General features: G+C 30.0%; 117 protein-coding genes, 1 pseudogene and 2 other annotated features (1 of these 120 only partly in view). Of the genes and pseudogenes, 47 read left to right on the forward strand and 71 right to left on the reverse strand.

Features of this window, described 5'->3' with window-relative positions; all coding sequences use genetic code 11:
- A protein-coding gene (locus C7N71_RS04700) for a replication initiator protein A (protein WP_105987979.1) crosses the window boundary here: on the forward strand, positions 1 to 198 show its 3' portion. The gene continues 228 nt to the left of window position 1, outside the view; the window shows 198 of its 426 coding nt (coding positions 229-426); its start codon lies off the left edge, out of view; it ends in the stop codon at positions 196 to 198.
- 33 nt (positions 199 to 231) lie between these two features.
- Complete coding sequence (locus C7N71_RS04705) at positions 232 to 633, forward strand: hypothetical protein (protein ID WP_105987980.1); 402 nt, start codon at positions 232 to 234, stop codon at positions 631 to 633.
- Here C7N71_RS04705 and C7N71_RS04710 read toward each other — a convergent pair.
- The 4 genes from C7N71_RS04710 to C7N71_RS04725 form a co-directional block, all read right to left on the reverse strand.
- Positions 630 to 1,112, reverse strand: coding sequence for a hypothetical protein (locus C7N71_RS04710; RefSeq protein WP_105987981.1), 483 nt, complete (start codon positions 1,110 to 1,112; stop codon positions 630 to 632). The two genes, C7N71_RS04705 and C7N71_RS04710, sit on opposite strands and share 4 nt — an antisense overlap.
- A 113-nt stretch (positions 1,113 to 1,225) precedes the next feature.
- The gene (locus C7N71_RS04715) at positions 1,226 to 2,098 is read right to left on the reverse strand and encodes a hypothetical protein (protein ID WP_105987982.1); all 873 of its coding nucleotides are present in this window, start codon (positions 2,096 to 2,098) and stop codon (positions 1,226 to 1,228) included.
- 10 nt (positions 2,099 to 2,108) lie between these two features.
- A complete protein-coding gene (locus C7N71_RS04720) occupies positions 2,109 to 3,773 on the reverse strand; it encodes a hypothetical protein (RefSeq protein WP_105987983.1) in 1,665 nt (554 codons plus the stop codon).
- A 291-nt stretch (positions 3,774 to 4,064) separates the two neighbouring features.
- Positions 4,065 to 5,423, reverse strand: a complete 1,359-nt coding sequence (locus tag C7N71_RS04725) for an FAD-dependent oxidoreductase (protein WP_105987984.1) — start codon at positions 5,421 to 5,423, stop codon at positions 4,065 to 4,067.
- A gap of 210 nt (positions 5,424 to 5,633) precedes the next feature.
- Between C7N71_RS04725 and C7N71_RS04730 the strand changes: the two genes are divergently transcribed.
- Complete coding sequence (locus tag C7N71_RS04730; protein ID WP_105987985.1) at positions 5,634 to 6,524, forward strand: hypothetical protein; 891 nt, start codon at positions 5,634 to 5,636, stop codon at positions 6,522 to 6,524.
- Positions 6,525 to 6,622: 98 nt separating this feature from the next.
- Positions 6,623 to 7,060 carry a hypothetical protein gene (locus C7N71_RS04735; RefSeq protein ID WP_105987986.1) on the forward strand — a complete coding sequence of 146 codons (438 nt, stop codon included), beginning with the start codon at positions 6,623 to 6,625 and terminating at the stop codon, positions 7,058 to 7,060.
- 48 nt (positions 7,061 to 7,108) lie between these two features.
- On the opposite strand, the gene C7N71_RS04740 is transcribed toward C7N71_RS04735, so the two are convergent.
- Together C7N71_RS04740 and C7N71_RS08055 are read right to left on the reverse strand one after the other, a co-directional pair.
- Positions 7,109 to 7,681 carry a hypothetical protein gene (locus tag C7N71_RS04740; protein ID WP_105987987.1) on the reverse strand — a complete coding sequence of 191 codons (573 nt, stop codon included), beginning with the start codon at positions 7,679 to 7,681 and terminating at the stop codon, positions 7,109 to 7,111.
- A gap of 22 nt (positions 7,682 to 7,703) precedes the next feature.
- Positions 7,704 to 8,225 carry a hypothetical protein gene (locus tag C7N71_RS08055; protein ID WP_105987988.1) on the reverse strand — a complete coding sequence of 174 codons (522 nt, stop codon included), beginning with the start codon at positions 8,223 to 8,225 and terminating at the stop codon, positions 7,704 to 7,706.
- Between the two features lie 104 nt (positions 8,226 to 8,329).
- Here C7N71_RS08055 and C7N71_RS04750 point away from each other — a divergent pair, with 104 nt between their 5' ends.
- The gene (locus C7N71_RS04750; protein ID WP_105987989.1) at positions 8,330 to 8,848 is read left to right on the forward strand and encodes a GNAT family N-acetyltransferase; all 519 of its coding nucleotides are present in this window, start codon (positions 8,330 to 8,332) and stop codon (positions 8,846 to 8,848) included.
- Between the two features lie 62 nt (positions 8,849 to 8,910).
- On the opposite strand, the gene C7N71_RS04755 is transcribed toward C7N71_RS04750, so the two are convergent.
- Positions 8,911 to 10,260, reverse strand: a complete 1,350-nt coding sequence (locus tag C7N71_RS04755; protein ID WP_105987990.1) for a dihydrolipoyl dehydrogenase family protein — start codon at positions 10,258 to 10,260, stop codon at positions 8,911 to 8,913.
- Between the two features lie 293 nt (positions 10,261 to 10,553).
- Between C7N71_RS04755 and C7N71_RS04760 the strand changes: the two genes are divergently transcribed.
- Positions 10,554 to 10,868, forward strand: a complete 315-nt coding sequence (locus C7N71_RS04760; RefSeq protein WP_105987991.1) for a hypothetical protein — start codon at positions 10,554 to 10,556, stop codon at positions 10,866 to 10,868.
- Positions 10,869 to 11,217: 349 nt separating this feature from the next.
- On the opposite strand, the pseudogene C7N71_RS04770 reads toward C7N71_RS04760, so the two are convergent.
- The 5 genes and pseudogenes from C7N71_RS04770 to C7N71_RS04790 all read right to left on the reverse strand — a co-directional run.
- A pseudogene (locus C7N71_RS04770) lies at positions 11,218 to 12,588 on the reverse strand (aldehyde dehydrogenase family protein); the annotation flags it as partial.
- A 93-nt stretch (positions 12,589 to 12,681) separates the two neighbouring features.
- The gene (gene addA, locus C7N71_RS04775; protein ID WP_105987993.1) at positions 12,682 to 16,404 is read right to left on the reverse strand and encodes a helicase-exonuclease AddAB subunit AddA; all 3,723 of its coding nucleotides are present in this window, start codon (positions 16,402 to 16,404) and stop codon (positions 12,682 to 12,684) included.
- 2 nt (positions 16,405 to 16,406) lie between these two features.
- Complete coding sequence (locus C7N71_RS04780) at positions 16,407 to 19,979, reverse strand: PD-(D/E)XK nuclease family protein (protein WP_105987994.1); 3,573 nt, start codon at positions 19,977 to 19,979, stop codon at positions 16,407 to 16,409.
- 145 nt (positions 19,980 to 20,124) lie between these two features.
- A complete protein-coding gene (locus C7N71_RS04785) occupies positions 20,125 to 20,490 on the reverse strand; it encodes a hypothetical protein (RefSeq protein WP_105987995.1) in 366 nt (121 codons plus the stop codon).
- Positions 20,491 to 20,508: 18 nt separating this feature from the next.
- Complete coding sequence (locus tag C7N71_RS04790; RefSeq protein WP_105987996.1) at positions 20,509 to 21,072, reverse strand: NAD(P)H-binding protein; 564 nt, start codon at positions 21,070 to 21,072, stop codon at positions 20,509 to 20,511.
- A gap of 130 nt (positions 21,073 to 21,202) precedes the next feature.
- Here C7N71_RS04790 and C7N71_RS04795 point away from each other — a divergent pair, with 130 nt between their 5' ends.
- Both C7N71_RS04795 and C7N71_RS04800 read left to right on the forward strand, forming a co-directional pair.
- Entirely contained in the window at positions 21,203 to 22,135 is a 933-nt protein-coding gene (locus tag C7N71_RS04795; protein WP_105987997.1) for an aldo/keto reductase, read from the forward strand.
- A gap of 99 nt (positions 22,136 to 22,234) precedes the next feature.
- Entirely contained in the window at positions 22,235 to 22,960 is a 726-nt protein-coding gene (locus C7N71_RS04800) for a sulfite exporter TauE/SafE family protein (protein WP_225361879.1), read from the forward strand.
- Positions 22,961 to 23,292: 332 nt separating this feature from the next.
- Here the strand turns inward: C7N71_RS04800 and C7N71_RS04805 are convergent, their stop codons facing one another.
- Genes C7N71_RS04805 through C7N71_RS04820 form a run of 4 tightly spaced genes read right to left on the reverse strand, consistent with a single transcriptional unit; the run spans position 23,293 to position 24,243 of the window.
- Positions 23,293 to 23,538, reverse strand: coding sequence for a hypothetical protein (locus C7N71_RS04805; RefSeq protein WP_105987999.1), 246 nt, complete (start codon positions 23,536 to 23,538; stop codon positions 23,293 to 23,295).
- Positions 23,539 to 23,547: 9 nt separating this feature from the next.
- Complete coding sequence (locus C7N71_RS04810; RefSeq protein ID WP_105988000.1) at positions 23,548 to 23,775, reverse strand: hypothetical protein; 228 nt, start codon at positions 23,773 to 23,775, stop codon at positions 23,548 to 23,550.
- 3 nt (positions 23,776 to 23,778) lie between these two features.
- Positions 23,779 to 24,009: a hypothetical protein gene (locus C7N71_RS04815; protein WP_105988001.1), complete on the reverse strand. Its 231-nt coding sequence runs from the start codon at positions 24,007 to 24,009 to the stop codon at positions 23,779 to 23,781.
- Between the two features lie 12 nt (positions 24,010 to 24,021).
- Entirely contained in the window at positions 24,022 to 24,243 is a 222-nt protein-coding gene (locus C7N71_RS04820) for a hypothetical protein (protein WP_105988002.1), read from the reverse strand.
- A gap of 78 nt (positions 24,244 to 24,321) precedes the next feature.
- On the opposite strand from C7N71_RS04820, the gene C7N71_RS04825 reads away from it, so the two are divergent.
- The 5 genes from C7N71_RS04825 (at position 24,322) to C7N71_RS04845 (ending at position 27,620) form a co-directional block, all read left to right on the forward strand.
- Positions 24,322 to 24,720: a VOC family protein gene (locus C7N71_RS04825; protein WP_105988003.1), complete on the forward strand. Its 399-nt coding sequence runs from the start codon at positions 24,322 to 24,324 to the stop codon at positions 24,718 to 24,720.
- Between the two features lie 22 nt (positions 24,721 to 24,742).
- A complete protein-coding gene (locus tag C7N71_RS04830; protein ID WP_105988004.1) occupies positions 24,743 to 25,105 on the forward strand; it encodes a hypothetical protein in 363 nt (120 codons plus the stop codon).
- Positions 25,106 to 25,216: 111 nt separating this feature from the next.
- The gene (locus C7N71_RS04835; RefSeq protein WP_105988005.1) at positions 25,217 to 26,527 is read left to right on the forward strand and encodes an NCS2 family permease; all 1,311 of its coding nucleotides are present in this window, start codon (positions 25,217 to 25,219) and stop codon (positions 26,525 to 26,527) included.
- 92 nt (positions 26,528 to 26,619) lie between these two features.
- A complete protein-coding gene (locus tag C7N71_RS04840) occupies positions 26,620 to 27,174 on the forward strand; it encodes a cysteine hydrolase family protein (RefSeq protein WP_105988006.1) in 555 nt (184 codons plus the stop codon).
- Between the two features lie 68 nt (positions 27,175 to 27,242).
- The gene (locus C7N71_RS04845) at positions 27,243 to 27,620 is read left to right on the forward strand and encodes a DUF2255 family protein (RefSeq protein ID WP_105988007.1); all 378 of its coding nucleotides are present in this window, start codon (positions 27,243 to 27,245) and stop codon (positions 27,618 to 27,620) included.
- Positions 27,621 to 27,757: 137 nt separating this feature from the next.
- Here the strand turns inward: C7N71_RS04845 and C7N71_RS04850 are convergent, their stop codons facing one another.
- Both C7N71_RS04850 and C7N71_RS04855 read right to left on the reverse strand, forming a co-directional pair.
- Positions 27,758 to 28,111, reverse strand: coding sequence for a fluoride efflux transporter FluC (locus tag C7N71_RS04850; RefSeq protein WP_105988008.1), 354 nt, complete (start codon positions 28,109 to 28,111; stop codon positions 27,758 to 27,760).
- A complete protein-coding gene (locus tag C7N71_RS04855) occupies positions 28,108 to 28,491 on the reverse strand; it encodes a fluoride efflux transporter FluC (protein WP_105988009.1) in 384 nt (127 codons plus the stop codon). The genes C7N71_RS04850 and C7N71_RS04855 overlap by 4 nt, the downstream gene beginning before the upstream one ends.
- A 200-nt stretch (positions 28,492 to 28,691) precedes the next feature.
- Here C7N71_RS04855 and scrK point away from each other — a divergent pair, with 200 nt between their 5' ends.
- The 3 genes from scrK to C7N71_RS04870 all read left to right on the forward strand — a co-directional run bounded on the left by scrK (position 28,692) and on the right by C7N71_RS04870 (position 31,248).
- Positions 28,692 to 29,564: a fructokinase ScrK gene (scrK, locus tag C7N71_RS04860; RefSeq protein WP_105988010.1), complete on the forward strand. Its 873-nt coding sequence runs from the start codon at positions 28,692 to 28,694 to the stop codon at positions 29,562 to 29,564.
- 270 nt (positions 29,565 to 29,834) lie between these two features.
- Positions 29,835 to 30,836: a zinc-dependent alcohol dehydrogenase family protein gene (locus tag C7N71_RS04865; protein WP_105988011.1), complete on the forward strand. Its 1,002-nt coding sequence runs from the start codon at positions 29,835 to 29,837 to the stop codon at positions 30,834 to 30,836.
- A 19-nt stretch (positions 30,837 to 30,855) separates the two neighbouring features.
- Positions 30,856 to 31,248 (forward strand): VOC family protein, encoded by a 393-nt coding sequence (locus C7N71_RS04870; protein ID WP_105988012.1) that lies wholly within the window; start codon positions 30,856 to 30,858, stop codon positions 31,246 to 31,248.
- Between the two features lie 57 nt (positions 31,249 to 31,305).
- Here the strand turns inward: C7N71_RS04870 and C7N71_RS04875 are convergent, their stop codons facing one another.
- The 6 genes from C7N71_RS04875 to C7N71_RS04900 all read right to left on the reverse strand — a co-directional run bounded on the left by C7N71_RS04875 (position 31,306) and on the right by C7N71_RS04900 (position 35,994).
- The gene (locus C7N71_RS04875; protein ID WP_105988013.1) at positions 31,306 to 31,791 is read right to left on the reverse strand and encodes a hypothetical protein; all 486 of its coding nucleotides are present in this window, start codon (positions 31,789 to 31,791) and stop codon (positions 31,306 to 31,308) included.
- 14 nt (positions 31,792 to 31,805) lie between these two features.
- Positions 31,806 to 32,732: a GH25 family lysozyme gene (locus tag C7N71_RS04880; protein WP_105988014.1), complete on the reverse strand. Its 927-nt coding sequence runs from the start codon at positions 32,730 to 32,732 to the stop codon at positions 31,806 to 31,808.
- Positions 32,733 to 32,830: 98 nt separating this feature from the next.
- Positions 32,831 to 33,556 carry a hypothetical protein gene (locus C7N71_RS04885; protein WP_105988015.1) on the reverse strand — a complete coding sequence of 242 codons (726 nt, stop codon included), beginning with the start codon at positions 33,554 to 33,556 and terminating at the stop codon, positions 32,831 to 32,833.
- Between the two features lie 80 nt (positions 33,557 to 33,636).
- The gene (locus C7N71_RS04890; RefSeq protein WP_105988096.1) at positions 33,637 to 34,431 is read right to left on the reverse strand and encodes a metal ABC transporter permease; all 795 of its coding nucleotides are present in this window, start codon (positions 34,429 to 34,431) and stop codon (positions 33,637 to 33,639) included.
- Between the two features lie 11 nt (positions 34,432 to 34,442).
- On the reverse strand, positions 34,443 to 35,108 hold the full coding sequence (locus C7N71_RS04895) for an ATP-binding cassette domain-containing protein (protein ID WP_105988016.1): 666 nt from the start codon (positions 35,106 to 35,108) through the stop codon (positions 34,443 to 34,445).
- Entirely contained in the window at positions 35,095 to 35,994 is a 900-nt protein-coding gene (locus C7N71_RS04900; RefSeq protein ID WP_225361880.1) for a metal ABC transporter solute-binding protein, Zn/Mn family, read from the reverse strand. The genes C7N71_RS04895 and C7N71_RS04900 overlap by 14 nt, the downstream gene beginning before the upstream one ends.
- Before the next feature lie 132 nt (positions 35,995 to 36,126).
- Here C7N71_RS04900 and C7N71_RS04905 point away from each other — a divergent pair, with 132 nt between their 5' ends.
- A complete protein-coding gene (locus C7N71_RS04905) occupies positions 36,127 to 36,993 on the forward strand; it encodes an N-acetylmuramoyl-L-alanine amidase (protein ID WP_105988017.1) in 867 nt (288 codons plus the stop codon).
- Between the two features lie 50 nt (positions 36,994 to 37,043).
- Here the strand turns inward: C7N71_RS04905 and C7N71_RS04910 are convergent, their stop codons facing one another.
- Positions 37,044 to 38,267 (reverse strand): MFS transporter, encoded by a 1,224-nt coding sequence (locus tag C7N71_RS04910; RefSeq protein ID WP_105988018.1) that lies wholly within the window; start codon positions 38,265 to 38,267, stop codon positions 37,044 to 37,046.
- 278 nt (positions 38,268 to 38,545) lie between these two features.
- Here C7N71_RS04910 and pyrF point away from each other — a divergent pair, with 278 nt between their 5' ends.
- Together pyrF and pyrE are read left to right on the forward strand one after the other, a co-directional pair.
- Positions 38,546 to 39,262 carry an orotidine-5'-phosphate decarboxylase gene (gene pyrF / locus C7N71_RS04915; protein ID WP_105988019.1) on the forward strand — a complete coding sequence of 239 codons (717 nt, stop codon included), beginning with the start codon at positions 38,546 to 38,548 and terminating at the stop codon, positions 39,260 to 39,262.
- Position 39,263: 1 nt separating this feature from the next.
- A complete protein-coding gene (pyrE, locus tag C7N71_RS04920) occupies positions 39,264 to 39,908 on the forward strand; it encodes an orotate phosphoribosyltransferase (protein WP_105988020.1) in 645 nt (214 codons plus the stop codon).
- Positions 39,909 to 39,965: 57 nt separating this feature from the next.
- On the opposite strand, the gene C7N71_RS04925 is transcribed toward pyrE, so the two are convergent.
- Complete coding sequence (locus tag C7N71_RS04925; RefSeq protein ID WP_105988021.1) at positions 39,966 to 40,946, reverse strand: hypothetical protein; 981 nt, start codon at positions 40,944 to 40,946, stop codon at positions 39,966 to 39,968.
- Between the two features lie 19 nt (positions 40,947 to 40,965).
- Complete coding sequence (gene cls, locus C7N71_RS04930; RefSeq protein WP_105988022.1) at positions 40,966 to 42,420, reverse strand: cardiolipin synthase; 1,455 nt, start codon at positions 42,418 to 42,420, stop codon at positions 40,966 to 40,968.
- Positions 42,421 to 42,527: 107 nt separating this feature from the next.
- Here cls and C7N71_RS04935 point away from each other — a divergent pair, with 107 nt between their 5' ends.
- A complete protein-coding gene (locus C7N71_RS04935; protein ID WP_105988023.1) occupies positions 42,528 to 43,484 on the forward strand; it encodes a baeRF3 domain-containing protein in 957 nt (318 codons plus the stop codon).
- 29 nt (positions 43,485 to 43,513) lie between these two features.
- On the opposite strand, the gene C7N71_RS04940 is transcribed toward C7N71_RS04935, so the two are convergent.
- The 15 genes from C7N71_RS04940 to C7N71_RS05010 form a co-directional block, all read right to left on the reverse strand.
- On the reverse strand, positions 43,514 to 44,209 hold the full coding sequence (locus C7N71_RS04940) for a helix-turn-helix domain-containing protein (protein WP_105988024.1): 696 nt from the start codon (positions 44,207 to 44,209) through the stop codon (positions 43,514 to 43,516).
- 94 nt (positions 44,210 to 44,303) lie between these two features.
- A complete protein-coding gene (locus C7N71_RS04945; protein ID WP_105988025.1) occupies positions 44,304 to 45,074 on the reverse strand; it encodes a helix-turn-helix domain-containing protein in 771 nt (256 codons plus the stop codon).
- Between the two features lie 150 nt (positions 45,075 to 45,224).
- A complete protein-coding gene (locus C7N71_RS04950) occupies positions 45,225 to 45,497 on the reverse strand; it encodes a hypothetical protein (protein ID WP_105988026.1) in 273 nt (90 codons plus the stop codon).
- Between the two features lie 94 nt (positions 45,498 to 45,591).
- Positions 45,592 to 47,232, reverse strand: a complete 1,641-nt coding sequence (locus C7N71_RS04955) for a peptide ABC transporter substrate-binding protein (RefSeq protein ID WP_157944358.1) — start codon at positions 47,230 to 47,232, stop codon at positions 45,592 to 45,594.
- Between the two features lie 171 nt (positions 47,233 to 47,403).
- A complete protein-coding gene (locus C7N71_RS04960) occupies positions 47,404 to 48,468 on the reverse strand; it encodes a M24 family metallopeptidase (RefSeq protein WP_105988028.1) in 1,065 nt (354 codons plus the stop codon).
- A 14-nt stretch (positions 48,469 to 48,482) separates the two neighbouring features.
- Positions 48,483 to 50,102, reverse strand: a complete 1,620-nt coding sequence (locus tag C7N71_RS04965) for a peptide ABC transporter substrate-binding protein (RefSeq protein WP_105988029.1) — start codon at positions 50,100 to 50,102, stop codon at positions 48,483 to 48,485.
- A 194-nt stretch (positions 50,103 to 50,296) separates the two neighbouring features.
- Positions 50,297 to 50,550 (reverse strand) — a binding site (T-box leader).
- A 78-nt stretch (positions 50,551 to 50,628) separates the two neighbouring features.
- Positions 50,629 to 51,369, reverse strand: a complete 741-nt coding sequence (gene aroD, locus C7N71_RS04970; RefSeq protein WP_105988030.1) for a type I 3-dehydroquinate dehydratase — start codon at positions 51,367 to 51,369, stop codon at positions 50,629 to 50,631.
- A gap of 1 nt (position 51,370) precedes the next feature.
- Positions 51,371 to 52,261: a shikimate dehydrogenase gene (locus C7N71_RS04975; RefSeq protein ID WP_105988031.1), complete on the reverse strand. Its 891-nt coding sequence runs from the start codon at positions 52,259 to 52,261 to the stop codon at positions 51,371 to 51,373.
- A 2-nt stretch (positions 52,262 to 52,263) separates the two neighbouring features.
- Positions 52,264 to 52,761 carry a shikimate kinase gene (locus tag C7N71_RS04980; protein ID WP_105988032.1) on the reverse strand — a complete coding sequence of 166 codons (498 nt, stop codon included), beginning with the start codon at positions 52,759 to 52,761 and terminating at the stop codon, positions 52,264 to 52,266.
- Between the two features lie 5 nt (positions 52,762 to 52,766).
- Positions 52,767 to 53,612, reverse strand: coding sequence for a prephenate dehydrogenase (locus C7N71_RS04985; protein ID WP_157944359.1), 846 nt, complete (start codon positions 53,610 to 53,612; stop codon positions 52,767 to 52,769).
- Positions 53,613 to 53,616: 4 nt separating this feature from the next.
- Positions 53,617 to 54,912, reverse strand: coding sequence for a 3-phosphoshikimate 1-carboxyvinyltransferase (gene aroA, locus C7N71_RS04990; protein ID WP_105988034.1), 1,296 nt, complete (start codon positions 54,910 to 54,912; stop codon positions 53,617 to 53,619).
- A gap of 13 nt (positions 54,913 to 54,925) precedes the next feature.
- Positions 54,926 to 56,095, reverse strand: coding sequence for a chorismate synthase (gene aroC, locus C7N71_RS04995; RefSeq protein ID WP_167387720.1), 1,170 nt, complete (start codon positions 56,093 to 56,095; stop codon positions 54,926 to 54,928).
- Between the two features lie 11 nt (positions 56,096 to 56,106).
- A complete protein-coding gene (locus C7N71_RS05000) occupies positions 56,107 to 56,352 on the reverse strand; it encodes a chorismate mutase (RefSeq protein ID WP_157944360.1) in 246 nt (81 codons plus the stop codon).
- Positions 56,327 to 57,559 carry an MFS transporter gene (locus C7N71_RS05005; RefSeq protein WP_105988037.1) on the reverse strand — a complete coding sequence of 411 codons (1,233 nt, stop codon included), beginning with the start codon at positions 57,557 to 57,559 and terminating at the stop codon, positions 56,327 to 56,329. Before C7N71_RS05005 ends, C7N71_RS05000 begins: the two co-directional genes overlap by 26 nt.
- A gap of 374 nt (positions 57,560 to 57,933) precedes the next feature.
- Positions 57,934 to 58,491 carry a hypothetical protein gene (locus tag C7N71_RS05010; protein ID WP_105988038.1) on the reverse strand — a complete coding sequence of 186 codons (558 nt, stop codon included), beginning with the start codon at positions 58,489 to 58,491 and terminating at the stop codon, positions 57,934 to 57,936.
- Between the two features lie 552 nt (positions 58,492 to 59,043).
- On the opposite strand from C7N71_RS05010, the gene C7N71_RS05015 reads away from it, so the two are divergent.
- Positions 59,044 to 59,433 (forward strand): hypothetical protein, encoded by a 390-nt coding sequence (locus C7N71_RS05015; RefSeq protein ID WP_105988039.1) that lies wholly within the window; start codon positions 59,044 to 59,046, stop codon positions 59,431 to 59,433.
- Between the two features lie 45 nt (positions 59,434 to 59,478).
- On the opposite strand, the gene C7N71_RS05020 is transcribed toward C7N71_RS05015, so the two are convergent.
- Positions 59,479 to 59,826, reverse strand: coding sequence for a DUF1516 family protein (locus tag C7N71_RS05020; protein ID WP_105988040.1), 348 nt, complete (start codon positions 59,824 to 59,826; stop codon positions 59,479 to 59,481).
- 42 nt (positions 59,827 to 59,868) lie between these two features.
- Positions 59,869 to 60,051: a DUF6440 family protein gene (locus C7N71_RS05025; protein WP_105964301.1), complete on the reverse strand. Its 183-nt coding sequence runs from the start codon at positions 60,049 to 60,051 to the stop codon at positions 59,869 to 59,871.
- 177 nt (positions 60,052 to 60,228) lie between these two features.
- Here C7N71_RS05025 and C7N71_RS05030 point away from each other — a divergent pair, with 177 nt between their 5' ends.
- Entirely contained in the window at positions 60,229 to 60,885 is a 657-nt protein-coding gene (locus C7N71_RS05030; protein ID WP_105988041.1) for a hypothetical protein, read from the forward strand.
- 37 nt (positions 60,886 to 60,922) lie between these two features.
- Here C7N71_RS05030 and C7N71_RS05035 read toward each other — a convergent pair whose 3' ends face one another.
- The 5 genes from C7N71_RS05035 to C7N71_RS05055 all read right to left on the reverse strand — a co-directional run bounded on the left by C7N71_RS05035 (position 60,923) and on the right by C7N71_RS05055 (position 67,789).
- Positions 60,923 to 61,657, reverse strand: coding sequence for an amino acid ABC transporter ATP-binding protein (locus C7N71_RS05035; RefSeq protein WP_105988042.1), 735 nt, complete (start codon positions 61,655 to 61,657; stop codon positions 60,923 to 60,925).
- A complete protein-coding gene (locus C7N71_RS05040) occupies positions 61,641 to 63,119 on the reverse strand; it encodes an ABC transporter substrate-binding protein/permease (RefSeq protein WP_105988043.1) in 1,479 nt (492 codons plus the stop codon). Before C7N71_RS05040 ends, C7N71_RS05035 begins: the two co-directional genes overlap by 17 nt.
- Positions 63,120 to 63,436: 317 nt before the next feature.
- Positions 63,437 to 63,658 (reverse strand) — a binding site (T-box leader).
- 79 nt (positions 63,659 to 63,737) lie between these two features.
- On the reverse strand, positions 63,738 to 65,060 hold the full coding sequence (locus C7N71_RS05045) for a C1 family peptidase (RefSeq protein WP_105988044.1): 1,323 nt from the start codon (positions 65,058 to 65,060) through the stop codon (positions 63,738 to 63,740).
- Between the two features lie 18 nt (positions 65,061 to 65,078).
- Positions 65,079 to 66,389 (reverse strand): C1 family peptidase, encoded by a 1,311-nt coding sequence (locus C7N71_RS05050; RefSeq protein ID WP_105988045.1) that lies wholly within the window; start codon positions 66,387 to 66,389, stop codon positions 65,079 to 65,081.
- 62 nt (positions 66,390 to 66,451) lie between these two features.
- Positions 66,452 to 67,789 (reverse strand): aspartate aminotransferase family protein, encoded by a 1,338-nt coding sequence (locus tag C7N71_RS05055; RefSeq protein WP_105988046.1) that lies wholly within the window; start codon positions 67,787 to 67,789, stop codon positions 66,452 to 66,454.
- A 216-nt stretch (positions 67,790 to 68,005) separates the two neighbouring features.
- On the opposite strand from C7N71_RS05055, the gene C7N71_RS05060 reads away from it, so the two are divergent.
- The gene (locus C7N71_RS05060; RefSeq protein ID WP_105988047.1) at positions 68,006 to 68,350 is read left to right on the forward strand and encodes a hypothetical protein; all 345 of its coding nucleotides are present in this window, start codon (positions 68,006 to 68,008) and stop codon (positions 68,348 to 68,350) included.
- A 39-nt stretch (positions 68,351 to 68,389) separates the two neighbouring features.
- Here C7N71_RS05060 and lepB (C7N71_RS05065) read toward each other — a convergent pair whose 3' ends face one another.
- The 8 genes from lepB (C7N71_RS05065) to rpmH all read right to left on the reverse strand — a co-directional run bounded on the left by lepB (C7N71_RS05065) (position 68,390) and on the right by rpmH (position 75,683).
- Entirely contained in the window at positions 68,390 to 69,007 is a 618-nt protein-coding gene (lepB, locus tag C7N71_RS05065) for a signal peptidase I (RefSeq protein ID WP_105988048.1), read from the reverse strand.
- A 108-nt stretch (positions 69,008 to 69,115) separates the two neighbouring features.
- Positions 69,116 to 69,733 (reverse strand): signal peptidase I, encoded by a 618-nt coding sequence (gene lepB / locus C7N71_RS05070; RefSeq protein WP_105988049.1) that lies wholly within the window; start codon positions 69,731 to 69,733, stop codon positions 69,116 to 69,118.
- Between the two features lie 104 nt (positions 69,734 to 69,837).
- Positions 69,838 to 71,775 carry a tRNA uridine-5-carboxymethylaminomethyl(34) synthesis enzyme MnmG gene (gene mnmG / locus C7N71_RS05075; protein ID WP_404799020.1) on the reverse strand — a complete coding sequence of 646 codons (1,938 nt, stop codon included), beginning with the start codon at positions 71,773 to 71,775 and terminating at the stop codon, positions 69,838 to 69,840.
- 76 nt (positions 71,776 to 71,851) lie between these two features.
- The gene (gene mnmE / locus C7N71_RS05080) at positions 71,852 to 73,243 is read right to left on the reverse strand and encodes a tRNA uridine-5-carboxymethylaminomethyl(34) synthesis GTPase MnmE (protein ID WP_105988051.1); all 1,392 of its coding nucleotides are present in this window, start codon (positions 73,241 to 73,243) and stop codon (positions 71,852 to 71,854) included.
- Between the two features lie 174 nt (positions 73,244 to 73,417).
- Positions 73,418 to 74,152: an RNA-binding cell elongation regulator Jag/EloR gene (jag, locus tag C7N71_RS05085; protein WP_105988052.1), complete on the reverse strand. Its 735-nt coding sequence runs from the start codon at positions 74,150 to 74,152 to the stop codon at positions 73,418 to 73,420.
- A gap of 137 nt (positions 74,153 to 74,289) precedes the next feature.
- On the reverse strand, positions 74,290 to 75,123 hold the full coding sequence (gene yidC, locus C7N71_RS05090; RefSeq protein ID WP_105988053.1) for a membrane protein insertase YidC: 834 nt from the start codon (positions 75,121 to 75,123) through the stop codon (positions 74,290 to 74,292).
- Entirely contained in the window at positions 75,124 to 75,474 is a 351-nt protein-coding gene (gene rnpA, locus C7N71_RS05095) for a ribonuclease P protein component (RefSeq protein ID WP_105988054.1), read from the reverse strand. It abuts the gene before it with no gap.
- A gap of 74 nt (positions 75,475 to 75,548) precedes the next feature.
- Positions 75,549 to 75,683 (reverse strand): 50S ribosomal protein L34, encoded by a 135-nt coding sequence (gene rpmH, locus C7N71_RS05100; RefSeq protein ID WP_105988055.1) that lies wholly within the window; start codon positions 75,681 to 75,683, stop codon positions 75,549 to 75,551.
- A gap of 487 nt (positions 75,684 to 76,170) precedes the next feature.
- Between rpmH and dnaA the strand changes: the two genes are divergently transcribed.
- Positions 76,171 to 77,511, forward strand: a complete 1,341-nt coding sequence (dnaA, locus tag C7N71_RS05105) for a chromosomal replication initiator protein DnaA (protein ID WP_105988056.1) — start codon at positions 76,171 to 76,173, stop codon at positions 77,509 to 77,511.
- Between the two features lie 162 nt (positions 77,512 to 77,673).
- Positions 77,674 to 78,810, forward strand: a complete 1,137-nt coding sequence (dnaN, locus tag C7N71_RS05110) for a DNA polymerase III subunit beta (RefSeq protein ID WP_105988057.1) — start codon at positions 77,674 to 77,676, stop codon at positions 78,808 to 78,810.
- A 241-nt stretch (positions 78,811 to 79,051) separates the two neighbouring features.
- Here dnaN and gap read toward each other — a convergent pair whose 3' ends face one another.
- The gene (gap, locus tag C7N71_RS05115) at positions 79,052 to 80,059 is read right to left on the reverse strand and encodes a type I glyceraldehyde-3-phosphate dehydrogenase (protein ID WP_105988058.1); all 1,008 of its coding nucleotides are present in this window, start codon (positions 80,057 to 80,059) and stop codon (positions 79,052 to 79,054) included.
- A gap of 208 nt (positions 80,060 to 80,267) precedes the next feature.
- On the opposite strand from gap, the gene C7N71_RS05120 reads away from it, so the two are divergent.
- Positions 80,268 to 81,449 carry a GH25 family lysozyme gene (locus C7N71_RS05120; protein ID WP_225361881.1) on the forward strand — a complete coding sequence of 394 codons (1,182 nt, stop codon included), beginning with the start codon at positions 80,268 to 80,270 and terminating at the stop codon, positions 81,447 to 81,449.
- Between the two features lie 57 nt (positions 81,450 to 81,506).
- On the opposite strand, the gene C7N71_RS05125 is transcribed toward C7N71_RS05120, so the two are convergent.
- Positions 81,507 to 81,695, reverse strand: a complete 189-nt coding sequence (locus C7N71_RS05125; protein WP_105988060.1) for a hypothetical protein — start codon at positions 81,693 to 81,695, stop codon at positions 81,507 to 81,509.
- 39 nt (positions 81,696 to 81,734) lie between these two features.
- On the opposite strand from C7N71_RS05125, the gene C7N71_RS08325 reads away from it, so the two are divergent.
- On the forward strand, positions 81,735 to 82,301 hold the full coding sequence (locus tag C7N71_RS08325) for a helix-turn-helix transcriptional regulator (RefSeq protein WP_105988061.1): 567 nt from the start codon (positions 81,735 to 81,737) through the stop codon (positions 82,299 to 82,301).
- A 230-nt stretch (positions 82,302 to 82,531) separates the two neighbouring features.
- Here C7N71_RS08325 and C7N71_RS05135 read toward each other — a convergent pair whose 3' ends face one another.
- From C7N71_RS05135 to C7N71_RS05160, 6 genes are all read right to left on the reverse strand, one after another.
- Positions 82,532 to 82,975 carry an ASCH domain-containing protein gene (locus C7N71_RS05135; RefSeq protein ID WP_105988062.1) on the reverse strand — a complete coding sequence of 148 codons (444 nt, stop codon included), beginning with the start codon at positions 82,973 to 82,975 and terminating at the stop codon, positions 82,532 to 82,534.
- 2 nt (positions 82,976 to 82,977) lie between these two features.
- Complete coding sequence (locus C7N71_RS05140) at positions 82,978 to 83,523, reverse strand: GNAT family N-acetyltransferase (protein ID WP_105988063.1); 546 nt, start codon at positions 83,521 to 83,523, stop codon at positions 82,978 to 82,980.
- A 24-nt stretch (positions 83,524 to 83,547) separates the two neighbouring features.
- Complete coding sequence (locus tag C7N71_RS05145) at positions 83,548 to 84,951, reverse strand: amino acid permease (RefSeq protein WP_105988064.1); 1,404 nt, start codon at positions 84,949 to 84,951, stop codon at positions 83,548 to 83,550.
- Positions 84,952 to 85,132: 181 nt separating this feature from the next.
- On the reverse strand, positions 85,133 to 86,500 hold the full coding sequence (locus C7N71_RS05150) for an MFS transporter (RefSeq protein ID WP_105988065.1): 1,368 nt from the start codon (positions 86,498 to 86,500) through the stop codon (positions 85,133 to 85,135).
- Positions 86,501 to 86,645: 145 nt separating this feature from the next.
- Positions 86,646 to 86,915, reverse strand: a complete 270-nt coding sequence (locus tag C7N71_RS05155; RefSeq protein WP_105988066.1) for a GNAT family N-acetyltransferase — start codon at positions 86,913 to 86,915, stop codon at positions 86,646 to 86,648.
- Between the two features lie 49 nt (positions 86,916 to 86,964).
- Positions 86,965 to 87,555 carry a type 1 glutamine amidotransferase family protein gene (locus tag C7N71_RS05160; RefSeq protein ID WP_105988067.1) on the reverse strand — a complete coding sequence of 197 codons (591 nt, stop codon included), beginning with the start codon at positions 87,553 to 87,555 and terminating at the stop codon, positions 86,965 to 86,967.
- Positions 87,556 to 87,897: 342 nt separating this feature from the next.
- Here C7N71_RS05160 and C7N71_RS08330 point away from each other — a divergent pair, with 342 nt between their 5' ends.
- The 7 genes from C7N71_RS08330 (at position 87,898) to C7N71_RS05190 (ending at position 92,889) form a co-directional block, all read left to right on the forward strand.
- Positions 87,898 to 88,092, forward strand: a complete 195-nt coding sequence (locus C7N71_RS08330) for a VanZ family protein (protein ID WP_225361886.1) — start codon at positions 87,898 to 87,900, stop codon at positions 88,090 to 88,092.
- Positions 88,093 to 88,298: 206 nt separating this feature from the next.
- Positions 88,299 to 88,586 (forward strand): helix-turn-helix transcriptional regulator, encoded by a 288-nt coding sequence (locus tag C7N71_RS05170; RefSeq protein WP_105988068.1) that lies wholly within the window; start codon positions 88,299 to 88,301, stop codon positions 88,584 to 88,586.
- Between the two features lie 367 nt (positions 88,587 to 88,953).
- Complete coding sequence (locus tag C7N71_RS05175) at positions 88,954 to 89,391, forward strand: CopY/TcrY family copper transport repressor (RefSeq protein WP_140921716.1); 438 nt, start codon at positions 88,954 to 88,956, stop codon at positions 89,389 to 89,391.
- Positions 89,392 to 89,437: 46 nt separating this feature from the next.
- The gene (locus C7N71_RS05180) at positions 89,438 to 91,690 is read left to right on the forward strand and encodes a heavy metal translocating P-type ATPase (protein WP_404799023.1); all 2,253 of its coding nucleotides are present in this window, start codon (positions 89,438 to 89,440) and stop codon (positions 91,688 to 91,690) included.
- A gap of 129 nt (positions 91,691 to 91,819) precedes the next feature.
- Complete coding sequence (locus C7N71_RS05185; protein WP_105988071.1) at positions 91,820 to 92,239, forward strand: hypothetical protein; 420 nt, start codon at positions 91,820 to 91,822, stop codon at positions 92,237 to 92,239.
- Positions 92,240 to 92,288: 49 nt separating this feature from the next.
- Positions 92,289 to 92,447, forward strand: a complete 159-nt coding sequence (locus C7N71_RS08060) for a hypothetical protein (protein ID WP_157944361.1) — start codon at positions 92,289 to 92,291, stop codon at positions 92,445 to 92,447.
- 241 nt (positions 92,448 to 92,688) lie between these two features.
- On the forward strand, positions 92,689 to 92,889 hold the full coding sequence (locus tag C7N71_RS05190; protein WP_157944362.1) for a DUF3923 family protein: 201 nt from the start codon (positions 92,689 to 92,691) through the stop codon (positions 92,887 to 92,889).
- Between the two features lie 111 nt (positions 92,890 to 93,000).
- On the opposite strand, the gene C7N71_RS05195 is transcribed toward C7N71_RS05190, so the two are convergent.
- Positions 93,001 to 93,426 (reverse strand): YjdF family protein, encoded by a 426-nt coding sequence (locus C7N71_RS05195; protein ID WP_105988073.1) that lies wholly within the window; start codon positions 93,424 to 93,426, stop codon positions 93,001 to 93,003.
- 221 nt (positions 93,427 to 93,647) lie between these two features.
- On the opposite strand from C7N71_RS05195, the gene C7N71_RS05200 reads away from it, so the two are divergent.
- The 5 genes from C7N71_RS05200 (at position 93,648) to C7N71_RS05225 (ending at position 96,338) form a co-directional block, all read left to right on the forward strand.
- A complete protein-coding gene (locus tag C7N71_RS05200; protein WP_105988074.1) occupies positions 93,648 to 93,869 on the forward strand; it encodes a hypothetical protein in 222 nt (73 codons plus the stop codon).
- A gap of 280 nt (positions 93,870 to 94,149) precedes the next feature.
- A complete protein-coding gene (locus C7N71_RS05205; protein ID WP_105988075.1) occupies positions 94,150 to 94,341 on the forward strand; it encodes a helix-turn-helix transcriptional regulator in 192 nt (63 codons plus the stop codon).
- 2 nt (positions 94,342 to 94,343) lie between these two features.
- Positions 94,344 to 94,880 (forward strand): DUF3278 domain-containing protein, encoded by a 537-nt coding sequence (locus C7N71_RS05210; protein WP_105988076.1) that lies wholly within the window; start codon positions 94,344 to 94,346, stop codon positions 94,878 to 94,880.
- Between the two features lie 23 nt (positions 94,881 to 94,903).
- Positions 94,904 to 95,182, forward strand: coding sequence for a hypothetical protein (locus C7N71_RS05215; RefSeq protein WP_105988077.1), 279 nt, complete (start codon positions 94,904 to 94,906; stop codon positions 95,180 to 95,182).
- A 580-nt stretch (positions 95,183 to 95,762) separates the two neighbouring features.
- Positions 95,763 to 96,338, forward strand: a complete 576-nt coding sequence (locus tag C7N71_RS05225) for a hypothetical protein (RefSeq protein ID WP_105988079.1) — start codon at positions 95,763 to 95,765, stop codon at positions 96,336 to 96,338.
- A gap of 125 nt (positions 96,339 to 96,463) precedes the next feature.
- Here the strand turns inward: C7N71_RS05225 and C7N71_RS05230 are convergent, their stop codons facing one another.
- Positions 96,464 to 97,573, reverse strand: coding sequence for a pectate lyase (locus tag C7N71_RS05230; RefSeq protein WP_105988080.1), 1,110 nt, complete (start codon positions 97,571 to 97,573; stop codon positions 96,464 to 96,466).
- Between the two features lie 145 nt (positions 97,574 to 97,718).
- Here C7N71_RS05230 and C7N71_RS08065 point away from each other — a divergent pair, with 145 nt between their 5' ends.
- Both C7N71_RS08065 and C7N71_RS05235 read left to right on the forward strand, forming a co-directional pair.
- Positions 97,719 to 97,874 (forward strand): hypothetical protein, encoded by a 156-nt coding sequence (locus C7N71_RS08065; RefSeq protein WP_157944363.1) that lies wholly within the window; start codon positions 97,719 to 97,721, stop codon positions 97,872 to 97,874.
- A 184-nt stretch (positions 97,875 to 98,058) separates the two neighbouring features.
- The gene (locus C7N71_RS05235) at positions 98,059 to 99,402 is read left to right on the forward strand and encodes a GH25 family lysozyme (RefSeq protein ID WP_105988081.1); all 1,344 of its coding nucleotides are present in this window, start codon (positions 98,059 to 98,061) and stop codon (positions 99,400 to 99,402) included.
- 44 nt (positions 99,403 to 99,446) lie between these two features.
- Here C7N71_RS05235 and C7N71_RS05240 read toward each other — a convergent pair whose 3' ends face one another.
- A complete protein-coding gene (locus C7N71_RS05240; RefSeq protein ID WP_105988082.1) occupies positions 99,447 to 99,983 on the reverse strand; it encodes a hypothetical protein in 537 nt (178 codons plus the stop codon).
- Between the two features lie 124 nt (positions 99,984 to 100,107).
- Positions 100,108 to 101,451 (reverse strand): GH25 family lysozyme, encoded by a 1,344-nt coding sequence (locus C7N71_RS05245; protein ID WP_105988083.1) that lies wholly within the window; start codon positions 101,449 to 101,451, stop codon positions 100,108 to 100,110.
- A gap of 232 nt (positions 101,452 to 101,683) precedes the next feature.
- Between C7N71_RS05245 and C7N71_RS05250 the strand changes: the two genes are divergently transcribed.
- The gene (locus C7N71_RS05250; RefSeq protein WP_105988084.1) at positions 101,684 to 101,941 is read left to right on the forward strand and encodes a hypothetical protein; all 258 of its coding nucleotides are present in this window, start codon (positions 101,684 to 101,686) and stop codon (positions 101,939 to 101,941) included.
- 322 nt (positions 101,942 to 102,263) lie between these two features.
- Here the strand turns inward: C7N71_RS05250 and C7N71_RS05255 are convergent, their stop codons facing one another.
- Positions 102,264 to 102,620, reverse strand: coding sequence for a MarR family transcriptional regulator (locus C7N71_RS05255; RefSeq protein WP_105988085.1), 357 nt, complete (start codon positions 102,618 to 102,620; stop codon positions 102,264 to 102,266).
- Positions 102,621 to 102,788: 168 nt separating this feature from the next.
- Between C7N71_RS05255 and C7N71_RS05260 the strand changes: the two genes are divergently transcribed.
- Positions 102,789 to 104,450: an alpha-keto acid decarboxylase family protein gene (locus C7N71_RS05260; protein ID WP_225361882.1), complete on the forward strand. Its 1,662-nt coding sequence runs from the start codon at positions 102,789 to 102,791 to the stop codon at positions 104,448 to 104,450.
- A gap of 227 nt (positions 104,451 to 104,677) precedes the next feature.
- Here the strand turns inward: C7N71_RS05260 and C7N71_RS05265 are convergent, their stop codons facing one another.
- On the reverse strand, positions 104,678 to 104,995 hold the full coding sequence (locus C7N71_RS05265) for a MazG nucleotide pyrophosphohydrolase domain-containing protein (RefSeq protein WP_105988086.1): 318 nt from the start codon (positions 104,993 to 104,995) through the stop codon (positions 104,678 to 104,680).
- Between the two features lie 158 nt (positions 104,996 to 105,153).
- Between C7N71_RS05265 and C7N71_RS05270 the strand changes: the two genes are divergently transcribed.
- The 4 genes from C7N71_RS05270 to C7N71_RS05285 form a co-directional block, all read left to right on the forward strand.
- The gene (locus tag C7N71_RS05270) at positions 105,154 to 106,245 is read left to right on the forward strand and encodes a M24 family metallopeptidase (protein ID WP_105988087.1); all 1,092 of its coding nucleotides are present in this window, start codon (positions 105,154 to 105,156) and stop codon (positions 106,243 to 106,245) included.
- Between the two features lie 154 nt (positions 106,246 to 106,399).
- The gene (locus C7N71_RS05275) at positions 106,400 to 108,022 is read left to right on the forward strand and encodes a glycosyltransferase (protein ID WP_105988088.1); all 1,623 of its coding nucleotides are present in this window, start codon (positions 106,400 to 106,402) and stop codon (positions 108,020 to 108,022) included.
- 11 nt (positions 108,023 to 108,033) lie between these two features.
- Complete coding sequence (locus C7N71_RS05280; RefSeq protein WP_105988089.1) at positions 108,034 to 109,530, forward strand: glycosyltransferase; 1,497 nt, start codon at positions 108,034 to 108,036, stop codon at positions 109,528 to 109,530.
- Between the two features lie 154 nt (positions 109,531 to 109,684).
- The coding region (locus C7N71_RS05285; protein WP_157944364.1) for a hypothetical protein at positions 109,685 to 114,972 on the forward strand (5,288 nt) is incomplete at its 3' end.

Here is a 114,972-nt window from a genome sequence, read left to right on the forward strand (position 1 = left end):
GCTGTTTATGGCTACATCATTAAAAAGAAGATCTTTAATGGTGCTACTCGTTTCTTTTTACCTCATTTTCATGATGATAATTCACATTCTAAACCCGCTAAAGTTGCAAATGACAACTCTAATCAAACTAACTTTAAACAAAATACAGCTAAGACAGCTGTTACAACAGGTATTGATAAAACTAATATTCAACACTAAAATAAAACTGTCAAAATTAGTGAATTTGATTTAATGCAAAATGTGGTCGATGGCTTAAAAGCTAAAGCTGCATTTGAACCCACATTAATTAATACTTTAGTGAAATATTCTGAAAATGCTCGTTGTTTGTATCAATATGCGCAACTCATTTTTAAAACTAAAAAAGCCTCGCTTAATCGTTTGATTAAACAAGGCTATTGTAAAGCCAAACAAGCTCTACAGTTTGAAACTAATTATTATATGCAAAATGATTTAGTGAAAGTCATGCGTAACTTAATTATCCAAACCCGCATTAATCATAAAATTCATAATAAAGCTGCTTATATTGCGAAAAGTTTATATAAGTTTTTTGATGATGCAGTTTTGGATTATCATGACCGAATAAATATGCATGAAGTTAAAAATTTTAACATCCCAATTGTAAAACTTAACTAAAGGCCAATTTTCTTATTATAATCCATACCATTATATTGATAAGAATAATCATGATGTAACTTTTGTCTTGTAAAAACAGAAAAATATCCTTGATTTACATATAACTTCATAACTCTTCTACCATGAACTTTTTTATGTGATAACCAGTAATTTAATCCATCTCCAAAATCGGCTTTACCAACAAAATTATAAACTTTAGATTTTTTACCCAGCTTATTAATATATAATAGACCATTATTTTTAGACTTATATTTTCCTAACATTAACTTACCATTTTGATAAACTGAATATTTATTAAATCTATAATGATCTAATTTATGATTATATTTATTCCATTGATACCAGTTTCCCCTCAATTCACTAGGAATCGTATGATGCCCAGAATAACTAGCATGGATATTTTGAGAATTAAAATTAAAAAATAAAATTACTGCTAACAATAATGCAAATGAAATCCCCAAAAAATATTTTTTAAACAAAATAGTGAATCCCTCCTATTTTTAATATATTGAATTACTATTAAAATAGTAATTCAATATATTAAAAATGCACTGCTAAATAACAGTGCATTGAAAATAAGGTTTTACAAAAATTAGCTAGCACTTTTTAGGCTTTTTTGTAAAATCTTTTCAGCGGATAAAGCATTATTTACTAAAACACCAATCTTAATGATTTGCTTATCAGTAAATTTATCAAAATCATTAGGAAATTCAGTAGCTTCATCATTTAATTTTTCTATATTTGTTGAACTTCTAATAGTCTCATTTGATAAAATATTTTCTTTGTTAGACAACAAGTCAGTACTTTTAATTCCTGCTTCAACTTTTTCAGCTTTTTTATATGCTTGCTTAGCTGTTTTTCCATTTTTATTATTAACAAAAAATCCAGTTGCCGCTAAAGTAACACCACTAAGTGCCCAACCGACAATAGGAATAGCACCTAAAACTGCTTCTCCTCCAGCTACACCAGCTCCACCAGCAGCAATGGAACCACCGCCAAGCCATGCTAAAGTTGCATTTGTTGCAGCAGCTCCTGATAAACCAGATATTGCAGCTCCAGTGGAAGCTGTCCCTAAAGATGAGACTAATGCGCTTAATGCAGGTCCTCCTAAAGAAGCCGCAGCACCTAAAGCCGCAGATCCTGAAGTACCTTCTTTAGTTAACTTTACAGCTTCCTCAGATTTATCTTTTACCTCATTTATAAAAGTTCTATAATTCTTTGACTCTTGTTTTAAACGAATATTTTTTGTCTGAAGTTCCATAGGTTTATTCTTAATATTATCAATTATTTGTTCAGAATTCGATAAATCATTGGATAAAGTATCACGATTATCATTCAACAAAAGTAAATTAAATTTTAAATTAGCAAAAGAATGTTTATATAATGAAACGTACTTCTTTAACTTATTAACTCCTCGTTTTTTATACTCTGTATTAAATAAATCTATTCCAAATAATTCAGCCATAATATATCTCCTAGTTCTTAAAAAAATTAACTATATCTTTTTTATTTTTTAATATTGAATCTTCTTTGACACTAAGATGTCTTGCCAAAGGAATACTATTTTGAAATTGATCTGCATCCGGCAAATCCATATCGTAAGCCAGTAATTGTAAACGATTTGTTTTCTCATATTGCTCAAAAATTGTAGTTAATGCTTGATGGTATAGCGAATCGATTTGATTTATTGCTTTTTCATAATTCACTTTGATAGTTTGTTTGTTTATAGTATTCCCAGCCATCATTTCTTTGAAGGATTTTTTAAACTTTTTAATAATATTGGAGAAATCATCAATCACAAAAATAGTCAACCCTGTAAGAGTTCCAACTATAATTGATCCTAAAACCTTACTGATATCATCTTTCAAAAAAGCTAAGACTGGCAAATTAGCCACAACTACATTACCTAAATTTTCTCCTATAGACAAACCAACAGATGATAATATTGCAGCAATGATAATTTCACCAGCTTTTTTCATTCTAAGTTCTAATGTATATTGACTATCAAACATTATTTTAAAAGCTGACACTAAATTAGTGAAAGAATCATTAAGAATTTTTCCAAACCTTCTAGTAGTAGTTATAAATTTATCTAACAAAGTGTTAAATATAGCAGAAGTAAAACCTCCAATAAAGCCTTGAACAAATGAATTTTCTACTAATAATAGTCTATCCGAAATGTTTGTTAAATTATCTTTTATGTTATTAATGAAAACATTGAAACGATCTTTTAATGATTTATAATCATGCCAAGTCTTAATAATCATATTTAAAGCATTAGATATAACATCTTGGATTTGGTAAAAAATAATTCCAATAGCAGAACTCAAAGCTTGTCTACCGCCTTGCTTTGCACTATTAATGCAAGTAGCCGACATAAACTCAGAACTTAAATAATAACTATTAATTTTCCTGTTATACATTTTTCTAGCCTGCTTATCATTTTTCTTTATAGAATTAGAATCCGCAGACATTCTATTTTTAGTATTTTTATTCTTACTATCTTTTTTCTGTTGACTTAAATTAGGATTATTCTGATCCTTTATATTTTGTTGCTTCCAAATTTTCTTTTTATCATCCAAACTATTTGCATAATCAGTTTTATTTTGTTCACCCATAGAACGATTAATACTTCTATCAGTTTTATGTAAGTTATCATCATTATTAGCCAAATCATCAATTTTTTGTCCGGATAAAGCGCGTCCTTTATCTTCATAAATTTCTTTAGTAGAAATTGTATGATCTAAATCTGTTTTTTGGTTTCTCTTTAAATATTTTCCAGTATTGGGATCACATAGTTTTCCATGATATTGTTCAATAGTTTGGCGTTTGTTTATAGTTCTGTATTTATCACTACCACCGTGAAATTTTTTCGCAATGTTCTTATTATATCCTGATGTTTTTTTATAAAGTTTATTTTTTACTTTATCACTAGAATAAACACCATTACGAACATTATGGATAGTGTCAACACCCCCGCCTTCTTTGAAGTTGTCAAAAAGAGAAAAAATATTAAATTGATAAATTAAATTATCTTTTATATTTTCATTTATTGATGAAATCAATTTACCAGTTTCATAATTAGATCTTTTTGTATTTTCAATTGCAGATAAATGCAACAATTTTTCTTCTGCTTTCAATTAATCGCCTCCATATATAAAATAAGGTAATTTTAACTTAAAACTTATCTAAAATTAACCTACTAATAATATTCTAATTTTAGATTATTTATATTTCAAAAAATAAGACTTATACAATAATGAAATTAAAGAATCAATAGAAAAAATATTGTCAAATTTATCTTTATACAAATACAAAAAATAATAAATATATTACTATACAAAAAAGCGCTCTTAAAGATGAGCGCTTTTAGTATACTTATAGATTCCTGTCTAAATTACTATAAGAAGAATAATTTATAAAACGTCAGATTATTTTAAATCTTTAAGTGCTTGTTGAGCAACTACGTTCATAATATTCCATGGACGATCAAAACCTGGTTGGAAGAAGAAGTCAGCATAAGCTAAGTCTTCAACTTTCATATGAGCTTGAATTGCTAATGAAATAGTATTCATATTTTGGGTAGCATCTTGTTTGGACATAACTTGGCCACCTAAAATTTCATGTGTTTCAGGATTGTAAGTTAATTTAAATAATACTTCAGCATTGCCAGCTTTATCTGGAATGAATGGTGGTCTAAATGTATCAGTTACCGTTGTTGATTGGGTCTTAACACCAAAACGTGAAGCCGTTCCTTCTTTAATACCGGTTGAAGCGAACTTATAATCAAATACAGACAAAGCACTTGATCCAGATACTGGAACCATTGCATGTTCTTGGCCTAATGCATTCATGGCAGCAGTACGACCTTCACGACGAGCATTGGTTGCTAGTGCAATTACTGACTTTTCACCAGTAGGAGCAAATGGAACTAACGTTGCATCCCCAATCGCATAAATATCAGGTTCACTAGTTTGCATATATTCATTATTCTTAATAAAACCATGGTCATCTAAATCAACGATGCCATCTAACCACTTAGTATTAGGACGAATGCCAGCAGCTTCTATTACTAAATCTGCTGGGATTTCATTGCCCTTTGAAGTAATAGCAGTTGTGACCTTATCATCTTCACCTTTGTATTCAGCAACACCTTGATTACCATAAAAATCAACATTATGGTCCTTCATAACTTTAGTCAAAGTATCAGTAAATTCTTTATCTAGATAAGTTCCTAGTAATCTTTCATTAAATTCAATAATTGAAACATGCATGCCAGCTTTAGCAAATACTTCTGCAGCTTCAATGCCAATATATCCAGAACCAATGACTGCTACATTTTTAACATCTGGATCAACTGTTTTTTCTTTTAGTTTAATTGCCCAGTCACGACCACGCATTTTATAAATGTTTTGCAAGTCTTCACCTTTAACGCCAAGGCTTGCTGGATTAGCACCGGGACTAATAATTAACTTATCATAGTGTTCATCACGTTCTGAACCATCATTATGATTTAAGACATGGACAGAATGATTTGCAGGATCAATAGCGCTAATTTCTTGTTTTACAAAGACATCCACGCCTGCTTTATGCATTTGATCTGGCTTAGCATAGCTAACATCATTCACATGTTTAACTACCCCTTCTAGATATAGTTGCATTCCACAAGATAGGAAAGAAATGAAATCTCCCTTTTCATACCATTGAATTTCGGTATCTGGTGCGTCTGATAAAATCTGACGGACAGCATCATAACCACCATGAGAAGAACCTAAAACAATAACTTTCATAAATAATAAACCTACCTTTCATCCTCAAAACAGTTTATAATAGTTTTTACTTTATAATAATTATTAACTGATTAACTATAAATAATATAACAAATATATATTGTTATTACAAATTATATGACTGCATGAGTTTGAAACAAAATATTATAGACTTAAATTCAATCCGACTATAATCTAAGTAGATGGTTTTGTGAGAAAGGTGGAGTTATTATGTTTGATTATAATATTTTATCTTTAGTACAAAAAATTACGAAAGATTATCCTAACAAAGTAGTTAACTTGGATAGCATTTTAGATTATGTAAAAAATGATTTAAAAATGGAAATTACGGATAAGAAGAAATTGGTTAATGAATATGTCAAAACTAAAAGTAAATTTAACTTAGTAACTGTTGGAGATTTATCGAAGAAGCTACTATCTATTTGTGATGATGATTCAATTCAAGTACCTAAGCAATTTAAAGAGCAGTTAATTGAGGATACTAATAAGCATGATTTAATCGATTTAGATAAGTTTGGTAGTGTCAATAAGCACCCTAGCAAGACTGGTGGGATTAGTGTTAAGTTCACTTTAGATAACTTGATTAAAAATGGTCTACCTAAAGTAGTCACTTATAAAGAATTAGATTACCGCGTCAAAGACTACTTGAATTACGTGGTTACTGACGATCAATCAAATATTGATAAGTATGTGAATAAAGAAGATCGACAGTTAGATAGATTTATCGAAGTTCTTTCTGAAATTGCAATTCAAGTTCCTGATAAAAAGGCTTCTAGAGAGACTTTGTTGAGCTTATTAAAGGGTAATCAAGCACAAAATAAATTGTTATTATGTAGTATTTTGTTAGATGCAAATATGATGGCAGCCAAAGACTTCAGACTATTTAATGAAGATGATGTGGCCTTTACCAATAAATATCCTGAACAAAAGCAAGCTCTGGATAAAATGATTGATGCTGATTTAATTATGAATTTAAATGGCTATAAACATGAAGCCAATGACAAAACTAAATTTAATATGCATGAATTTATTACAATTCCTAAGTGCGTAACCTATAATGAATTGTTGCATAATTTAAGAACAGCTAAGGTAAAAAAATAAAAGTATATATTAATTGCTTTTAAAATTAATGGTAGTAATATTATTAAAAATTAACTTAATTGGTTAATTTTAATTATCTTAAAAAGGACTTGATTCAATTGAAAATGAACAAAATGTTAGTAACATTATCCTTAGCATTACCATTAGCAACAGTCACTCCAGCCATTACCGGTGTAACCGCTAACGCTGCTCAAGTTAGTCATAAAATGGCTCATCATAAAGAAAGCGAAAAATCTTTTGCTTTGGATAAAGTTAAAGACTTTAAGTCAGCTAAGACTTATAAATTGAAATCTAAAGATGTGAAAGCATATAAAGCAATGTTTATGGCAGATCAACCCGTGGTTTCATTTAGTCACGGCAAAACTGTAAAAGTTCATGATAAAAAAGTTCGTGTAAATAAAAAGATTACCGTTAAAGAAAGTAAAACCAAGCTAGAAAAACTACTAAAAGATAAAAAAGAATACAAAAAAGCCAAGAATATTGAATATCTACATGCAGAGAAAATTGGCTGGATTAAGGCTACTGAAGTAAAATAATTAGCACAAAAAAATCGATGTCATAAAGTTGGCATCGATTTTTTGATTTTATTTATTGTTGTAAATAAAATATCCTTCATAGCTTTTCTTACTATTTACTTTATTATTTTTTGGTTTATTACTATAAAATGACCAGATAGAAATATGATTTTTATCATGAACTTTTACCAAATTAGTAACTCCAGCCATCCCATCATCATTAAATTCATAATACATGGCACTATGATGCTTATCTGGCATTGCTCCAGCCTTAATTATGTAATAATTGTGACCAATATATTTATAATGTGGATTCATTCCAGCTATAGCTGAATATGGGATTCCACTACCAATTTCTTTTTTCTTAAGATTATAATTAATTGTTAGTGGATTATATCCCCTTTCTTTTGTGAAAAGAGTAAAAGTTCTATTATATCCAGGTTGCTCAAATTTAAATTTACTTTTTTTATTTCCACCATGTTTCATATAATTAGTTTGCCAGCCACCCTTACGAACTAATACTTTAGGGTTACCTTTTCTCCAACCACCATTAGTAGATGCATGAACATTACTAGTTAAAACAAATGAGAACATAAGCGCTAATATCAATGATAGTAATGTAAATTTTTTATTAATTTTCATAAAATCACTTCCTGTAATTAGATTATACTCCTACTTTAGATTTACTAATATTACTACGTAAATCAGAGTAGTCCTTTTTAATTTTACTTCTAGTCCATGTTTCAATTCCATTCATAAGAGTATAGCTTTTTAGTACTCTTTTACCATGAATACGCTTTTTAGATAACCAAACATATGGGCTTTCAGTTTTATAAGGAACTAATTTTCCATTTAAAACATAAGTATTTCCAGCAAAATCCATATCTTTTTTATTAATTTTTTGTACATATAACATATATGCATTATTCATTTTATGATTATGAACATCGTATAACTTCATACCATCTTGATAAACTGCATTCTTACCAATATACATATGATAAGTTTGCCAATCTCCATAGTTATTTTGCCCAGATTCATACCAATTTCCTCTGAGTTCCGTTGGAGTTTCATAATGACCCTTATATTTTGCGTAAGTTGTTCTATTACTAATAAATAAAAATAGTGTTAAAGCTAAAAACAACGAAAAAATAAAACCAATTATCGAATTTTTATGTAACTTCATAAATATCTCCTTTTAACTAAATATTAAATCTAAATTGAATGTATGACAATATTTGTTTAGAATAATGCTGAGATAAACATTTATACGTAATAGGAGGTTTAATTATGAATATTAATATGACACCCATCAAGAATGATAATGTTGATACATTAAGAGACATTAGCATTGAAACTTTTAGAGACACATTTGGCGACTATAATAGTGAAAAAGATATGCAAAATTATTTTGATACAGCCTACAATGTTGATGAATTGAAAAAAGAAATTAATGAACAAAATAGTAATTTTAAATTTGTTTTTTGTGACCATAAATTAGCTGGATATTTAAAATTAAATATTGGAGATGCTCAATCAGAACTTAAAGTCAAAAACGCATTAGAAGTAGAAAGAATTTACATCAAAAAGGAATTTAAAAGAAATGGGCTTGGCACGTTCTTAATCAACTATGCAATGGAACAAGCCAAAAGGAATGGCTTAAGTACTGTTTGGTTAGGTGTATGGGAAAAGAATGAAGCTGCTATTCATTTCTATAAAAGAATGGGCTTCAGAGAATTTGATGATCATATTTTCCAATTAGGAAATGATCAACAAAGAGACTTATTATTCAAAAAAACAGTTAGATAAATAAATACAAACAAAAATAAGAGGCTAAATTCAAAAATGAATTTAGCCTCTTAAAATTTATATTAACCTGGTAAAGCTCCAGTTAGTAATTGAACAATTCCATATATATCATCAGGAAATGCCATAATAGCAGCTTCATCCACTTCTTCTGGAGTCATTTTTTTACTAATAATGATAGACAATGCGTTAGCAATTTGAACTGATTGACCACCTAAAATAGTAGCTCCAACAATTTGATGTTCTTTATTTAAAATAATTGTTGCTTCAGATGTATTTTTATCAGCAGGTTCAAATACTAACATCCCATATGGGACTCTTTTAATTTCATAGTCATCATTGTCTTTAACATCTTGAACCTTTAGTCCAACTTGAGCCAAACGTGGTAATGAGAATAATGCTTCAGCGATTGGTGGATATTTAATTGCTGGATTATCATCATTCAAAATATCTTTAGCAATATAATTAGATTCAAAAGTGGCAGTTGGAGTCAACTTAGGTTCTTTTTTATCAATTGCATCACCGCTAACAAAGATGTTCTTAACACTAGTTCTTAAATGATCATCAACTTTAATGCCTTTAGGACCAGCTGTAATGTTCAACTTATCTAAGCCTAGATTTTCATAATTAGCAACTCTTCCTGTAGCATCTAATACATAATCAGTATTAACTTCTAGTCCTTCTTTAGTTTTTAAAACTAGTCCTTTGTCAGTTTTAGTAATTGAATCAACATTTTGATTGAAATCAAAGTTAATCCCATTTTTCTTCATTCTCTTTGTTAATTTTTTAACATATTTAGGGTAGAAATTGCGTAATGGTTGGTCTGAATGGCCAATTACTTCAACTTCTGCTCCCGCAGCACGTGATAAATCCGCAAATTCATAAGAAATAATTCCAGTCCCAATAAAAGTTATATGTTTAGGCATCGTAGGCATGCTTAAAAAGTCACGACTATCATGTAAGTATTCTTGACCTTCAATATTCAATTTAGAAGGACGAAGACCGGTTCCAATCACAATATAGTCAGTTTCATAAATATCCTCACCAACTTGAACATGATTTTGATCTTTAATTGAACCCCAACCGTCAATGATATCAATACCTAATTTAGGAAATGATTCTCTGATAGCCTTATGATCAGGATCTGAATCCAACATTTTATGTTTATGATCCATTAAAGTTGGCCAATCAATTTTAACTTCGCCTTTTAGACCAGTAGTATTTTCAACTTGATGGACAACGTCGGCAGGTCGATCTAATAAGAACTTAGCATTACAGCCATAATTGGTACAAGTACCAAAAATTTTATCGCCTTCAATTAATGCAACTTTTTTACCTTTTTGAGCTAATTTTAAAGCTCCATGCCATGTAGCATGACCGCTACCAATAAACATAACATCATATTTCTCAGTCATAATTATTATTCCTTCTATCTATATTGTTTAGTTGTTAAACAGTGTAGCAAAATTCTTATAAAAAATATCCTAAAAAGCTTATAAAATATAGGAATCATCAAGGATAAATAGTGTTACCATAGATTTGATGAAATAATAAAATTAAAACCAATTAACAAGGAGATAATAATATCAATGATTTAATAAAAAAAATATTATTAAATTCAGAATATAGTAATGTTCAATTACATCCATATGAAAATAAATCAAAAGCCGAAGTAAAATATAAAGACAGTTACAGAAGAAAATATTTTGTGCATAATATTATTAGAGTTGATTATTGGATCAAAGACAAAAATATTAAAAACAAAATGTTCAATTACATTGAAGATGAAGCAAATTCAATCAAAATTATTGGCAATAACAATATTCTAAGTAAAGATGATTTAGATACTTTATCAAAATCATTAATGGATTTAATCAGTAAATCAAATTATGATACCAAAAAATATACGCAAAATGGCAAAGAATCTTTATCGCCATACGTAGATGTGTTTAGAAAAGGTGATAATGCTTTATTGAGTATTAGATTAGAAGGCATTCACCCTGCTAAGAAACAGGTAATTTAGAGATAAAAAGCTCACTAAGAAAATATCTTAGTGAGCTTTTTTGTAAATTCAAGAATCAATGCATAATAATGATATTAAATATATATGCACATAATAATTCTGGAACTATAATAATAACAAAAGTTATAATTGCATTTTTTAATCCAATCTTTTTTTCCAAAAATTTTAAACTTAAAGAAAAGATTAAGCCAATTGTTGCAAATATCATAGCACTTATGTATAGAAAATATATATTCATTTTGCCCTCCAAATTTTATATAATTTTAAATTATTCACCCCCTTAACTTTTGTCAGTATATCATAAACAAAAAAATGCTCTCGATAAACGAGAGCATTTTACTTATTACATATATTTATCAACTAGTTCTTCAAAGTTCTTATTTTCTAGTGGGTAAGCAATTGTCTTATAGTTTAGTAAATCTGAATCAGTAACATTATGAGAAATAGAGTTATAACCCCATGAACCAGTTCCAAGGGTTAGTGATGGATCCAATCCATTAACAATATCACCAACACCACCAATACCACATTGGGTATTAACTAAAATACGACAAGCTTTCATAGTTAAACCAAATTCAGTAATTAAATCATCATCAGTAGTACGAATGGCAGCAGTATGACCTAAACCACCGTAGTTTAACAATGCTTCAACAATTCTGAAAGCATCTTTACGGTCGGCAGCCTTATAAACTGAAACCACTGGTGATAGTTTTTCACCTGATAGTAAGTAATCATGACCAATTCCAGTTAATTCAGCAGCTAATACCTTAGTATCAGCAGGCACTTCAATGCCAGCCATATCAGCAATCTTAGTAGCAGGACGGCCAGCAATTGGACCATTTACACCACCAGTTTTTTCGTTAAACATAGTTTTAGCTAATTTTTCTTGATCAGATTCTTTAATAAAGTAAACACCTTTGTCAGTCAATTTACCCTTTAAATCATCATAAATATCATTATCAATAACTAGACTATTTTCAGTAGCACAAATCATTCCGTTATCAAAGGTCTTTGATGCCAAAATATCATTAGCAGCTGCTGCTAAATCAGCTGATTTTTCAACATAAAGTGGACCATTACCAGGACCAACACCTAATGCTGGTTTACCAGTTGAATAAGCGGCCTTAACCATGGCAGGACCACCAGTAGCTAAAGTAGTTGCGACCCCATCATTATTAATTAATTTATTGGTTGCTTCGATACTTGGTTCCGTAATCCATTGGATACTTCCTTCAGGAGCACCTGCTTTAATTGCAGCATCTAATACCACTTGCGCAGCTTTTGATGAACTCTTCATTGCTTGAGGATGGAAACTAAAAATGATTGGATTTCTAGTTTTCATCGCTAAAATAGCTTTGAATAAAGTTGTTGAAGTTGGATTAGTAACTGGAGTGATTCCAGCTAAGACTCCAAGGGGTTCAGCAATTTTAACTGTCTTTCTTTCACTATCTTCATCAACAATACCAACTGTTTTATGGTCTTTAATGCGATGACCAACTTGACCAGAAGCAAAAATATTTTTGATTGCTTTATCATGAGCAACTCCACGACCAGTTTCTTCATACGCCATGTCAGCTAATTCTTTACTATTTTCCAAACCAGCTTTAACCATTGCATCAACAATATGATCAACTTTTACTTGGTCAAAATCCATCATAGATTTTAAAGCAGTATTTGCTTTTATTACTAATTTATTAATCATTTCATCAACTTGAACCATATAAGAACATCCTCCTTCAGAAAATCTTAATATGTCATTACCCTTAAATTGTATCAAATTTCACAAAATGTATTCAATGTTTCTGAGATGACTCTAATTAATTTTTTCTGCTTGGTTAATTGACAACAAGTATAAATATTTACCAGTCACTGGTTTATTTAAGATGTTGGATAAAGCCTTCGCATATAAATTAATTTGTCCACGATATTTTTCAATAATTTTGTCTACATGTTGGTCAATATTGTGATTACCAATATAGTCAGTTTTGTAGTCAAATAGGACAACATGATCAGAAAATTCTAGATAACCATCAATAATTCCGTGAATCAATATTTTTTCATCACTATCTTTATCAAAACCATTAAAAACCAAATTAGCATTCATTAACATGGAAAATGGTGCTTCTCTGGATAATTTGTCATAATTTTCTAAAATTAATTTTCCTAAATCAGTATCAAATAATTTAACAACTTTATCGATATCAATCTTATTAGCCACTTCTTTAGTAATAACTTGATCTGCAACTAATCTTTCAATTAAATCAATGATTTCTTGATTCGATGGATGCTTAGATAAATCTAATTCTTGTAAAATTAAATGCGTCGCCGTTCCGACTTCTGCTGGACTAGGCTGACTAACTGATTGCATGAATTGTGGTTCATCAAAATCACTATTCACATAACGACTACTTTGTTTATTTGCTTGCCAATCTTCATCATAGTTCCCCAAAGTGATATTATCAGGATCTTCAAATAGCCGTTTGATTTCTGATACTGATTGATAAGCAGTAGTTTGTGTAGCCACTTGATTAGGATATTGAAATTCCATGATTTGATCAATCTTATCGACATTAATATCATCTGGTAATGGCCTTTTGGCTAATTTGGCAAATGCTGATAACCATTCTTTATTATCGGCATTATCACCACTAATCAGATTTTTCGACAAATCGTTTTGATTATAGAAATTTACATCAAATTGAGTTTGATCTTCATCTAAACCTGAGTAAGTAGTGTCATCACCAAATTTTGCACGGAAAAGTGGATGACGAACTAATGCGGGTCCAATCCAATCTAAATAATTTTTAGCCCCACTTCTTAGTTCATTTGATAACAAGAGATGATCACTATGGGCAGCTTTTTGCCAGGCATTAATAATCTTAGTACGATCATTGCCATTCTTAGTAGCCCCTACAATGAACAATTGTTGCTCTGCACGCGTTAAGGCTACATATAATTTTCGCATTTCTTCCGCAAGTAATCCTCTATTCTCCACTTGTGTAACTACTTGGCGCTGTAAAGTATCTTCTTTAAATCGATTATCAGGATTTAAATAAGTAATCCCTAAACCTAATTGATCATTTAAAACATACGGTTGTTTACTATCTTGTTGATTAAAACCATGTGAAGCATCAATTAAAAATACAACGGGGAATTCTAGTCCTTTACTTCCATGAATGGTCATGACAGAAACCGCATTCGTATTTTCATCAGCGTTGGCTTCATCTAAATCTTCATTTCGTTCTTGCATATGACGAACAAAACGCACAAATTGGAATAATCCTTTAAAACTAGTTTTTTCATAGTCAAAAGCTCGTTCATAAAGTGCATGCAAATTAGCTTGACGTTGCTTACCAGCAGGCATTCCACCCACATAATCTAGAAATCCAGTAGTTTGATAAATATGCCAAATTAAATCCACAATCTCATGTTGTTGCGCAATATTTCTAAATTCAGTTAGTTGATCTAAAAAGACTTTTATTTTTTCAAAGACTTGGTTACCAAATTCAGTACTTGCAGCAGTTGGGTAATCATGCATAAATTTAAGCACCGCATTAAAGTAATCACCAGTTTTAGCATTGATTCTTAAGTATGCTAATTGATTTTCATTTAAACCAACAATTGGTGAACGAAGCACTGCAACTAATGGAATGTCCTGATATGGATTATCAATAATACTCAATATTGCCATCATAACTTGAATTTCAGTAGTTTTGAAATAGCTTTGAGCTCCATTTACAATCAAGGGAATATTATGGCTACCGAAAATATCTGATAGTACTAAGTTATTATTTCTAGTTGAAGAAATAATTGCAATGTCTGAATATTCAATTGGGCGCATCGTTTGCTTTTTACGATCATAAACTTGCATTTGTTTATTAAGCATTTCATCAATTTTTTGCGCTACAATTTCAATTTGACCATGTGCACTATCTTGAATTTGAAATTGCTCATCAACAACTTCTTCATCATCGTCTTTACTCTCATACATTAATAGATCAACATTTGATTTTAAGCTATCAGGATATTTAGCACCTGCTTTTAATTTAGCGTCATCAGTATAATCAATATCACCAATTTGTTTATCCATAATTTGCGTAAAAATTAAATTGATAAATTCATCAATATTTTTAGCAGAACGAAAGTTATCAGGCAAAACAATTGTCTCATCATCAGGATTATCCATACGGTCAATAAACATTGAGGGGTCAGCTAAACGAAAACGATAAATAGATTGCTTAACGTCCCCTACCATAAACATATTACTAGCATCTTGTTTAGCAACTGTTGAAATAATGGCATCTTGCAGGCGATTATTATCTTGATATTCATCAATCATAATTTCATTGTATTGCGATTGTAGAATTTCACGAATTCCTTTTGACTTCGCATTATCACCACTCAAAATATCATATGCATAATGTTCAACATCGATAAATTCAAGTGCATGGCGCTTTAATTTGGCTTGTTGGTAACTGTCGCTAAAAGTTAAAACCACGCGCACTAATTTATCTACCAATTTTTTTGAAGCTTGCATAATTGATAAATTATCAGTTTCATTTAGTGCAAAATATTTGTCTGGCAACTTTTGAAAAGCTTTTTTGGCACCATCACGAATATCTTTAATTCGATTATGCGTCCCCTTATCTACATCATCATAGGTTTTATTGGTTCGAGGGAAGCTCTTGAATTTTACTTCACTAAATTTCTTTCGCAAATCATCCCAATTATTGTGCTGCAATACATCTAAAAGGTTTTGCATCGATTCAATGTCTAATTGCACGCAAGCAGCTTCTTTTTCTAATCCATTATCTTCAGCCACTGTTTTAGCTGATTCAAATGATAGCTTTTGTTGTGCCACTTCATTTTCAATTATTGGTAATAAATGTTTTTGATAAAAATCACTATCAGTAATTAAACCTGAATCAATATCATAGATATCAGGGGTTTGTTTTAACCATTCAATTGAATCTTGATTAACGTTTGCGTAGTCGTAAGTTTTAAAGACTAAATTAGTTAATCCATCATCAGAACGATCATCAGAGAAATTTTCCGTTAATTGTGCGAAACTACCATCCTTATCATTAGCATATAAATCTTCTCTAACATTTTCCCAGACTTGTTCTTTTAACATTTGGCTTTCCGTCTGATCTGCTAATAAACGAAAGTTAGGATCTAAGTTAATAATATAATAGTAATTTTGCACAATTTTCTGACAAAAGGCATCTAAAGTTGAAATATCAGCTACTGGTAAACGACGTAATTGCTTCACTAAGAATACCTTAGTGTCATTATTATCAGTCTGATTAAGTCGTTCACGCAGCGCTGTTTGAATCCGATCACGCATTTCTTTCGCAGCTGCTTTAGTAAAAGTTAAAATCAACATCTCATCGATATCAATATGTTCATTCAATAATTTGTTAATAACTCGATCTACTAACACCCGGGTTTTCCCAGATCCAGCCGATGCTGAAACTAAAACATTTTTATCAAAATTGCTAGAAATAGCTTTTTCTTGTGGCTTTGTATATTGCATGATTAGTTGTCACCTCGTAACTTCTTTAGAATACTTGGTAAATTATAGTTTTCTACATCACGGTAATTATTTTCATTTAATAATGGATCAAATTGCATGATGGAACGATAAGGAGTGTACTGCATTGCATCTTGATTTTGTCCGAAGCGAGCCGGTTTCATATCAATATTTCCAGAGAAAATATCATGACCAGCTTTAGTAATTAATTTTTCATTGTGCTTCAATAACAAATCTAAATCTTCTGGTTGCACAATTGGACTACTTTTATAGTAACTACCATCTTTTTTCTTTTGGATGGGAAATACTTTGGAACTTCCATATTTATCATCAGCAATGGTTGAATCAATTTTTTGAAGCAAGTCGCCATTATTAACCAAAATCCCTTGATATTTTTGTTTACTTAAAATCGCATCTTCAAAAGTTTTTCTTAAATCACTCTTTGAATATTTTGGATTAAAGATGTGCATGTAAACGGCACCGGCTAATTCAGCTTTTCCTTCTTCATCAAAGATGCCTAAATTATGAGCCAATACATCAATATAAGTCATCATTTGCATCGAAGTTCCATCATATACCCGACCAAAATCCATTTTACGTTCACTAGACTTGTAATCGACGATTCCTAAATAATCATGACCATCCACATTCATGTAATCAATACGATCAATCCGACCACGCACATTAATTAATTTCGGTGTTTTGATTTCTTCATCTTCTGGAATATCAAACTTCAATGGTTTTAAGTCATTTTTATGACCTACTTGGCCAAAAGATATTTCAGTTTTACGTGGCCGCATCGGTGTAAATTGGCTTTGTCTTTGCATCGTTTCAATCGTATGTTTAATGGTCTTTATTAATTGTGATTTAATGTAGTTCATCCGACTGGAGCTTTGCAGAATCGTGTATTGCACATCATTAGGATCTTCTAACATTTTAGCCGTTACTGTATCCACCAATTCATTCATTGCTAGTTTGTCCAATGATGATAGGTCAACATGTTCTTCATTCACAACGCGCATCAATTTATCTAAAGCTTCATGGTAGAACTGACCAGTACTTGCTGGTGATAAGTCAAAAACATCCCGTTCTTTTAGATTTAAACCATACTTCAAGAAATACTCATATGGATTACTGTAAAATTGTTCTAATTTAGAAATTGAAGTATTAATTTGATCACCATAAAGACCAGTAATTATATTATCAGTAAGTTTAGTAGGCGTATTATTGTAATCCAAGCCACCCAATAATTTATCAGTTAATGACGATAAATTATTATCTTTCACTAATTGATTATAAATATAGTGCCAAACAGGCGCCAATTTAGTATTAGTAGCTTTACTATTTTGACTAGCTTGCACTAAATGCCTTAGGGTTGCTCGCTTGGTCCCGATAAATTGTCTAATAATGGGATCATCAGCTTTAGGCATGCTCTTTAAATGCTCAACATTTAAATTAAAATGTTCTGCAATCCGTGCTACATATGGTGAAACATTAATAGAACTATCATCATCTTCGCCCAAAGTATATGAAAAAATTAATTGATCACTACCAGCCAAAAATGCTAAATAATTTAAGAACGGATCATTGGCCATTTGTTTTTCCGATGTTTCACGCAAATATTGTCCGTCAGCAAAACTATCTTCTAAGTCATCACGATCAGCATCACTAAATAAAGCTTCATTAGTTACTTTATCAGGCATCACATCATCAGTTGAACCCATCATAAAAATCACTTTACGATTATCCATTTGTACAATTCCACTTTCAGAAATTGCGACTTGGTCTAATGTTGATGGAATTTGCGAATAATTAGCACCTTCAAATCCACTTTGTAGTAATAAAAGAAAATCCTCTAGTTTAAATTCACGCTCGCCTAAAATTGAAACAAAGTCGTCAAGCAAGTTACAAAATGTTTGCCAGACCTGTTCTGGTTGTGAAGCTTCAACTAATTTACCATCATCAATAGATTGTTTACGCCATGCTTTTAACTGGTCAGTAACGCCCATATTAACCAAAAATTCATATAAAACTTGAGCTGCTTTTGCACCCGTTTTGGCTCTTTTAATTCGGTTAAAGAATGCTGGTAAATTCTCTTTAATAAAGTGACGAATCATATTGATTTGTTGATCAATGTCGACAAATTTATCAGCTTTTACCCCAAAATCGCTATCAGAAAACCATGCATATTGCCAATCAGTCGCTTGTAACCAACGGTTGCCTTCATAGCCATTTTTCAAAACTAAGTTTTCAGTTAAAGCTACGGCTCTGCGATAATCGTCAATCGAAATATACTCACCATTTTCATCTTTAGGAATAAATAATTCAGTCTTTAGTAAACGCATCACATCAGCATATTGATAGCTGCGTTTACTATTAACTGGGTCGATATTAAACAATGAATTAATAAGTTCCACTAATGGATGATCTTCCATTGAACGACTGACATCATTAAATGAAGGAATATCTTCTAAATCAAAAATCGGTGCTAAAACATTTTGATAACGATCTAAGTGACGAGTCATTACTAGAAAATCTGAATAACGATAATGCTTAGTTGCTACCATCTGACGAATCTTAGTTGCAATATGTTCTACTTCTGAGAATGGACTATCGGCTCTAAACACTTGAATAGAATCATTATTTTTTAATGGTACTTTATCAATAATTCCTAATTTAGTGGATTGTTGCCAATATTTATCAAACGTTCTTAAATCATCGCTAACACGTTGTTGTTTAGCCATTTGATCCACTAAAATATGGGTGTTATTATCACGTGCAAAGTTATAAAAATGATTATATAACTTTGCTGATTGATAAAAAAGATTGGGATTTTCAGGTAGTTGATTGGCATATTTTCGATTCAAGTTTAAAGAAATTGTCACACTTTTAGCATATTGAATTAAAAGTTCAACTAAGTGACGTTCTTGAGCAGTAAATTGATTAAAACCATTAAAATAAAAATGACTTTTAGATAAATCTAAGTTATCTTCCAACAAATAATTACAAAATAAATTAATGACATCCGATTTATATAAATATTTACCATCAGTTTGTTTTTCAAAAGCACGATAAATAATAATAAAATCATGCATCTTATCGTGTAAACTAGATTTTAAATTTTCATTTTTTGTGTAAATATTACTTAAATCATCTGCAGAAATTTGCCCTGCTTGCATTTCCGAAATTTGTTGAGAAATTTTTTGAATAAAGCCTGGTTGACCACTTTCACCGCGAAAGACAGTTAACTCATCTTGATGATCTAAAATAATTTGATAAATCAACATGTTAATTCCAGATTCACTTAAACGAGTCCGTTGATATTCAAGATTATTTTTCATGTAATACCAAACTAAACGTGTAATTGAGAAAGTCTGAAACTTGCTTTCTGCATAAATTGATTCATTTTTTGAATTTAATTTTTTTAACGCTTGAACTTCAGATTCAAACTTAATATGGTTAGGCACCAGATAAAAATACTGATCATTGGGATTTTCATTTAGTGATTTTTTAAGTTGTTCAATAATAACTGCCTCATGGTCGTAACTAGCAGTTCCTAAAATAAATTGCAGTGCCATTAAATTATCCCTTCTTTTTCATTAAATAGTATCTATCATTATATAATACGAACTAAATTTTAAAAAATTTTGTAAAAAGAAAACGCTATATTTTAAAAATGTTTCATGTGAAACATTTTTAAAATACAACGTTTGAAATAATCAATTATGCTTCTGGTAATTTGTTTTCTGGTAACTTATTTTCCTTCAATACTTTATTAGTGTATTGTTCGATATCCATTGCTACTTGTTGCATATTTTTATCTTTAGGATCCATGTGACCGGCTGTATCTTGAGCAACAGCCCAGTATGCTAAATTATCAGTTACTGGAATAATATCTCTAACAATTTCCATTTGAATATTGGGACGAGAATTTTTTAATTGTTCAAAAGTATTATAATCGGTGATCATATGCATATATCCACCTTGTTTAGCAACGCTTTTGAAAATAACCAAATGTGATTCTTCTCTAGTTGCTGATAATTGTTGTTTAATTTGGGATAATTGTTCTTTACTTAATTGTAATGCCATAATCTACACCTCGAATATTTATTTTTCTTCAATTAATCCAATGGATTGATTGATAAATTCTTTCTTCACAACCACATTGTAAGCTACATTTGCAACGTTATCAAAAGAAACTTTACCATAATCCATGGCTTTTCCTTCATCAATGATTTTTAATTTACCATTATTCTGTTGAGTCATTTCAACTGGTCTTAATACTGTATATGGGACTTCATATTCATCAACCAATTTAACTGCGTATCGTTGTTCATTTAAATATTCTTTTACATTATCAACATTATTATATGTAACTTTTTCATTTAGTTCATTATCAATACCTGAAGTTGATAGCATTATAAACTGCTCTAATGGTGGATTAACTTCATCTAAAGCCGAAAACAATGCTTCAAAGTTTAAATCAACATCCATTGGTCCTAAAAATGAATAAATAATATTTACATCTTTCACTTCGTCAATATATGACCCTTCATCATCAAAATTAACATCACTAAGAACCCTCACATTATATGATGCATTATCATGAAACATTGTAATCATTTGCTTGGCAACTGGATTGTTGCCACCTAATACTAAAATTTTTTTCATATTTACCACCCCAGTTTTCACAACTTAAGTGTAACAAACATTATTAAGGGAGTGAATTACAAAATACTTTAAAATTACTTATTTTTAGTTCATAATTGTTATGTTAATAAAAATTAAGGAGGCAAATTTTATGGCTAAAATTGGTAAATCAACAGTTAAATCTACTGCACTTGGTTTAGGTACTAATGCAGTTGGTGGAAATAATCTATTCCCAAACTTAAAAGATGAAACTGGTATTAAAATTGTTAAAACTGCTTTAGACTCAGGTATTACCTTATTAGACACAGCTTTTGCATATGGAATGGGCCACTCAGAAGAATTAATTGGTAATGCTATTCAAGGTTATGAACGTAGCAAGTTTGTCATCGCTACTAAAGCTGCTCAAGATACTTCCGGTAGTGACGTAACCATCAACAACAGCCCTGAATTCTTAAAACAAGCAGTTAATGACGCTTTGAAACGTCTTCAAACTGACTATATTGATATTTTCTATATTCATTTTCCAGATGATAATACTCCTAAAAATGAAGCTGTGGCTGCATTAAACGAAATGAAAAAAGAAGGTAAAATTAAAGCAATTGGGGTTTCAAATTTCTCACTAGATCAAGTTAAAGAAGCTAACAAAGACGGTTTGGTTGATGTTGTTGAAGATCAATACAGTTTATTACACCGTGATGCTGAAAAAGATCTATTCCCTTACTTAAGAGAAAACAATATTTCATTCGTACCATTCTTCCCACTAGCATCTGGATTACTAACTGGTAAATATTCTAAGGAAGTTACTTTCCCAGAAGATGACATCAGACATGGTAACCCTGATTTTGAAGGTTCACGTTTTGAAAAAATCGTTGATACAGTTAATAGCTTAAAACCATTAGCTGACAAGCATGATGTTACTATGGCAGAATTAATTCTTGCATGGTACATGAAGAATCCAGACATTACAGTTGTGATTCCTGGTGCTAAGAAACCAGAACAAGTTCAAAGCAACGCTAAAGCTCTAAACACAACTATTAGTGATGATGACTATCAAGAAATTGATGAAAAATTTAAAAATCTATAATCATATTTATAGACAATATTAAAAAGTCAGATTCTAAATCGGAATCTGGCTTTTTTAGCAAAGGAAGCGATAAATATCACATTTTCTACAATCATTTTTTTGATTTTTATTGGTATAATCTCTGGAATTATTAACAGTATTATTGGAATGGCTTCTTTAATTTCATATCCGGCTTTAATTTCAGTTGGGATTCCTCCAGTTTTAGCCAACGCTTCTAATACAGTTGCTCTAATCTCTAGTGGAATTAGTTCAACCTTGTCATCCTTAAAAGAGTTAAGAGGTCATTGGAAACAAGTTACTCCAGTCATTTTATTAAATGCAATTGGTGGATTGATTGGATCAGTTTTATTATTACACAGTTCGAATGCTGCTTTTTCTAAAATTATCCCCTTTTTGATTTTCTTTGCAGCATGTTCAATCTTAATACCAAAAAAACCAAAACTAGAGCAAAATAAAAAAAGTAACGGATTATTTTTTGAATACTTAATTTTGGGACTTGTCGGTATTTATGTTGGTTACTTTGGTGCCGGCGCAGGTGTAATTATGATTGCTGTCTTATCAAGAATTAGTGAAAGTCCATATAACGTTTATAATGCTACTCGCAACGTTGCTACTTTAGCATCGAATTTAGTTGCATCTATTATTTTTATTTTAGTCGCTAATTTATATTGGAAAGAAATTATTATTTTAGCAATCGGATTATTTATTGGTGGATTTATTGGACCAAAGATTGTTAGATATATTCCAACTAAAATTATGAAAAATGGTGTTGGAATTTTCGCTATTTTTCTATCAATTTATTTATTTATCAAAGCATTTTTCTAAAAGGAGAATTATTAAATAGATAGTGATAAAACATCTTTTATATAATTCATTATTTTCATGTATTAACTACAATATAATAAACCACGGAAACAATAGTAGACGCCAAATTGTACATGATAATGTTTTGTTGTAGTGAACATATTTTTCTCAATTACCTTTTCTAAATAAAAGAGATAGAAACCATTAAAAAAGAATATGATACCAAAGATACTTGCAATTAAATGATTATCTCTTATAAAAGTAAACAATACTAAAGTAAAAAAAGATAATAAGTAAGTAATTCTAAATAAATGCAGTTTTAATTTCATGAATTGATACTCCTACTTAAGAATTTAGTCCAAGTTTAATCTATAAATATTATCATCAATTTTTTCAATTTGAATATTCCAAATGGGATGAAAAATAAGTTTACCATTAATAAAATTAATTATTAACTGTGCCCCATCATACTTATTCATTTTTTCTCGATCATCATTTATACGTTTTAAAAATAATATATTATTATATCTTTTATCATAGAAGTAGATCATCGTCTTTTCATAGTAAAAAATATATTTATCAATTGTTAATTTTTTCATAATAACCCCTTAATAAGCAGAAATAATCTGATAAGTATAGTCGTCTAATTCGATAATATTCACAAAGCTATTGGGATGAAAAGTAAGCTGATTATCAACAAAATCAATAACTAAACTAAAATCCTCATTTAACAATCCTGGCAGAAATGCGATTCTTTGATTTTCCTCATCAAAAAAGCAATAAATATTATCATGATCATATTCAAAACTATATTTCCCTAAATTAACTATTTGCATACATTAATCCTCAACATTAATTATTTTATAAGTATCATTAGACTTTCTTATAATATGAACTGCATCTGATGACGCAAAATTTAACTCATTTTCTTTTAAGTTAATTTTCAAAACAATTTCCGAATAATCAGCACTCATAAAGACCAACGTTTTATGATCATTACTCAAAACACATGGATTCATATCCCTATCATAATAAAAATTAAAAGCACCTAATTTACGATTTTCAAGCATTATATTGCTCCTTTATTTATTCATTATTATTTTATATTCTTTTGATGCAATTTTCTGAAAAGTAACACCATATCTTGGTCTAATCACCAGTTGATTGTCTTTAAAACTAAAGTGAATCATAACTTCTTTATCATTATTTTTTTTAAAAAAAACAAGACTATTATTATCCATCAAATACTTTTCATCTGATGGGTTATAAAAAAATGAATATTCTTTAAAAATGACTTTATTCATAAAAATTAACCTCTAAAATTCAATTATTTTAGTAATTATAAATAATATATTAACATGTGTACATGGGAGGAAATTAATATGAATATTAAATCAATAGATCACATTGTATTAACTGTAAAAAGCATTGAGAAAAGTTTAGATTTCTACGTGAATGTTTTAAATATGCAGAAAATAGAATTCAAAAAAGGTAAAGACAAAAGATATGCTATAAAATTTGGTAATATGAAAATTAATTTACATGAAACCGATCATGAATTTGAACCTAAAGATCATTTACCTACTCCCGGATCAGAAGATTTTTGTTTAATTACTAAAACACCAATTGAAGAAGTTATTACAGAATTAAAAAACAAAAACATTAAAATCATTGAGGGTCCTGAAACTAATCCCGGCGCACTAGGTGCAATTACATCAATTTATTTAAGAGATCCTGATAAAAATTTAGTAGAAATATCAAATTATAAAAATATACATTAAAAATAAAAAGGAGTTGTAATACATGAATGTTGAGGTCCCCGATATCAAAGCCTTAGAAAAAATAACTGGCATCAAAATTAATGATTTAGCAGAAATGGTAAAAGCTTTCTACAAAATGATTATAGATAATAAAGTAAAAACCGAACCTAATAAGAACAATCCAGAAATAGATGAGAATAGCAAAAAATATATTAAATTCTCATTTAAAAATCCTGAATATCTCACATTGATAAATGATAAAAGTAATTTCTCTAATTTAGAAACATTCATAAGTTGTTTGGGAAATATTGGTGCTAACTTTGAACTAACTAACATCGTTGACGATAATGATGAAAGCAAAGTATTATCAATTGATTTTATGGTCAAAAGAACATGTTTAAAATAATAAAGTTACTTCTTATAATATAGTTCGTAAATAATAGACATTTATCATTTATATGGTAAAATTAAAACATAATATAGTTAAAAGACGAACTATAAAAGGAGAGATTACATAATGGTTAACAAAATCGCCGATTTTTTTCATTTTAATGAACTAGGAACCAATTACAAAAAAGAAACATTAGCTGGTATTACAACTTTTGTTTCAATGGTATATATCATATTCCTAAATCCTAATGTTTTAGGAGCTGCTGGAATGGATAAAGGAGCAGTTTTTACATCAACTGCTTTAGCAACTGCCCTTGGTTGTTTTTTAATGGGCATCCTTGCTAACTATCCAATTGCTTTATCTACTAGTTTAGGAATGAATGCATTTTTTGCATATTCAGTTTGTGTAGGGATGAAAGTGCCATGGCCCACTGCTTTAGCGGGTACATTCATTGCTGCTGTTATTTTCATTATTTTAACTGCATTTAAATTAAGAGAAAAAATCATTGATGCCATTCCTACAGATCTAAAAAGTGCCATTGCTGGTGGGATTGGTTTATTCATTGCTTTTCTAGGATTAAATCAAGGTGGCATGATTGTTGCTGATAAAAGTACTCTTGTGACTTTAGGTTCATTTCATACCGGTACTACTTGGCTTACCATCTTTGGTCTAATCCTGGTAATTATTTTAATGAGTGCTAGTGTTCCTGGAGCCATTTTTATTGGCATGGTTGCGACTGCCATTCTAGGCATGATTACTGGATTAATCGCAATGCCCCATCAAATTGTTTCAAGCATCCCAAGTATTAAACCAGTTTTTCTAGCTGGTGTCTCACATATTGGTGATATTAATACGGTTAAACTATGGATTGTTGTGTTCACTTTCTTATTAGTATCATTCTTTGATACTGCTGGTACCTTAGTTGGTTTAGCACAACAAGCTGGATTTATTAAAGACAACAAGATTCCAAGAATTGGCCGTGCACTAGCTGCTGATTCAACTACTATGTTAGGTGGTTCATTATTAGGAACTTCTCCTATGGGAGCTTTCGTTGAATCATCTGCCGGAATTGCCGTTGGTGGTCGTTCAGGATTTACAGTTATTATTACTGGAATTATGTTTATTCTAGGAACTTTCTTTTCCCCATTATTAGGTGTAATTACGGATCAAGTAACCGCACCGGCATTAATTATTATCGGTGTTTTAATGGCTAGTTCATTAAAAGATATTCATTGGGAAAAATTTGAATTGGCTGCCCCTTCATTCTTAATTGTTTTGGGGATGCCACTTTCATACAGTATTTCTGATGGAATTGCTTTAGGATTTATTACTTATCCACTAGCTATGATTGCTGCTAAACGTGGTAAAGAAGTTAATGCATTTATGTATTCATTAGCTGTTATTTTCATTATCTTCTTCTGGTTATTAAGCGAATAAAAGTATTAAAAGACTTTCTGTTTAAGCAAATAGGAAGTCTTTTTTAGTACAACCATTTATAATAAATATAATTTATTAAGGAGGAACACACTATGGCTAAAGAAGCATTATTAATAATAGATTATACAAATGATTTTGTTGATAATAAAGGCGCCCTAACAGTAGGTAAGCCCGGTCAATTATTAGAAAACAGTATCATCAATTTAGCTAATCAATTTGTTGAAAAAGATAATTGGGTTATTTTACCCACTGATTTACATAAAAAAGATAATCCCTATCATCCCGAAACTAAATTATTTCCCCCACATAATTTAGCTAACACTTGGGGACATGAATTCTATGGCAAGCTTCAGCCGTGGTATGATCAACATCAAGATGATGCGCAAGTTTATATGTATGACAAAACTAGATACAGTGCTTTTGCTGGAACTGACCTAGATTTAAGATTACGCGAACGAAATATTAAAACTATTCATTTAGTTGGTGTATGTACTGATATTTGTGTGCTTCATACTGCAATTGATGCATATAATTTAAACTATAATATCATAATTCATGAAAATGGTGTCGCTGCAACTAGTAAAGCTGCACAAGAATTTTCTTTAAATCATTTTAAAAATATTTTGGGTGCTAAAATAGATAGATAATAATTTGACTTAAAGTATGCTCTAATTGTTTAAATAGACTTATGTTAAAGAAAAGAGGTTATTTTTTTATGAAACAATGGACTAAAGAACAATTAAAGAACTTTTCGACAGCTGATGATATGCATGTTTCACCATTTTATGATGATCGCAAAACATATGGGACTCCTACTTGGATCTGGTCAGTTGTAAGTAATAATAAATTATATGTCAGAGCATATAATGGTCAAAAGTCACGTTGGTACCAATCAGCAATGAAACAACATGCTGGTAAAATAAAATTAGCTGGTCAAGAATACAAGGTTTCATTTAATAATGCTGCTGGTAATAAAAACTTGGATAATCAAATTAATGAAGCATACAAAAATAAATATGGTGATAGTCCCTACTGTCAACCAATGCTACAATCCGGTCCAATTTCTGCTACCGTTGAAATCGAACCTAAATAAAAATAATTCCCATCAAGGTTAATATAATAACTTTGATGGGAATTATTTTTATACTTTTTAAATCAGGCTTTTTTGTAAACAATAAATACTGTTTTTATCAAATTATATGTGACAAATTAAAATAAACAAGAATTTAATTAAAAAAGTATATTCCCAATAAAAGCAGCCATTATTCCTAAAATAGCTGTTAAAACATAATAAGTCATCGATAGTATTTTGTTTTTTAAATTCATCTGAACAATTTCATTCATATATGTAGAAAAAGTAGTATATCCACCAATAATTGCGATAAATAAAACTGTCCAGAAACTGGTTTTAGGCAATTGTCCATTAATTAATCCTAATATAAATGAGCCTGAAACATTAATAAATAGAGTAGCTATTGGAAAATTAATTTTGCTAAAGACATCTTTAAAAAATTTGGTTACTATAAATCGAAGTACAGAACCAATTGCAGCGCCTATTCCTACTGTCAAAATGTTAAGTATCATTTACCTTCACCTCTATCTATAATCAAATTTCCTAATGAATTTCCTAAACTAGCAAATATTAAACCACCTAACAAACTAAATGATATATATAAAATACCTAGACCAATTTCATGATTCATTAACAGGCTGATACTATCAAAAGAAAATGTTGAAAAAGTAGTAAATCCTCCAATTAATCCCATACTAATTCCACTAATGAGTGCTTCAGAAAGTTCCATTATTTTTGGTAATAGTCCTGTTATAAAAGCTAATAAAAACGATCCAATAATATTTATAATCATCGTCGCAATAAAATGATTATTCCCAGATATAAACGTAAAATATCCCCGTAAAAGACCACCAATAAATCCAAAAATAAAGATATAAATAACTTTACGCATAACCAAATCGCACTTCTTTCATATTCAATATAATAATATTTTATAACATATCATAAAATATTATCCATTTCATACTATACCAATTCGCATTTTTCTTTTGACATTTATCCCTTCAATAACTATTATTATTAAAGTAGAGGCTAATACAATTAAAAGAATATTATTAATATTATGAAAAATCACATAAGGAGTACTCATATATGCTACTTGGCAGCATTGAGGCGGGCGGCACTAAATTCGTTTGTGCTGTTGGTAACAACGATTATCAAATTGTTGATAGTGTAGTAATAAAAACAACGACGCCTGAAGAAACATTTGAAAAAACAATTAACTTTTTTAAAAAATATGAAGATTTAGCAGCCTTAAGTATTTCATCTTTTGGCCCCATTGAAATCAGAAAAAAATCATCAAAATATGGTTATATAACCGATACTCCTAAAGAAGGATGGTCTAATGTTAACTTTCTAGGCACTATTAAAGATGCTTTTAACGTTCCAATATATTGGACAACTGATGTTAATGGATCTGTATATGGTGAATATATTAATTTTCAAAAAAATGGTAAAAATTTAGATTCAATTGTTTACTATACCATTGGCACTGGAGTTGGTGCTGGAATCATTATTAATGGAAAATTCATTGGTGATATGGGACATCCAGAATTAGGACATGTAAAATTAAAGCGGCATGCTGATGATCTTAATTTTGCTGGTATTTGCCCTTACCATAAAGATTGTCTAGAAGGTTTAGTATCCGGCCCTACTTTTGAAAAACGAGTTGGTAAAAAAGGACAAGATGTTCCATTAAGTAACCACGTTTGGGATATTATGGCCTATTATGTAGCACAAGCTGCTGTGCAAATGACTTTAACTTTTCGTCCAGAAAAAATTATTTTCGGTGGCGGAGTAGTCAGCGAAACCTTTCTTAAAAAAGTCAGATTAGAATTTGAAAGATTGCTAAATGGATATATTACGATTGATGATGTTGACAATTATATTATTATGCCATTAATTGATGATAATGGCTCTGCAACTTATGGAAATTTTGCATTGGCATCATCATTAATAAATTAAAACTAAGTGCATTTATGCACAATATAATTTTTAATTAAAAAAATATACAAATAATTAAAAAATAAGTACAACTTGTAAACCCTTTCACAGCAAAGATTTACTTGATGTGCTTATTTTTTATGGATTATTTTTCAAGAAATTTTCTATAAAATGCTTTCTTTTTTTGAAAAATGAGTTATCATAATAGTTGTAAGATTGTGAAATGATTAATTAATCATTTTGCACAAGAAATTAATAAACTTGAAATTCAATATGAAAGGATCTTGAATTATGAAAGCATTAGTTTTAACTGGTAAGAAACAATTAGAAATTCAAAATACTGAAAAACCTGAACCAAAGGCTAACGAAGTTGTTGTAAACGCTAAGTATGCTGGTATCTGTGGTACTGACTACGCATTATACAATGGACTTCCAGGTTCAGCTCCAGCTGTACCTCCAATCGTTTTAGGACATGAAAACTCAGGTGTTATCTCAGCTGTTGGATCAGACGTTACTGATTACAAAGTTGGTGACCGTGTAACTGTTGACCCTAACATCTACTGTGGTAAATGTAAGTACTGTCGTACTGGCCGTCCTGAATTATGTGAAAACTTATCAGCTGTTGGTGTTACTAGAAACGGTGGATTAGAAGAATACTTCACTGCCCCAACTCAAGTTGTTTACAAGTTACCTGAAAATGTTGATTTAAAATCAGCTGCTACATGTGAACCAATTTCATGTGCCGTTCACGGTATGGACTTATTAAACATCAAACCTTACCAAAACGCTCTAGTTATTGGTGACGGTTTCATGGGTCTAATCTTTGCTCAAATGCTAAAATCATACGGTGTTAAATCAGTTACTCTAACTGGTCGTCATGATGACAAACTTGCTGCTGAAAAAGAAAAGACTGGTGTTGATAAGGTTATCAACACTACTAAAGAAAAGATTCCTTCAGAATACGATGTTGTTATCGAAGCTGTTGGTCAACCTGCTACTCAAGAACAAGCTGTTGAAGCAACTGTTAAGGGTGCTCAAGTATTAATGTTCGGTGTTGGTGCTCCTGACCAAAAATTCGAAATGAACACTTACGAAGTATTCCAAAAACAATTAACTATCCAAGGTGCATTCATTAACCCTAACTCATTCGAAGATGCTATCGCATTACTACAAAGTAAAGATGTAGATGTTGCTGACATTATTGATAATGTTATCAGCCTAGAAGATGTTGAAGGCGTTCTAAACGGTACTTCAGACCTTAAAGGTAAATGTGTAGTTAAAGTTTCTGACTAATTATTTGGAGGATAAAATTATGGCTTTAAACGATTACTTTGACGGATTACAACACGTTGGAATCCCTTCAAAAGATTTAGATAAGACAATTGAATTCTACAAAGCATTAGGCTTTGAACAAGCTGGCGCATTCCATAATGGTGAAAATCGTTGTGCATTCATGAGATATGGTAATTTAACCATTGAAACATGGGAAGGCGATCCGGTTGCTATGGAAAATGGTGCTATTAACCATCTTTCTATGAATTGTACTGATGTTGATAAAGCATTTGAAGCTGCTAAAGAACAAGGTTTCAATGTTTTAGATGACGAAATCCAATCAATCCCTTCTTTCTGGGACAATGGTATTCGTTTCTTCAATATTCAAGGTCCTAATCATGAAAAAATTGAATTCTGCCAAATCATTAAATAAGATTTGATAGGATAAAAAAATAACCTCCCCTTTTGGGAGGTTATTTTTTTATCCTATTCATGAATGTGTTGCATACAATGGTGTTTTTTTAGCATTTTTCATTGCATCTTTTTGGTTAAAATGAACATATTTACTGGAAACCCAACCTTTTTGGTTGAAGCCTTTTCCATATATATTTACATAATAAGAAACCGATTGACTAAAACGAAGTTTTTGATGTTTAGTCACTTTATAAAATTTAGTATTCATATATTTTTTAGACACCTGAGCAGCATAGTTTGATGGATTATTCACAATAATTTTCTTTAAAGCGATTTTTTTGTGCTTATTGGTTGTTAAATATCCACTAGGCTTTAAAGTAACTTTTTCGTTGTCTAATTTAATTGTTCTCTTATAGTTTTTGGTTGAATGAAGCATTTTTTGTTGATGATTTTGTTCAACATGATTTTTATTTGAAGCAGAAACCAACTGATTACCAGATACAATTAATAAACCAATAATTAATCCACTCAATAAAAAGTTACGATAAATATTTTTGTTCATAAAAAGACTTCCTTTTATTTATATATAGATACTGACTTCTTATTAGCAGTATATGTTGCTAAATTTCCCTTAGCCATCACTCGATTATTTTTAATTTTAAATGACTTAATAGCTAGTATTTCCCCATATTTTGCTCTACGAATAACTTTACCATTAATATATAGGTTAACACCCTTTTTATTAATAACTTTCATATAATTCATATTTTTAATGTGGTAATAAAGATTTAAGTTAAGTTTCTTATTATTTTTTCTATATAATAAATCATTTATTCTGCCCCCATAAGGTACAGTATTGCCATCCAGTTTCTGGTTTAAAGAAACGCTTGGATAAGCATCTGTATATTGCCATAGATCATATGTATACGATGGATTAGGCATATATTTAGAATAAGAAGCTAACCAAATATTATTATATGCTTTTAAAGTATTTTTATTAAACATATCTAATGTACTTTTAGAACCATAAAGAACAATTGGTTTTCCACCATTAATGGCTTTCATCTCACTAGCCCACGCTAAAGTGGAATAATCTGTATTATACTTAAAAGTTTTTTCAAAATCATTTGCATAAAATAGCGCATTTTTGGCTAATCTATAAAGATTACGTGCTTCTTTCCTTGCTTGATATGAGTCATCGTATTCACTATATCCATAAACACCATATTTAATATTGTAGCGATCCATTAATTTAACGTTATGTTCAAATTTTATATCTTTATAACTTCCATCTTGAACTCGCAAAATAACAAATTTAACTTCTTTTTTAAGATTTTTAGCCTGACTATCAGTTAAGTAACCTTGATATTGCGATATGTCATATGCAACCGGTGAATATCTTTGACCACTAGCATTTACATTCGTTTTACCAAAAAATACAAATAAAAACATACATAAAAACAAAGTTGAAATACAAACTAAAATTTTATTATTTTTATCCATAATTATTTACAACGTCCTTTTTAGTATTATTGGTAAGAAAGTATAACAAAAAAATAGCCTAAAAACCATTAAGATTCATTAGACTATTAATAACATAATTATTTAATTGAAGTTGCCATTTTCAAAGCAGCTGTGGCATTAGGAGCTTTAACTTTATAAACAGAGTTGCCTTCTTGCCAGGTAACTGAACTTTCAGTATCACTTTCAATTTGGATATTACCTTTGCTTTGAGGAATAGGTAATGAGTTATTTTGGATAAATTTAACAGCTGATTTAGCATTTTTAACTGCTGTATCATCGCCATTTTGTATATTAGCATGTGATACTAATGACCAATTACCAAAGTTAGTGCTTACATAAGCTTGACCAGCACCACGATCTTCATGCCCTTTGATATTATAACCTAAGTCTACTGAAGGTAAACCATTAGTACTGTCACTGCTTTGATAATCTACTTGTTGACTAGCAGCACTTGAATTGCCATAAGTTTTCTTATTAAATGTTGCGCCATCAGTAGAATATCTAACATTATAGTTGGCTTTATCACCACTAATTTTTGCTTGAGCTGAATTTTGTCTTGGTAATTTTTCGTTTCCTAATTTATTATCAGTATGACTTGAACTAGCGGAATTGCTAGAATTTTCATCTGAAGATGATTTACTAGAACTTGCATCACTAGAACTAGAATTAGATGATTTTACACTTGAACTAGTTTCTTGTGAACTACTTTTTGTTGATGATTTCTCTGAATTACCTTGTCCACAAGCAGTTAAAACTAATCCCAAAACGGCAATTGCAGGTACAACTTTCTTCCATGCTTTCATATAAATTTAGCATCTCCTCGTAAAACTATTTCTTAAATTTAGTATAACAAATGTACACTTCAATTTGTTTAAAGTTTAGGTTAAATTCTTGTTACTTTATCGTAAAGAACTGCAATAATATAAATGATTGTTTCAATTAAAGCAATAAAGAAACTGACTGGCAAGTTAGTAATAAAACTTAGATATAAACCTACCCATGTTCCAATCAACGAAAATAAAAATGATAATAAAGTCATCCCCCAAATACTATGGACAAAGTATTTAGCTGATGATGCCGGAATAGTTAATAAAGCAAAAATCAATAAAGAACCAACAATTTGTGCTGTAACACTAACTGTACAAGCTAACAATATCAAAAATACAATTGAAACAAAAGTGTTCGCTCTAGAATTAAAACTAGCTCCAATATCATCAAAAGAATTATATTTTAATTTGCGATAAATTAAAACAATCACTAAAATAATTAAGATACTTAGTGCAACTAAAGTTGTTACATTATTCAAACTTATTCCCACAATGCTACCAAACAAAATATTAGTAGCATAACTCGATTGACTATTAGCTAGTGATAAGAATAAGATACCTAATCCAATAAATAGAACTGAAAATACACTTATTGATGATTCACGGCGGCTGACTTTCGAACCCACCGTTCCAATCATTAATGAACTCAATACTGTAAATATTAACATCCCAATAATAGGATTGGTTCCTAAGAATACTCCAAATGAAGCTCCTGAGAAACTAATTTCAGATAAAGTATGGGTAAAGAATGCTGTTTTTCGGGCAACAACGAATACTCCCATCAATCCACATAAAACAGATATGAAAAAACTCGCAATAAACGCATATTGCATAAATGGATAACTAAACATATCTAACATTATTATTTTACCCCCTTTATTTTAGAAATGGTTCCTTGATGATTATAAATATTTAAATCATAGTCACCATAAGTTTGCACCAAGACTGGATCATGGGTAATAAAAACAACTGCAGTATGTGTTTTTTTGATAACTTGTTTAACCATATCTAGTAATAAAAATTTAGCTTCTTTATCTAAACTAGCGGTACTCTCATCCAAAATAAGTAATTTTGGTTCTGATACTAGCGCTTGTGCTAAGAAGACTCGCTGCTGTTCACCACCCGAACAATTACCTAATGGAGTTTTAGCTAAAGCTTCTAGATTAGTCATTTTAATAACTTTGCTTACTAATGCTTTTTCTCTTTTGCTTAGCCAAGGAATGATTGAATGTTGTAACCCTAGGCTAATAAAATCTTTTACGGTTAAAGGATAGTCATTATCGATATTTCTAAATTGTGGGACATATTGAAGTTGACTGCGCTTAAGATTAACTTTAACTGCATTGTTTTTATTGAAATTTTTTAAAATGGCTTTAACCATTGTTGTTTTACCAACACCATTTTCCCCTGTTACACAGGTTAAAGTAGCTGGTAAAATTTGAAATGATAAATTATTAATTAAGGTTCGATCTTGAACTGCAACATTTAAATTATTAACCGACAAAAGCGGTTGCTTATTTTCTTTCATTTTGTATCCTCTCTACTTGTTGGTATTGTGAAAGCATCCATTTTTGATAAGTTGTATTATTTGGCATTGTTTCAGTAACTTTGACTACTGGCACTTTATGCTTTTTGGCTAATTGCACCAGGTTATCGACGATGGAATCACTCGCCTGAGTGTTTTCAACAAAAAAAGCAATTTTATGATGAATAATATCTAGTTGTACTGATCTAATTTCATTGGGAGTAGGATCAGTTCCATTTTCAACCGCTTTAGAATATCCTCCATCTTTTACTTGATATCCCATTTCCTTTAATGAATAATCAAACACCGGTTCTGAAACATCAACCAATATTTTACTTTTATTAGATTTCAATTGTTTAATTTTGTGTTGAATTGGAGAAAAAGTGTTAATATATTTTCTTGCATTATGAAAATAGTATGTTTTATTAGCCGGATCTTTATTACTCAATGTTTTAGCTATTTCATTAGTTAATTTGATCATTGTTTTGCTAAAGTACCAAACATGCGGATTATCGCCTGTTTTTTTATTAAGTAAATTGGCTCCAACATTTAACAATTTCGTATGCTTCTTAGTATTTTGAGTTAATGGTTCAATCCAGGAATCATAACCCAATCCATTATAGATAACTACATTAGCATTCGAAATATTTTCAGCAACTTTAATTGTCGGTTGGTAGTCATGTGGATCAACATTGGAATTATTTATAATCGAGTTAACTTGGGCTTTACTTCCAGCAACCGCTCTAGCTGCCTGTCCATATATATCAGTTGAGGTGACAATTCTTATTTTATCGGAATGACTGGACTTATTATTACCACATCCATCCAAAACGATACTGACACAAAATAATGTCATCGTAACATATAGTAAGTTCCGAAAACTTTTCAAAGTTAGATACTCCTTATAATTTAAAATATAATTAATTGATAATTACACATAATTGATACATAATTTTAACATATATATATTACAATTATTCTAATGAGGTTTTAGATTTAAATAGTATTCGAGGTAAATTAAATGATTAAACAAATCTGGATAGATTTTAGAAATGCCCCGCTCAAAATTTGGCTAATCAGAGGAATTATATCAGCAATTTTATTAATAATGCTAATCATTGAATTAGCCAGACTGATATCTTTTCCAAAGGTTGAGGCTGAAGGTTTGAATTTAAGAAATGCACCAAATGATCAATCGCAAATCATCGAGCAAGTGCCACATGGTCAACACTTAAAAATAATCAAAAGCAGTGAAAACAACTGGTGGTACGTTAAATACAATAATCATAAGGGTTGGGTTGCATCATGGTTATTAAATCAAAAAAATTATAATCCTAAGAGCAGTAATAAGATGGCGGAAGCTACCATAGTTATTGACCCTGGTCACGGTGGGTCAGATTCCGGTACTTTATCTGCCAATCAACAATATATGGAAAAAACTTATACGTTAAAAATTGCTGATAAAGTTGCTAAACGCCTTAAAAACTTAAATGCTAATGTCATTATGACTCGTGATTCAGACAGATATGTCAGCTTAGGCCAAAGAACTCGATTATCTAACAATGTTAAAGCTGATTTATTTATTAGTTTTCATTTTGATTCTGCAAATGGTGACGGTAGTGCTAGTGGCTTTGGTGTATATAAATACCATCCTAATGCTGATAAGATCGCTAATACGGTAAATGAAGGTTTTGACTTACCCTTACATAGTCGTGGGGTTTCAATGGGTGATTATTATGTTTTACGTGAAAATAAACAACCTGCTATTTTATTAGAAATGGGCTTTATGGATAGTAACCATGACCTGCAGTACATTAGAAGTAATTCTTATCAAGAAAATGTTGCTAATCAAGTTGGAAAATCAATTAATAAATACTTTAACGAATAAAAATAACCACTTAGGTGTACAAATTTACCTAAGTGGTTATTTATTTTATATTAATTTTTAGTCAAGCTCTTTAAAGATGAGATTGACATCATGACGATAAAACTAAAGATGTATAAACATGATAGCATCCCCATAATCATGAATAGTGAGTGACTTTCCATTAGTAGTCCGATAACGAATGGTGAAAAGCCACCAATTGCACGACCAATTCCCATAATAAAATTATTAGCGGTTGATCTAATTTCGGTTGGATACAATCTACTAATGATTGCTCCATAACCACCATACATTCCGTTTGAAAAGAACCCCACAACTGTCGAAGCTAGTAATAATGTAATCCCATTAACCGCAATCGTAATTCCATATACCGCAAAAGCAGCAACTAATAGGAAGATACCAAATGCTTTACGTGGTCCTAATTTATCTAATATAGTTCCAAAGGTTAACATTCCCGCACTCATTCCAGTGATTGTCACAATCATCCATAATGATGATCCAGAAACGCTTAGTCCCAATTGTTTTTGCATAATGGATGGCAACCAATTAATTAATCCATAATACCCAGCAATTTGTACAATGACCATTGTACTTAATGCTAAAGTTTGATAGGTAATTTTAGGTGTTGCAAACAATTTTTTAATTGAAACTTTTGGACGTTTCTTAGTATTTTCCATAGAAGCTATGAAATCAGGACTTTCTTTTAGATGTCTTCTAATGAAAAAGGCAAAGAAGATTGGAATAATCCCAACTAGAAATAAAGCTCGCCAACCGAAAATTGGCACCATAAAAGCTGCTAATAAAGCTGCAACAATTGAACCTAATTGACCACCAATTGTTGAGATGGACACTGATTTACCTAACTGTTTCTTCTGGAAACTTTCACAAATCATTGCTACTCCTGCTCCGTACTCACCACCAGCACCTAAACCAACTAAGAATCTTAGGATTAATAATGTTGTAAAGTCTTTAGCAAAGACAACTCCAGCAGTGGCGAAAGCGAAAATGAAAATTGTATAAGTTAGTATTTTAACCCGACCATATCGATCAGCTAAAAGGCCAAATAAAATACCACCCAATAACGTTCCAAAAGTGGTGATTGTTGACAACATCCCAGCTGCTGCTGAAGAAATGTGTAGGCTTGCAATGATTGAGGTCAATGTAAAAGAGATAAACGATATATCCATACTTTCCAACATTTGACCAACCGAAGTTGATGCAATCACCCATTTTTGGTTATTAGACGTTAAAGCGTGGCTTTTTTGCGTATTTTCCATATTCAATTCCTCCAAAACGAATGCTCGCAGACATTCATTATTTTTTTGAAATATCTATGACTAAGATATTTTATTCTTCAAAAAATTATGCACCACATTAATTTAAATTGCAAATTAAATTTAAAGTTTGCATAAAATTTAAATTAATGTATAGTTAGAGTAATAAATGATTTTAAATTAGTCCAGAGAGACTAGCAAATCGATGAACGGAATAAATGTACCCTAAAATCGTCGTCTAGTCTCTTTGACTAGACGACTTTTTATTTGGAGGGTTATTAATGAAACCAGTTTTTATTGCATTAGATTTTCCGACAGCAGAGAAGACATTTGAATTTTTAAAACCTTTTATCGGAATTAAAAATCTTTCTGTGAAGGTAGGTATGGAATTATTTTATCGTGAAGGGCCTAAAATAATTCAAAAATTGAGAGAACAAAACATCCAGATATTTTTAGATTTAAAATTACATGACATTCCTAATACTGTGGAAAAATCAGCTAATCAATTAGCTCAATTAGATATTCAATATACCACTGTTCACGCCCTTGGTGGTGGCAAAATGATTCAAGCTGCTAAAAAAGGATTAATCAATGGAGCTAAAGATACTAACCATCCAACACCTAAATTATTAGCAGTAACCCAGCTAACTTCAACTTCAGAAATGCAAATGAAAATTGAAGAACAAATTAATGTTAGTATCAACGAATCAGTTACTCATCTGGCTAATATTGCATATCAAAGTGGTGCTGATGGAGTAATTTCTTCAGCATTAGAAGATCAATTGATTCATGAAAAAGTAAGCAATCATTTATTATGTATTAATCCTGGGATTAGATTAAAAAATAATGCTAGTGATGACCAAAAAAGAATCGTTACACCTACTGAAGCTCAAAAATTGGGTAGTAATGGAATTGTCGTTGGTCGTAGTATTACACAAGCCAAAGATCCAGTACAAACATATCAAAATATCTTATCAGCAATTAATGGAGGAATGTAAAATGAATAAATCAATTAGTACTAAAATTGCAAAAGACTTATTGAAGATTAAAGCAGTTGCTTTATCACCTAATCATCCATACACTTGGGCTTCTGGCATCAAAGCCCCTATTTATACTGATAATCGTATTACTATCAGTTATCCAAAAATTAGAAATGATATTGCTGAAGGTTTAGCTAATCTAATTAAAAATAATTTTCCAGACGCCAATGTGATTGGAGGAGTTGCTACCGCAGGGATTCCTCATGCTACTTTAGTTGCCGATAAATTAAACTTACCAATGATCTATGTTCGTTCTAAACCTAAGGATCATGGTCAAGGTAAACAAATGGAAGGTGTCATTAAAAATGATGCAAAAGTAGTTTTAATTGATGATTTATTATCTACTGGTAACAGTGTCTTAAAAGCTGCAAAATACTTAACTGATAATCAAATTAATGTAGTAGGAATCGCTGCAATCTTTACTTATGGTTTAAAGGATAGCTTTGATAACTTCAAAAAAGCCAACATTCAATTTAATACTCTAACCAATTACCCCACAATTATTGAGCAAGCAAAATTAGATGGCTACATTTCTGCAAAAGAAGTCGATTCTTTAAAAAAATGGCATCGAAATCCATGGCAGTGGAAAATTAACGTAAAATAATATTTAAATTCAACTATATAAAAAAGCTAGCATCTTATAAATAAGATGCTGGCCTTTTTAGTCAGTTACATCGTTAGGATCAATATAGACAGAATTATATTTCCAAATATTTCTAGGATATTTTTTATAAATATCACCAACAAGATTTAGAGTTTGTTGATTTTTAATTCTAGCATTTTTATTAAAAACCATTTGATCAATATTGCTTTGTTTGCCAATACCAATATTGGACCAAATATAATTCTTATCTACATAAGAGTTATATTTTTCAAAAACTGTCAGTTTATGTGTGGAATCCGAAAAAATAGCTTTAGGCACATAATAAACTTTTTTATTCATTTTAATCATAAAGATGTCGGCTTTTATCTTTTTAATCCAAAATGGTTTGAGTATTAATTCATAATTATTATCTAAATTCAAACTATTTTTAGATGAATAATAATGAGGATTAGCCTTCATTTCTTTTCTGGCCTGGCCAATACTAGCATACAAAGGAATATCTGTACTATTATCATTTTCAGGATTATAAGAATAATGAAGCCACTGTGGATTAACATACCCTTTTTCCCATTTATGATATGAAAAATAATCATTTTGAGTTCGATGTTTTACGCTAAATTGAAATTTTAATTGTTTAGATAACGTATTATTGATTAATAAATTGGCTGCATAATTGGCATATTGATAGTAATTAGTAAATTTTCTAGTATCAGATTCATGCGTATCATTGTAAAAATAGGATTGTCCTATTTCATCATAAAATTCATAATTTTTTGTTAAATAATCTGCATTCTTTCGATATAAATTATAAATATAATTTTTGGCTTTATCATCTACAAAATGTTTTGCAGCATACTGATTAGCTTTATCAGTAGTTCTTGAAGCAGAATAGTCTGCAGCTTCAAATAATTCGGAATTCTTTTGAATTTCTTGTTTTGAATGTACAAATGCATGTGCATTGTTCTGTTTAAAATTAGCTAAACTAAACAAACATGAAAAGGTTAAAATTCCTAATAATATTTTAAAATTTTTTCTCATGACATAATCTCCTTTAAATTTACAATATTGGCGAAAATAAACGACTAAACACTTGTTTAAATCTTAACCATAGAGATTGTTGATTCATACTTTCAACTGTTTCTAAAGTACTATCCCGCATATCTTTAATATATAGCGAACGCAATTGTTGGCTAATATCTTCATCATATAAGAAAGCATTAATTTCAAAATTCAATTTAAAACTTCTAAAATCGAAATTTGCAGACCCAACAGATGAAACTTTACCGTCAACTACAATCGTCTTAGCGTGTAAAAATCCCTTACGATAATAATAAATTTTCACCCCATATTGTGCTAATTGTTTAGCATAATACTGAGTAGCTCGATAAACAAATGGATGATCAGGTTTACATGGAATCATAATTCTTACATCTACTCTCGACATTGCTGCGCTTTTCAGTGCATCGATAGTACTATCATCAGGAATCAAATATGGACTTTGAATCCAACAATAATTTTTAGCAGTTTGAATTAATTTAATGTACCCTAATTTAATTTGCTGCAAACTAGTGTCAGGACCACTAGATACAATTTGTATATTAGTACTTCCATCTTGATAAGTAGGTGGAAAATAAAATTCTTTATTATTAACTTCATCAATTTGATGATGGATATCAGTAACATTCCAGTCTAGAATAAACTGAGCTTGCAAATTATAAACAGCGTTACCGATTATTCTCAGATGAGTATCACGCCAATTACCAAATTTATTTTTACGATTTAAATATTGGTCCCCAATATTAAATCCACCAATATATCCAATTTTCCCATCAACGACAACAATTTTGCGGTGATCTCTAAAGTTAATACGAAAGTCTGTAATTGCGGAATGGGTATGTAAAAATGGTTCTGCCATTCCACCGACTTTAGTCAGTGGTTTAAAAAATCTGCGGGTTGTTCCCAAAGAACCAAAACTGTCATATATAACATGGACCTTAACACCTTGTTTAGCTTTTTTGACTAGCATATCTAAAATTTGATTTCCAATTTCATCATTATAAAATGTATAAAATTCAATATTAATTGAATATTTTGCTTTATTTAAGTCTCTAAGTATCTTATTAAATAAATCATTACCTTCAATAAATATTTTAATATGATTACGTCTGGACAAATCTGAAATATCAGAATTTTTAAACAGTTTAACTAAATTTCTAGCTGAATAAGACACCTCATCAGCTTTAATCCCCTTGGGATTACTATGTAATCTGAGTTGTTCTTCGAGCACTTGATGAATTCTTTCATTATCCTTATCCTGAAAACGAAATAATCTTTTTTTGGGCAATTTTCTACCAACGAAGGCATAGATTATAAAACCGATTACTGGTAAGAAAGATAAAACTAATAACCATGCCCAGGTGGCAGAGATTTCTCGTTCTTCCCTAAAAACAGTGATTAACGCTAATACTTCATTGGCTAAAATGATGAAATCAATGATAGCCATTATGTCCATTTAAATCCTTCTTTCTCATGTAATTATAATGATATTATAGCATATTATATTTTTACAATTATCTATCGTGATATACTATTAATATATTAAACAAGGGGGTTTATAAATTGACGTCCACTACTGAGCTAAGAAATATGTTAACTTTGGACTATGAAATGGGTCCATTCATTTCACTTTATGTTACCTTTAAAGAAATAAGTAACAAAAATGAATATTTAAATTTAATTCAAAATATAAAAACAAAATTCATTAATAAATATGATGAAAATTTATGGTCTAAGTACGAACGTAAACTAAGAAAATTCAATTTTGATCGTGCTAAGCATGTTGATAATGGAACTGGATTTGCACTATTTGTCAGTGTTAAAGCCATTCATTCATTTACATTAACTAAAAACACTGATACTAAATTTGTAATGGATGACACCATGGATATCATTCCTTTAATAAAAGAACTAGAATCTGAATTACATTATCGTTTGTTGATTTTAGAAAAAAATAGTTTTAGATTATATCGTGTTGATAATAAAAAGATTAATGAAATTAATCTAGTAAATAAACCTATTTCTGTTTTAATAGATAATGATCAAAATAAATTTTATCAACTAGTTGATGAATATATTACTGATATGTTCAAAGATGATAATTATTTACCCACTGTATTAATCGCTAATGAAAAAAATCATGATTTGTATGCAAAAATTGCTAAACAGCATAAGTTATTAAAAGATATAACCTATGGAGATGTTGTTAGTGATGACAATCTAAATGACATTGTTGATAAAGTTAATCAACAATTTTATAAAGCTGGTATAGCCAATAATAAATTTAATTATGGCAAAGCTAAAACTAATAATGCTGTTTCAGATGATTTAAAAGAAATCATTTCTGATGCTACTTCAGGTAAAATTGACACATTATTTGTTAATGAAGATAAATATGACAAACTTTATAATGATTTGGCAATTACAACAATTGGTTTTGCTGGAGAAGTATTTGTGCTTTCTAAAGAAGATATGCCAGTTAGTGCTGATTGTGCCGTAATCAACCGAAAATATGTATAGTAAAAAGGCTACTCATTTGAGTAGTCTTTTTATTTTTTAACACCATAGTTTGAGTATGAATTACTCATATTTTGGGCAATATTTTTAGGAATATCATCCTTAGTAATTAAAGATGCTTTAGATACATAAGTGCCTTTATGCGTAATCTTTGCCCATCGATGATCTTTATTATAAAGTCCTGTAGCAAATTTTAAATATTCACCATTTCCTTTTGCATTGTCATAAACATAAGCATATATATTTTGTGGCACATTCTCCCATTCAGTTTTTTGCTTGTCATTTTGATGAAATTTCACTTTTTCTCTTTTAATTGGTGTTTTTTCTGGCAAAATTGCATAGCCGATTTCTGTTTTTAATGCTGGATTAAATCGATCAGTAGCTACAGAATTAGTCTCTTTACCATATAAAAATAGAAACATTGTTACTGACATTACAATAAATAATATAAAGATTCCGCTAACAATATATAGATATTTCATATATTTATGCTTACTTCTAACATCGTTACTAATTTGTTTAATCATTTTATCTTCCTCTCCCAATAATTCATTTAATGAAATGTTTAAACTTTTACTGATATCAACTAACATATCTAAATTAGGATAACTTAAATTATTTTCCCATTTAGATAATGCTTGTCTAGTTACATGTAATTGATCAGCTAATTCTTGTTGTGTAAAATTGAATTGTCTGCGTCCTTGTTTTATTTTTCTACCTAAATCCAATTTAAACGCCTCCTATATTCATCAAATTACTATGTTGAAGTATAAAATGTCACGCAACCTTCAGTTGCAAGCTTATTGTAATAAATTTTTTTAATTAATCATCTTGAATAATATTGGTTTTCCTATCCATTACAACTCCTGGTTCATCTGGTGTTGTTCTTTGATATTTCATATAATGATTACCAATAATATCTCTAATTGTTTGTGGAATTTCATTTTTATTAATTGTCCTAGCATTAGAAACATAAGCACCTTTATGAGCGACAACTGCATAATGTTGATTTTTATCATACTTACCTGTATAAAAAGGCATCCATTCTCCATTACCAAATGCATCTTTCACAACAAAAGCGTCAATTGAAGTAGGCTCTTTTAACATTTTGGTAACTTGCTTATGTATTTTACGTTTTCTTTTTTTATCCCAATTATAGGTTATATATACTTTTTGCTTTTTCAATGGTGTTTTATCTGGCAAAAGTGCATATCCATATTCTGTTTTTAAAAATGGATTATTTTGATCAATTGCGCTAATTTGGTTGGATCTTCCATACCATAGTGTGCATAACCAAGCTATTATTATTAATAAAAATACTCCAATCATGATTAAATATTTTAAATATTTTTTTCTATCTCTAACATCATCACTAATTCTTTTTACCATTCCGTCTTGCTCCTCAATTAATAGTTCATTTAAAGAAACTTTCAAACTTTTACTGATATCAACTAACATATCTAAATTAGGATAACTTAAATTATTTTCCCATCTAGAAAGTGCTTGTCTGGTCACATGTAATCGATCAGCTAATTCTTGTTGCGTTAAGTTAATCTCTTTACGACCACTTTTGATTTTCTCTCCTAAATTCATTTTCGACCTCCCAACATTGATTAAGTTAATACATATATTAAAAAATTGTCACGCAATAATTAATTGCATCCCCGTCATAGAGGAAATGTATCAAAAAAAGATCCATTAATTATTTTTCAATAATTAATGGATCTAAAAATTTTTTTCTTATTAATTATGACTACTTGTAATTTTTTTAATAGACTTTGGTAGGCTATTGGCAAGCGCCAATCTGTACATTCTATCTTTATTTAATTCACTATAAACATGGTCTTGCATTCTTCTATTATATCTTAAATTAGTATGTTCTTGAATATGACGATATTGGTTAGCTGCTTTTGTTTCTCTGATTTCTCTAATTGTGTCTTTGGAAACATTATCTTTTTCGCCATCTTCATCTTTATTCATCATGTTTTTTACTTTTGAAATTACATTATCTAGCATATTGATTGCTCCAATCTATAATTTAAAATAACCAACATAATTATTTTAACATTAGTTTAATAATTAATGTTATAAGAAGTAAAGACTATAATGCTTATTTATCACTTACATATGCTTTAGCAAAATCCCAACTATCACCAGTAGAATTATATCTTAATCCATGTACGTTAGTTTTTAATAATGTGGGACGAGCATTTTGATATAAATTAACAGCCGAAACATCCTTATCTGCTAACTTACCAGCTTTGACCATATCATCCCAGCGTTTATTTTCATCGTTGGAGTGGGTATTTTCAGCATCGTTCATTAAAGCATCAAATTTTGTATTTTTCCATTTACTAAAGTTCATTGAATTAGTAGATTCTCTAGTATCTAATGTAGCTGATGGGTCTGGAATCCCAGGATTCCATCCGGTTAGACACATATCAAAGTTTTGAGAAAGTAATCTAGAAACTCTTTGCTGACTAGGCAAACTAACATTAGTTACTTTTAAGCCAGGTAATTTTGTCCATTGACTTTGCATATATTCACTCACTGATTTAGCAGTATCACTATCATCAGATGTTAATTTCAAATCCAATCCATTTTTGCCCACTTCTTTTAATCCTTGTTTCCATAATTCTTTTGCTTTATTCATGTCATACTGACTAGAACTATTAACTTTAGCTTCATTAGCAAAATCCTTGCCTTTATATTTAGCTAAATTGTTAGCAACAAAACTATTAAGTGGCTTAGATCCATCACCTAGCACATTATTTACTAATTGATTACGATCTATAGCATACGATAAAGCTTGTCTTAATTTTACATTCTTGAATGCAGAAACCTTTTGTTGATTTAATTCTACATAATCTGAATTAGCAGTATTAAATTTATGTAATTCAGATGAATGGTTATAATTTTCTACCTGTTGTTTACTATTCAAACTTAGCTGATCTAACATCCCAGTTTGATATTCATTCATTCCAGTCTGACCATCTTTAACCACATGAAATTTAACTTGATTTAAATTAACATTTTTAGCATTCCAGTAATTAGGATTCTTTTTTAAGCTCCAAGAATCATTAGTCCCATTCCAACCTTGAATAGTGTATGGACCATTGTAAACTTGGTTTTGGGATGTCGTCCCATAACTTTTTCCTAACTTCGTAACCACTTTTTCATTCTGTGGATACATAACTGAACCTGCAGTTAAATACTTAAAGTATGTTTGAGGCTTACTTAAATGTACAACAAAAGTATAATCATTGGGTGCTGAAACGCCTAAAGTTGATACTGGTGCTTTACCCTTACTTACATTACTATAATTAGCAACGTGATCAAGAATATAAGAATCTTGAGATGCTGTTTTAGGATTAACACTTCTTTGAAAACCGTATACAAAATCTTTAGCAGTCACAGGATCACCATTGCTCCATTTTTCATGTCTTAAATTAAATGTATAAGTCTTTCCATCTTTTGACACCTTGTAGCTTTTAGCAACCCCACTATCTAATTCATTACTTTTTGGGTTTGCTAATAGTCCTTGATCAGCATTAGCTAAAGTTTCAGCACTAGTTGATTCAACAATTGTGGATGGATCTAAAGTTCTAAGATTCCCCTTTTCCATCCAATTAAGTGTTTTGGACTTAGCACCATTTGATAAATTACTGCCATTTGCTTGATTTCCACAAGCCACTAAACCTAAACTTGATAAAGCTGTTAATGCCATAACAGATAAAAATGTTTTCTTCATTATATAATCCCCCAACATATTATGTAGCGAATATCTAATGAAGAAAATTTGAACATTTTATTTCTTCATTAGATATCGATCTTTATAAAATTGTTTTTTACTTACGATTCGCATTTGATTGCTTCATAATGTCATGTTTCATAAAAATCATCCCCTTTAATGAATATTAATTTATAAAATGATTAGCTGTTTAGGCGCAGTGGTCAATACTTTTGAGCCATCTTTTTGTACTAAAATATCATCTTCAATTCGAATACCACCCTTACCTGGTAAATAAATTCCTGGTTCGGCTGTCATTACATAGTTTTCAAAAATTTTATCTTTACAATTAGGATTAAGAATTGGTGTTTCATGAATATCTAAGCCAATACTATGACCACTCCCATGACCAAAGTATTTCCCAAACCCTTGTTCTGTAATATAGTCACGAGCAGCTGCATCTACTCGCTTGCCATCTACACCATCATGCATTGCATTAATCATCTTACTTTGGGCATCTAAAACAACTTGATATGCTCTCTTCAATTCACTACCTGGATTACCCAACGCAAAAGTTCTCGTCATATCCGAAGTATAATCATCATAGTAAAAGCCAAAATCAACAGTTACTAAATCACCTTGTCCTAGTTTCTTATCAGTAGCATCACCATGTGGCAATGCAGATCGGTAGCCGCTTGCGACAATCGTATTGAAACTTGGCTTTTGTGCACCATGATTTAGCATCCAATTATATAGCCATAATGAAACTTCTTTTTCAGTTAATCCAATCTGAACATAATATAATAAATCTTGATATGCTTCACTAACCAACTTAGTAGATTTAGTTAAGATGGATAATTCTTCTTGATCTTTATGATCCCTTAGCTTTTCAATCAATCCATCTTTTGCAACCAAACGATTGGGTAGTAATTGACTTAACCTTTTGTAAGTTTTAAAATTGAGCGAACTTTCAACCCCTACATTTTCATCGTTATCTTTTAAAAGTTGAGCAGCAGTTGCGTAATAATCACGGGTAATCTTCAAATCAACATTTTCAGGTAATTTTCCTTGCATTTCTACTTCATATCTAGAATCAGTAATTAAAACTGGCTGTTGATTGGAAACAACCATACAACCATCCCCAGCTAATCCATGAAAATTAGCTAAATAAATCAGATTAAATGGATCAGTAATAATAAAATTATTAATATTGTTTTGTTGCATTAATTGTTTGAATTGTTCAACTCGATTATTCATATAAGAAGCCTCACTTAGTTATTTGTGTGTACATATCTAAAATCATAGTTACCACCACTTGGATAATAGTTAACACCTTGAACACGATTTTTTAAAACTTGAGGGCTAACTAATTGATATAAAGGAACAATTGCTTGGTCATTTAACATTAATTTTTGAGCTTCTACCATATCTGACCAACGCTTATTGTAGTTATTAGCATCAATATTAGTTGCTTGATGCATCAAATTATCATATTGTTGATTACTCCAACCACCGTGATTATAGCCATTATCAGTAGTCATTAAACTCATAAAACTAACTGGGTCAGGAAAATCAGCAATCCAAGCATCAACCGTAACATCAAAATCACCTTTTTCGGTTCTAGTAGTAGCAACCTTGGCTGGAACATTAACATCATTAACTTTTAATCCTGGTAACTTTTGTAATTCATTTTGCAAGAACTCGGTCATTGATTTAGCATCTGAACTATCATCTGATAATAATGAAAGACTTAGTTTACTTTGGCCAACTTCTTTCATTCCTTTAGCAAATAGTTTTTTAGCTTGATCCAAATTGCTTTGCACTGCTGATGAAACATAAGCATCATCAGCAAAATCCTTACCTTTATATTTAGCCATATCTGAAGCAACAAATCCTTTAGCAGGAACTGAACCATTACCTAAAACATTATTGGTTAATTCTTTTCGATTGATTGCTAATGATAGTGCTTTTCGAACATTAACATTCCTCAAAGCAGGCACTTTCTTTTGATTCATTTCTAAATAATAAGTACCGGCTTCTTTTCTAGCATGATATTCAGAATTACCTTTAAAACTGGATACTTGGCTTTTACCACTCAATTGCATTTCATCTAAATTACCACTTTGATATTGATCTAAAGCAGTTTGTGGATCTTTAGCAACACTGAAGTTCATAGTTGATAACTTGGTATTTTTTTTGTCCCAATAATATGGATTCTTAACTAATTTCCAATTATCATTAGTTCCATTCCAGCCTTTAACTTGAAATGCTCCATTATATAATTGTTTACTACTATTGGTTGCATAACCACTACCATATTTATTTACTTCATTTTCATTTTGTGGGTAAGTGGGCGGCATGGTTGCAACATATTTAAAGTAAGTTGCTGGCTTATCTAAATGAACTACAAATTTGTAATCACCTTCAGCTTTAACACCTAAACTAGAAACTGGCATTTTACCTTTATCAACTGACTGCGCATTATGTACATCATCAAATAAATATTGATAAGCAGCAGCTGTCTTAGGATTCACACTTCTTTGAAAACCATAAACAAAATCTTTTGCTGTCACTGGAGTTCCATTGCTCCACTTGGAATGTCTTAAATTAAAGGTATATGTTTTACCATCTTTAGAAACTTGATAGCTTTTGGCAACTCCTGGAACTACTTTACTGTCTTTTGTCATGACTAATAATCCTTGATTAGAGTTATTTAAAGTGACATCACTCACTTGATCAACTAGCTTAGATTGATCTAATGTTAATAAATTTGATGGTTCTGACATGTTAACTACATTTTTAGTTCCTGCACTATTTTGATTTCCACAAGCAGCTAAACCTAATGTGGACAATGCTGTTAATGCTAATACTGATAAACTTTTTTTCTTCATAATTAAAGTTCCCCCAATAGACTTTTCGGACTTCAATGAAGAAAAATAATTTAAAAGTTGTTTTTTCTCATTGGAAGTCTGTTTTTATAATTACAATCATTACTTACGATTCGCAGTATTAATGTCATGTTTCATAAAAATCATCTCCCTTAAATTTATGTATAAAAAAAGCGTCCTAATTTCGAATACACGAAATAAAGGACGCTTATGCGCGGTACCACCTTTTGTTATACCGTTTTTCAATTCATTATTAATATGGCAAAACGATATCACTCAAACAAACCTGTTGATTTGCAGATTCAATAATGGGAATTCCCAGCTTAGACTACTTAGTTTGCCTAGCAACTAATAGATGATTTTCATCTTAACCCTCAATGATTTCTTGCACCAAACGAAATCTCTCTAAAAAATCATGTTAAAATTACTCTTTCTATTTCAACGTTTTTGATATATTTATTTGCCAACAATTAAAATTCTAATACTTTTCTCATTTTTGTCAAATCTTTTTTAATAATTTAACAAAAAATCACTCATTTAATAACTTTAATACATTATTTAAAGTATCAACAGTTAACTGTCCTGGTGCTGATGAATCATTTAAAGACGCAAAAGTAATACATGAACCAAATTGATAGCCATACAATCTAGTTATTTTACCTAGATTACCCATTGACATCGAAACAATTGGAATTGATAAATTATTTTTAGCAAAGTCAGTAAATTTCATTAAATTTAAAACATCAGAATTATCTTTTGGCATATAAGCAATTTTTGCAATATCAGCTCCATCATTTTGAATTTGAACTAATCGCTTACACATTTCTAGTTTTACCGGTGTTCGATTAAAATCGTGATTACTTTCAATCACTAAAATATTATTTTGATGTGCATTTTGAATGACGTTTTTTATTAAGCTATTTTGATGTGCTAATTCAACATCTAAAAGATCCGGCTTCATTTCAGCAATCATTAGATCCAATAATTTAAAATACTCTGCTTCAGAGTTATTAAAATGGCCGCCTTCATTAACAGTTCTAAAAGTAATTAACAAAGGCAATTTCAATTTCTTTTTTAGTAATTCATTAGCTTGCTTTAGCATTGAAAAATTATGCAAATTATTAAAAAAATCAACTCGCCATTCGACTAAATCAATATGTTGATTATTGTTAATTGCAATGATTGATTGTTTAATATCATCCAGATTATTTGCTGTAATTGGTACTGCAATCATTGGTTTTTTTGCAGTATTTAAATGATTTAAATTCATCTTAATGACCACTATCCTTATTATCGAAAACAATTTTTTTAATATAATCAACTGGCATTTCTTTGCCTGTCCATAATTTAAAAGCCGCAGCCCCTTGTTCAATCATCATTCCTAAACCATTTAAAATATGCTTAACATTAGCCTGTTTGGCAACTTGCATTAATTTAGTTTCTCGTGGTGAATAAACTGTATCAAATACGATCATATCTTCGTGAAACCAACTAGGATCACTAACTAAAGTTTCGTCTTGTAGTGGATTCATTCCCACTGCAGTTGAATCACAATAAATATCACAACTTTTGATTTCATTTTTAAATGATTCTTGATCATTCAAATCAAATAATTGTGCTTTACAATCTGTTTCTGCGTTAATAATTGAAACATTCCTTTTAGCATTGTTCCATTGACTATCATCGCTTCGGTTAAAAATGGAAATTTCTTGCACTCCATCCAACGCTGCTTGAATTGCAATTGGTGTCCCAGCACCACCTGCCCCTGATAAAACCATCTTTTTACCAGTAATGTCTAGGTTTTCATCTGCTAGTGCTTTCATAAAGCCAATGCCATCAGTTGTATAACCAGTTAATGTTCCATCATCATTAACAATCGTATTAACTGATCCCGTAAGCTGTGATGTTTTGTCTAATTTATCCAAATATGGAACCACTTTTTGCTTATTAGGCATCGAAATGTTAGAACCACGCATTCCTAAGGTTCTTAATGCATCGATTCCAGCTTTAATTTGATCACCATCAATATCAAAAACTAAGTATGCATAGTTTAAACCTAACTTAGCAAAAGCATTATTATGCATTGTAGGTGACATACTGTGTCTAATTGGGTATGCCATTAATCCAATTAAAATTGTATGTCCATCAATTCGTTCTACCATAATTATCGACTCCTTAATTTATTAATAATCTCTTTGCTTACAGCTTGTGGTGTCTTATTATCAGTGTGAATTATGTAATCACTGATTGCTTCATATGCTGGTTGGCGTTTAGCTTTTAATTGCAAGATACCATCCATTCCAAGCTTTTCAACTAATGGGCGACCACTTTCTTTTGTTAAACGTTTTAAAATTGTTTCATCAACTGCATCTAGTAAAAAAACAGGAATTGAAGTTGCCTTAAAGATTTGTGAGTTTTGCATGGGCGTGCCACCACCCGTTGATAAAATACCTTCTAAATTCATTGCTTTTTGTAATTGTTGGCGTTCAATTTTTCTAAATTCAGCTTCGCTATGGGTTTTAAAAAAGCTACTAATTGATTCACCAATTTGATTGACAATGATTTCATCTAAATCATGATTATTAACATTTAAACTTTCAGAAAGCTCTCTACCAACTGTAGTTTTCCCACTTCCCATAAAACCAATGATAATTGCTTGCATTTTTATCACTTCTTTTCAATTTGTTTTCTAATCATCTGGGAATGTTGCATAAAATGTTTCAATTTATTAGTATCATTATTTTTTATCATCTTTTTTAGAGCTTTTAGTTCAGTTTCAAATTCATTAATTGAATGCAAAATATTTTTCGAATTATCTTGAAAAATAGCATTCCACATCTCAGCATCTGCCGCTGCAATTCGTGTCGTACTGAGTAATCCGCCACCTACGTTAATATCTTGTAGTTCTTTTCCAATAGTTTGATCAATTGTATTCATTAAAGTAAAAACAATTGCATGTGGTAAATGGCTAATATTGCCAACGATTTGATCGTGTTTATTGGGTGAAATTGTTTTAAAATTGGCTTCACTTTTAGCTAGTATTTCTTCTAATTCACAAACTTTATCTTTTGCAGATTCGCTAGGAACCATAAAATATGTGGCATTTTTAAATAAGCTTAATTTACCTGCTTGACTGCCTGTCAGTTGAGAACCAGCCATAGGATGTCCACCAATAAAATAAATTTGCTTTGCTTCAAAAACACTTGCAGCTTTCATAATCGATGCTTTAGTACTACCAACATCTGAAATAATTGTTCCTGGCTTTAAGTTTAATTGATTTAATTTATTAATTTGCTCAATAATGACATTTACTGGACCAGCTAAAATAATAACGTCTGCTTGAATTGCAGCAGTATTAAAATCAAGGCTAGCATTAATGAATTTATTTCTAAGCATAAAATTAGTATTATCAATTTTAGGATCAAAACCAATTACATAATTACCATTTTTACTAATAACTCTCGCTAAAGAGCTACCAATCAAACCTAAGCCACTAATAAACACTGTTTTCATCATTTCAACTCCTTAACAATTGTTCCAAATCTTTAAAAAATGTTGGATAAGAAATTTTAATTGCATCCGCATGCGCCAAATTAATTGTCTCTTTAAACATTAATGAAGCTACTGCCAAGGTCATCCCAATTCGATGGTCATCATGACTATTCAAATTTTTGTCTACTAAATGCCATTGTGATTGCCCATCAATTAAAAATCCATCAGATAATGCTTTAATAGAAATGCCTAATTTTTGAAATTCATTAGCTACTGTCTCAATTCGATCAGTTTCTTTAAAATGCAACTCTTCGGCTCCATGAATGGTACTAATACCATCTGATTTCGCTGCTAATAAAGCTATTAAAGGTAGTTCATCAATCATTGAAGGGATGTCTGACTTACCAATATGAATGGGTTTTAAATGTTTTACTGATTTTACTTCAATGTCTGCAATAGGTTCTTCATTATCTTGAAAATTATGAAAAGTTATATCCGCATTCATCGCTTTTAAAACTTTAATGATTCCTATTCGAGTTGGATTTACTCCAACTGATTTTAAAATAATATGTGAATTAGGAACGATGGTGGCTGCCACCATGAAAAAAGCAGCAGAAGATATATCACCTGGAATTATAAATGTTTGCCCCTTTAATTGTGAATCAGCGTGTACAATAACTTGATTTTCATTTCGTTCAACTACTTTTCGTTTACCAAATTGATTCAGCATTCTTTCCGTATGATCACGTGTCGTTTGTTGTCCATGAATAATAGTATCTCCATTAGCGTATAAAGCAGCTAAAATAATGGCACTTTTTACTTGCGCACTAGCGATGGGCAAATCATAATCAATTGCGCTAATTTTATTTCCTTTAATAGTCATTGGTAGATGCCCATTACAAGTATCAATTTGAGCTCCCATTTGAGATAAAGGAATGCTAATGCGTTGCATTGGACGTTTAGATAATGAATTATCACCAAAAAGTTCACTTGTAAATGACTGAGCAGCTAATATACCACTCAATAAACGTGTCGTTGTCCCGGAATTCCCCATATTTAATGAATTTTTGGGTGCTTTTAATCCATGCAACCCCTTGCCATGAACAATTATTTTATTATCCAAATTATTAATTGCAATTCCCATCTGTTGAAATGTTTTTATTGTTGTTAAGCAATCATCTGAAAATAGAAAATTATGAATAATACTTTTACCTTCACTAATGGCAGCAATCATAATACTCCGATGTGAAATACTCTTATCTCCAGGTACACTAAGGCTGCCATTTAAGCGTTTGTTTTGGTTACCAATCAATTGTTTCATGTGAAACATCTCCTTAGAATTTTAATAGTTCTGCACGGTAATCCTTAATTTGCTTAGTTAAACGTTTCATATTGCTACCATCAAAGGTTTCAGTAATAATCTTTGCAATCTCAATTGCGACTACGCTTTCAATCACAATAGATGCTGGAACAATTGCCGTAACGTCAGAACGTTCAATATTGGCTTTTCTAATATCCTTAGTATTAACATCCACACTTTTTAACGGCTTGTATAAAGTAGGAATTGGTTTCATTGCCGCTTGAATGACTAATGGCATACCATTAGTCATTCCTCCTTCAAAGCCTCCTAGGTTATCTGAATCTCTGAACCAACCTTGTTCTTCATTCCAATCAATTGGATCCATAACATGACTGCCAAATTCAGTAGCAGCTTTAAAACCTTCACCAATTTCAACACCTTTCATGGCATTAACTCCCATGACAGCACCCGCTAAACGTGCATCAAATTTAGTATTCCAGTTAACATAGCTACCCAATCCAGCAGGAACGTTATCTGCAACAACCTTGATGATTCCGCCTAAAGTATCACCATCTCTTTTAGTTTTATCAATTAAGTTATGAATAGTTTTGACTTTATCATTGTTTAAAACTCTTAGATCATTTTGTTTAATTTTGGATTCTACTTTGGTTGCGGGGATTAATTGATCAATATCAGCATTAACTTGCCCAATTTGTTTTACAAAACCAGTAATAGTAATTCCTAATTGGGATAATAATTGCTTACAAATTGCCCCAATTGCGACACGCATAGCAGTTTCTCTAGCAGATGAACGTTCCAATACATTTCTAAAGTCACGATGATTGTATTTCATCCCGCCAACTAAATCTGCATGTCCTGGGCGAGGACGAGTCACTTTTCTTAATGTATTTTGTGGTGTTTCTTCAGTATTTGGATCCATAATTTCGTTCCAATGTTTGTGATCGCGATTAAAAATAGTTAAAGCAATTGGTGATCCTAAAGTAATCTGATGTCTAACTCCACCAGTTATTTTCACCACATCATGTTCAATTGATTGACGATTGCCTCGACCATAACCGCCTTGACGGGCAGCTAATTGCTCATTAATCGCATCAATATCTAATTTTAATCCTGCTGGAATACCTTCTAAAATGCCAGTTAATTCTGGTCCATGGGATTCGCCTGCGGTTATAAAATTCATAATTAAAACTCCTTTTATTCAATATTCTTTGCTTGTTGCATAATTGTCTGAAAAACATTTTTAACTTCTTTTGGATAATTAGTTGATTGTTCTTCTACTTGTTTTAAAATTATTTGCTCACGATTTTCATCAAAGATTGGCAGATTATTTTGTGCTTTGATTTTGCCAATATCTTTACAAAGATCAAATCGTTTTTCTAATAATGCAATCAATTCATTATTAATTTGGTTGATATTATTGCGTTTTTGTTCTAGTAACATTTTGATGCTTCCTTTCATCCCCGACTGCAATCATTAAGATGATAACTAAAATAGTACTAATACTTGCAATTAAAATATTTAAATTAAAAGCTAATCCAATCCCGCGAATTGAAAGATATCCAGTAATCAAAGGAATCGTTAATGAAGCAATACTGCCAAAAAAGTAAAATAGTCCAGTGACTAAACCACGATGTTTAGGGAATAATTGCATAAAAATCGTGAGGCCCGTTTGCATAACTCCACCAGCAGCTGAGAAACCAAATAATGTACACAAGATTTCAACTATGACCGGATTATCAATCATACTAATTCCAACTAATGATGCTAAAGTCATTAAATTAAGAATAACTACTAACGGTTTTTCCAAAGACTTATGTTTTAATATGAAGGATATTACTAGCACTCCAGTAATTGAGCCTAAACTGTATAATGATAATAAGAAATGTGCTGTGATATTACTAAAGCTTAAAACTTCTTTGCCGTATAAAGTGATCCATTGAGTAAAGACAAGCATAAGTGCCATGGATGTGTATCCATAACCTAATAAAGAAATAGTTGCAATTGTTTTCCTAGGTTTGCTTAATGTAGATTGCTTTATTTCTGCTTGAAAGATTTTATTATTAATCTTTGGAAATTTAATATTTAAAATATTAATAAAATTAATAAAAATAATCGTTGCCGGAATCATAAATGAAAAACCAAACCAAATTTTATGACTGCTTAAGAAGAATACTGCTAAAGGTAGTAAAAAGTCCCCTGCTGAAATAAATGCTTTGATAAATACAGTAGCTCGACCAGAACCATTATTAATTTCAACTAAAGTTGTGTATGTTCCTGCATCTAATGCTGAGTTTCCAATCCCTGCTAAAATCGCTAAACCATATGCCAAAACTAGATTAGAAGCGATCGGCATCAATGCTAAGAAAAAGAAATAGCAAAGCATTCCAATAATGATAAACATTTTACGATTTAGTTTATCCGATAAAATACCTGTAACTGGGTATGCCATTAAACGACCAATTCCAATTCCAGAAATTACGTATGATACAACTGCAATTGATGTGTTCCAACTATTTGCTAGTGATATCATATTTTGAGTTAGTATTACTAAAACCATGCCATGAATAAAGTAGTTAATGAATAAAGACATCGATAGTCTAGTTTTATGACTGACAGTATTTTTTTGATTTGATTTCGATAGTTCCATAATGAAAATCCTCCTAAAAAAAAGAATCGATTAGAATTTAATCTAATCGATTCTTTATAGACTATAATTTATGCAATCGACTAGATTAAAATTAAGTAATCTAATCGAATGATATCAATTATTAACATTCGACTAGATTGATTTAAGTATCTAATCGAATGTTATTTAACAACTCCGCTTAGATACAAGCACTATCAGTACTTGCATCTCAGCAAAGAAATGCAAGTACTAAATAAAGTATGCGAAGTTGCTATAATAATTGTTCATCAAGTTAATCATAAATTATACCCTCCTAAATTTTTAATTAAAATTTCATTAATAAATTATTATAACAATAAATCATGCATATACATTTGTCAAACATCAAATTAAAATTAATGGACTTTATAGATACACCAAATCATCTTCGGTTGATATTTATGAATAATATCAACATTAAAATTAATTATTTTATTGTTAATATATTCATTTAACAAATTTTCGCTAACAATTGAATATCGAAAATTTTCATTTATAAATTTATCTAACACTATTGGTTTGCTCCTATCAAACTCAGCATTTATATTAATATCAAATTCATTCTCAAAATCTTTTAAATATGCAATAGTTGAAGGATGCAATATCATATTTTTTATTTTAATATCATCATTTTTAACTAATAACATCGGCATCGTAGACAAAACAAAAGTGTTAATTATATCCAGCTTATTCCAATATTTATAATTATTGTCCACCCAATTAGATGAACTACTGGAACTTCGATATGCTACTGGAACCAAAATACATTCTCCTTCTAGTTCACTCAAATTTTCATATATATCATCAAAACTATCATGAAGTTGAATATTTATTTTAGGAAAAATTTTATTTTTAACAAACTTTGCTGCTTCATAACTATCGGTTGACTTGGGTCCTAATGTATTTAAAATCATAATATTAATCCTCCAATATAATAAAAAATCGGTTGGAAATAATCCAACCGACAACTAAGAATACTTTTTATCGATTAGATTACTATAAAACCTAATCGAAAATAATTTATTAGATATAACTTAAATTAAATTCGATTATATGTTTGAATATCTAACCGAATTTAAATATAATAACTTCGCTTAGATACAAGTAGATAAGTACTTGCATCCAATATAGAATGCAAGTACTAAATAAAGTATGCAAAGTTATCTTCAAAATTTTTATTAATATTACCTAATAAATTATTCATAATTTTCTCCTCCTTAGTTTTCTATTAAATATAGTTGAAAAATATTATTGGTAATAATAAAACTACCTTTTGTTTTTGTCAAATTGTTTTAATAGAATTATTACTTTTGCATTTTAATCAATAAATGTGAGATAATATTGTTTATGCTATTTATAAGAATAAATAGTTAATATTATGACACTTCAAAATAAAACTAAAAGAATCATTATGTTGTATAATAAATTAATGGTTGCTATTTGATTTAGGAGAGGATTTTAAAAAGATGTCAGACATAAAACTAAGACCTATTTTAATGGAATGGGCACAAGATTATAGTGATGAAATTGTTGACTTAGATTTTATTAGAGAACAACTATCAAATGAACAATTTAACAATTTCATGAAACAAGTCAAAAAACTGGATTTGTTAACAAACACTGAAGCATATAAAATTATTTATGATGCTGCTAAAAATGATCTTGAACTAAATCATATTGATGATTTAGAAAATCGTACCAATCAATTAAGAAGACTAATTGAACTATGTGGTGAATACAGAGAAACACCTAAATTTGTTTTATTCGCTAACATGTTTAACCATGCTGGTTTATCAACAGACGACACTTTTGCGCGTCTAACATATGCTGAATTAGCATTACAAGATTTTGAATAAATTAAAAGAGCATCCAAATTTGGATGCTCTTATTTTTACATATTTTTAAACAAATGGGCGACCACCAGCGGTGATAAAACCAATAATAAATAACAAAATTAATGCACAATATAAACTAATTACCATCCCTTTAGTAAGACGATTTTTAGTTTTTTCAGCAAAATTCATTTCTAGCATTGCAATAAACATTACTGCCGCTAAAACTTTTAAAATTGCAAAAACTGGATTACGATCATAAGCTTTGAAAAATAAAATTGTCCCAGTAACAATAAAAACTAAATAAGTTACTCGGGTAATCATCATGTAAGGCATAAAACCTTTTTTCTTAAAAATTGATAATGATATCAAAGCTATTAAAAGTATTGCGAAAATTAAATGAATCCACAAATACATATAAATTAAACACTCCCGTTAAATTAAACAAAAACAAATCAACTATTTAGATTCGTGTTTATAATCATCATCAATTTCAGATTGATCAACAAACAACGAACCATCAGAATTACGTAAGGGGGTTAAAGTACTTCCATAACCGCCGTATTCAACACCTGTACGTTGGTCGATATAAATGGAAACTCCTGTAAATGATTCTTCAACTAATTTAAATCTTTTAGACAATAAAACTGCCTCCTTGAATTCATCAATAACTAGATAATTATAAATCTATTCTATTGTACATAATAAAACATAAATAATCAAAAAAGCATCAAACTGGTAAATTTCAATTATTTTGATATATTATTATTTAAGGAGGTACAAACTATTAATTACGATGAATTTAAAGCTAAAAAATTAGTGCAGCCATATATTCGTAAACACTTAAATAAATATAGTGTAGATGATAATAAGGATCTAGATTTAATAAAATTTCAGGACTATTTATTTAAAATGTATAAAAATAAAGAATTAAACGAAAGCCAAACTTTATACGTCGCTGAAGATTACTTAACCTTTGAACGATACAAAGATATCAAAGAAGACATCAAAGCACATAAAAAACGACAAGATAGAAAAAATGAACTAGATAATTATTTAAGATTATGGTTTATTTTTGCCACTGGTTTAGTGTTATTTGGCATTGTTTTTAGTATTGCATCCTTTGCTTCATATGAAAACTTTACGGATAGAAAGGTTATACTTTTCTTTTTAGTTTCATCCAATTTACCTATCGCTATTTTCTTGCTAAGCAACATCGTTAACAAAACTCTATATCGATTAAGTTATTCTAAAACTATAACAACATTTATCATCCCAATAATATTTGGAATTACAACCATGAGTTACCGTAAATATTTCCCACAACTAAGTTTCCACAAATACAGAGAAAATGATGTTGTCATCTTAATTTCTGTCACAATGACGTTCTTATTAGCTGTAATTTTCTTAAATTTGCTGTCACTAGTAACCAAAATATTAAAGCATCATTATGAGAAAAAAGGTGAGGATGATTAATAAAAAGGACTAGATTATTAAATCTAGTCCTTTTTTGCTATATCATTTTACTTAAAAATCTTTTAGCTTGCTTTGTTTCTGGATGATTGAAGAAATCATCTGGGGTTTGTTTTTCTTGTAACTTTCCTTCATCCATAAACCAAATTTGATCAGAAACATTCTTTGCAAATTCCATTTCATGGGTAACAATAATCATCGTCATATCTTGATTGGCAAGTTCTTTCATAACATTCAAAACTTCCCCTACTTTTTCAGGATCTAGAGCAGAAGTTGGTTCATCGAACAAAATAACCTCAGGGTCCATCGCTAAAGCTCTAACAATAGCCACACGTTGTGCTTGACCACCAGATAGACTAGCTGGAAATACATTAGCTTTACTATCTAGGCCAACTGTTTTAAGCAATTTATGAGCTTTATTTTCAGCAGCTGCTTTAGTCATTCCTTTAACCTTAATTGGTGCTAAAGTAATATTATCCAAAACACTTTTATTTTCAAATAAATTAAAGCCTTGGAAAACCATCCCAATCTTAGTTCTTAATTGAATTAATTCTTTAGCAGAACTAGATACTAAGTCCTTGCCATTCAATAAAATTTTGCCACTGGTTGGTTCTCCCAACATATTAATGCAACGTAGGAAAGTACTTTTCCCAGCACCTGAAGGCCCTAGCAATGAAATAACATCACCTTTGTTAACTTCAGCAGTTAAATTTTCAAAAATAACATTGTTTTTAAATTTTTTAGTTAAATTTTCAATCTTAATCATTGGTTCCATGGTTAAACTTCCCTTCAAAGTATTTCATCATTCTAGAGATAGCAAATGTGATTATAAAGTAGATCACCATAATAATTGCGATTGGTGCAACTCCTTTATAAGTGTCAGCTTGTACTGCTCTCATTTGATACATTAATTCACCAACCCCAATGGTAGATGCCAATGAACTATCTTTAATTAAAGTAACTAATTCATTACCAAGTGCTGGCCAAATATTTTTGAAAGCTTGAGGTAAAACAATGTATCTCATTGATTGTTTACTTGATAGTCCTAATGAAAGTGCAGCTTCATTTTGACCAACTGAGATTGAGGTAATTCCACTTCTAATAATTTCAGCTACATAAGCACCAGAATTAATTGAAATTGCAACAATTCCAGCTGTTAATGCTGGTACATTAACGACAGCTCCTAACCCAAAGTATACAAACATAATTTGAACTAATTGAGGGGTCCCACGAATGAACTCAATGTAGCAAACCGCAACTGCATGTAATAACCAATTATGACTTAATCTCATTAGTGCAAAAATAACACCAAGAATAATACCAAAAATAACTGAAATAACTGAGATTAAAATAGTATTTTCAATTCCTGAAATAAAGAAATCTTTATATTGCCACATTGAATTAGCAGTTGATTGATTTTTATTATTAGGCATTTCATTAATTGCCGTTGGAATAAACTTATTAGTGTATTGATTGTCTTTTTGTACATTAGAGATTGTTTTATTTGCTGATTGAACTAATGAATTAGCCCCTTTTGAAAAGGCAATATTATTATCTGAGTCACCAGAATGAAGACCTGATGGAATTGTTACAATTCCACTATTATGATTAGCATAGGCTTGCGCAACCGATTGATCCATCGCAACTGCAGAAATTTTATTAGATTTTAAAGCCATGATTAAATCATTAGCGTTTTCCATACCTTTAGTTGAAACCCCAGCTAATTTTTTAACTGAATCATATTGAACAGAACCAACTTGTGCGCCAACTGCTTTACCTTTCAAATCATGATAATCTTTTATTTTATTTTTATCGTCTTTATTGATGATTAATCCAGTACCAGATTTATAATAGCTATTTGAAAAACTAACACTTTTTGCTCTTTGTGGAGTTTTATTTAAACCAGCGATTACCATATCAACTTTATTTGTTTGCAATCCGACTAGTAATGAATCGAATCCCATTGATTTAACTTGCAGTTTAACCCCCATGTCTTTAGCGATTTTTTGTCCTAATTGAACATCGGCACCTTCAACTTCATTTTGACCATCCTTATTACCTAAAAATTCATAAGGTGGATAATCAGGGGAAGTCCCCATTACCAAGGTACCTTTCTTTTTGATGTTAGCTAAATAATGATCACTAGTGTTAGCAGCACTAGCATTAGTAGTGCTAAACATTCCTAATAATCCGATGAAAAATATAAACATAATTGCAATAAACTTAAAATGTTTCATGTGAAACTACTCCCTTCTTCTACAAAATAAAAAAGTCCTCTTGGAAATTAATCCAAGAGGACGATTGCTCGCGATGCCACCTCAATTTTTAGTATTCTCACAAATACTAACTCACGAAGTTATAATAACTTCTGCAGTAACGTTGCGAACGTAACTTTTACTCATTTCAAAGTTAAACTTACAGATACGATTTATTAGATATTATCTTTAGCTCTCATCAATTGCTAAATTCGCTGTAAATAATAATTCTAATAAAATTTCTGTCGATGTTTTTAAAATGTTTAATTAAATAAAAAAGTCCTCTTGGAGTAAAATTCCAAGAGGACGAATAAATCGTGGTACCACCTCAATTTTTAGTACTTTCACAAATACTAACTTACGAAGTATAAAACTTCAGCAATTAACGCAGCTAACGATTTTTTCTACTCATTTCGAAAAATGACTCTCAGGTACGATCCAATTAGGATATTACTTAGTTCCACGACCCTAAGCTTCCTGTAAAATATCTTATAATTAGAATTCCTGTTCAACGTCTTGTTTAATTATTGAATATCATATAACGATGTTATAAGAAATGCAAGTATTTTTTCATTTATTTTTAATAAATTAAAATATAAATTATTCCAATGAATCCCAAGGTTTCAATTCAATTGGAGCTTGATTTAACAGTGCTTTTTGTTTATCAGATAGATATTTCTTATTAACAACAACTTCATATACATAGTCATTCATCCAACTATCATCCATGGTGTAATAACCATCAAAACCATTTTTAGCTCCCCAAGAGTTTTCCATCTTCCAGCGACGTGGTTTATCATCAACTAAATCGACACCAGTTAAAGCCGTTGCATGGGAAACTTCAGCATCATGATATTCAAAACGATCCTTTTTACTCATTGATAAATCAATGTTAAATAAGTCAGCATAGCGATATAAATTAGAATCTAAATAACCTGCTTTTCTTTCTGATTGTTGAGCAATATCATTAGAAATCCAAACTGCTTGACCATCTTTCAATTGTGCAATTGATGCCTTCTTTAAATCTTCCATTGGCAAGTTTAAGAATTCAATGTTACGGCCGCCCACAACATTATCTTGAGCACTCATACTATAAACTTTTTCATAATCTTTATCAGGTGAATTACTTAGAACTACATAATCATCTAAATCAATATCAGCAAAGTATTTATCAAAGAATGATTTCGGTGTTAAATCACGATCAATATGGTATTTCTTCTTGTCATCACGGTATTCAAAGTCAAATGTTTCACGTGGAACACCTAATGAATAAGCAGTGATACGGTAAACTTCTGATAGCATTTGGCTACGAGCCGCTTTAATATCTTCATCGTTAACATCATCATTAACCATATTTCTTAATTTCATGGCATCTTGACGTAATTTATAATTTAAAACTGTATTTAAATCACCTGTGTTCTCAGAAACTGAAGATTCTGGGAAGGCACTTTTTGGCATTACCCCATATTTTTGCACTAGTGACACTGCCATTGCCCATTGGCCTCCATCAGTACCAGGTCCAGCTAAATAAAATTCAACGGTACGATCATCAACTGGTTTACCAGCAGTCGCAATAATATTGTCATAGAAAATATTAGCACGTTCAATTTTGTCCCAGAAAAATAAATAATTTTGAGACATCTCAAAATCTTTAACCCCATATTTTTTACCGAATTCATGTTTCAAAGTGTTCAATAAGGCAAACATCCAGCAACGACCAGATTGCTTTTGATTAGATACTTTTCCAGTATCCGCCTCCACTGAGAATACTGGATTCATTCTAATCTTAGTTTCAGGATCACGAGCAACATTATTAATGCCGTTTTGCGTAACTGCTCGTTCTAACATTTTATTTTCCGGATTACTATCATAATCTTTTCTTAAATTATTTAAGTAATCTATGCTTAATTTTGAATCATTCATTTAGATACACTCCTATCATTATTCCCAAGGTTTTAATACGATTGGTTGTTGGTCTAGTAATTGACGTTGTCCATCCGTTAAGTATTTCTTGTTTACAATTACTTCATCAACGTAGGCATCCATCCAATTATCGGCCATTACAAAGTAACCTTTTTCACCGACTTTTTCGCCCCATGAGTTTTCAACTTTCCATTTAGTAGGTTTGTCATCAACTAAATCAACTCCAGTTAAAGTCATTGCATGATTAGAAATGCTATCTAAATATTCATATTTTTGGCCCTTAGTCATATCCATATCGATATCAAATAATTGATCGTAGTGATATAAATCAGCATCTAAAATACCATTTTTGCGGTCAGATTGAGTAGTAACAGTATTAGCAAACCAAACTGTTTCACCATCTTTTAATTGAGCAATCGCAGTTTGCTTTAATACATCCATTGGCATGTTTAAGAAACCAACATGACGACCACCTACAACATTATCAGACGCCGGATTAATATAATTTTGCTTAAATTTCTTATTAGGAGCATTTTCAATCACGACGTAATCATCAAGATCAATTTCAAAATATTTATCAAAGAATTCTTTAGGTGTAATATCCTTATCTAAATGATACTTTTTCTTGTCATCACGGTATTCTAAATCAAATGTTTCACGTGGAACACCACAAGCATATCCCGCAATTTTAAAGATTTCTCGAAGTAATTCATCACGTTTAGCATTAATTTCATCATCAGATGCATCACCATTAACCATGTCACGCAAAATTTTAGCATCACGACGCATCGTAAGATCTAATACATCATTTAAATCAGATGTATCATCAGTAACTTTGCTTTCAGGAAAAGCATAAGTGGGCATTACTCCGTATTTTTGCACTAAAGCAACGGCCATTGCCCATTCGCCACCATCACTACCTGGTCCATCTAAATAAGTACGGACTTCACGATCATCAACTGGTTTGCCAGCAGTCGCAATAATATTATCGAAGAAAATGTTAGCACGTTCAATCTTATCCCAGAAGAATAGATAACTTTGTGATAATTCAAAATCTTTTACGTCATAACGTTTAGCAAAGTCATGCCTTAATGTATTTAACAAAGCAAACAACCAACAACGACCTGAACGTTTTTGATTTGACACTTTACCCGTATCAACTTCAACAGAAAAACTACGATTTAGTTTTGCAGGAACGGTATTATCTTTTGCAGTATTATTAATTCCATTTTGCATAATGGATCTTTGAATTACTTTTGCACGTGGATATTTCGCGTATTGTTCACGCATTGCATCAAAATCTTGCTTAGTTAATTTTGAATCAACCATAAATTGAAACCTCCAATTAATTTCTTTATTTATTAGGTTATCATAAGATGAGATTTTTGGAATTAATCTGCACTCCAACCAATTTTAGCATTAAATGCAATTTTACCATTAGCTTCATCCTGCATTGCTTGTTTAATAACATCAAAGGCTTGCTTTAATTCTGCATTAGTAATGACTAATGGCGGTTGAAACCTTAAAATATTACCTCTAACCGTAATCATTACGACCCCTAATTCAAACATGCGGTAAATAATTTTAGTTGCGATATCAGAATCTGCCTTTTTATTTTCAGGATTGATGATATCAATACCACCATCTAATCCATACATTCTAACATCACCAACAAAATCATATTTTTGCTGCATTTTGTCAAAAAATGCCTTTGCTTTTAAGCCTAAGTCATAGCTTCGTTGTAATAAATGCTCATCTTCAATTACATCCAAAGTAGCCAAAGAAGCAGCTGTCGTAACTGGATTTCCAGCAGTTGTATAAACATTCGCCGGTGCTGATAGTGAATCCATAATTTTTTGTTTCCCGATCACTGCACTTAATGGCATTCCCGATGCTAATGATTTCCCCACAGACATTAAGTCAGGTTTAATTCCTGGGAAATTTTGAATCGACCACCATTTACCAGTTCTGCCCATTCCCTGATTAACTTCATCAACGGCGAATAAAATACCATGCTTATGTGCAAATTGATAAACTTTTTCTAAATACTTAGTAGGAGCTTTGGCAATTCCACCATCACCTTGAATGGGTTCAACCAAAATTACCGCAACCTCATCTGCTGGCAAGTAAGTTTCAAATGGCAATTTAAACTCATCAAACATTCGCTCAATAAATTGATCTTTAGTTTCGTAACTACGTTGATACCAAGGACTAGGAAATGGTACTTTATAAAAACCATCCATAAGAGGTCCCATCTTGCGACTCATATTTAAACTAACTGCAGAAGCACTCATTGAACCATATGTGGAACCATGATAAGCACCCGTAAAACTAACCACATTGGGCCGACCTGTATAACCGCGAGCAAATTTAATCAATGCATCATTCGCATCAGATCCTGAATTCCCCCATGCTAATTTAACAGGTCCATCCATAGGCGCTAATTGAGTTAAACGATTAGATAGTTTTGCTGCCGGCTCATTGGCAAAATATGCTGGCGTATATTGAACGATTTTTTGTGCTTGATGCGTGATGGCTTCAACCACATGTGGATGTGAATGACCAGTATTGGTAGCTGAAGCACTAGCAAGTAAATCTATGTATTTTTTACCATTAATATCTGTTAGTGTCGATCCTTTGCCTGATTCGATTACTAAATCAAAATATTTAATTCTTGATGCGTTCGATAGTGATTGAGCTTCTGTGTTCAAAATTTTTTTATTGTTCATTAATCAATGCACCCCACCTTAATCATTTTCTAATTGTTTTCTAATTTTTATTTAGAGCCAATTATATGATTTGTAGCATATATTGTCAATTTGTTATTAACATTGATATTTTAATTAAGAAAAGATTAAAAATATAGTTATAATATTGATATTTTTTATATTACTGGTAAATTAGTAATTAGTTATGCTTATATTTTTTGGAGGAATAATATTATCATGAAGAGATTTGCAATTGCATTATCCCTGTTTACAGTACTATCAATTTGCTTGATTCTTACTAATAATCAAGTATCTGCAAATAGTAAATATACTAATCGTAATGACTATACTAATGTTTATAAATATATTGCTTCTAATCATGGAAATAGAATGATACATTTCCATAATTTTAAAAGATTAGGAAAAACAAAAATTGGTCGTTCCGTAAATTTCAACGGCATTATGTTTTGTTATATTCCAAAAGTTGATGGTTATGTGCCATTTAATCAAATGAAAAAGATTAAAGGACATAGACACATTAAAAATTTAAATAAATACAGATTTTCTACAAATATGTATTAAAAAAAAGTTTCACTTGGATTGCCAAGTGAAACTTTTTTACTATTCAGCTAAATCATTAATATTATGCCGAGCAGTTTTATTAGTTGACCATGGTAATGTATGAGCAACCCCTAAAATTTTATCTTTTTTAACAAATCCCCAATAACGACTATCATTTGAGATTTCTCGGTTATCACCCATCACAAAGTATTCACCCTTAGGCACAACTGTTGCAGTTTTATTATATGTCCATTTAGTTTTGGCCAATTTAGAAATATCCCAATTCTTAATATTTTCACCATTGTAATTATATTCAGAACCTTGTTGTTGCTGCTCTTTACTAATATAGTTTTGCTTAACAGGCTTATCATTGATATATAATTGTTCATTCTTAAATGAAATTTTATCTCCTGGCATCCCAATTACACGTTTTACATAATTAATTTTTTGAGTTGCTGTAGGATCCTCACCATGAGCATCAAAAATAATTACACTATTTCTTTTTACTTGAGCTTGGCGAAAAACAAGGATACTTTCATTATTTTCCAAGTTTGGATACATTGAATCACCATCAACATTAGCTCTAGTAACGAAATGATTCAAAATCAAAAATAAAAGTACCCCAATTGCAATATATATTAAGATACTTAAGGCTTCTTTAAAAAATCTCTTACTCATAATTAATTCTCCTCACAATTATATTCATATTGTATCACTATTTGAAAATTTTAAATATTAAAACCATGTAAAAAAGCCATGTTATGAGTTAAAACATGACTCTAATTATTATTCAGCTAAGTCATTAATGTTGTGACGAGCAGTTTTATTGGTGGACCATGGTAATGTATGAGCAACTCCTAAAATTTTATCTTGTTTCACAAATCCCCAATAACGACTATCATTAGAGATTGCTCGATTGTCACCCATTACAAAATATTCACCTTTAGGCACAACCGTTGCATTTTTATTATATTCCCATTTAGTTTCAGATAATGTTGCAATATTCCAATCTTTTAAATGTCCATTGTCGTTACTATATTCAGAACCTTGTTGTTGCTGGGATTTACTAATATAATTTTGTTTAACATCTTCACCATTAATATATAATTGATGGTTTTTAAATGAAATATGATCACCCGGCATACCAATTACTCGTTTTACATAATCATCATTATTTACTGCCTTAGGGTCTTCACCATGTGCATCAAACACGATTACACTATTTCTTTTAACCTTTGCTTGTGGAAATAAAATCACTCGTTCTTTGTTTACTAAATTGGGATACATTGAGTTTCCCTCAACTTTTACGGTTGTAATAAAGTGGCTTATAATAAAGTACAAAACAACTCCAATAATTATATATACAAAAAAATTTAACGAATTTTTAAATATTCTATTGTTCATAATTAGCTCTCCTATTTTAAACTAACAAAATTATAACATTATTTAAAATTAATAATAACTAACAAAAAGAGCTAAGTAATTAATAATTACTTAGCTCTTTTTTATTATTTATCTTCTGAATTAATTTTTGCAATGTGTCCTTGTTGAATATAAACACCTAAAATAGCAACATCGGATGGATTAACACCAGAAATTCTTGAAGCTTGAGCCACAGTTTGTGGTCTGATCTTTTCAAGTTTTTGACGAGCTTCAGTAGCTAAACTATCAATGGCTTCATAATCAATATCTTCTGGAATCTTTTTAGCTTCCATTTTCTTCATACGAGCAACGTTTTGTTCAGCTTTCTTAATATATCCAGCATATTTAGTTCTAATTTCAACTTGTTCAATTACACGACGACCTAATGGTTTAGGTGCTGGTTCGATAAATTGTAATAATGTTTGATAATTTACATATGGACGACGTAGGAAGATTGATGCTAAGATACCATCTTTCAATGGTTTATCACCATGTTCTTCAACAAATTCATTAACTTCATCGCTAGGTTTGATTCTAATCTTAGCTAAACGAGCCAATTCGTCCATAACTGCCTTTTTCTTGTCTAAGAATTTGTTATATCTTTCATCAGAAATAAGGCCTAAATCATGACCCTTTTCAGTTAAACGAAAGTCAGCATTATCATTTCTTAACAATAGACGGTATTCAGCACGACTAGTTAATAGACGGTAAGGTTCATTAGTACCTTTAGTTACCAAGTCATCAGCTAATACCCCGATATAAGCTTCATCACGTTTTAAAGTAAATTGATCTTTTCCTTGTGCACGCAAAGCAGCATTAATGCCTGCATATAATCCTTGTCCAGCAGCTTCTTCATAACCAGAAGTTCCATTGGTTTGACCGGCAGTGTATAGATTCTTAACAAGTTTAGTTTCAAAGGTTGGTTTTAATTGGTAAGGAGCTACCACATCATATTCAATTGCGTAACCAGGGCGCATCATTTCAGCATGGTGTAAACCTTCAACTGAATGCAACATCTTTTGTTGAACTTCTTCAGGCAATGATGTTGATAAACTATCACAATAGTATTCATTAGTATCGCGACCTTCTGGTTCTAAGAATACTTGATGACGATTCTTATCAGCGAAACGCACAATCTTGTCTTCAATTGATGGGCAATATCTTGGACCCACTCCTTCAATGACACCAGTAAACATTGGAGCACGGTCTAGATTATCACGAATAATTTGATGAGTAGTTTCATTAGTATAAGTTAGCCAGCAAGATAATTGGTCTTTAACTGGAATGTAGTCTTCATCAGGTGTTTCATAACTAAAATGATTAACTTCTGGGTCACCTGGTTGTTCTTCGGTTTCACTGAAATCAATAGTACGACCATTAACACGAGGTGGAGTCCCAGTTTTGAAACGTTTTAGATCAAAACCTAAGTCTTCTAAATTCTTTGATAATTTTAAAGCTGGTTGTGAATTATTAGGACCAGATGAATATCTTAGTTCACCAATAATAATACGACCACGCGCAGCAGTTCCGGCACAAACAACTACTGATTTAGCACTATATTTAGCACCAGTATAAGTAACGATTCCTTTACATACACCATCTTCAACGATTAAAGAATCAACAATTCCTTGACGTAAGGTTAAGTTTGGTTGTTCTTCAATAGTTTGTTTCATCGCACGATGGTAAGCATGTTTATCTGCTTGGGCACGTAAAGCACGCACAGCTGGACCCTTACCAGTATTTAACATTCTCATTTGAATGTATGTTTTATCAATGTTGCGACCCATTTCACCACCAAGGGCATCAATTTCACGGACAACGGTTCCTTTTGCGGGACCACCTAATGATGGATTACATGGCATAAATGCAACCATATCAACGTTAATAGTAATTAGCATTGTTTTGTTTCCCATTCTGGCTGAAGCTAAAGCAGCTTCACTACCAGCATGTCCAGCTCCGACAACGATTACGTCATAATCGCCGGCATCGTATTGGATGTTTTCTTCGCTTACGATTTCACTCATTCGTTTTTCCTCCATAAACATAAATGTTTCATGTAAAACATTTTATTTTTAATCATTGTTTCACGTGAAACAATATTTATTTACCTAAACAGAATTGGCTAAATAGTTGATCTAATAGTTCACCATTATAGCTATCACCAGTGATTTCACCTAATGATTCCCAGCAATCACGCATATCCATTTGAACTAAATCAACGGGCATTCCATCATCTAAGCCACTAATGACATTATTTAATGATTCTTTAGCCTTATGCAATAAACTGACATGACGAGCATTGGTAACCATTACATCAGCTTGTGAGCTTTGAATTCCTTCATTAAAGAATAAATGAGCGATCATTTCTTCTAATGGTTCGGTTCCATCATCTTTAATGGCTGAAGTTGTAATCACATTTTCTTCACCAATTAATTGATTAATTTCATCAATATTAATTTTTTGTGGTAAATCGGTTTTATTTAAAATAACAATTCGTTTAGAATCATCAGTTAATTCAATTAATTTTTTATCTTCATCTGATAATACTTCTGATGAATTAAGCACTAGTAGAACTAAGTCTGAACTTTGAATTGCTTTTCTGGATCTGTCGACCCCAATTTTTTCAACTTTATCTTCAGTCTTTCTAATTCCAGCAGTATCAACTAATTTCAAAGGTACTCCACGTACATTGACATATTCTTCTAAAACATCACGAGTTGTTCCTGGCACATCGGTCACAATCGCTTTATCTTGATGTAGTAAATGATTTAGAATACTTGATTTACCAACATTGGGACGACCTACAATAGAAGTAGCTAAACCGTCACGTAAAACTTGACCTTGTTTTGAAGTTTTAAGTAATTTAATAATCTTTTCTTTGATGTCTTTAGCATTTTTCATCAATAAATTGGAAGTAACAACTTCGGCATCATCATATTCTGGATAATCAATATTAACTTCAACATTAGCTAAAACATCAAGAATTTGTTGTCTAAGAGTTCTAATTAAACGTGATAAATTACCATCTAATTGACCTTCAGCAGCTTTCATTGAACGATTAGTCTTAGCATCAATTATGTCCATAACGGCCTCAGATTGTGATAAATCAATTCGACCATTTAAAAAGGCGCGCTTAGTAAATTCACCAGGTTCAGCCATACGAGCACCATAGCTAAGTACTAACTGTAAAATTGTGTTTGTAGCAACAATTCCACCGTGACAATTAATTTCAATTACATCTTCACAAGTATAAGTTTTAGGCGCTAGCATTACAGAAACCATTACTTCATCAATGTCTTCTTTATTTTCAGGATCCATAATGTGTCCATAATTAATAGTGTGAGAAGCCACTTTACTTAAGTCTTTTCCACGATAAAGTTTGGAAATAACTTTTAAAGCATCTTCACCACTAATTCTAATAATTGAAATTCCACCTTCACCAGGTGGGGTTGAAATTGCGGCAATTGTATCAAAATCTGTCGTTGTTGCCATGTTATTCTTCCTTTCTATATCAATAAAACGTAGCTATGCGCACAAAAAAAGTGCCCACTCCACGCCACAATAAATAAGCATGGACAAAGCACTTTGACTACTTCATCTAAGTTTTCGTTTTTTCTTATTAAATATAATAATAAGAATTTTATTTAAATTTGTCAATTTTTTAAACTAAATAATTTTTGCTTCCACCACTACTGATCGATATGGATCACGACCTGAAGAATAAGTTTCCACATGTGAGCTATTTTCTAATTGTGTGTGGATAACTTTTCTTTCAAATGAAGGCATCGGATCTAAATAAACTGGTTGTCCAGTTGCTACTGCTTCACGCGCGGTTTTTTCAGCTAATTTTTTTAAAGTTTCAACCCGACGATAACGATAATCAGCGGTATCTAATTGAATCAATAATCGACTAAATCCTAAATGGTTTAAGTAAATTTGTGCTAATGATTGTAATGCATTAATCGTTAAACCATGTTTACCGATTAAAATTCCTTCTTGATCAGTTTGAAAGTTAATTCGTGCAAATTTACGATTAATAACTTCATAATCTAATTTTGCTTCAATTCCTAGTTCTTTAATAATTGGTGCTAAATATGCAACTAAATCTTCAACTGCTTCTTCGTTAGAATCTTTTCTCGATTTTGTTTTTACTTCGGTTTCTTCATCCAAATGAGCTTCTGATTTTAAATTATTATTTATTTGTTTATCATTATTACTTTGTTTAGGTTGAGAGGTAACAATTTTATCAATCTCAACAATAGCATCTCTTTTACCGATTCCAAGGAATCCCTTGCGACTATTTTGAACAATATTAATTTTTGAATTATCTTTATTAAGGTTTAATTCTGATAATCCTTTTTCAATTGCTTCATCGACTGTTTTCGCAGTAAATGTTGACATTAAGCTTTCTCCCTTTATTTTTAATCATATTCGTCTATATTATCATAAATTTTAATAATAAAAATACCTAAATTAGACATATATAACTTTAAAGTAAATAAAAAAGACTAGCTTTAAGCTAGTCTTTTTTATTTACTTTATTTACGGCGTGAACGTTTTGCTTTTCTGATTGCTTTTTGAACAGCATGTTTACGTTGTTTTTYAACAAGTTGTTTTTCTTCACGTTCCCTTTGAATTTTCCAAGGATTTTGTAGTACTAAAGTTTGTCCAGCTTGGAACAAGTTGGTTACTACCCAATAAATTGAAATTGCAGCCGGAATATTTAATGCCATGAAGAAAATAATTAATGGCATCCCATAAGTCATAGACTTAGTCATTCCATTTTGTTCAGGTTGTGACTTAGTTGCTAACCATGAACTAATAAAAGTAAACAAGGCTGCTAAAATGGGCATAATAAAGTATGGATCCTTATGTCCTAATTGCAACCATAGAAAATGACCTGATTTTAAAATATCAGTACGCCAAATTCCTTGGTATAAGGCCCATAAAATTGGTAATTGAACAATCAAAGGTAAACAGCCAGCAACCGGATTAACACCGGCTTCTGAATATAATTTTTGTTGTTCAGTACGCAATTTTTGCATCGTTTCAGTATCCTTAGAAGAATACTTCTTTTGTAATTTCTTTAACTCAGGTTGTATTTCTTGAGTTTTCTTCATACTCCTAGTTTGATAAACCATCAAAGGTAGGATAATGATTCTTACGATAATGGTGAAAATGATAATTCCCATTCCATAATTATTACCAAAGAATTTTGACAACCAAATAATTGCTCTAGAGAAGTTTAGAACAATTACTCCATCCCATAATCCAGTACTGTGGGAAGTAATAGGTTTATTACTACATGCACTTAAAAAGAATACTAGACCTAATATGGAAGCTAATGAAAAATATTTTTTGAATTTTTTCATTTATTCTTCTCCCTCATCAAGTAATTTTGCTAACTTCAAAACATGAACTAAGTTTTGCTTAACTTCTTTCATTGAAAGACCATCGACACGTGGACGAGCAATAACTAAGAAATCAACATCTTGTTTTAAATCCGGCTTTAACTCTAGCAAAGTTTGTCTAACTCTTCTTTTTACCCAGTTTCTGTGTACAGCATTACCGACTTTCTTACCCACAGAAATTCCGACACGAAAATGTTTTTGATTAGGCTTGTCCATTTGATAGACAACAAACATGCGGTTAGCTACCGAATCATGTTTTTCAAAAACTTTTTGGAACTCTGCTTCTTTTTTCACACGATATGACTTGCGCATAATCCATCTCCGTTAATTTTCTATCGATATAATGAAAAAGACCACTGATTAAGTGGTCAGTGGTCTTTAGTATACTAGACAGTTAATGACTTTCTGCCTTTTCTACGGCGATTAGCTAAAATATTACGACCGTTTCTTGTACTCATACGTTTACGGAAACCGTGTACACGAGCATGCTTACGTCTCTTTGGTTGGTAAGTTCTTTTCATTACTAACCCTCCTTGCTTATTTAAATGTTTCTTTTCTATGCTAAATACATTTCTTAAACATAATACCATAAAAATTAAAATCATGAAACATCTAATTAAAAATGGAGTGATTATTAAGATCATAAAATTATCCACATTTTAATTTGTTTCATGCATATTTTTGTGGGTTATTTTGTGGATTAAAAAATATCAATTCACAGGGTTATCCACATTTTATCCACATAATCACAGGGTGTGCATAAAGTTATCCACAGGGTGTGTACAATTCCCATAAATAATTGTTAAAACAACGTTTTAAGCACAATACTTATTCACATAATATTGTTAATAACTAATATTTATCATTTATTTATAAAGTTATCTACACCCTGTGGATAACTTTATGCACACCCTGTGGAACATTTTACAATAGTTAAAATTACCTGTGGAAAACTGTACTTCATAATGGTAAAATTATTTAAGAAATTTGCACGGGAGGAAATAATTCATGAATAAAGATTCATTATGGGAAAGAATCCGTGATGCTTTTGAAGATAATGTCTCAACTACGACCTATTCAACATGGATAGAAACTGTCAAACCGGTTAGTCTAGAAGGCAATCAACTAACTTTAGAACTCCCCTCCCCTCTTCATCGAGACTATTGGAAAGACAAATTAGCTGACCAACTAGTCGAGTATGCTTATAAAATAACTAAAAAAGATATCATTCCTAATTTTGTTTTGGAAGATGAACTACGGAATGAAAGAAAAAATAGTTTTGACACAATTAACGATGATCAACAAAATAGTAATGAATTAATGAAGAATACTCATTTAAATACTAATTACACATTTGAATCATTTGTTATTGGTAAAGGTAATCAAATGGCACATGCTGCTGCTTTGGTTGTATCAGAAGATCCAGGTAAAATGTATAATCCCCTACTATTGTACGGAGGTGTTGGATTAGGTAAAACGCATTTAATGCATGCAATTGGTAATAAGATTATTCAAGATAATCCTGATGCCAACATTAAATACATTACAAGTGAATCTTTTACAAATGATTTTATAAATGCTATTCAAAATCATAAAACAGAAAGTTTTCGACAAGAATATCGGAATGTAGACGTTTTACTTGTGGATGATATTCAATTTTTTGCGGATAAAGATGGTACCCAAGAAGAATTTTTCCACACCTTTAATGATTTATATGAAAATCGTAAACAAATTGTATTAACTTCTGATCGTTTACCAAATGAAATCTCAAAACTGCAAGATCGATTAGTTTCAAGATTTGCATGGGGATTATCGGTTGACATCACTCCACCAGACTTAGAAACTAGAATTGCTATTTTAAAAACCAAAGCTGAAGCTGATAATATTGATGTCCCAACTGATACGTTAAATTATATAGCTGGACAAATTGATTCAAATGTCCGTGAATTAGAGGGAGCTTTATCAAGAGTTCAAGCATTTGCTAAATTTAAAAATGTTAAAATTACAACGGATTTAGTATCGGAAGCCTTAAAAGGCCTTAATAAAGGTGAAAATAAAATCGCAGTCAACATTGATAAAATCATTCAAACTGTTTCTTCGTATTTTAATTTATCGATTGATGATATAAAGGGTAAAAAAAGAATCCAAAAGATTGTCATTCCAAGGCAAATTGCGATGTATTTAGCAAGAATAATGACTAACAATTCATTACCTAAAATTGGAGTAGCTTTTGGAGGAAAAGATCATACCACAGTAATTCACGCATATGATAAAATATCTGAGTCCTTAAAAAATAACGTCAATTTACAAAATAAAGTTGATGAACTAAAAGAAGAATTAAAAAGGTAATTTTATAGTTTGTGGAAAAAAGGCAAAGTTATCCACAGGTTATCCACAGGCTAAAAGCTAATGGTATCAAGTGATAAACTTAGTTATACACATATCCACAGGCCCTACTACTACTATATTTACTATATATTAATTATTATTAATAACAGGAGGAAAATAAAAATGAAATTTTCAATTAAGAGAGCATCATTTATTCAAGGAATTAATACCGTATCAAGAGCAATATCATCTAAAACAACAATCCCTATTCTTACAGGTTTAAAATTAACGGTAACTGATAACGAAATCATTCTTACAGGTAGTGATGCTGATGTTTCAATTGAGACTCAAATTCAAGCTAATGATGAGGAAAATGAATTAGAAATCAGTGAAACTGGTAGCATTGTATTACCAGCAAGATTCTTTAGTGGAATTGTTAAAAAACTTCCTAATGATAAAATGACTTTATCAATAAGTAATGGATTCCAAACTGAAATTACTTCTGGTTCATCATCATTTACTATTAATGGTTTAGATGCTAATGATTATCCACATCTACCAGAAATTGATAACGAAAATGAAATTTCATTATCTGGGGATGTCTTTAAAGAAATTATTAATCAAACTGTTATTGCAGTTTCAAAACAAGAAAGTCGCCCTATTCTTACAGGTGTTCACTTTGTTTTAAAAGATCAAATGTTATTTGCTGTTGCAACTGATTCACATCGTTTAAGTCAACGTAAAGTTTCTTTACCAGATAATAATGGGGAATATGATGTAATTATCCCAGGAAGCAGTTTGTCAGAATTATCAAAAATGATTTCTGATGATAATGAAGATGTAAAAATGAAGATCTCAGAAAACCAAGTTTTATTCACAATTGGTAATACTTACTTCTACTCACGTTTACTAGAAGGTGCTTATCCTGATACTTCACGTTTAATTCCTAAAGAATCAGAAACTAATGTTCAATTTGATGCACGTGAATTATTAGGTTCAATTGAGAGAGCTTCATTGCTTTCACATGAATCAAGAAATAATGTTGTTAAATTAACAATTAATGCTAATGATAAAAAAGTTACTATTTCAGGTAATTCACCTGATGTTGGTAATGTTGAAGAAGAACTTGACACTAAAGAAGTTAGTGGTGAAGACTTAGAAATTTCATTTAACCCTGATTACATGAAAGATGCGCTTCGAGCATTTGGTCAAACGGTGATTAATGTTTCATTCACATCACCATTAAGACCGTTTACATTAGTTCCTTCAGAAGACAAAGAAAATTTTGTTGAACTGATAACACCAGTTCGTACATTCTAAAAATAATAGAAAACAAAAAGAGTACTGATATTTTTAATCAGTACTCTTTTTGTATGTTTAAATAAAGCGTAAAAATTGCTTTTTAAGGCCTGTTAATAAAATTGTGGATAAATTATACTAAATGATACTTTAAATTAATTAAATCATTAAAAATTTTAATTATATGTGGATAAAATTGAGACAACAAAAAGTTATGTAATAAAAAAGTCCTTGGAAATTATCCAAGAACTTTTAATTAATCTTATAGTTGTGAGAACTTCAATAAAGTACGAACCATGTTGCAAGTAAAGCCCCATTCGTTATCGTACCAGTTCCAAACCTTAACTAATTGGTCATCACCAACAGTTGAAACGTTAGTTTGAGTGGCATCAAATACTGATCCGTGAGTATCACCGATAATATCACTTGATACGATTGGTTCATCATTGTAACCGAATGTTTCGTCCGCATGACTCTTCATCTTTTCATTGATTTCGTCTGCAGTAACATTCTTCTTGTCAACGATGGCTGTCAATTCAGTCAATGAACCATCAATAATACCAACACGTTGTGCAACACCATCTAATTTACCATTTAATTCAGGAACAACTAAACCAATTGCTTTAGCAGCACCAGTTGAGTGAGGAATAGTGTTTACTGAAGCAGTACGGTTATTTCTGAACTTCTTACCACGAGGGCCATCTAAGATAGCTTGAGTAGAAGTAAAGGCATGGATAGTAGTCATTGAACCAACTTTAATTCCAAAGTCTTTGTTTAAGAAGTATGCAGTAGCTGCAATACTTCCAGTTGTACATGAACCAGCTGAAACAATTTGATCATCTGAATTCAATGTATCCAAGTTAACACCAGGAACAACAGTCTTCATATCACCAGCAGGAGCTGAGATTAGAACACGTTTTGCACCAGCATCTAAGTGAGCTTGAGCTTTTTCTTTTGATGTGTAGAAACCTGTACATTCAAGTACAAAGTCAACACCATCATTCTTAACCCATGGTAGGTTAGAAGCATCTTTTTCAGCATAAACTGGAATTTCGTGTCCATCGACTACGATTCCAGTATCTGTTGATGAAACTTCACCTGGGAACTTACCATGTGTTGAATCATATTTTAATAGATAAGCTAGCATTGAAGGAGTTGTTAAATCATTAATAGCTGCTACTTCGATACCATCAGATTTTAATTCATGAATTCTTTTGAATGCTAAACGACCAATACGACCAAAACCGTTAATACCAATTTTTACTGTCATACTTGTACCTCCAAATTCATTTAATATTTACTTATATCTTACAAGATACAAATTACCACGCTTTTAGATTAATGTCATGTATTATGCTTGTGAAAAATAAAAAATGTAATTACTCTGTGATAATTTGATTTTAAAATGTAATTTAGCTATATCATTCATGAAACATTATTCTACTACAATTGATAATTGTAGATGGAGGATATTTGTTTTGAAAAATTTTAAATTTAAATATTTATTTATAAGTATTGCTGCTATGTTTATATCGTTTATATACATAAATATAAATAATGTAAATGCAGACCAAAGAAACGTTTATGATTTATCAGAATGGCAAGGCAATTTCACTAATTCACAAGTGAAGCAGTTAAAAAATGAAGTACCATTTGTCATTTTAAGGGTTCAATATGGAAGTGCTTATTATGATCGAACTTTTCAACATAATCGAAATTTATTAGATAAGTACAAGATTCCATATGGAGTTTATTCATTTAGTCAGTATGAAAGTGTTAATGATGCTAAAGGAGAAGCCAGAGCTCTTTATGATAGAGCTCCTAATGCTAAATTTTATGTAAATGATTATGAAGATCAAACTGTAAAATCTGGCGATACTAATGCGGCAACATTAGCTTGGTTAAATGAGCTGAGGCCCTTAGCAAAAAATAAAAAAATATTGTTTTATTCATATCAAAGTTTTATGCTTCAATATGCCGCAGAAGCAATTAGTTCTTATGATGGTTATTGGTTAGCTGCATATCAATCAAATGAACCTGAAAGAGAACATGTTTTATGGCAATATACAGACCATTTTTATTCTTCAGCATTGGGTAAATATATTGATTCTAGCCTTTTGACATCAAAAAAGAGCAATTGGTTCATAGGGAATCAAAAACCCATTGTAAACACTAAATATTATCGTGATAGTGGACAATTTACCACTAAGAGTAAATTGTATGAGCACTTTTATGATCATGTAGCTGCAGATAATAAATATGCTCATAATTTGAAATTAAAAAACTATGGGTCAAATTATCGTGCTAAAACTGTTAATATAGACTGTAAAGCAGTCGTTAATGGTAAAACATTTTATCGTTGTTACTACAAAGGTAAATTATTAGGTTGGATTAGTAGTGATGCTTTAGGTCCCCATATTAATTATGGAAAAGCTAACGAATATAAAACAGTTAAATATAGTCCATCTAATAATTTTTACAACCATGTAACTAATAGTCATTTCAGTAATATTAAGATGACTTATCATGGAAATAAATATGCTAATAAAAAGTTAAAGATTACTGCTAAAGCCAAAAAAGATGGCTGGCATAGTTATTATTATAAATGCTATTACGAAGGTAAATACTTAGGATGGATTTATCAAAGTGCATTTAAATAAAATAAAAAACAGACACTTTTATGTGTCTGTTTTTTATAGGTTAATTTTCATTTATAATTATTCTTGAACGTCTTTGATTGCATCCCAAATTTTTTGCCAGAATCCCTCATCAGTATCATTTTCTTTATGATGTTTTCTTGCAGCATAAACATTATTACTACTGCTATTTATTGTAGTAAATGCTCCATAACTAAATGATAAAGACATTAAAACGATTGATAAAGCAGTTATTAATTTTTTCAACATAATCACACTCCAATTTATTTTTATAGAGAAGGTAATAATATGGAACTATCTACTAAATTAAAAAAAGCTAGGAAAGATAAAAAATTAACCCAAGAATATGTAGCTAGCCAAATTAATGTTTCTAGAAAAACTATTTCAAGTTGGGAGAACGGTCGTGGGAAACCCAATTCTTCATATTTAAAACAATTAAATTCCATATATAACACAAATCTACAACTTTATTATACACAAAATAAACATAAAAATAATAATAAATATTTTTATACTATTTACTTTATTAACATAATGTTGTTCATTCTATGTTTAATTAATTTATTTACGCATTTATTAACAGGTATAGCTACTTTTCAATTAATACTTACATCATTTTTATTTGTAAAATTTAGGACAAACATATTTATTTATATAAAAAATAATAAAATTATTCAGTTTGTATTTGTTTTATTATTTATATTTTTTTTAATAATAATTATGAATAATATGGAACTAAAATATAACTTTTCAAATATTTTAGAGGATTTTCCATTTTTTATTGGAGCAATTATTCACTCTTTAATATTAACATCCAGCTTCTTCATCATAACTAATTATAGAAAAGTAAAATAGTATTGGATGTTCTTTAACTTTTTTGTCTATAGACATTAATGGACGCTGATATGACAGTGTTTTGCTATTGCTTTATTTTTGCTAATGTAACCCTTATATTTGTCTATTTCTAATTAGTAGCTTGAGTATTTTTGAAATATTTTATATGTTTAAATTGTTGATAAGTTAGTTATCAACAGGTCAATTATAGATATGTGAAAAAACAGGGAGCATTTTATGCTCCCTGTTTTTTATTTGTAGATAACATGAAAATGTTCTAAAACCATTTTAGAATTTCGTGGATTAAAAGTTGATCCTTCATTTCTATATTCATTTTCAAAAAAATCTTTATGAACTTTTCGCCAATATTTTAAACTTTTATCTCCTTCTCCTTCCTTAAAAGCGTGTTCAGCATCTACATCATTAAATAACTTTATTTCTACACTATCAGTGTAAGTTATACATACTGGATTTTTGTTTCCATCTAAAATTACATCATATTCACCAATTTTAGGTAATGGTTCATCTTTTTCATATAAATCATACGCACTGGTAGTACCTGTTTTGATACCATTTATAACTAGTTGTGCTAATTTGTCTGGAATTAATCCAAATGCATAAGCACTAGTTAACTTTGTTTCTTTTGGTAAATTTAGGGTTGATTTAGCTTTATCAAAATATTCTTCCGGAGACATAACTATTTTTTCCTTTCTTTTAAAACTTTCCAAGCACTTCTCAAAATTCCATATTTTACAGAATCCCAATATTTATTTTGCCAATACCTTACCTTTGGAATTTCAGCTTCTTTATTTAAGCCAATTTTATTTGCTAAATGCATCATACTTTTATTGCCAGACCAGGTGGTTAAACCAATATGTGGTAAATCAGTTAGTTCAAACATTTCATTGATCCACATGCTTAAAGCAATTTGCCCAATTCCTTGATGCCAATTATTTTGATCATATATGCAAATACCAACATCTAACCATCTTTTTAAATTTCCATCTTCATAATAAGCTGAAACAGAACCAACAATTTTATCATTATACCAAATGGCTTTGTACATATTATTGTTTAATTGTTTTTTAGAAGCATAACCATTGATAAAATCATCTTTTGCAGGTAACTTATCTTTGAAATAAGGTCCGTTAAATTTAGTCCATTCAGCATTTTGGTCTTTATATGCGACATTCCAAAAAGTTTCTAAATCATTTTTAGTTATTTTTTTGAGAAAGATTGACATTGTTTTCACTCCAAAGCATCTTTATTAAATCTCATCAACTGGTTTTTTACCCTTGTTCTTAATAATACAAAATGTACCAAATAATAATAGCCATATGATAGCACCAATTGCTGGGATAACATCATTTGGATTGAAGAATAAGGTTACAAAGATGAAAGCAAATGCGAAAATTACAATTGGACTGCTGATTTTATACAATGGCATTTTGAATCCATTGGTTAAGTAGTCATCAGAAGCCTTATATTTACGGTGAGCTAACATTGTTAGAATATATACGAAGATGTATAGGTCACTGCCAGCAGCTCCAACGAATTCAAATGAATTTTTAATTGTTGGAACTAAGCTAATGATTGGTGCAAATAAGAATAATGATGCTGACATCCTTATTGCATTTGCCGGAACACCAGCTTTGGAAATTTGTCTAAAGTGTTTAATGATTTTACCGTCTTGTTCCATCGATAATTGATATAAATGCCGGCCTGATGAGAATATCAAACTGTTCAACGAAGAAGCAGCTGATGTTAATACAACAAAATTGATTATTGCTGCTGCGGCTGGTAGCCCAGCTAATTTAAAGACTTGAACAAAGGGACTGTTATTTGGTGAAATTTCGCGCCAAGGGATAATAAACATAATTACTAATAGTGCACCAATGTAGAAAATTAAAATCCGATATACAGTTTGATTAATTGCTTTTTTAAGCACTTCTCGGGGATTTTTAGTTTCACCAATTGTTATGCTTACGAACTCCATGGCTAGAAATGCAAAGAATACCATTGGAATTGCTGATATGAAGGCCACCTTTCCATTTGGAAAAAAGGTAAAATTGTTTGTTAAATTACTAAAACTAGCCATGGCACCATTTGAATCCTTAAATCCAGCAAAAACCATAAATAGTCCAACTAAAATTAAAGAAACAATTGCAATGATTTTAATTGTGGCAAACCAAAATTCAGCTTCACCGAAGACTCTAGCAGCTAAAACATTGATTCCAGTAAGTGCCAGTAAGAAAACTATTTGTATAATTGCACTATTCCACGTTGGAAACCAAAATTTAACATAGATAGCAATTGCCGTAAGTTCTGCCATGCCGCCAAAAATTATTGCAAACCAATAACTCCAACCAGCAAATATTCCGGCACCCATACCTAAGTATTTAGTTATGAATGCTACAAATGTATGTTCTTGTGGAGATGCATATAACATTTCACCAATTGCACGCATCATGAAGAAAAAAACTAAGCCCATTAATGCATATATTAATAAGATAGAAGGTCCAGTTTGTGAAATAGTTGTTCCAGAACCTAGAAATAGGCCTGTTCCAATTGTTCCACCAATTGCAATCATCTGTACGTGCCGATTAGATAAAGTTCTTTTTGTTCCATCTGAATTTATCGATTGGCTATTTAAATCTTTGCTTGCTTTCATAATAAACACCTCCAAAATAATAAAATCAAAATTATATTAAAATTCTAATTGTTTTTTAATTATAAATATAATAATGTTTGTGTCAATTGAACATTAGTAAAAAATTTGCATAATTTGTTCGGAATTATGATGATAATTTACACAAAAAAATGCCTTCAAAAATTTTTGAAGGCATTTTGCTTTATTCTTTTGTTGAAGAAACTACTAAAAATTGAATAATACTTAATATAACTAAAAATAGAATTGCAAAGGTATAACCAATTACATGATTTGTTCCAGAAAATGCAGTTATCTTAGTAATAATTGTGGAAACAATAACGGTTCCAATTGCTCCAGCAAATTGTTGAACTGTAGTTAAGATGGCATTCCCATCGGCTTTTATATCAGCTGCTAAGTAATCTAGCCCCTTTGTCATAATGTTCCCATATGATAATCCAATTCCAATCATAATAATCGTGTAAAAGATTGTAAAAATAGTATCACTTAAATTGTAAGAAGTAACTGTTAAGTAAATTAATGAAACAATGATTGCCCCAATGCCAGTTAAAATTGGTTTCTTAGCACCAAAATGATCTAACAAACTTCCAGAAAATGGTGAAATGATAGCTCCAACTACAGCACCAGGCAATAAGATTAATCCAGCAATGCTTGAGGAACTATGATTAATAATTTGTACATAATTAGGAACAATGAACGATAGTCCAAGGATAATTAATTGATTTATAAAGAACGCAATTACATATTTTGAATAAGCCATATTCTTAAGAATCTTAACATTTAAAATAGTTTCTTCTTTTCGATTTTGTATTTTTATAAATATAGTTAAAGCGATAATTCCAATTAATACTGGTAAAATAACGGAAATATTAAGTAGTGGTTTACTACTAATATTACTAATTCCAAAAATTAAACCAGCAAATGTTAAGAAGATTAAAATAAAGCTGAATACATCAAATTTATTATTGCTTAACTCACTTTGTGGCAATTTTGGAACCGATATAATTCCCAAGATAAAAGCTAAAAATAAAATTGGAATTAAAATGATAAAAATATAACGCCAACCTAGCGTAGTAACAATAATCCCACCGAATGTAGGCCCCACAGCAGAGGCTGCAGCGGTTATTAATGAGCCGAAGCCCATCATAAAACCAAGCCTACTTTTTGGAACATTTTCCAAAATAATATTAAACATTAGTGGTAGTGCAATTCCAGTCCCAATGCCTTGGATTAACCTTCCAATTAATAAGAAGATAAATGCTGGTGCCATTGCATCAACAATCAACCCAATTAAGAATAGAATACTAGAACATATAAATAAATGACTAGTCTTGAACCTTTCTTTTAGGAATTTAGAAAGTGGTATCACACTTGATAAAACCAATAGATAAATCGTTGTAATCCATTGAACCACATTTAGTCCAATATGGAATTCTGAAATTAAAGTTGGAAATGTGATATTCATCGAGGTTTCAACAGTCACCCCACTGAATGTCATTACTCCGACAGCAATTATTGCTAATAATACGTTTGTTGATATTCTCTCTTTCATTAAATAATCATTATATTTCGTCTCCTATAAAATTTGTATTATAAAATTAGTATTGGTAAGTATAATGAATTTAATTTTTTCGTGCAAGAAGAAATTAAAAAAAGATATCCACAAAGTTTTTTTAATACTTGTGGATATCTTTTTATTAGTCATTTAATAAGTAGCTATATTTACTATTATGTTTAAAAAACATTTGCGCATATTTACAAATTGGTTTAATTAATAAGTTCTTATTTTTGGAATACTTGATTATTTCTAACATTAGTTTATGAGCTACACCTTGTCCGCGATATGCTTTTTCAACCAAAACATGATTAATGAACATCGTATTATCTTTGATTGTGAAATTAGCTTTAGCGATTACTGAATCATTTTGCATTGCATAAATATTTTCATTATTATAACTAAATTGCATTTTTAATTCTCCTTTTATTATGCAAAAATCATTCTTTCATCGGATATTTTTATTCATACGGATTTCCATACTTATTACAGTATTCGTAAAATCCATATTTATACATATAAGTCATCTTGCCTATATTTTCATCACTATCTTCATTTATCATTTTTAGTACTAAGTTTGTGAACTCCAATGATGCTGTTCCATTAGCAGTTACAAGATTTCTATCTTTGATCGCTTGTGATTCTATAAAATTATCTTTATTTGTATAATTTTTAAATTGTTCCATCATATATTTGGAATTACCTGTATGTTTATAGTTATTTAAGAAACCTTTTTTTGATAAATAATTAACAGCTGCACAAATTGCTCCTATATAAATATTATTATCAAATGAATCTTTTATAACATTAAATAATTCATCGTTTTCTATATTCCAAGAATTACCACCTATCAATACTAGTAAATCTATGTTACTAGGAATATCTTCAAGTTTATAATCTACTTTTGTATTAAATCCGCCAATAGATTTTACATAATTTTTGTTAGATGCCGTTTCTACTTTCCAATTTTCGTCCTGATTTAACTGACTTGCTAAATAAGCACTTTCCCAGTCAGAATATTTGTCTAATATTATAAAAATTGCTTTTTTCATTAAAAATGTCTCCCTTCACAATTATTAAACAATATTTTACACCTGATATTATTTATAACATAACTATTATTATTTATAACATAATAAAATTCATAAGTTATGTTTTATATATATTTATATAATCTTATTAGTATAACTATTTTTCCAATAAATATTTTTAATTCATCTAATCCGATTCATAATATAAATTTTGGTAAACAAACAATGTTTAATTTTAATATTATCGATATGCTTAACTATTTACCTATTCAAATATGGGGAAACATATTATTAATATTTCCACTAGCTATTTTTTTAAATTCACTATTTCCAAATAAATTTGATGGTTAGCATATTAATATTATTGTTGGTTTCTTATCAACATTATTAATAGAAATATTTCAATTAATCCTTAATTATTTTTATTTAGGATACAGAGTATTTGATGTTAACGATATAATTTTAAACTTTATAGGATACATATTAGGATTAATAATATATATAATTATTAAATTTATATTTGGTCGTAAAATAAAACTTTTAAGTATTAAAAATTAAATCTTAATTTATATTGCTATTTGTACTTAACGTTTTTAAATCGTTAGGTGCTTTTTTTATGATTTTTGCTATATGGTGGCTTTTTATAATCAGTTGTTAATAATATTTGCGCAATGTTTAGTATTAATTTACAAATGTTATGGAAAATTTCTTTAAGTTTTTTCATATTTATTTGATAATAATATACAAGATAAAGGGGTGATTGAATGGAAAATATTTTTCCTGAACAATTAAAAATACATAGAAAGAAAAACAACTTTACACAAGAAGAAGTAGCTAAAAAATTATATGTATCTAGACAAGCAGTTTCTAAATGGGAATCTGGAGATGTAACACCAGATTTAAATAATTTGATTACGTTGTGTAAAATTTTTGATTGTGATTTAAACGATTTAGTTTTTGGAATAAAAAAAGAAAAAAGTAGAGAAGAAGAAATAACTGGGTATATTTGGTCAATAGGAATTATTTTAATATTAATTGCAATATTTATATAATCTATTTAATAAAAAACAGCACTTAGACTCTCTGCTCTAAGTGCTGTTTTTTGTTATAAATATATTTGTAGAGTGTAGGAATATGGTTATTTTGCAGGATTATTTTTTACCTTCAATTATTAATCCATCTTAAAGAAGCAGCTTTACAATCCTGATTAATGCGTAAGTTTAGTCTATATTTACGATTTGAATTAATATTTGATTGATTCTTCATAACTAAGTGCTTTTTCATTATTGGAAAACCCTCTTTCCTTTAAGATTATTAATAATATAACAATGGAATCTTAAATAAAACTTAAGAAAAGATCTTTTTCTTTGACTTTTTAGTCTACAAATGTAGACTATATATAAATAATAAATTTGAGAGGTGGTAACCATCGATAACAAAGTCAGTAATATTTCCGATGCTGAATGGGAACTAATGCGAATCTTGTGGACAATTGGTGATTCAAGAAGTAAGACAATTATTGATTTACTTTCCAAGAAAAGTGACTGGAGTGAATCAACCATTAAAACTTTAATTACTAGGTTGAAGAACAAAAAAATCATTGGAGTTAAAAAGATTGATAAAAAGAATTATTATCACTGTTTAATAAATGAACAAGATGCCTACAAAATGAAAATTAAACATATGTTTAATGAAATTTGTTGTATGCAGTATGGTTCAACGCTTGATTATTTAATTAATAACATTGATTTGAGCAAATCCGATATTAGTAAACTGATTAAAACTTTAGATAAAAAAATGGTGGATGCACCAGAAAAAGTCGAATGTCATTGTTTAGGAGGTAAGATTTATGAGTGACAAAGATATGAAGAACATGGATCATAGCAAGATGAACCATGAAAAGATGGATTGTTGCAGTACAGACAAAAATGGTCATATGAATCACAAAAATATGAAAAATTGTGATATGGATCATATGCAACATGATGATAAAAAGAACATGCATCATGATATGAGTAATATGGAACATGACCATTCAGAGCATATGCATCATGATATGGATCATAATCACGAAGATCATAGTCATATGCAACACGATATGGATATGAGTAATATGCACCATGGCGGTAGTCATATGGATCACATGGACATGGGGAATATGAACCACGATCATGGACATATGATGATGAATCATGGTGGTCACATGATGGATATGGGTGATTTGAAAAAGAAATTTTGGATTTCGCTAATTCTAACAATTCCAATTATCCTTATGTCACCAATGATGGGAATGAAACTACCATTTCAATTAACTTTTAGTGGTTCTGACTTTATTGTCTTAGTTTTAGGTAGTATTTTATTCTTTTATTGCAGTACCCCATTTTTCAATGGTGCCAAGGGTGAAATACAAAATAAAAAGCCTGAAATGATGTCACTAATCACATTGGGGATTTCAGTTGCATATATTTATAGTATTTATGCAGTAGTTGCTAATGACATTTTGCATGTAACTCCAATGGTTAATGATTTCTTTTGGGAGTTATCTACATTAATTGTGATCATGTTATTGGGTCACTGGATTGAAATGAATTCAGTAATGAATGCAGGTTCAGCAATTAATAAACTATCAAAATTATTGCCGGATAATGCACATTTAATTAGCGATAACCAAACTAAGGATGTTTCCACAAGTGAATTATCAGTTGGGGATAACATTTTAATTCAAGCTGGAGAAAAGATTCCTGCTGATGGAACTATCTATGATGGGTCAACTTCAGTTAATGAATCATTAGTAACTGGTGAATCAAGAAGTATTAATAAGAAATCAGATGACTCAGTTATCGGTGGTTCTGTTAATGGTGATGGCACTATTAAAGTTAAAATTTCTGGAACTGGTAATAGTGGTTATTTATCCAAAGTGATGAATATGGTGCAAGAAGCTCAATCTGCTAAATCAAAAACAGAAAATTTGGCTAATCAAGTTGCAAGTTACTTATTCTATGCGGCATTAATTGTTGCTGTAATTGCATTTGTTACTTGGTCATTGATTAAAGGGGTTAGTTTTGCAATTCCAGTCACTGTAACAGTATTAATTATTGCTTGTCCACATGCACTAGGTTTAGCAGTTCCATTAATAATCTCTAGAACAACTTCCATTGCTGCTACTAATGGATTGTTGATTAGAAATAAAACTGCACTAGAAAAAATTAATGATATTAAATATGCATTAATGGATAAAACTGGAACCTTAACTGAAGGAAAATTTCAAGTTAATGGTTATGACAGTTTAGATAATAATTATGCAAAAGATGAAATCTTAAAAATTGCTGCTAGTGTGGAACAAAATTCTAATCATCCATTAGCGACAGGGATTATGGAAGCCGCTAAACAAAAAGAATTATCATTATCTGATGTAAATAGTGATAATCAAATTACTGGATATGGAATGAAAGGGACAATTAATGATCATGAATTCTTAATTGTTTCCGCTGCATATTTAGATGCTAATAATATTCAATATGATGCTAGTTCATCTAAACAATATCTAGAAAAAGGTAATTCATTAAGTTATGTAGTTGAAAATAATAAAGTCATTGGTTTTGTTGCCGAAGGAGATTCAATTAAATCTGGATCTAAAGACATGATTAAATACTTACAAAGCCAAGGGATTACTCCAGTTATGTTAACTGGTGATAATGAATCTGCTGCTAATAAAGTGGCTTCATTACTAGGTATTACAGAAGTAAAAGCTAAATTACTTCCAGAAGATAAACAAAAGAATGTTACTAATTATCAAAAAGATGGCAAAGTAATGTTTATTGGTGATGGAATTAATGATGCACCTAGTTTAACTCAATCAGATATGGGAATTGCGATTGGATCAGGAACAGATGTTGCAGTTGATTCTGCTGATGTTGTATTGGTTAACAGTAATCCACTAGACGTGGTTAGCTTAGTTAAATTAGCTAAAGAGTCACATACTAAGATGATTCAGAACTTATGGTGGGGTGCTGGTTACAACATTGTAGCTTTACCATTAGCTGCTGGTATTTTAGCATTTGCTGGAATTATGTTAGATCCAATGGTTGGAGCAATTATCATGTCACTAAGTACAGTGATTGTTGCTTTGAACGCATTGACTTTAAAAATTAAATAATTAATCTAATAAAAATTAGCTAACCTTTTTTAAGGATTGGCTAATTTTTATTTATGTATATTTATTTTAAAAATATAGTTAATTAATATATAATCGCAATTATGTTAAATAACAGAAAGGAATAACGATATGAAAAGATTAATATTTTCGGTCATTTTAATTTTTATTTTATTTATTTCGTGGAATCATTATAAAAATAATAATTCAAACAACAATTTCCGATATGAAATTAACCAAGTTAAACAAGGTAATTTTAAAGAATTATTAGGATCAAGAAGCCAAGCAGATTTAAAAAATGAAGCAAGTGAATTAGGCGGAGCTATTAATAGCCAATTTAAACAAGCAGAAAACAAATTTAATAAAACAAATGATGAAAGTGCTAAAAATAGAACCAATGAAGAGAATAAAGGCTTTAATTCAGCAATAAACAATAAAAGCTTTAATATTAATAACATTTCTGCAGAATTTAAAAAAGGTTATCAACAAGGATTAAAGAAGTTATCTGAATTAGCTAAAAAGTTACATTTGATTAAAGAGGACAATAAGTAAATCATATTAGTAAAGGGTGCTATTATTTAAAGTTAAGGGGATGTTTAAAATGAATGAAATATTTTTATTGATCTTTTTAGCAATAATAATCTTAATGACAGGATTATCTATATTTCAGTTACATTTAAAAAGAAATAACCTGTTAATTGTTTCTGTGGTTATTAATATTTTATCTGCAATTATTATATTGATATCAGTAATTCTATAAACTTCATATATTTTGTCATATATGATTATTTCTGCAGGGTTAACAATATTGGCAAGTATTTTAAACGGTATTGGTAATAATAATCTACACATAGCACATCATATTGTAAGGACAATAATATTTGCACTTTTAATTTGGTTAACAGTGAAATAAAAAATTGATTATATTATTTTTTAAATTTATTTACCGTAAGTTATATTTTGAACTATATTTTATGCTTAAAATTAATGGGGATGTTATCATGAAATTTTTTAAAATTAGTAGTTTGTTTTTTATAATATTATTTATTATCGGTGATTTATTCTTGTTTTTTAGAAAAACTGATGGTAGTGGAATCGAAAATAACTTTGCTAATCAAGTAGTTTCATTAATGATTTTGGGAGCATTGTTTTTGATAATATTAATTGTACATATCATTGTTTATCACAATATAAAAAGATGATAATTATTTTTGAAATCTTTTGTTTATCATTATTAATTTTTTCAAAGTCCTTTAGTTGATCTATATTTCACTAAAATGAAAAAGAGACTTAAATAATAAGCCTCTCATTAATTAATGACCGTTATGTTTTTGAATTTTTTTCTTTTGTTTTATATTAAATACATTTTGCTTATGTTTTTTTATATAAAATCGTTTGTTGCTTTTAATACTTTTCTTTTTGGCATGGATTTGAGCTTTTATAGCATTCTGGGCTTTTGTACTGATTCCTTTTTTAACCGCTTTCTTACTCATCCTTTGAAGCCTTTTAGGATTAATACGTTTGCTATATTTATTAATACAAGAATCTTTTTGTACATAAAAGTTAAATTTATCCCAATTATAAAGTATTAAATGTTCAATAAGTGGCATTTTCGGTTCAGAAGTACCTAAAGTCATTTGAGCAACCTCATAATTATCATTATAATTCCTTTCTACTATAATTTTATAAAATGGATTGTCAAAAATAACTAAAGTTTTATTTTGAACAAAATTTTGCATAACACCTATGACCTCCTTAAAAATAATGAAAGATGGACATCCAAGGAGGAAGGATACTGATAACTAATTTTATTAGTTACGTTTGGACTACCAACCAAAACTGTGTTTTTACTTTCAAAATAATACTAACAAATATTTATTAAAGACGGCAATGAAATATTTACATATTTGTAATAGAATTAAAATGTATAATCAACTAAATTTATTGGAGCTTACATTTTATGTCAAAAGATTTTTATAAAAGTAAAGAATATAGTAAAGGTATGCAACAGGCATTAACAGATCAAAATACTTATGAATATTTAAAAGAATATAAAATTATGAAAAGAATTTATTTATTCGGTATAAACAACAAATTAAGATTAAGAAAGATATTTAATATTTCCCATAGTCATGAATACTTAAGAGGATATGATAAGGGGATTTCAATGTTTGAAAATTAATATAAGTAGTCTTTTATATGGATAATTATAAACAATTTATTAGTGGTATTATTGATGGATTCGGTCAAATGGTTATTTTTATAGTGGATAAAATGTTTAATTGGTAAAATAAATATTTCACTTATAAAAAGACCTAGAAGTTTGTCTTCTAGGTCTTTTTATATTGATTTGTTAAGATTAATTGGTTAAAAAAAATAACATTGATTTGACTTTTTATAAATTTTAAGTAACATATAAATTACTTAAGGAACTTATATGTTACTTAAGTAGGAGTGTAAATATGAATAATAAAGTAAAGCTCGTCAGAGTTTCTAAAGATCTCCAGCAAAAAGATTTAGCTTTAGAAGTAGGTATTTCAAGGCAAACGTTAAGTTTAATTGAAAAGGGTAAATATAATCCATCTTTAAAGTTATGTGTGAATATTGCTGAAGCCTTGGATTCAGATTTAAATTCATTATTTTGGAAGGTGTAAGAATGGGAAAAACAAAAGAGTCACTATATATTAGGATAATTAAACATATTTATGGAATTCATGGTTATTTTGATGAATATAAAAAACAAGAAGTCAATAGAATAGGTAATAATGCATTTTTAATATTATTTCTTCTATTTGGACTAGAAATAATATCCACCAGTTTTTCTGCATTAATATTTGAATCTAGTAATGTCTTGATAGTATTAATGTGGAGCAATTTATTAATATTTTTAATAATACTTTTGTATTTAGCTTTTTCTGTTTCAAAACTTAAGTTAGATCAAATTGAAACATACGATAATAAGGATTATAGTCATCAGATTAAAAAACTTAGAAAAAAATGCATTATGTTAGCATTTAATTTCTTTATTATAGAAAGAATTGTATTCTTTCTTATTGATTTGTTAACAAATGATAATCACTTAACAATTTTACAATTAATTATTTCACCTAAAGAAAATATTGTATGGGGAATAACATCAATTATATTTTCTATCACTTTATATTTTGTTCAAAAATCTAAAATCAAGAAATAATTTTACAATTGAAGGAATAAACCATGAGTGAAAAATATTTATTAAAAAAATTAAATTTAGTAACAGGTATGGCTATTATATCTATAATTGTATCTTTATTTGTTGTAATTTATTTACAAAAATTATCGTATGTGTTGGCTTTCTTGGCTGCTTTTGGAGTTATAATTCATTATTTTTTATACAAAAATAAGATTGAATCAAACTTGGAAACCATGAAAATAAATAGAAAAATGAATTTTATGTTTATATATAGCTTATTAATGCCATTTTTATTTTTATTAATTACTTACATATTTGGTTAGAAGATATTTTATGAAAAACTATTTGAAAAAATCTCTTAGTGCAAAAGAACTATCAAATACTTTGATAACGTTATTAGGTACAATTACCATTATTTATTTTGGGAGAAATGTTGATGGATTAATTGATCTTAATATTGCTAAATTATTAGAAATAGGTCTCGTATTTATAATCCTTTTGTTTATGGGCCTTTTTAAGGATATTTATCTTAATAAGGCAGATAAGAAAAACGGATACATTATTTTTAATTTTATATTATTATTTATTGAAATTATTTTGCTTTTTTCTATTATTAAATAAAAGAAATGATTATGATTACATATACAATTTACATACTTGGATATACGACTACATTAATCGGATTATTTATATTAATTACTGAGTGGAACAAATTTGTTCAAAAACTGAATAAATTACAAAAATTTGCATTTATTCTTATAAGCTTAGGAATTTTAATCCCCTTAGCTTATGGCTTAATTTTAGGAATTATTGAGAACGTCAAATTATAATAGATAAAAGATTAACTTTATAATATATTTGTATTACTATTAAGATGTATATTACAATTTGGGAGCTTTTATAATGAAATTTAATTTCAAAAATTTATCAATGTTATCTTTAGCTGCATTATTATTCTCTACTCCATTGTTGAATGATAATGCTAATGCACAAAGTAATAATCACTATCCTAAAGAAAAAATTGTTAAATCTAAGCAATTAACAAAAAAATTAGCCAAAGATGGTTATGTATATCGTTTATATACAGCTAAGACCACTAAAAATTCAGATGGTCCTGATGAAATTGTTCCATCAAAAGACAAAACCGATTTTAAAGTAAAAGATGTTTTTACTTACAGTGGAGTTACTGCACATGAAGTTGCTAAACTTGTTTCTAGAAAAGGAAGAATAGTTACAGTAGACTTTATGAATGGATTTTATAATAAAAATAAGAATATAAAGTCATTAAAAAGTATTATAAAATTAGAAACTAAAATTATGAATGTTGATAAAAAACATGATAAGAACTTAAAGAAAGTTCGTAAGATAATTAACCATCTTAAATCAGCCAAAGATCGTAAGATTGCTTTAGAATCTTATCATCAGTTAGAAGACTACTTGAATAATAATGGTATGCAACCATCATTATTAATTGTTTAGTCTTTTTCACATAAAAATTTTAGATAAAAACTAAATATATCTTTAATGCCTAATTGGTGGGGAGAAGATAGATACAAAAAACGCTAAAGCATGCTATGCCTTAGCGTTTTTTGTATCTATTATTTTTATCTAACACCAGCAGTTTTCTTAATAGTCTTAATTAAATTGTGTGATTTAATTAAATGATATTTATATGGAATTTTAATGTTTTTTGCATTGCTCTTAGCACTAATACCGGTAGTTTTTCTAAAAGTATTATGTCTAGTTACGAATTTATATGCATCATCTTTATTATCTAAACCAATATTTTGGCTATTGTTAGTTTTATAGAAATAATTATGTTCAGATAATATATTACTACCACTACCAATTTGCATAGCATTATATTGATTTTGTGAATAACCTTGTGTATTTTCACCAGTAGGGTTAGTACTATTATCAAAATAATTGTTGTAGGCATGTACGTATCCTCTAAGCAATGGGCGACCCTTTAAATTAGGACCAAACCAATTATTACTTAAAGTGACGTGTAATTTATTTGTTGCCATATATGAATCATTTTTATTAGCACCTATTAGTAATGGCAATCTTTCTGAGGCTAAATCATGCCAATCACCAACCCAGTTCCATTTGGGATCAGGATTCATATTTAACCATTGATTTGAGAACCAAAAATGATTATGATCTACAGTTACTTTATCTGATGATAATGATATAGAAAACAAATCATCAGGAATATCATGAAAATCATTATTCTTAATGATTACATTATTTACACGCCGCAGAGAAACACCTAAATAATTTACACCAACGCCACCAACAGTGATTTGATCATTATTTAATTTTTGTAAATCATTAATATTACCGTAAAAATTGATGTTTTTAATGACCACATTATTAATACTTTGATTTGCTGGTAATAATTCACCATCGACTTTTAATTGGATGTTAACTAATTCGGGATTGCTACCTTTTAACCCTTCAATGGTTAAATTATCCCAACTCTTATCAGCAAAGGTATAAGTCTTTGGTACATTGCCACCATTGATTGTTCCATCAACAATAATATGATGTTGTTTATTTTTAATAGCATCATTTAATTGTTGAACATTTTTAACAATTATTCCTTTTTGATGGGAACCTTTAGCATTAGAAAATCCATCGGCATTTGCAATGCTTAATGTTGTTATTAACATTAAAACAAATGTAAAAAATGCTATAGATAATTTTTTCATAAAATCATTTCTTTCTAAGAGATTAATAACATTATAATACATAAAGTTATTAATTTAATTGATTTTTATTATGATAAGACAAAAAATTACTTCAATATTTTCAATTTTTTGTTATAATTATTCTCAAATTAGGAGGTAGTTTAATATGAACAATAAAGAAATTGCATTAGAACTTACCAAGGAATTTTTCAATCATGCTAGTCTAGACCCACAAGATGGTAAAACTTATCTAGAAGCATTTAATGAAGCATATACATTAATTTATAATAATGTTTGCTCTTCAGAAAAAAATAATAGTTAGTATTTCTCAATATTAAATTTTAATAAAATTAAAAGGGCTAAATCATTATGATTTGGCCCTTTTTAGTTCTTAAAAAGTACATATTTAACACTATTTTTTCTATACATTTATCTAAACAGCGCTAAAATGTATGTAGGAGGTGACTGTGTGCAATCTTATACAATAAAGATTACATATTAGTATTATGAAAATAAAGAAATCTTTGTTAACTATTATAACTTTTACAATCTTAATGTTTGCGTTTATTTCATTTAAGCCTAATGCACATGCAATGTCTGCTAGTGATGCTAATCCTAGCAATACTGTTTATGACATGTCTGAATGGCAGTCATATTTGACAGATGCACAAGTTCAACAACTTAAAAATGAAGTACCATTTGTTATTATTAGAGCACAATTAGGTAGCATGCGTTATGATAATACATTTCAACATAATCGTGACTTATTAGAAAAATATGGTGTTCCATATGGTGTATATTCATTTAGTTTATATACTTCTCCTGAAGATGCGGCTAATGAAGCTCGTACATTATATAATCGTGCGCCTCATGCTCGTTTTTATGTAAATGATTATGAAGAAAATGATTTAACGTCTGGGGACCCTAATACAGCTGCTCAAACTTGGGTCGATACATTACGTCCACTAGTAGGACAGCGTAAGATTTTATATTATGGCCCAGCTTGGCTTATGTTAAGAGATACTTCGCAAGCTATTAGTTCATATGATGGATATTGGTTACCAGCATACCAAGAGAATGAGCCTGAAAGAGAACATGTCTTATGGCAATTTACTAGTGACTTTTATTCTAATGCTTTAGGAAAAAATTTAGATGCCAGTTTATTGAATTCTAAAGATGCCAATTGGTTTATTGGTGATACTGCCGATGCAAATGCACAGCCAGTTCCGACAAATAATGATACTAATAATAGTCAGTCAAATGCTCAAAATAATGATCAAAACCAATCTAATAATCAACAAAATAGTAATCAAAATCAATCTAACAATCAAAATCAAACGAAACCAAAACCTATTATTAGAAATACGACCTATACTAGTCAATCAAAAATGATGATAATTAAAGATGGCTATGATTATCAAATTTACAATCATGTCCCCTTAGATAATAAATTTTCCGATAATATTTATGCTAAAGCTAGTGTAAGTGATTATACTCATAAAAGAGTTTATATAAATTCAATTGCTACTGTTAATGGTAGATCATACTATCGTTTGTATTATCAGAATCATGTTATTGGATGGGTTAACACTAGAGCTTTAGTACCTAATGTTAGTTATTCAAGCTATTATGTAAACAAAACAATGAAGAATAATCCTAAAGTAGCATTCCACAATCATATCAATAATAGTGGATTTACTAGTCGTATTACTAATCATGGATATAGCTATGCTAATAAAAAATTAAAAGTAACTAGTCGTGCTATCAAAGATGGTTGGCATAGTTATTATTATAAAACTTATTATCGTGGTAAATTAATTGGCTGGATTTACCAAAGTGCATTTAAATAATAACTTGATTAAAAAGCATCTAGATTTTTTCTAGATGCTTTTTTCTATTTTAAATATTTATCATTGATTGATTGAAAAATTGCTGACCAATCATTTTTATATTCAATTGTATAATCAGGACCGTTTTGCATTAACATTGGTTGATATGCATGACAATTAGTATTTTTAGCTACTACGTGATGCGAATTATTTTCAACATTAATAACGTTTAAATTGTATAAATTCTCTAGGACTTTAATAAAAGGAGCGATAATTAAATATTCACTAATTTTATCCTTGGCGTTTTCATATTGATTATTTTGGTTGAAAAAGGTTTGAAAAATATCATCGGCCAGACTAAAATGATTTTCTTGAGTTTGCCATCTGATATACTCATAGACTTTCATATCGGTAGAATATTTGTTGTAGTCAATATCAACTTTATGGTTGATTGAAATCAGTTTTTGTTTTTTCATTTCTTTTTGAATTAAATCATCTAAAATCTTATTTTTTGACAATTGACTGTCTTTACCACGCTCATAATTATCATAATTTCTATGGAAAACATCGTTATTTCTTGTAATAAAGTCACGTAATTTCATATACATCCCTCCTACAATCCTCATTATAACTAACTATAGGTTTTATATATAATAATACAATTATAATTTTTCGCCAAAATAAAAATGCTGCTTCCAAAAAGAAAGAGCATTTTTCAATAATTATTTATTTCAGCGCACTTTGGTAAATCCAACCAAGTGTTTTACCATGATAGGATACTTGATAGTAATAACTGTGCCAACCATCTTTAATGGCACGACGGTTAATTCTTATCTTTTTATTCGCGTAATTTTTACCATATGCGGTTACTTTAACATTAGCAAATCCACTATTAGCAATGTGGTTATAAAAATCTATCTTATTATTTTTATTTATAGTTTTATTTTTGTAATAATTTGTATATTTTACATTGGGAATAAGTGCTTTGGTATTAACCCAACCAATGGCATGGTGTTTATAGTATAGTCGGTAATAAGTCTTACCGTTAACAGTGGCAATTGAATTTACATAAACTGATTTGTGTTTATAATCCTTAATACTAGCTTTTGCAGAAGTTTGACCTTTAAACTTATTGTCACCCGGAACATGATTATAAACTTGATAATCATAGCCATCTTTAACAATCATATTGTTTGATTTTTGTACATAACTAGTGTTTCTAGGCTTTGGTTGAGGCTTGCTCTGATTAGAATTGTTGTTATCACTGCTTTGATTATTATTGCTTTGTTGGCTATTATTGCTTTGTTGCGTTTCATTATTTTGATTATTGTTATTCTGATTATTTGAATCAATTGGTTGTGAATTATTGTTACCAGTATCACCAATAAACCAATTGACGTCTTTGGAGTTTAGTAAACTGGCATCAAGATTTTGTCCTAGTGCATTAGAATAAAAATCACTGGCAAATTGCCATAAGACATGCTCTCTTGCAGGTTCATTTTGATTATAATTTGCTAACCAAAATCCATCATACAAACTAACAGCTTCAGCAGCATTATTTGTCATGAAACCAGCATTTGAGTAAAATAAAATTTTCCTTTGTCCAACTAAAGGTCTTAAAGCATTTATCCAAGCTTCAGTAGATTCATTAGTACCCCCAGATTGAACGGTTTGAGTTTCATAATCATTTACATAAAATCTAGCATTAGGTGCACGATTATATAAGGTACGAGCCTCATTTGCGGCATCATCAGGACTTTCATACATACTATATGAGTATACTCCGTAGGGAACACCATATTTATTCATTAAATCTCGATTTTGTTGAAATGTATGATCTGAGTACTCACTACCTTGCTGCACTCTTAAAATAACAAATGGCACTTCTGATTTTAATTGTTGGACTTGTGCATCTGTAAAAAGTCCTTGATGTTCTGACACATCGTAAACAGTATTGCTAGGGTTAGCATCACTAGCTGACATTGCATGTGCATTTTGGCTAGTAGTACCAAAAGTAACCATTAAGAAACTAACAGCTACAATTGTTAACAAAAAGTTCTTTATTTTCATATGTATATATAAAATATTGCTCTATATTCTATATATTTCACACCTCCATGTATTTTTATACTATATGTTTATTAACCATATCATTTTAATTAGCTTAACATATTTTTGATATTAAATTATCGATATCAAAAAATTGTTAAATTAGATTTATTGATAAAAGAATATCATTTCAAATTTTTCTTTGAATTAATTATAATAATCAATGTAAAAAGCTGAGAGGGTAGTGATATTAATGAATAATGAAGAAAAAAGATTTGAATTGAGACTTATTTTAACAGCTGGAATGAATGCAGGGGTTAGAAAAACGGTTTTTAATATTCAAGGTTTGGAATTCAATGATCAATTAAGTAGAGAAGAATCATTATCATACTTTTTAAAAGATCAAGATTTTATTATTGCGACTGAACATAAGGGTGTAAAATCTAAAGGTTATAAAAAAGTGTTGATTTCAGTTAGAAATATTTTGTCAGCAGAATTTATTGATGATTAATTAAAAGCGATATTTAACATTAGTTAAAATATCGCTTTTTTAGTTATTATCATGTATAAAATTAATCATAAACTAATAACTGTGAGAATAAATCCAGTTATTATGGAAGACATTATTAAATATTTTTCTTTTTGTTTCACATGAAACAATTAGCAATCACATGAAATGCATCTTGATTAATATCTAGTGAATGTATTTTGTTTATCATAGATAATAACACCACACAATTACGTTTATAGTAACTGTGTGGTGTTATTTTTTAGAATCAGATAAGTTGTTTATATAACAAAAATTTTCAACAATATTATTTCTAATTTGTGTTTTATTTGTTTAGTCCATTTATATATTCATTGGATAATTCGATCATTGCTTTTTCCCAATCATTATTTACTTTGTTGAATAATAACTCAATTTTTTTGGTTTGTTCTTCGTTAATTTTATTGTTTAAAGCTTTTCCCTTTTTGGTTAGCTTTAAAGTTTTTATTCTTTTATCTTTCTTATCACTAATTTCTGTTATCAAATCTTGTTTCATTAGATTTCTTACATTTACGTTTAATGCTTGTTTTGAGATATTAAGTAAATTTAAAATTTTTCCAATGCTAGCAATATTTAATTCAGAAATTGAATAAATTATTCTGTGTTGTGTTTTATTTAAATCATATTTTTTTAAGTCGATCATAGATGAAAATTGTTGATATGCAAAAAATATGGTTGAAAGCTTTTTTTTATTGTTAATATAAAGGTCTCCTTATTAGGTCAACTATGTTGACATATTATTCTTCTGGATTTATAATTAAAAAATCATATAAGTCAATGACGTTGACTTAATTTGAAAGGGAGAATTAAATTGTCAAATAATTATAAATTGTCAGATTATTTACTAGATGTAGTTAATTATATGGGTGCAAATGATATTTTTGGAGTACCTGGTGATTATAATCTACAATTTTTAGATCATATCACGCATCGTCAAGATTTGAAGTGGACAGGTAATGCCAATGAACTAAATGCTTCATACATGGCAGATGGATATGCCAGAGAAAAAGGGTTCGCAGCTTTTGTTACTACTTTTGGGGTAGGCGAATTAAGTGCCATTAATGGACTAGCTGGAAGTATTGCTGAACATGTTCCGGTTTTAGAAATTGTAGGAGCTCCTACAAACAATGTGCAAAATAATGGTTCGTTAGTGCATCATACCTTTGGTGATCATAAATTCGATAGATTTGAAAAAGCACACCGTCAATTAGGTATTAAATCTGCTCGATTAGATGGTGAACATGCTATTGATCAAATTAATGATGTTGCTCAATACATTTATGAAACCAAAAAACCAGCTTATATTATTTTACCAACTAATTTGGTTGAAATGGAAGTTAATAAATCATTAAAGGATTCCATTCCTAATTTATTTTTTAACAAAGAAATGAATTCAGAAAACTCCTTTGAACAAATAAAATCATCAATTAATAATATTGAAAATCCTGTTATTGTTATGGGACATGAAGTAGATCGCTTTAATGTGTTTAATGACATTAAATCATTTTCCTCCAATAATAATATACCAGTTTTAGACTTAGGTCTTGGTAAGGGAAATATTGATGAAAGTTTTTCCAACTTTGTAGGTACTTATAATGGACAAATTTCAGACGAAAGTGTTAATAAGTATGTTGCAAATGCAGATACAGTTGTTCTTATTGGTGCTAAATTAACTGACTCTGTCACCGGAGGCTTTACTCAACAATTTAATGAACAAAACACAATTGTTCTTAATTACGAAAATGCCAATATTTATGGTAAAAGTGTTGATAAAGATTATAATTTTAAGACCATTATGACTTATTTGTCTAAAACTAAACTTGATTTATCATTACCTTCAATAAAAAATGCTGATAATGTGTCAGAAATTAAACCATCTAATAATAAATTAACACAAAGTTTTTATGATAAGGCTATTAGTCAATTCACTTCTGCTGATAATACAATTGTTGCTGAACAAGGTACATCATTTTTCGGTCTAGCTAGTCAAAAATTGCCAAAAGGTGCTAAGTTCTTTGGACAACCACTTTGGGGTTCAATTGGATATGCCTTTCCTGCAGCTTTAGGTAATCAAATAGCTAATAAGAATCGTAGAATTGTTTTATCTACTGGTGAAGGTTCATTACAATTAACAATTCAAGAATTAGGTCTCGCTTTCCGTGAAAAATTGAATCCTGTAATGTTTGTTATTGATAATAGTGGATATACAGTTGAAAGAGTTATTCACGGTATGAATGAACCTTATAATGATGTTCCTAATTTAAACTATAAACTAATGCCTAAAGCCTTTGGTGCAAAAGAAGATGAATATGATTTTATTGAAGCATCAACGGAAAATGAATTATTTGATGCAATTTTTAAGGCAAAAGAAGAAAAAGATAAATTAGTGTTAATCCAAGTGAATATGGAAATGAAAGATGTTCCTGAACAACTTGCAAAGACTGCTAAGGCTTTTGCTGATCAAAATAAATAAAAAGTTACTTAATCTGACCCAAAAAGTTAGACTATATTTTATAGGATATTAATCTCAAATATTAATTTGGTGATTGATATCCTATTTTTAGTTCAATAATATTTATTGTCATATTTGTTATACTACTATTAACGAACAATAAAGGACGTGAAAATATGAACCGCCTTACAAAAGTTAGTTTTAAATGTCTAACTTTTGTAAGGCGGTTCAATTGTCCGAATCTTTTTTTATTTTTTAAATCGATTTCTAAATTTATTTTCACTATAGTTCATTAACTCTTCAGGTTTAATATTATACATATCACATAGCATTAAAATTTGGTCTAAATTATCAGCTAGTTCTTCTTTTAAGTTATCCATTTTTTGTGCTTGATTACGTTTAGGATCACCGGGATGGTCTCTACCAACTTCCAGTGTTCTAATCGCCCGACTTAATTCACCTTGTTCTTCATTTAAGTAATTCATTCTGACAAATGGAGAATAATTATACCAATTTCTTTGTTTGTAAAATTTAATTAACCATTCTAAGTGCTCATCAATGTTCAAAGATTTCACCACCATGTTTTATATAATTTTTAATGTAATACATTTTCTATTTTATCAGAACAATTAAAAACATTTAATTTGTTTTCATAATTTTTTAATAATAGCATTTTAATTATCCTTTAAATGAACTAGAATATTTTATATAGGAGGGGATTTTAATGACTAAGTTAGAACAAGTTCAAAATTGGACTGAGAAACAAGGATTAGATTTTACATATTTGAGTGATCCTAAGACCATTCAATATTTAACTGGCTTCTTTAGTGACCCGGTAGAAAGAGTGCTGGCATTGGTTATCTTTCCAGATAAAGAACCATTCATGTTTGCACCTGCTTTGGAAGTTGAAGCAATTAAGGATACTGGTTTTTCATATGACGTATATGGATACTTAGATCATGAAAATCCTTGGGCAATAATTGCTGAACACGTTAAAGAACGCAACGCTAACCCTAAAAATGCTGGCTTAGAAATGAATAATTTAACAATCAGTCGTTTAAATGAATTGCAAGCGGAACTTGATGTTTCATTTAATACCGATGTTACTGATTTCATGAATAGTATGCGTTTAATTAAAACACCAGATGAAATTGAAAAATTAGATGCCGCTGGTCGTGAAGCTGACTACGCATTTCAAAAAGGTTTTGAAGCTGTTAAAGCCGGTAAACCAGAATCAGCAGTAATGGCGGAACTAGAATATGCACTAAAACTTAAAGGTGTTATGGAAATGAGCTTTGATACTTTAGTTCAAGCCGGTGCTCATGCTGCCGAACCTCATGGTGCAACTTGTAGTAATTTAATCAAAAACAATGAAATGGTGTTATTTGATTTAGGAACTGTTCATCAAGGGTATATTTCAGATTCATCAAGAACTGTTGCTGTGGGCAAACTATCTGATAAACAAAAAGATATTTATAATGTTTGTTTAGATGCCCAATTAACAGCTATGAACTATGTAAAACCAGGTGTAACTGCTGAATCAGTTGATAAAGTAGCCCGTGACATTATTGATAAGGCCGGTTATGGTAAATACTTTATCCATCGTCTAGGCCATGGAATGGGAATGTCAGAACATGAATTTCCATCAATTATGGAAGGTAACAAGATGGAATTAAAACCAGGAATGTGTTTCTCCATTGAACCAGGTATTTATGTTCCTGGATTTGCGGGAGTGAGAATAGAAGATTGTGTTCATGTTACTGAAAATGGTTGTGAACCCTTTACACATACCCCAAAGGAATTGAAATATCTATAAAATTATGAATTGAAAACAGGTTAGGATATTAATTACTGAATTTATTTAGTAATTAATATCCTTTTTATTATCAGATGATTATCTGTTATTACAAGAAATAAAAGTGTTAATATGATTACAAAGTTAACAATAAAACTAAGGAGAATTATTTGAAATGAATTTCTTTATTAATAGTAGCTATAATGAACAAAATTCTGGAATTGAACATGCTCAAATAAAAAGAAGTCTATTGTTTAGAAAAAATAAAACGCCATTTAAATTATTATTTTTAGCATGGAATCCATTATTACATCATTATTTGAATCAAAAAAATATTAAAGACATTGAAATATTAAATGTCTTTGATTATTTTCAAAATACAGAACAAGTTGTTAGTAAGAAAATATACTATTCTGATATTGATTTTGGAGTTTCTAATTTAAAATATAATGAAGAAAAAGATAAAAATCGATATATTGTATTTCAAGATAATAATATTGTTGGCAGAATTAACTATTTTCCTAAAAAAATTAGCAATGATAAACAAGTAAAATCTGTAGAATATTTTGATGGATTTGGTAATTTATACCGGGTTGATTTTTATGATTTAAGAGGTTTTGTATCATTAGTTCAATGGTACACACCTGATAATAAGATTGGCACTGAAGTTTGGTATTCAATTGATGGCAGACCAGTTGTAGAAACTTATCACCGCAAAAACGCATTAGGTGAACTGAAAAAATCAGGGTGGAAAACCATTTCACCAAATGGGACCGTTAAAATTTTTGATACATTGAGTGATGTTTTTCTGCAATTTTTTAATGAAATAAATGATAAGTATTTTGATAAATCTGAACCTAATATTTTCATCATGGATCGTTCGGATGATGTAGAAGAGCAACTACAGTTGTTGAATCAACCTGCGTTTACAGCGCTACATTTACATAACTCACATGCTGGGGATGCTCAAAAACCTGACACTTCAATTTTAAACAATAATTATGAATATAGTTTGAACGATATTAATCGATACGATGCTGTGATATCAGCAACTCATAAGCAGACTGATGACGTTATCAAGCGATTTCATCCATTAGCGAAAACATTTACCATTCCAGTAGGAGTTATTCCAGATAATCATTTTAATAAGAAAGAAATCCCGATGAATGAACGAAAATTTGGACAAATCTTAGTCACTGCTAGAATTGCTCCTGAAAAACAGTTAGATCAATTAATTCGAGCTATTGGAATTGCTAAAAAAATAATTCCAGAATTATCATTAGATATGTATGGGTATATAGATCATTCTAATAATGACATTGCAATGAAAAAAATTAATAAAGCAATTGATGAATATAATTTAAAAGATTGTGTGCATATTCATAGTTATGTACAAAATGTTGCGAAAGTGCAAAAAGAAGCTCAAGTTTATGGATTAACATCAGTTATGGAAGGCTTTAATTTAGCATTAATGGAGGCAATGTCACAAGGTGATATTGGATTGACCTATGATGTAAACTATGGACCAAATGAGCTAGTTAAAGATCAGATTAATGGGTATGTAGTGGACTATGGTGATTATAAAACTATGGCTCAACGTTTGATAACAATTTTTAGTAATAAAGATTTGATGGATAAGTTATCTAAAAATGCATATCATTATTCAAAACGTTATTCTGAAGATAGCGTTTGGCAAGATTGGAAAGTCTTCTTAGATTTTGCTAAAGAAGATTGGATTAATCACAAGATGAAAACTTACAAACCTGATATTACCAATGGCATTCAAAAATTAGACTAGGTGGTTAAGCTATGCAACAAAATTATTATTTTACAAATGAAAATATTTTCTCGTTTAATTCTGGAACTGAGTTTTCGGCAATTAATCGGCAGAAATTATTTAAAAAGAACCAAATGAAATCATGGATAGTAACCAGAAATTATAATCAAAATTTATATTTTACGGCTCAACAACATGGGCTTGAATATGATGATTTAATTAATATGTATGATTATTTTCAAAATGCAGTTGATGTAAAAAAACATCATGAATATTTAAGGTATTCTAAATTAATTGATAAACATGAATATAAAATTGTGGGAGTGGATAATAATTCTTCCTTAATTAAAAGACATGGACGAACTTTAGCCAAGGTTGAAATTGCACCCCAAACGGTTGGTGAAATTGGCAATGTTTTATATTATGATCAATTTGGTAATATTACCAGCAAAGACGTATGGGATGTTCGAGGTTTTAAATCCAAAACTGAATATATGCATCCCGATGGTCATATTGGACATGAAATTTTATACGATTATGATGGACAACCGGTAATGGAAATTACCCATATGTTTAAAAACAATGATAACCCTTCAATGTTTAAATTGTTAAACTATAAAGGTAAAAACTTAAGATTTAATGATGAGAATGAGTTGTTTGCCTTTTTCTTAAAAGAATTAATTGGCAAGGACCATAAAGCAATTGTGATTAACGATCGTCCTAGTCTAATCGCTCCAGTAGCCCAACTAAATTGTAAAAAATATCAATATTTGCATAGTATTCAAACTACTGATGCTGAAATGGCAGGTAATCCCAAAGGTACTTTGTTTCCTGCTTTTGCTCCATTTTTTACTAATGATTTTCAATACTATGATGGATTAATAGTTCCCACTCCTGGGCAAGCTAAAGATATTAATAATCTGTTTCCTAATATTAATACTCGAAGTATTTCTGATATTGCGGTGTTTAATACTAAACTTGTTGACCAAAAGGTTGATAATCATCTTTTATTCTTGGGGAGACTGTCTCCAGACCATAATTTAGAACAAATGATTAAAATCGTTGGGCTTGTTAAAGAAGAGATTCCCGAAATTAAATTGAATTTGGTAGGCTATTTTGATAATCCCGACTATCGAGAAAAGCTTAAAAAGATGGTAAAAGATTTAGCACTCGAAAAAAACATTATTTTTAAGCCATATTTGGTGGGGCAAGCTAAACAAGAGCAATTTGATAACGCTAAGTTGGTAATTGATACTTCATTTGGTGAAGCAATGGGGATGACAATGGTTGAAGCCTTAAGTAATGGAATTCCATTTGTTTCATACGATGTTAATTATGGACCACGATTTATGATTAATAATAATTACAATGGATTTTTAATTAATCAAGGTGATACTAAAGCATTTGCTGAATGTTTAGTGAAATTATTAAAAGACGATAAGATTTATCAAAAACTTTCCAATAATGCATCCTTAACCTCTAAAAAACTATTAGATAAGCTAATCATTAAACAATGGGAGAAAATATAAACACAAAAAGCTTCAGAAATTAATTTCTGAAGCTTTTTGTATGAGCTATATATAAGATTATTTTGTTAATAGGTGTTACATTATATGCGTGAGTAATGCGTTATAAATTTTACATAGTTATTAGAACTTTTATATAGATAGGAGTTGTTTTATATTGCTATATAACAAAAATCAATTTTTAAAATCAAAAGATAAAAAAATAATGAGAAAAGTAAAGAAAGAATGGGTAGTTATTTCATTTGCTACCTTGTCATTCTTGGGAGCAGCTTCTGTCTATGGACTTAGTATGAATGATATTTCAGCTCATGCTAGTGGTAATAATGAAAATTCTGTTGTTACTGAGCAATTAGATGCGGCACAAGGTGATAATACCGATCCGCAATATACATGGACTGTACGTAATGCAAGTGCATCAGTAAATAATGTTTCTCAATCAGCAAATGTCAATTCATCAGTCGCTAGTTCTGTTGCTAGTCATGATTTTAATGGTTCAGGTAATCAAATTAAAGTTGATAGTAGTGCAACTAGTAGTGGTGTGAAAAATATTGCAGTTCAATCAAGTTCAATAAATGGTTATTCTAAAGCTGCTAGTGCGCAAACAAGAAACAATAATTTACAAGAATCTTCATCAGCTGTGTTTGCAAAAAGTAACGCTAACAGTGCATATTCTGATACATCGAATGCAGCTAGTGATGCAATTATTCAGAAAAGTGCTTATTCAATGGCGCAATCCGCTAATTCTCAAAATAGTCAAGCATCTACAGATGCTTCAAATGCAGGTAATAATTATTCACAAATGAGCAACAATTACGCTATAGCTAGTACTGCTAACAGTATGAACAACTCTTTGGGTTCTAAGGGAAGAACCAATGAATATAATAGCATTGCAAGTTACTATAATACTATTAGTGCTGACTATAATAATGTTTCAAATGCAGAAAATAATATCAATGGTAATAGTGCAAATATAGGAAATAGTGAGGTAGCTTCTAATACAAACAATTATGTTCAAAATGCATGGAGTAGTATTAATAATTCCAATAATTATGGTGGGTCATTAGCATCTTCTAACAATAATAGCTTAGCTACTAAATCATTATTTGATTCATCAGAATATGTTAATGAATCTAGTTATGAGGCTTCTTTATCTTCAGCTTCAGTGGCAATTGTAAGTGCATCTAACTCAATTTCATCAGTGAGTGCAGCTGATGTTTTGGCAGAAGAAGACTTAAAAAGGATCTTAAACAGTGACATTTATCAAAGAGAATTAGGGACTGGCGATGCATGGAGTCAGATTCAAAATCATCAACAACCAGTTATAAACTCTAGCAATAATACGAACTCATATGTTAATGCTTTTAATGGAGTTACAGATGCATGGAAAGAATATAATAATAAAAATCAAGGTGCAGGTACTCAATCTGTACCAAATTATATAAATTATAAAAATGTTACCAATCCTAATGATCCCAATTCTGTTGACCCATATTTAAATAGTGGTAATGCTAGTGTTAATCGTGAAAATTTAGCTCAAATTAAACAAGGACAAATTCCTAGTGATCCTAATGCAACACATGAAACTCAAAGTGAAAGTCAAAATATAGTTAATAATGAAACAGCTAATGTTGATTACAATGCTGGAATTACTTATTTTTTGAGCCACCAAGGTTATTATGATGCAGAAACTGGTAAATGGAATGGAACCTCAACTAATCAAGCGTATACACCAGATAAAAATTCTGATAATGCTTATGACCAGGCATATATGGGAGCCCAAGAGGCTATTAGTAAGCAATGGAAGAGTGACAATACACTGAGTTATGATATCCAAAATGGACAAATTTTTGCTCCAACTTCAACTAGTACAAATATTTACTTTAATGAAGGTTTTAATGACGTAGTAAACCAAGTAAACCAAGGGACAGCCTTTATTTCTAATGCTATCCAATTTAATAATGCAATTTATACTGGTAATCAAGTCAGTGGTGATAGTAATCAGTATGCTAGTTTGGATAGAAATGAATATTATTATCAACACATTAATAATGTTAAATTTGTCCAAGATATAAACTTTCAGAATACTACTTTTGGCACTAGCAGTGGTAGTACTGAATATGATAACTATTTGGATCCATATTATAATAGCTATGGTACTTTAACTTATGATGGACAGAATCATGCAGCTGATTTTGGTGATGCGTTATATTCAATGGATGATAATGGACTACTTAATATTAAAAACTTCAGCGCACTTTACGGTACTAATTTTTATGGTCCTTTTAAATTAGAAAGTTATGGAACTTTGAATTACTCTAATGTTACCTATGTAGGATCACAATTAATGATGTCTAATGATGTTGATGTTAATGTTTATAACAATTTAAATGTTTTTTCTGTTGGAAGATATATGAATCCATGGGGACAACTTGCAACAACAGAAGCTTGGAATTACCTATCAGATAATAACATTAATGGTGGTTACGGTGATGATCAACAAAATTTTCAAATTAATAATTTTACATTGAAATCTAATAGTAACTATTATGGTAGCACTACTGGTGGTAATGTAGTTGAAGCTGACGGAAACTTCACTATTGATAGTAATGCACATATGAAATTAGCACCAATGGGAGCTCATTTTGGAGCTGAAGATAGCGTTGGTACTGCAGCTGTAGGATTATATTTAAAGTCTAGTGGAAATGTACTTATTAAGCCTGGAGCTCAAGTTGATATTGTTCCTCAATCTGATGGTAGTTTTGGAAATGGACAGGGACTGTATATTGATAATGGGTCTTTAACCATTGACAATGGAACACTCAATATTGAAGATAACGGTAGTCCTTATAATTCTTACGCAAACACTATTGATGGAACGGTTAACGTTAAAAATGGAGGTTCTTTAAATGTATATGGTAGTAATTTAGGTCAATATTCTAATTATGATGGATATTTATTATATGTAGAAGAAACTTTGAATATTACTAATCGTGGGAATCTATACATTCACACTGATGGTTCTGGAGGTAATCTAACACTATTATATAATAGTGGAGCTCTAAATATAAGTAACCCTGGTAAACATGTAACCTTACAAATTGATAATGGGAGTAACAATAATAATAATAAAGGCAATGGAACTTTATTTTATGGTAATAACATCAATGCATATTCTGTTAAATACTCGTTAGGATATGATTCAGAAGGTAGAATTAACAATCCATCACCTGATATGCCATATTACCAAGTAATGGTTCCAACTTCTGGTAATATTCAATATTATGATTTAGGACAAGGCAACTTGGTAACATCTAATGATGTGATTAACAATGATAAATATTTATCATTTAGTTCTACACCTAATGCTTTCTTTGATGGTCAGTCTGAACTTGTGCAAAATTCTGCTGGTCAATATGAAATAATTGGAAAAGTAGAACTAAGTAATTTGCCTTCAAATGATAATGATAATCCAAATAGACTTGAAAAAGATGCAAATGGAAAGGTTTATATGGAAATTCAATCAGATGGTTTTGCACAAGGAATTGTTACTCAGGATATTCAATTATTCGACAATAATGGTAATTTCGTACAAAATTTGCCATATTCAACTGATACAAAGGATCCTGAACTTGAAAAATTAATTGATGATCGTATTAAAAATGATACTGCATTTACATGTGCTATTCCGGTGCCCACACAAGATGTTAATGGTAATAATTTACAAGATGGCTATGAAATTAAATTTATTTATCATTTACCAGCACGCCCTACTGCTAATGTAAGTGTTCAGACTCATTACTTTGTTACCGATCCTGAACAAATTATTTATTCTAATGGAACAGTTAGTACTTACTTGAGAAACCCATTAGATCAAAATCAATATGTTGATACTGTATCTACACCTAATAATAATTTTATTCAACCTCCTATTATTTCAATTGATTCTGGAATTGGTGACGGAACTATTGATGGAATTAATTCTTCAAAAATTAATAATAGCAATGAGAATCCAGGATATAGTTATACTAAAACACAGAATTGGATTGTTAGTTATTCTAAGTCAACTTTTAGTGATAAAAGTTCATACGAAAATGCATATATTGACGCATATAAAGGATATAAACAAGCTGAAACTGACTATGAACTTAATCAGTATAATCCAGAAAATTATAATAAAAATTCTTACAGTTATGTAACTGGATATGAAGCTTATAATAATGATTTAAAGCAAGGATTTAGTGATAAAATTGTTAATAACAATGTAAATGATAATAGTAATTATACTGCTTATAATAGAGGAGTAGATGAAGCATCTGGTGTCATTGACACCACTAGTGGTGTATATAACAAATCTAATAATAATTTTAGTTATCAATTGGGAATGACTAACTTTAACAACAGTTTTAATAATGAAATTAATAACCCAACAATGATTGATTATAATCAAAATGTAAATTCACCTTCATATCATTATGGAATAATAATGGCTAATGGATTGATAGATGGTCAAAATAATTATAATAAATCTGATGGAGTTATTCCTTTTGATAGGATTGCTTATAATAATGGTATTTTAGCTTCTGAAGGTGTTAATGACGGAATTAATAATCAATTTAAAGAATCTGCACAAAGTTATATTTATACAGCAGCTTACAAAGCTTCTTCTGAAGGCTTTAATCAATCTAATATAAATGATAATAGTAATCAATATCAACAAAATATTTATAATATTGGTTTTGCATCGAAAAATGGTTTAATTAATTTAGTACATGGTATTTCTACCAATGAAGATGCTAACTATGGCAATTATAATTCAGCTCAAAAAGCTGCTTATAATAATGCTCAGCTTGCAGGAAAAGCTGGTGCAGATGGTAATATTAATGAATCAGAAAATTTTGCAGCTAGTCTTAATTTGCCTGCTAATAATGTGGGATTAATTGCATATAAAGGAATGAATGATGCGTCGGAACAACAAGATCATTCAACTTCATATGACGGATTAAACAAGGTGGCTTATGTTAATGCACAAATGGCATATGCTGCAGGTTTAGCAGGTAACTCAGATACTAATTTTGATGCGGCAAAGAATCTAATTGCTTRTAATGTAGGATTGGCAGCTAAACGAGGCATTACTGATTACAACGTGGGCATTCATGAAGATTTTGCCCACTTAACTCCATACAATGATTGGAATACTAGTCAACAGCAGGCATATATCAATGCACAAAAAGCTTATGCCGCAGGCCTAAGCAATAACCAAACCAATGCGGATGCACGATTGAATAGTACAGCTAATGAAGTGGGTCAAGCTGCCTATAATGGAGCTGCAGATGCGTTAGCAGGTAATGATAATAATAAGTATATTGGTGATAAGCAGGTTGCCTATGCTAATGCACAAACAGCATATACGGCTGGACTAACTGGTCAAGCAGTAACAACACAGGC

This window comes from Apilactobacillus timberlakei (genome assembly GCF_002993965.1).
GTDB classification, from domain to species: Bacteria; Bacillota; Bacilli; order Lactobacillales; family Lactobacillaceae; genus Apilactobacillus; species Apilactobacillus timberlakei.

Excerpts from the sequence above, each read along its gene's own strand:
- rpmH (WP_105988055.1), bottom strand. The coding sequence starts at position 75,683 with ATGAAAAGAACTTACCAACCAAAGAGACGTAAGCATGCTCGTGTACAC.
- C7N71_RS05005 (WP_105988037.1), bottom strand. The coding sequence starts at position 57,559 with ATGGAACTATCGAAATCAAATCAAAAAAATACTGTCAGTCATAAAACT.
- C7N71_RS04880 (WP_105988014.1), bottom strand. The coding sequence starts at position 32,732 with ATGGATAAAAATAATAAAATTTTAGTTTGTATTTCAACTTTGTTTTTA.
- gap (WP_105988058.1), bottom strand. The coding sequence starts at position 80,059 with ATGACAGTAAAAATTGGTATTAACGGTTTTGGTCGTATTGGTCGTTTA.
- C7N71_RS04985 (WP_157944359.1), bottom strand. The coding sequence starts at position 53,612 with ATGAAAACAGTGTTTATTAGTGGCTTAGGTTTGATTGGTAGCTCTTTA.
- C7N71_RS04885 (WP_105988015.1), bottom strand. The coding sequence starts at position 33,556 with ATGAAAGCATGGAAGAAAGTTGTACCTGCAATTGCCGTTTTGGGATTA.
- rnpA (WP_105988054.1), bottom strand. The coding sequence starts at position 75,474 with ATGCGCAAGTCATATCGTGTGAAAAAAGAAGCAGAGTTCCAAAAAGTT.
- C7N71_RS04830 (WP_105988004.1), top strand. The coding sequence starts at position 24,743 with ATGAATGTTGAGGTCCCCGATATCAAAGCCTTAGAAAAAATAACTGGC.
- pyrF (WP_105988019.1), top strand. The coding sequence starts at position 38,546 with ATGAAACCAGTTTTTATTGCATTAGATTTTCCGACAGCAGAGAAGACA.
- C7N71_RS04705 (WP_105987980.1), top strand. The coding sequence starts at position 232 with ATGCAAAATGTGGTCGATGGCTTAAAAGCTAAAGCTGCATTTGAACCC.
- aroA (WP_105988034.1), bottom strand. The coding sequence starts at position 54,912 with ATGAAACAATTGATTGGTAACCAAAACAAACGCTTAAATGGCAGCCTT.
- C7N71_RS05155 (WP_105988066.1), bottom strand. The coding sequence starts at position 86,915 with ATGCAATTTAGTTATAATAATGAAAATATTTATGCAATGCAAAATGAT.
- C7N71_RS04960 (WP_105988028.1), bottom strand. The coding sequence starts at position 48,468 with ATGAATAATCGAGTTGAACAATTCAAACAATTAATGCAACAAAACAAT.
- C7N71_RS04790 (WP_105987996.1), bottom strand. The coding sequence starts at position 21,072 with ATGAAAAAAATTTTAGTATTAGGTGGCAACAATCCAGTTGCCAAGCAA.
- C7N71_RS05015 (WP_105988039.1), top strand. The coding sequence starts at position 59,044 with ATGTCAGACATAAAACTAAGACCTATTTTAATGGAATGGGCACAAGAT.
- C7N71_RS04810 (WP_105988000.1), bottom strand. The coding sequence starts at position 23,775 with ATGCAAATAGTTAATTTAGGGAAATATAGTTTTGAATATGATCATGAT.
- C7N71_RS04845 (WP_105988007.1), top strand. The coding sequence starts at position 27,243 with ATGAAACAATGGACTAAAGAACAATTAAAGAACTTTTCGACAGCTGAT.
- C7N71_RS04945 (WP_105988025.1), bottom strand. The coding sequence starts at position 45,074 with ATGAATTTAGGAGAGAAAATCAAAAGTGGTCGTAAAGAGATTAACTTA.
- C7N71_RS04815 (WP_105988001.1), bottom strand. The coding sequence starts at position 24,009 with ATGCTTGAAAATCGTAAATTAGGTGCTTTTAATTTTTATTATGATAGG.
- C7N71_RS05145 (WP_105988064.1), bottom strand. The coding sequence starts at position 84,951 with ATGAAAGCAAGCAAAGATTTAAATAGCCAATCGATAAATTCAGATGGA.
- dnaN (WP_105988057.1), top strand. The coding sequence starts at position 77,674 with ATGAAATTTTCAATTAAGAGAGCATCATTTATTCAAGGAATTAATACC.
- addA (WP_105987993.1), bottom strand. The coding sequence starts at position 16,404 with ATGCAATATACAAAGCCACAAGAAAAAGCTATTTCTAGCAATTTTGAT.
- C7N71_RS04780 (WP_105987994.1), bottom strand. The coding sequence starts at position 19,979 with ATGGCACTGCAATTTATTTTAGGAACTGCTAGTTACGACCATGAGGCA.
- C7N71_RS05210 (WP_105988076.1), top strand. The coding sequence starts at position 94,344 with ATGGGAAAAACAAAAGAGTCACTATATATTAGGATAATTAAACATATT.
- C7N71_RS05255 (WP_105988085.1), bottom strand. The coding sequence starts at position 102,620 with ATGATCGACTTAAAAAAATATGATTTAAATAAAACACAACACAGAATA.
- C7N71_RS04725 (WP_105987984.1), bottom strand. The coding sequence starts at position 5,423 with ATGAAAGTTATTGTTTTAGGTTCTTCTCATGGTGGTTATGATGCTGTC.
- C7N71_RS05215 (WP_105988077.1), top strand. The coding sequence starts at position 94,904 with ATGAGTGAAAAATATTTATTAAAAAAATTAAATTTAGTAACAGGTATG.
- dnaA (WP_105988056.1), top strand. The coding sequence starts at position 76,171 with ATGAATAAAGATTCATTATGGGAAAGAATCCGTGATGCTTTTGAAGAT.
- C7N71_RS04895 (WP_105988016.1), bottom strand. The coding sequence starts at position 35,108 with ATGAAAGAAAATAAGCAACCGCTTTTGTCGGTTAATAATTTAAATGTT.
- lepB (WP_105988049.1), bottom strand. The coding sequence starts at position 69,733 with ATGAACAATAGAATATTTAAAAATTCGTTAAATTTTTTTGTATATATA.
- C7N71_RS04785 (WP_105987995.1), bottom strand. The coding sequence starts at position 20,490 with ATGGCATTACAATTAAGTAAAGAACAATTATCCCAAATTAAACAACAA.
- C7N71_RS04840 (WP_105988006.1), top strand. The coding sequence starts at position 26,620 with ATGGCTAAAGAAGCATTATTAATAATAGATTATACAAATGATTTTGTT.
- C7N71_RS05200 (WP_105988074.1), top strand. The coding sequence starts at position 93,648 with ATGTCAAAAGATTTTTATAAAAGTAAAGAATATAGTAAAGGTATGCAA.
- C7N71_RS04740 (WP_105987987.1), bottom strand. The coding sequence starts at position 7,681 with ATGAAAATTAATAAAAAATTTACATTACTATCATTGATATTAGCGCTT.
- C7N71_RS04755 (WP_105987990.1), bottom strand. The coding sequence starts at position 10,260 with ATGACTGAGAAATATGATGTTATGTTTATTGGTAGCGGTCATGCTACA.
- C7N71_RS05150 (WP_105988065.1), bottom strand. The coding sequence starts at position 86,500 with ATGAAAGAGAGAATATCAACAAACGTATTATTAGCAATAATTGCTGTC.
- C7N71_RS08060 (WP_157944361.1), top strand. The coding sequence starts at position 92,289 with ATGAATGAAATATTTTTATTGATCTTTTTAGCAATAATAATCTTAATG.
- C7N71_RS04890 (WP_105988096.1), bottom strand. The coding sequence starts at position 34,431 with ATGTTTAGTTATCCATTTATGCAATATGCGTTTATTGCGAGTTTTTTC.
- C7N71_RS05245 (WP_105988083.1), bottom strand. The coding sequence starts at position 101,451 with ATGAAAATAAAGAACTTTTTGTTAACAATTGTAGCTGTTAGTTTCTTA.
- aroD (WP_105988030.1), bottom strand. The coding sequence starts at position 51,369 with ATGAATTTAAATCATTTAAATACTGCAAAAAAACCAATGATTGCAGTA.
- C7N71_RS05225 (WP_105988079.1), top strand. The coding sequence starts at position 95,763 with ATGAAATTTAATTTCAAAAATTTATCAATGTTATCTTTAGCTGCATTA.
- C7N71_RS05000 (WP_157944360.1), bottom strand. The coding sequence starts at position 56,352 with ATGTTACTAGAACAAAAACGCAATAATATCAACCAAATTAATAATGAA.
- C7N71_RS05275 (WP_105988088.1), top strand. The coding sequence starts at position 106,400 with ATGAATTTCTTTATTAATAGTAGCTATAATGAACAAAATTCTGGAATT.
- C7N71_RS05280 (WP_105988089.1), top strand. The coding sequence starts at position 108,034 with ATGCAACAAAATTATTATTTTACAAATGAAAATATTTTCTCGTTTAAT.
- C7N71_RS04795 (WP_105987997.1), top strand. The coding sequence starts at position 21,203 with ATGGCTAAAATTGGTAAATCAACAGTTAAATCTACTGCACTTGGTTTA.
- C7N71_RS05010 (WP_105988038.1), bottom strand. The coding sequence starts at position 58,491 with ATGATTTTAAATACATTAGGACCCAAGTCAACCGATAGTTATGAAGCA.
- C7N71_RS05135 (WP_105988062.1), bottom strand. The coding sequence starts at position 82,975 with ATGTCTCCGGAAGAATATTTTGATAAAGCTAAATCAACCCTAAATTTA.
- C7N71_RS04750 (WP_105987989.1), top strand. The coding sequence starts at position 8,330 with ATGAATATTAATATGACACCCATCAAGAATGATAATGTTGATACATTA.
- C7N71_RS04865 (WP_105988011.1), top strand. The coding sequence starts at position 29,835 with ATGAAAGCATTAGTTTTAACTGGTAAGAAACAATTAGAAATTCAAAAT.
- lepB (WP_105988048.1), bottom strand. The coding sequence starts at position 69,007 with ATGAGTAAGAGATTTTTTAAAGAAGCCTTAAGTATCTTAATATATATT.
- C7N71_RS04850 (WP_105988008.1), bottom strand. The coding sequence starts at position 28,111 with ATGATACTTAACATTTTGACAGTAGGAATAGGCGCTGCAATTGGTTCT.
- C7N71_RS04835 (WP_105988005.1), top strand. The coding sequence starts at position 25,217 with ATGGTTAACAAAATCGCCGATTTTTTTCATTTTAATGAACTAGGAACC.
- C7N71_RS04955 (WP_157944358.1), bottom strand. The coding sequence starts at position 47,232 with ATGAAGAAAACATTTTTATCTGTTATGGCATTAACAGCTTTATCAAGT.
- scrK (WP_105988010.1), top strand. The coding sequence starts at position 28,692 with ATGCTACTTGGCAGCATTGAGGCGGGCGGCACTAAATTCGTTTGTGCT.
- C7N71_RS04910 (WP_105988018.1), bottom strand. The coding sequence starts at position 38,267 with ATGGAAAATACGCAAAAAAGCCACGCTTTAACGTCTAATAACCAAAAA.
- C7N71_RS05125 (WP_105988060.1), bottom strand. The coding sequence starts at position 81,695 with ATGTTGAAAAAATTAATAACTGCTTTATCAATCGTTTTAATGTCTTTA.
- C7N71_RS05045 (WP_105988044.1), bottom strand. The coding sequence starts at position 65,060 with ATGAATGATTCAAAATTAAGCATAGATTACTTAAATAATTTAAGAAAA.
- C7N71_RS04950 (WP_105988026.1), bottom strand. The coding sequence starts at position 45,497 with ATGCTAGATAATGTAATTTCAAAAGTAAAAAACATGATGAATAAAGAT.
- C7N71_RS05190 (WP_157944362.1), top strand. The coding sequence starts at position 92,689 with ATGAAATTTTTTAAAATTAGTAGTTTGTTTTTTATAATATTATTTATT.
- C7N71_RS04925 (WP_105988021.1), bottom strand. The coding sequence starts at position 40,946 with ATGAGAAAAAATTTTAAAATATTATTAGGAATTTTAACCTTTTCATGT.
- C7N71_RS04820 (WP_105988002.1), bottom strand. The coding sequence starts at position 24,243 with ATGAATAAAGTCATTTTTAAAGAATATTCATTTTTTTATAACCCATCA.
- C7N71_RS04965 (WP_105988029.1), bottom strand. The coding sequence starts at position 50,102 with ATGAAGAAAAAAAGTTTATCAGTATTAGCATTAACAGCATTGTCCACA.
- C7N71_RS05240 (WP_105988082.1), bottom strand. The coding sequence starts at position 99,983 with ATGAAATTACGTGACTTTATTACAAGAAATAACGATGTTTTCCATAGA.
- C7N71_RS05060 (WP_105988047.1), top strand. The coding sequence starts at position 68,006 with ATGAAGAGATTTGCAATTGCATTATCCCTGTTTACAGTACTATCAATT.
- C7N71_RS05235 (WP_105988081.1), top strand. The coding sequence starts at position 98,059 with ATGAAAATAAAGAAATCTTTGTTAACTATTATAACTTTTACAATCTTA.
- C7N71_RS05140 (WP_105988063.1), bottom strand. The coding sequence starts at position 83,523 with ATGTCAATCTTTCTCAAAAAAATAACTAAAAATGATTTAGAAACTTTT.
- C7N71_RS04805 (WP_105987999.1), bottom strand. The coding sequence starts at position 23,538 with ATGAAAAAATTAACAATTGATAAATATATTTTTTACTATGAAAAGACG.
- C7N71_RS04905 (WP_105988017.1), top strand. The coding sequence starts at position 36,127 with ATGATTAAACAAATCTGGATAGATTTTAGAAATGCCCCGCTCAAAATT.
- C7N71_RS04855 (WP_105988009.1), bottom strand. The coding sequence starts at position 28,491 with ATGCGTAAAGTTATTTATATCTTTATTTTTGGATTTATTGGTGGTCTT.
- pyrE (WP_105988020.1), top strand. The coding sequence starts at position 39,264 with ATGAATAAATCAATTAGTACTAAAATTGCAAAAGACTTATTGAAGATT.
- C7N71_RS05055 (WP_105988046.1), bottom strand. The coding sequence starts at position 67,789 with ATGAACAATAAAAAAATTTTGAACACAGAAGCTCAATCACTATCGAAC.
- mnmE (WP_105988051.1), bottom strand. The coding sequence starts at position 73,243 with ATGGCAACAACGACAGATTTTGATACAATTGCCGCAATTTCAACCCCA.
- C7N71_RS05035 (WP_105988042.1), bottom strand. The coding sequence starts at position 61,657 with ATGGAACCAATGATTAAGATTGAAAATTTAACTAAAAAATTTAAAAAC.
- C7N71_RS05185 (WP_105988071.1), top strand. The coding sequence starts at position 91,820 with ATGAAAAGATTAATATTTTCGGTCATTTTAATTTTTATTTTATTTATT.
- C7N71_RS05050 (WP_105988045.1), bottom strand. The coding sequence starts at position 66,389 with ATGGTTGATTCAAAATTAACTAAGCAAGATTTTGATGCAATGCGTGAA.
- C7N71_RS05195 (WP_105988073.1), bottom strand. The coding sequence starts at position 93,426 with ATGCAAAATTTTGTTCAAAATAAAACTTTAGTTATTTTTGACAATCCA.
- C7N71_RS05160 (WP_105988067.1), bottom strand. The coding sequence starts at position 87,555 with ATGAAAAAAGCAATTTTTATAATATTAGACAAATATTCTGACTGGGAA.
- C7N71_RS05270 (WP_105988087.1), top strand. The coding sequence starts at position 105,154 with ATGACTAAGTTAGAACAAGTTCAAAATTGGACTGAGAAACAAGGATTA.
- C7N71_RS04980 (WP_105988032.1), bottom strand. The coding sequence starts at position 52,761 with ATGCAAGCAATTATCATTGGTTTTATGGGAAGTGGGAAAACTACAGTT.
- C7N71_RS08065 (WP_157944363.1), top strand. The coding sequence starts at position 97,719 with ATGAACAATAAAGAAATTGCATTAGAACTTACCAAGGAATTTTTCAAT.
- C7N71_RS04875 (WP_105988013.1), bottom strand. The coding sequence starts at position 31,791 with ATGAACAAAAATATTTATCGTAACTTTTTATTGAGTGGATTAATTATT.
- mnmG (WP_404799020.1), bottom strand. The coding sequence starts at position 71,775 with ATGAGTGAAATCGTAAGCGAAGAAAACATCCAATACGATGCCGGCGAT.
- C7N71_RS04715 (WP_105987982.1), bottom strand. The coding sequence starts at position 2,098 with ATGGCTGAATTATTTGGAATAGATTTATTTAATACAGAGTATAAAAAA.
- C7N71_RS05205 (WP_105988075.1), top strand. The coding sequence starts at position 94,150 with ATGAATAATAAAGTAAAGCTCGTCAGAGTTTCTAAAGATCTCCAGCAA.
- C7N71_RS08325 (WP_105988061.1), top strand. The coding sequence starts at position 81,735 with ATGGAACTATCTACTAAATTAAAAAAAGCTAGGAAAGATAAAAAATTA.
- C7N71_RS04870 (WP_105988012.1), top strand. The coding sequence starts at position 30,856 with ATGGCTTTAAACGATTACTTTGACGGATTACAACACGTTGGAATCCCT.
- cls (WP_105988022.1), bottom strand. The coding sequence starts at position 42,420 with ATGGACATAATGGCTATCATTGATTTCATCATTTTAGCCAATGAAGTA.
- C7N71_RS05180 (WP_404799023.1), top strand. The coding sequence starts at position 89,438 with ATGGATTGTTGCAGTACAGACAAAAATGGTCATATGAATCACAAAAAT.
- C7N71_RS05230 (WP_105988080.1), bottom strand. The coding sequence starts at position 97,573 with ATGAAAAAATTATCTATAGCATTTTTTACATTTGTTTTAATGTTAATA.
- C7N71_RS05020 (WP_105988040.1), bottom strand. The coding sequence starts at position 59,826 with ATGTATTTGTGGATTCATTTAATTTTCGCAATACTTTTAATAGCTTTG.
- C7N71_RS04975 (WP_105988031.1), bottom strand. The coding sequence starts at position 52,261 with ATGGTAGAACGAATTGATGGACATACAATTTTAATTGGATTAATGGCA.
- C7N71_RS08055 (WP_105987988.1), bottom strand. The coding sequence starts at position 8,225 with ATGAAGTTACATAAAAATTCGATAATTGGTTTTATTTTTTCGTTGTTT.
- C7N71_RS05170 (WP_105988068.1), top strand. The coding sequence starts at position 88,299 with ATGGAAAATATTTTTCCTGAACAATTAAAAATACATAGAAAGAAAAAC.
- C7N71_RS05040 (WP_105988043.1), bottom strand. The coding sequence starts at position 63,119 with ATGAAACATTTTAAGTTTATTGCAATTATGTTTATATTTTTCATCGGA.
- C7N71_RS04825 (WP_105988003.1), top strand. The coding sequence starts at position 24,322 with ATGAATATTAAATCAATAGATCACATTGTATTAACTGTAAAAAGCATT.
- jag (WP_105988052.1), bottom strand. The coding sequence starts at position 74,152 with ATGTCAACATTTACTGCGAAAACAGTCGATGAAGCAATTGAAAAAGGA.
- C7N71_RS04730 (WP_105987985.1), top strand. The coding sequence starts at position 5,634 with ATGTTTGATTATAATATTTTATCTTTAGTACAAAAAATTACGAAAGAT.
- C7N71_RS05250 (WP_105988084.1), top strand. The coding sequence starts at position 101,684 with ATGAATAATGAAGAAAAAAGATTTGAATTGAGACTTATTTTAACAGCT.